Origin of the sequence: Variovorax defluvii (assembly GCF_039541515.1) — a bacterium.
Taxonomy (GTDB): Bacteria; Pseudomonadota; Gammaproteobacteria; order Burkholderiales; family Burkholderiaceae_C; genus Variovorax; species Variovorax defluvii.
In genome coordinates, this window is the sequence record NZ_BAABGJ010000081.1 from 56,664 (window position 1) to 166,325 (window position 109,662).

Annotated in this window: 112 protein-coding genes, 1 tRNA gene, 3 pseudogenes and 3 riboswitches (2 of these 119 running past the window's edge); of the genes and pseudogenes, 46 read left to right on the forward strand and 70 right to left on the reverse strand. The window is 68.0% G+C overall.

The genetic code is table 11. The annotated features are described in order from the left end of the window. The 7 genes and pseudogenes from ABEA07_RS25775 to ABEA07_RS25805 all read left to right on the forward strand — a co-directional run. A protein-coding gene (locus tag ABEA07_RS25775; protein WP_345541493.1) for a bifunctional salicylyl-CoA 5-hydroxylase/oxidoreductase crosses the window boundary here: on the forward strand, positions 1-2,210 show its 3' portion. Its footprint begins 220 nt before the window's first position; 2,210 of the gene's 2,430 nt are visible here — the last part of the coding sequence; its start codon lies beyond the left edge, outside the window; the stop codon is at positions 2,208-2,210. A 1-nt stretch (position 2,211) separates the two neighbouring features. Further along, entirely contained in the window at positions 2,212-2,688 is a 477-nt protein-coding gene (locus tag ABEA07_RS25780; protein ID WP_345541494.1) for a MarR family winged helix-turn-helix transcriptional regulator, read from the forward strand. Further along, on the forward strand, positions 2,685-3,539 hold the full coding sequence (locus tag ABEA07_RS25785) for an enoyl-CoA hydratase family protein (protein ID WP_345541495.1): 855 nt from the start codon (positions 2,685-2,687) through the stop codon (positions 3,537-3,539). Before ABEA07_RS25780 ends, ABEA07_RS25785 begins: the two co-directional genes overlap by 4 nt. Positions 3,540-3,543: 4 nt before the next feature. Beyond that, the gene (locus ABEA07_RS25790; RefSeq protein WP_345541497.1) at positions 3,544-4,740 is read left to right on the forward strand and encodes an acyl-CoA dehydrogenase family protein; all 1,197 of its coding nucleotides are present in this window, start codon (positions 3,544-3,546) and stop codon (positions 4,738-4,740) included. Then, the gene (locus tag ABEA07_RS25795; protein WP_345541498.1) at positions 4,737-6,353 is read left to right on the forward strand and encodes an AMP-binding protein; all 1,617 of its coding nucleotides are present in this window, start codon (positions 4,737-4,739) and stop codon (positions 6,351-6,353) included. The genes ABEA07_RS25790 and ABEA07_RS25795 overlap by 4 nt, the downstream gene beginning before the upstream one ends. Continuing rightward, positions 6,350-6,745 carry a RidA family protein gene (locus ABEA07_RS25800; protein WP_425584172.1) on the forward strand — a complete coding sequence of 132 codons (396 nt, stop codon included), beginning with the start codon at positions 6,350-6,352 and terminating at the stop codon, positions 6,743-6,745. Before ABEA07_RS25795 ends, ABEA07_RS25800 begins: the two co-directional genes overlap by 4 nt. Before the next feature lie 134 nt (positions 6,746-6,879). Then, positions 6,880-7,929, forward strand: a pseudogene (locus ABEA07_RS25805) (IS30 family transposase); the annotation flags it as partial. Between the two features lie 88 nt (positions 7,930-8,017). Here the strand turns inward: ABEA07_RS25805 and ABEA07_RS25810 are convergent. The 19 genes from ABEA07_RS25810 to rplN all read right to left on the reverse strand — a co-directional run bounded on the left by ABEA07_RS25810 (position 8,018) and on the right by rplN (position 17,123). Then, a tRNA-Met gene (locus tag ABEA07_RS25810) sits at positions 8,018-8,094 on the reverse strand. 18 nt (positions 8,095-8,112) lie between these two features. Continuing rightward, positions 8,113-8,514: a 50S ribosomal protein L17 gene (gene rplQ, locus ABEA07_RS25815; protein ID WP_345541499.1), complete on the reverse strand. Its 402-nt coding sequence runs from the start codon at positions 8,512-8,514 to the stop codon at positions 8,113-8,115. Positions 8,515-8,626: 112 nt separating this feature from the next. After that, positions 8,627-9,616, reverse strand: coding sequence for a DNA-directed RNA polymerase subunit alpha (locus ABEA07_RS25820; RefSeq protein WP_345541501.1), 990 nt, complete (start codon positions 9,614-9,616; stop codon positions 8,627-8,629). Positions 9,617-9,741: 125 nt separating this feature from the next. Beyond that, positions 9,742-10,365, reverse strand: coding sequence for a 30S ribosomal protein S4 (rpsD, locus tag ABEA07_RS25825; RefSeq protein ID WP_345541502.1), 624 nt, complete (start codon positions 10,363-10,365; stop codon positions 9,742-9,744). Positions 10,366-10,501: 136 nt separating this feature from the next. Continuing rightward, the gene (gene rpsK / locus ABEA07_RS25830) at positions 10,502-10,906 is read right to left on the reverse strand and encodes a 30S ribosomal protein S11 (protein WP_086919803.1); all 405 of its coding nucleotides are present in this window, start codon (positions 10,904-10,906) and stop codon (positions 10,502-10,504) included. 12 nt (positions 10,907-10,918) lie between these two features. After that, positions 10,919-11,284, reverse strand: a complete 366-nt coding sequence (rpsM, locus tag ABEA07_RS25835; RefSeq protein WP_019653977.1) for a 30S ribosomal protein S13 — start codon at positions 11,282-11,284, stop codon at positions 10,919-10,921. A gap of 26 nt (positions 11,285-11,310) precedes the next feature. After that, positions 11,311-11,424 (reverse strand): 50S ribosomal protein L36, encoded by a 114-nt coding sequence (rpmJ, locus tag ABEA07_RS25840; protein WP_068641696.1) that lies wholly within the window; start codon positions 11,422-11,424, stop codon positions 11,311-11,313. Between the two features lie 34 nt (positions 11,425-11,458). Continuing rightward, positions 11,459-11,677 (reverse strand): translation initiation factor IF-1, encoded by a 219-nt coding sequence (gene infA, locus ABEA07_RS25845; RefSeq protein ID WP_345541504.1) that lies wholly within the window; start codon positions 11,675-11,677, stop codon positions 11,459-11,461. A gap of 14 nt (positions 11,678-11,691) precedes the next feature. Beyond that, positions 11,692-13,002 carry a preprotein translocase subunit SecY gene (secY, locus tag ABEA07_RS25850; protein WP_345541506.1) on the reverse strand — a complete coding sequence of 437 codons (1,311 nt, stop codon included), beginning with the start codon at positions 13,000-13,002 and terminating at the stop codon, positions 11,692-11,694. Positions 13,003-13,024: 22 nt separating this feature from the next. Then, on the reverse strand, positions 13,025-13,456 hold the full coding sequence (gene rplO, locus ABEA07_RS25855) for a 50S ribosomal protein L15 (protein ID WP_345541507.1): 432 nt from the start codon (positions 13,454-13,456) through the stop codon (positions 13,025-13,027). An 11-nt stretch (positions 13,457-13,467) separates the two neighbouring features. Then, positions 13,468-13,653, reverse strand: coding sequence for a 50S ribosomal protein L30 (rpmD, locus tag ABEA07_RS25860; RefSeq protein WP_345541508.1), 186 nt, complete (start codon positions 13,651-13,653; stop codon positions 13,468-13,470). Between the two features lie 14 nt (positions 13,654-13,667). After that, positions 13,668-14,186 carry a 30S ribosomal protein S5 gene (gene rpsE / locus ABEA07_RS25865; RefSeq protein ID WP_086919797.1) on the reverse strand — a complete coding sequence of 173 codons (519 nt, stop codon included), beginning with the start codon at positions 14,184-14,186 and terminating at the stop codon, positions 13,668-13,670. Between the two features lie 18 nt (positions 14,187-14,204). After that, on the reverse strand, positions 14,205-14,570 hold the full coding sequence (gene rplR / locus ABEA07_RS25870) for a 50S ribosomal protein L18 (RefSeq protein WP_345542184.1): 366 nt from the start codon (positions 14,568-14,570) through the stop codon (positions 14,205-14,207). A 14-nt stretch (positions 14,571-14,584) separates the two neighbouring features. After that, positions 14,585-15,118, reverse strand: a complete 534-nt coding sequence (rplF, locus tag ABEA07_RS25875) for a 50S ribosomal protein L6 (protein WP_345541511.1) — start codon at positions 15,116-15,118, stop codon at positions 14,585-14,587. A gap of 25 nt (positions 15,119-15,143) precedes the next feature. Continuing rightward, positions 15,144-15,539, reverse strand: a complete 396-nt coding sequence (gene rpsH / locus ABEA07_RS25880) for a 30S ribosomal protein S8 (protein ID WP_077002169.1) — start codon at positions 15,537-15,539, stop codon at positions 15,144-15,146. A 20-nt stretch (positions 15,540-15,559) separates the two neighbouring features. After that, entirely contained in the window at positions 15,560-15,865 is a 306-nt protein-coding gene (gene rpsN / locus ABEA07_RS25885; RefSeq protein ID WP_345541513.1) for a 30S ribosomal protein S14, read from the reverse strand. A gap of 8 nt (positions 15,866-15,873) precedes the next feature. After that, the gene (gene rplE, locus ABEA07_RS25890; RefSeq protein ID WP_086919794.1) at positions 15,874-16,413 is read right to left on the reverse strand and encodes a 50S ribosomal protein L5; all 540 of its coding nucleotides are present in this window, start codon (positions 16,411-16,413) and stop codon (positions 15,874-15,876) included. An 11-nt stretch (positions 16,414-16,424) separates the two neighbouring features. Then, positions 16,425-16,742, reverse strand: coding sequence for a 50S ribosomal protein L24 (rplX, locus tag ABEA07_RS25895; RefSeq protein ID WP_345541515.1), 318 nt, complete (start codon positions 16,740-16,742; stop codon positions 16,425-16,427). A gap of 12 nt (positions 16,743-16,754) precedes the next feature. Continuing rightward, positions 16,755-17,123: a 50S ribosomal protein L14 gene (gene rplN, locus ABEA07_RS25900; protein WP_028250829.1), complete on the reverse strand. Its 369-nt coding sequence runs from the start codon at positions 17,121-17,123 to the stop codon at positions 16,755-16,757. 286 nt (positions 17,124-17,409) lie between these two features. On the opposite strand from rplN, the gene proC reads away from it, so the two are divergent. Beyond that, on the forward strand, positions 17,410-18,267 hold the full coding sequence (gene proC / locus ABEA07_RS25905) for a pyrroline-5-carboxylate reductase (protein ID WP_345542186.1): 858 nt from the start codon (positions 17,410-17,412) through the stop codon (positions 18,265-18,267). 12 nt (positions 18,268-18,279) lie between these two features. Here the strand turns inward: proC and ubiA are convergent, their stop codons facing one another. The 4 genes from ubiA to recG form a co-directional block, all read right to left on the reverse strand. Then, positions 18,280-19,158: a 4-hydroxybenzoate octaprenyltransferase gene (gene ubiA, locus ABEA07_RS25910; protein WP_345541517.1), complete on the reverse strand. Its 879-nt coding sequence runs from the start codon at positions 19,156-19,158 to the stop codon at positions 18,280-18,282. A gap of 61 nt (positions 19,159-19,219) precedes the next feature. Beyond that, positions 19,220-19,795 carry a Dps family protein gene (locus tag ABEA07_RS25915; RefSeq protein WP_345541518.1) on the reverse strand — a complete coding sequence of 192 codons (576 nt, stop codon included), beginning with the start codon at positions 19,793-19,795 and terminating at the stop codon, positions 19,220-19,222. A 115-nt stretch (positions 19,796-19,910) separates the two neighbouring features. After that, positions 19,911-20,882, reverse strand: coding sequence for a LysR substrate-binding domain-containing protein (locus ABEA07_RS25920; RefSeq protein WP_345541519.1), 972 nt, complete (start codon positions 20,880-20,882; stop codon positions 19,911-19,913). Positions 20,883-20,950: 68 nt separating this feature from the next. Continuing rightward, a complete protein-coding gene (gene recG / locus ABEA07_RS25925; protein WP_345541520.1) occupies positions 20,951-23,053 on the reverse strand; it encodes an ATP-dependent DNA helicase RecG in 2,103 nt (700 codons plus the stop codon). Between the two features lie 82 nt (positions 23,054-23,135). On the opposite strand from recG, the gene queA reads away from it, so the two are divergent. Continuing rightward, a complete protein-coding gene (gene queA / locus ABEA07_RS25930; RefSeq protein ID WP_345541521.1) occupies positions 23,136-24,176 on the forward strand; it encodes a tRNA preQ1(34) S-adenosylmethionine ribosyltransferase-isomerase QueA in 1,041 nt (346 codons plus the stop codon). 20 nt (positions 24,177-24,196) lie between these two features. Next, entirely contained in the window at positions 24,197-25,369 is a 1,173-nt protein-coding gene (gene tgt / locus ABEA07_RS25935; RefSeq protein WP_345541523.1) for a tRNA guanosine(34) transglycosylase Tgt, read from the forward strand. Here the strand turns inward: tgt and ABEA07_RS25940 are convergent. The 8 genes from ABEA07_RS25940 to ABEA07_RS25975 all read right to left on the reverse strand — a co-directional run bounded on the left by ABEA07_RS25940 (position 25,318) and on the right by ABEA07_RS25975 (position 32,250). Next, positions 25,318-25,479 (reverse strand): hypothetical protein, encoded by a 162-nt coding sequence (locus ABEA07_RS25940; RefSeq protein WP_345541524.1) that lies wholly within the window; start codon positions 25,477-25,479, stop codon positions 25,318-25,320. The genes tgt and ABEA07_RS25940 overlap by 52 nt on opposite strands. Positions 25,480-25,662: 183 nt before the next feature. Further along, positions 25,663-26,763, reverse strand: coding sequence for a serine endopeptidase (locus tag ABEA07_RS25945; protein WP_345541526.1), 1,101 nt, complete (start codon positions 26,761-26,763; stop codon positions 25,663-25,665). A 32-nt stretch (positions 26,764-26,795) separates the two neighbouring features. After that, positions 26,796-27,584, reverse strand: a complete 789-nt coding sequence (locus ABEA07_RS25950; protein ID WP_345542187.1) for a DUF2145 domain-containing protein — start codon at positions 27,582-27,584, stop codon at positions 26,796-26,798. A gap of 92 nt (positions 27,585-27,676) precedes the next feature. Next, positions 27,677-28,135 (reverse strand): hypothetical protein, encoded by a 459-nt coding sequence (locus ABEA07_RS25955; protein WP_345542189.1) that lies wholly within the window; start codon positions 28,133-28,135, stop codon positions 27,677-27,679. Between the two features lie 50 nt (positions 28,136-28,185). Then, positions 28,186-28,671 (reverse strand): YiaA/YiaB family inner membrane protein, encoded by a 486-nt coding sequence (locus ABEA07_RS25960; protein WP_345541527.1) that lies wholly within the window; start codon positions 28,669-28,671, stop codon positions 28,186-28,188. 103 nt (positions 28,672-28,774) lie between these two features. After that, entirely contained in the window at positions 28,775-29,431 is a 657-nt protein-coding gene (locus tag ABEA07_RS25965; protein WP_345541528.1) for a phosphatase PAP2 family protein, read from the reverse strand. Beyond that, the gene (locus ABEA07_RS25970) at positions 29,431-31,398 is read right to left on the reverse strand and encodes an MFS transporter (protein ID WP_425584173.1); all 1,968 of its coding nucleotides are present in this window, start codon (positions 31,396-31,398) and stop codon (positions 29,431-29,433) included. Before ABEA07_RS25970 ends, ABEA07_RS25965 begins: the two co-directional genes overlap by 1 nt. 12 nt (positions 31,399-31,410) lie before the next feature. After that, positions 31,411-32,250, reverse strand: coding sequence for a hypothetical protein (locus ABEA07_RS25975; protein WP_345541530.1), 840 nt, complete (start codon positions 32,248-32,250; stop codon positions 31,411-31,413). Positions 32,251-32,371: 121 nt separating this feature from the next. Between ABEA07_RS25975 and ABEA07_RS25980 the strand changes: the two genes are divergently transcribed. The 3 genes from ABEA07_RS25980 (at position 32,372) to ABEA07_RS25990 (ending at position 36,293) form a co-directional block, all read left to right on the forward strand. Next, positions 32,372-33,106 (forward strand): helix-turn-helix domain-containing protein, encoded by a 735-nt coding sequence (locus ABEA07_RS25980; RefSeq protein WP_345541531.1) that lies wholly within the window; start codon positions 32,372-32,374, stop codon positions 33,104-33,106. 140 nt (positions 33,107-33,246) lie between these two features. Next, positions 33,247-33,354: riboswitch (glycine riboswitch) on the forward strand. 78 nt (positions 33,355-33,432) lie between these two features. After that, complete coding sequence (locus ABEA07_RS25985; RefSeq protein ID WP_345541532.1) at positions 33,433-34,680, forward strand: FAD-dependent oxidoreductase; 1,248 nt, start codon at positions 33,433-33,435, stop codon at positions 34,678-34,680. 41 nt (positions 34,681-34,721) lie between these two features. Beyond that, positions 34,722-34,825, forward strand: a riboswitch (glycine riboswitch). 4 nt (positions 34,826-34,829) lie between these two features. After that, positions 34,830-34,935: riboswitch (glycine riboswitch) on the forward strand. 89 nt (positions 34,936-35,024) lie between these two features. After that, on the forward strand, positions 35,025-36,293 hold the full coding sequence (locus tag ABEA07_RS25990; RefSeq protein ID WP_345541534.1) for a D-amino acid dehydrogenase: 1,269 nt from the start codon (positions 35,025-35,027) through the stop codon (positions 36,291-36,293). A gap of 18 nt (positions 36,294-36,311) precedes the next feature. Here ABEA07_RS25990 and ABEA07_RS25995 read toward each other — a convergent pair whose 3' ends face one another. Next, a complete protein-coding gene (locus ABEA07_RS25995) occupies positions 36,312-37,196 on the reverse strand; it encodes a LysR family transcriptional regulator (protein ID WP_345541535.1) in 885 nt (294 codons plus the stop codon). 113 nt (positions 37,197-37,309) lie between these two features. Between ABEA07_RS25995 and ABEA07_RS26000 the strand changes: the two genes are divergently transcribed. Then, positions 37,310-38,293, forward strand: a complete 984-nt coding sequence (locus ABEA07_RS26000) for a tripartite tricarboxylate transporter substrate binding protein (protein ID WP_345541536.1) — start codon at positions 37,310-37,312, stop codon at positions 38,291-38,293. Between the two features lie 65 nt (positions 38,294-38,358). After that, complete coding sequence (locus ABEA07_RS26005; protein ID WP_345541537.1) at positions 38,359-39,537, forward strand: M20 aminoacylase family protein; 1,179 nt, start codon at positions 38,359-38,361, stop codon at positions 39,535-39,537. 97 nt (positions 39,538-39,634) lie between these two features. On the opposite strand, the gene ABEA07_RS26010 is transcribed toward ABEA07_RS26005, so the two are convergent. From ABEA07_RS26010 to ABEA07_RS26035, 6 genes are all read right to left on the reverse strand, one after another. Further along, a complete protein-coding gene (locus ABEA07_RS26010) occupies positions 39,635-40,903 on the reverse strand; it encodes an FIST signal transduction protein (protein ID WP_345541538.1) in 1,269 nt (422 codons plus the stop codon). Between the two features lie 34 nt (positions 40,904-40,937). Beyond that, entirely contained in the window at positions 40,938-41,699 is a 762-nt protein-coding gene (locus ABEA07_RS26015; RefSeq protein WP_345541539.1) for a PhaM family polyhydroxyalkanoate granule multifunctional regulatory protein, read from the reverse strand. 66 nt (positions 41,700-41,765) lie between these two features. Beyond that, positions 41,766-42,254, reverse strand: a complete 489-nt coding sequence (locus tag ABEA07_RS26020; RefSeq protein ID WP_345541541.1) for a copper chaperone PCu(A)C — start codon at positions 42,252-42,254, stop codon at positions 41,766-41,768. Positions 42,255-42,282: 28 nt separating this feature from the next. Continuing rightward, positions 42,283-44,616 (reverse strand): TonB-dependent receptor, encoded by a 2,334-nt coding sequence (locus ABEA07_RS26025; RefSeq protein WP_345541542.1) that lies wholly within the window; start codon positions 44,614-44,616, stop codon positions 42,283-42,285. Between the two features lie 106 nt (positions 44,617-44,722). Further along, positions 44,723-45,076: a DUF2946 family protein gene (locus ABEA07_RS26030; protein WP_345541543.1), complete on the reverse strand. Its 354-nt coding sequence runs from the start codon at positions 45,074-45,076 to the stop codon at positions 44,723-44,725. A gap of 10 nt (positions 45,077-45,086) precedes the next feature. Next, the gene (locus ABEA07_RS26035; RefSeq protein WP_345541545.1) at positions 45,087-46,094 is read right to left on the reverse strand and encodes a TraB/GumN family protein; all 1,008 of its coding nucleotides are present in this window, start codon (positions 46,092-46,094) and stop codon (positions 45,087-45,089) included. A 121-nt stretch (positions 46,095-46,215) separates the two neighbouring features. Here ABEA07_RS26035 and ABEA07_RS26040 point away from each other — a divergent pair, with 121 nt between their 5' ends. Beyond that, positions 46,216-47,379, forward strand: a complete 1,164-nt coding sequence (locus ABEA07_RS26040; protein ID WP_345541546.1) for a toxin-antitoxin system YwqK family antitoxin — start codon at positions 46,216-46,218, stop codon at positions 47,377-47,379. Between the two features lie 113 nt (positions 47,380-47,492). On the opposite strand, the pseudogene ABEA07_RS26045 reads toward ABEA07_RS26040, so the two are convergent. From ABEA07_RS26045 to ABEA07_RS26055, 3 genes and pseudogenes are all read right to left on the reverse strand, one after another. Beyond that, positions 47,493-48,467 (reverse strand): annotated as a pseudogene (locus ABEA07_RS26045) (Bug family tripartite tricarboxylate transporter substrate binding protein). Between the two features lie 42 nt (positions 48,468-48,509). Then, the gene (locus ABEA07_RS26050; protein ID WP_345541547.1) at positions 48,510-48,722 is read right to left on the reverse strand and encodes a hypothetical protein; all 213 of its coding nucleotides are present in this window, start codon (positions 48,720-48,722) and stop codon (positions 48,510-48,512) included. Further along, the gene (locus ABEA07_RS26055) at positions 48,719-50,467 is read right to left on the reverse strand and encodes an FAD-dependent monooxygenase (protein ID WP_345541548.1); all 1,749 of its coding nucleotides are present in this window, start codon (positions 50,465-50,467) and stop codon (positions 48,719-48,721) included. Before ABEA07_RS26055 ends, ABEA07_RS26050 begins: the two co-directional genes overlap by 4 nt. A gap of 84 nt (positions 50,468-50,551) precedes the next feature. On the opposite strand from ABEA07_RS26055, the gene ABEA07_RS26060 reads away from it, so the two are divergent. The 3 genes from ABEA07_RS26060 to ABEA07_RS26070 are packed head-to-tail and all read left to right on the forward strand — an operon-like array spanning position 50,552 to position 52,687. Further along, positions 50,552-51,328, forward strand: coding sequence for a response regulator transcription factor (locus tag ABEA07_RS26060; protein ID WP_345541550.1), 777 nt, complete (start codon positions 50,552-50,554; stop codon positions 51,326-51,328). A gap of 15 nt (positions 51,329-51,343) precedes the next feature. Beyond that, positions 51,344-51,955: a hypothetical protein gene (locus ABEA07_RS26065; RefSeq protein WP_345541551.1), complete on the forward strand. Its 612-nt coding sequence runs from the start codon at positions 51,344-51,346 to the stop codon at positions 51,953-51,955. A 24-nt stretch (positions 51,956-51,979) separates the two neighbouring features. Then, the gene (locus tag ABEA07_RS26070; RefSeq protein WP_345541553.1) at positions 51,980-52,687 is read left to right on the forward strand and encodes a hypothetical protein; all 708 of its coding nucleotides are present in this window, start codon (positions 51,980-51,982) and stop codon (positions 52,685-52,687) included. Positions 52,688-52,736: 49 nt separating this feature from the next. Here ABEA07_RS26070 and ABEA07_RS26075 read toward each other — a convergent pair whose 3' ends face one another. Beyond that, on the reverse strand, positions 52,737-53,762 hold the full coding sequence (locus ABEA07_RS26075) for a fumarylacetoacetate hydrolase family protein (protein ID WP_345541554.1): 1,026 nt from the start codon (positions 53,760-53,762) through the stop codon (positions 52,737-52,739). A gap of 121 nt (positions 53,763-53,883) precedes the next feature. On the opposite strand from ABEA07_RS26075, the gene ABEA07_RS26080 reads away from it, so the two are divergent. Both ABEA07_RS26080 and ABEA07_RS26085 read left to right on the forward strand, forming a co-directional pair. Then, positions 53,884-55,011 (forward strand): DUF3108 domain-containing protein, encoded by a 1,128-nt coding sequence (locus tag ABEA07_RS26080; protein ID WP_345541555.1) that lies wholly within the window; start codon positions 53,884-53,886, stop codon positions 55,009-55,011. Positions 55,012-55,132: 121 nt separating this feature from the next. Then, on the forward strand, positions 55,133-55,411 hold the full coding sequence (locus ABEA07_RS26085; protein WP_345541557.1) for a BTH_I0359 family protein: 279 nt from the start codon (positions 55,133-55,135) through the stop codon (positions 55,409-55,411). On the opposite strand, the gene ABEA07_RS26090 is transcribed toward ABEA07_RS26085, so the two are convergent. Next, the gene (locus tag ABEA07_RS26090; protein ID WP_425584174.1) at positions 55,408-56,481 is read right to left on the reverse strand and encodes an AbrB family transcriptional regulator; all 1,074 of its coding nucleotides are present in this window, start codon (positions 56,479-56,481) and stop codon (positions 55,408-55,410) included. The genes ABEA07_RS26085 and ABEA07_RS26090 overlap by 4 nt on opposite strands. Positions 56,482-56,543: 62 nt before the next feature. On the opposite strand from ABEA07_RS26090, the gene ABEA07_RS26095 reads away from it, so the two are divergent. Next, positions 56,544-57,386: a ChaN family lipoprotein gene (locus ABEA07_RS26095; RefSeq protein ID WP_345541559.1), complete on the forward strand. Its 843-nt coding sequence runs from the start codon at positions 56,544-56,546 to the stop codon at positions 57,384-57,386. Between the two features lie 25 nt (positions 57,387-57,411). Here ABEA07_RS26095 and aptA read toward each other — a convergent pair whose 3' ends face one another. After that, positions 57,412-58,746, reverse strand: a complete 1,335-nt coding sequence (gene aptA, locus ABEA07_RS26100; protein WP_345541560.1) for an omega-aminotransferase AptA — start codon at positions 58,744-58,746, stop codon at positions 57,412-57,414. 105 nt (positions 58,747-58,851) lie between these two features. Here aptA and purU point away from each other — a divergent pair, with 105 nt between their 5' ends. From purU to ABEA07_RS26120, 4 genes are read left to right on the forward strand one after another with little or no spacing between them, the layout of a single operon-like run. Continuing rightward, on the forward strand, positions 58,852-59,700 hold the full coding sequence (purU, locus tag ABEA07_RS26105) for a formyltetrahydrofolate deformylase (protein WP_345541561.1): 849 nt from the start codon (positions 58,852-58,854) through the stop codon (positions 59,698-59,700). Positions 59,701-59,733: 33 nt separating this feature from the next. After that, on the forward strand, positions 59,734-61,239 hold the full coding sequence (locus ABEA07_RS26110) for an FAD-linked oxidase C-terminal domain-containing protein (protein WP_345541562.1): 1,506 nt from the start codon (positions 59,734-59,736) through the stop codon (positions 61,237-61,239). Position 61,240: 1 nt separating this feature from the next. Then, the gene (locus ABEA07_RS26115) at positions 61,241-61,591 is read left to right on the forward strand and encodes a CidA/LrgA family protein (protein ID WP_345541563.1); all 351 of its coding nucleotides are present in this window, start codon (positions 61,241-61,243) and stop codon (positions 61,589-61,591) included. A gap of 6 nt (positions 61,592-61,597) precedes the next feature. Next, positions 61,598-62,323 (forward strand): LrgB family protein, encoded by a 726-nt coding sequence (locus ABEA07_RS26120; RefSeq protein ID WP_345541564.1) that lies wholly within the window; start codon positions 61,598-61,600, stop codon positions 62,321-62,323. Positions 62,324-62,381: 58 nt separating this feature from the next. Here ABEA07_RS26120 and ABEA07_RS26125 read toward each other — a convergent pair whose 3' ends face one another. The 4 genes from ABEA07_RS26125 to ABEA07_RS26140 all read right to left on the reverse strand — a co-directional run bounded on the left by ABEA07_RS26125 (position 62,382) and on the right by ABEA07_RS26140 (position 69,217). Beyond that, positions 62,382-62,798: a thrombospondin type 3 repeat-containing protein gene (locus ABEA07_RS26125; protein ID WP_345541565.1), complete on the reverse strand. Its 417-nt coding sequence runs from the start codon at positions 62,796-62,798 to the stop codon at positions 62,382-62,384. A 120-nt stretch (positions 62,799-62,918) separates the two neighbouring features. Further along, positions 62,919-64,202: an SGNH/GDSL hydrolase family protein gene (locus ABEA07_RS26130; protein WP_345541567.1), complete on the reverse strand. Its 1,284-nt coding sequence runs from the start codon at positions 64,200-64,202 to the stop codon at positions 62,919-62,921. Between the two features lie 84 nt (positions 64,203-64,286). After that, positions 64,287-67,589, reverse strand: a complete 3,303-nt coding sequence (locus ABEA07_RS26135; RefSeq protein WP_345541568.1) for a carboxyl transferase domain-containing protein — start codon at positions 67,587-67,589, stop codon at positions 64,287-64,289. 8 nt (positions 67,590-67,597) lie between these two features. Continuing rightward, positions 67,598-69,217, reverse strand: a complete 1,620-nt coding sequence (locus ABEA07_RS26140; protein ID WP_345541570.1) for an AMP-binding protein — start codon at positions 69,215-69,217, stop codon at positions 67,598-67,600. A 64-nt stretch (positions 69,218-69,281) separates the two neighbouring features. Between ABEA07_RS26140 and ABEA07_RS26145 the strand changes: the two genes are divergently transcribed. From ABEA07_RS26145 to ABEA07_RS26165, 5 genes are all read left to right on the forward strand, one after another. Further along, positions 69,282-69,953 carry a TetR/AcrR family transcriptional regulator gene (locus ABEA07_RS26145; RefSeq protein WP_345541571.1) on the forward strand — a complete coding sequence of 224 codons (672 nt, stop codon included), beginning with the start codon at positions 69,282-69,284 and terminating at the stop codon, positions 69,951-69,953. A 41-nt stretch (positions 69,954-69,994) separates the two neighbouring features. Next, a complete protein-coding gene (locus ABEA07_RS26150; RefSeq protein WP_345541572.1) occupies positions 69,995-71,248 on the forward strand; it encodes a branched-chain amino acid ABC transporter substrate-binding protein in 1,254 nt (417 codons plus the stop codon). A 67-nt stretch (positions 71,249-71,315) separates the two neighbouring features. After that, positions 71,316-72,416, forward strand: a complete 1,101-nt coding sequence (locus ABEA07_RS26155; protein ID WP_345541573.1) for an AAA family ATPase — start codon at positions 71,316-71,318, stop codon at positions 72,414-72,416. Then, positions 72,416-73,081, forward strand: coding sequence for a DUF4276 family protein (locus ABEA07_RS26160; protein ID WP_345541575.1), 666 nt, complete (start codon positions 72,416-72,418; stop codon positions 73,079-73,081). The genes ABEA07_RS26155 and ABEA07_RS26160 overlap by 1 nt, the downstream gene beginning before the upstream one ends. Positions 73,082-73,210: 129 nt before the next feature. Continuing rightward, positions 73,211-76,429, forward strand: a complete 3,219-nt coding sequence (locus tag ABEA07_RS26165; protein ID WP_345541577.1) for a bifunctional cytochrome P450/NADPH--P450 reductase — start codon at positions 73,211-73,213, stop codon at positions 76,427-76,429. A gap of 38 nt (positions 76,430-76,467) precedes the next feature. Here the strand turns inward: ABEA07_RS26165 and ABEA07_RS26170 are convergent, their stop codons facing one another. The 5 genes from ABEA07_RS26170 to ABEA07_RS26190 all read right to left on the reverse strand — a co-directional run bounded on the left by ABEA07_RS26170 (position 76,468) and on the right by ABEA07_RS26190 (position 79,516). Next, positions 76,468-76,851, reverse strand: coding sequence for a RidA family protein (locus tag ABEA07_RS26170; RefSeq protein ID WP_345541578.1), 384 nt, complete (start codon positions 76,849-76,851; stop codon positions 76,468-76,470). A gap of 104 nt (positions 76,852-76,955) precedes the next feature. Next, entirely contained in the window at positions 76,956-77,729 is a 774-nt protein-coding gene (locus tag ABEA07_RS26175; protein ID WP_345541579.1) for an alpha/beta fold hydrolase, read from the reverse strand. Between the two features lie 58 nt (positions 77,730-77,787). Further along, a complete protein-coding gene (locus ABEA07_RS26180; protein ID WP_345541581.1) occupies positions 77,788-78,420 on the reverse strand; it encodes a TetR/AcrR family transcriptional regulator in 633 nt (210 codons plus the stop codon). 2 nt (positions 78,421-78,422) lie between these two features. Beyond that, positions 78,423-78,917 (reverse strand): phasin family protein, encoded by a 495-nt coding sequence (locus tag ABEA07_RS26185; RefSeq protein ID WP_345541582.1) that lies wholly within the window; start codon positions 78,915-78,917, stop codon positions 78,423-78,425. A gap of 56 nt (positions 78,918-78,973) precedes the next feature. After that, a complete protein-coding gene (locus ABEA07_RS26190; protein ID WP_345541584.1) occupies positions 78,974-79,516 on the reverse strand; it encodes a hypothetical protein in 543 nt (180 codons plus the stop codon). 313 nt (positions 79,517-79,829) lie between these two features. On the opposite strand from ABEA07_RS26190, the gene ABEA07_RS26195 reads away from it, so the two are divergent. Further along, entirely contained in the window at positions 79,830-81,476 is a 1,647-nt protein-coding gene (locus ABEA07_RS26195) for a WS/DGAT/MGAT family O-acyltransferase (protein WP_345541586.1), read from the forward strand. Here ABEA07_RS26195 and selD read toward each other — a convergent pair. Both selD and senB read right to left on the reverse strand, forming a co-directional pair. Beyond that, the gene (gene selD, locus ABEA07_RS26200) at positions 81,466-82,536 is read right to left on the reverse strand and encodes a selenide, water dikinase SelD (protein WP_345541588.1); all 1,071 of its coding nucleotides are present in this window, start codon (positions 82,534-82,536) and stop codon (positions 81,466-81,468) included. The two genes, ABEA07_RS26195 and selD, sit on opposite strands and share 11 nt — an antisense overlap. Positions 82,537-82,560: 24 nt before the next feature. Further along, positions 82,561-83,520 carry a selenoneine biosynthesis selenosugar synthase SenB gene (gene senB / locus ABEA07_RS26205; RefSeq protein ID WP_345541589.1) on the reverse strand — a complete coding sequence of 320 codons (960 nt, stop codon included), beginning with the start codon at positions 83,518-83,520 and terminating at the stop codon, positions 82,561-82,563. Between senB and senA the strand changes: the two genes are divergently transcribed. The 6 genes and pseudogenes from senA to rocF all read left to right on the forward strand — a co-directional run bounded on the left by senA (position 83,513) and on the right by rocF (position 89,398). Then, positions 83,513-84,745, forward strand: a complete 1,233-nt coding sequence (gene senA, locus ABEA07_RS26210; RefSeq protein WP_345541590.1) for a selenoneine synthase SenA — start codon at positions 83,513-83,515, stop codon at positions 84,743-84,745. The genes senB and senA overlap by 8 nt on opposite strands. 33 nt (positions 84,746-84,778) lie before the next feature. Next, positions 84,779-85,642 carry a putative selenate ABC transporter substrate-binding protein gene (locus ABEA07_RS26215; protein ID WP_345541591.1) on the forward strand — a complete coding sequence of 288 codons (864 nt, stop codon included), beginning with the start codon at positions 84,779-84,781 and terminating at the stop codon, positions 85,640-85,642. Positions 85,643-85,656: 14 nt separating this feature from the next. Beyond that, on the forward strand, positions 85,657-86,487 hold the full coding sequence (locus ABEA07_RS26220; protein ID WP_345541592.1) for a phosphonate ABC transporter ATP-binding protein: 831 nt from the start codon (positions 85,657-85,659) through the stop codon (positions 86,485-86,487). Then, positions 86,487-87,320: pseudogene (locus ABEA07_RS26225) on the forward strand (PhnE/PtxC family ABC transporter permease); the annotation flags it as partial. The gene ABEA07_RS26220 and the pseudogene ABEA07_RS26225, both read left to right, overlap by 1 nt. 385 nt (positions 87,321-87,705) lie before the next feature. After that, positions 87,706-88,461 carry a phosphonate ABC transporter, permease protein PhnE gene (gene phnE, locus ABEA07_RS26230; protein WP_345541595.1) on the forward strand — a complete coding sequence of 252 codons (756 nt, stop codon included), beginning with the start codon at positions 87,706-87,708 and terminating at the stop codon, positions 88,459-88,461. A 22-nt stretch (positions 88,462-88,483) separates the two neighbouring features. Further along, the gene (gene rocF / locus ABEA07_RS26235; RefSeq protein WP_345541596.1) at positions 88,484-89,398 is read left to right on the forward strand and encodes an arginase; all 915 of its coding nucleotides are present in this window, start codon (positions 88,484-88,486) and stop codon (positions 89,396-89,398) included. A 41-nt stretch (positions 89,399-89,439) separates the two neighbouring features. On the opposite strand, the gene ABEA07_RS26240 is transcribed toward rocF, so the two are convergent. Next, a complete protein-coding gene (locus ABEA07_RS26240) occupies positions 89,440-89,817 on the reverse strand; it encodes a VOC family protein (RefSeq protein ID WP_345541598.1) in 378 nt (125 codons plus the stop codon). Between the two features lie 193 nt (positions 89,818-90,010). Between ABEA07_RS26240 and ABEA07_RS26245 the strand changes: the two genes are divergently transcribed. Continuing rightward, the gene (locus tag ABEA07_RS26245; RefSeq protein WP_345541599.1) at positions 90,011-90,238 is read left to right on the forward strand and encodes a hypothetical protein; all 228 of its coding nucleotides are present in this window, start codon (positions 90,011-90,013) and stop codon (positions 90,236-90,238) included. A 9-nt stretch (positions 90,239-90,247) separates the two neighbouring features. On the opposite strand, the gene ABEA07_RS26250 is transcribed toward ABEA07_RS26245, so the two are convergent. The 4 genes from ABEA07_RS26250 to ABEA07_RS26265 all read right to left on the reverse strand — a co-directional run bounded on the left by ABEA07_RS26250 (position 90,248) and on the right by ABEA07_RS26265 (position 93,778). Next, positions 90,248-90,874, reverse strand: coding sequence for a DUF2242 domain-containing protein (locus ABEA07_RS26250; RefSeq protein ID WP_345541600.1), 627 nt, complete (start codon positions 90,872-90,874; stop codon positions 90,248-90,250). A gap of 211 nt (positions 90,875-91,085) precedes the next feature. Beyond that, positions 91,086-91,703: a nucleoside/nucleotide kinase family protein gene (locus ABEA07_RS26255; protein WP_345541601.1), complete on the reverse strand. Its 618-nt coding sequence runs from the start codon at positions 91,701-91,703 to the stop codon at positions 91,086-91,088. Position 91,704: 1 nt separating this feature from the next. Beyond that, entirely contained in the window at positions 91,705-92,976 is a 1,272-nt protein-coding gene (locus tag ABEA07_RS26260; protein WP_345541603.1) for a Glu/Leu/Phe/Val family dehydrogenase, read from the reverse strand. 115 nt (positions 92,977-93,091) lie between these two features. Beyond that, the gene (locus tag ABEA07_RS26265) at positions 93,092-93,778 is read right to left on the reverse strand and encodes a YggS family pyridoxal phosphate-dependent enzyme (RefSeq protein WP_345541604.1); all 687 of its coding nucleotides are present in this window, start codon (positions 93,776-93,778) and stop codon (positions 93,092-93,094) included. Between the two features lie 38 nt (positions 93,779-93,816). Here ABEA07_RS26265 and ABEA07_RS26270 point away from each other — a divergent pair, with 38 nt between their 5' ends. Together ABEA07_RS26270 and ABEA07_RS26275 are read left to right on the forward strand one after the other, a co-directional pair. Next, the gene (locus ABEA07_RS26270; protein WP_345541606.1) at positions 93,817-94,860 is read left to right on the forward strand and encodes a type IV pilus twitching motility protein PilT; all 1,044 of its coding nucleotides are present in this window, start codon (positions 93,817-93,819) and stop codon (positions 94,858-94,860) included. 29 nt (positions 94,861-94,889) lie between these two features. After that, on the forward strand, positions 94,890-96,026 hold the full coding sequence (locus tag ABEA07_RS26275; RefSeq protein ID WP_345541607.1) for a PilT/PilU family type 4a pilus ATPase: 1,137 nt from the start codon (positions 94,890-94,892) through the stop codon (positions 96,024-96,026). A 91-nt stretch (positions 96,027-96,117) separates the two neighbouring features. On the opposite strand, the gene radC is transcribed toward ABEA07_RS26275, so the two are convergent. Further along, a complete protein-coding gene (gene radC, locus ABEA07_RS26280; RefSeq protein WP_345541608.1) occupies positions 96,118-96,639 on the reverse strand; it encodes a RadC family protein in 522 nt (173 codons plus the stop codon). Between the two features lie 259 nt (positions 96,640-96,898). Between radC and ABEA07_RS26285 the strand changes: the two genes are divergently transcribed. Further along, positions 96,899-97,747 carry a helix-turn-helix domain-containing protein gene (locus tag ABEA07_RS26285; protein ID WP_345541609.1) on the forward strand — a complete coding sequence of 283 codons (849 nt, stop codon included), beginning with the start codon at positions 96,899-96,901 and terminating at the stop codon, positions 97,745-97,747. On the opposite strand, the gene ABEA07_RS26290 is transcribed toward ABEA07_RS26285, so the two are convergent. From ABEA07_RS26290 to ABEA07_RS26300, 3 genes are read right to left on the reverse strand one after another with little or no spacing between them, the layout of a single operon-like run. After that, positions 97,710-99,434 carry a hybrid sensor histidine kinase/response regulator gene (locus ABEA07_RS26290; RefSeq protein WP_345541610.1) on the reverse strand — a complete coding sequence of 575 codons (1,725 nt, stop codon included), beginning with the start codon at positions 99,432-99,434 and terminating at the stop codon, positions 97,710-97,712. The genes ABEA07_RS26285 and ABEA07_RS26290 overlap by 38 nt on opposite strands. A gap of 19 nt (positions 99,435-99,453) precedes the next feature. Next, entirely contained in the window at positions 99,454-99,870 is a 417-nt protein-coding gene (locus tag ABEA07_RS26295) for a putative pterin-binding protein (protein WP_345541612.1), read from the reverse strand. Continuing rightward, positions 99,867-100,700, reverse strand: a complete 834-nt coding sequence (locus ABEA07_RS26300; protein ID WP_345541613.1) for an SDR family NAD(P)-dependent oxidoreductase — start codon at positions 100,698-100,700, stop codon at positions 99,867-99,869. The genes ABEA07_RS26295 and ABEA07_RS26300 overlap by 4 nt, the downstream gene beginning before the upstream one ends. A 196-nt stretch (positions 100,701-100,896) precedes the next feature. Here ABEA07_RS26300 and ABEA07_RS26305 point away from each other — a divergent pair, with 196 nt between their 5' ends. Beyond that, complete coding sequence (locus ABEA07_RS26305) at positions 100,897-101,817, forward strand: NAD(P)-dependent oxidoreductase (protein ID WP_345541615.1); 921 nt, start codon at positions 100,897-100,899, stop codon at positions 101,815-101,817. A 59-nt stretch (positions 101,818-101,876) separates the two neighbouring features. Here the strand turns inward: ABEA07_RS26305 and ABEA07_RS26310 are convergent, their stop codons facing one another. From ABEA07_RS26310 to ABEA07_RS26320, 3 genes are all read right to left on the reverse strand, one after another. Next, positions 101,877-102,629: a BON domain-containing protein gene (locus ABEA07_RS26310; RefSeq protein WP_345541616.1), complete on the reverse strand. Its 753-nt coding sequence runs from the start codon at positions 102,627-102,629 to the stop codon at positions 101,877-101,879. Continuing rightward, complete coding sequence (locus ABEA07_RS26315; RefSeq protein WP_345542193.1) at positions 102,626-103,255, reverse strand: SIS domain-containing protein; 630 nt, start codon at positions 103,253-103,255, stop codon at positions 102,626-102,628. The genes ABEA07_RS26310 and ABEA07_RS26315 overlap by 4 nt, the downstream gene beginning before the upstream one ends. 95 nt (positions 103,256-103,350) lie before the next feature. Next, a complete protein-coding gene (locus tag ABEA07_RS26320) occupies positions 103,351-103,737 on the reverse strand; it encodes a YraN family protein (protein ID WP_425584175.1) in 387 nt (128 codons plus the stop codon). A 2-nt stretch (positions 103,738-103,739) separates the two neighbouring features. Between ABEA07_RS26320 and rsmI the strand changes: the two genes are divergently transcribed. Next, the gene (gene rsmI, locus ABEA07_RS26325; protein ID WP_345541617.1) at positions 103,740-104,687 is read left to right on the forward strand and encodes a 16S rRNA (cytidine(1402)-2'-O)-methyltransferase; all 948 of its coding nucleotides are present in this window, start codon (positions 103,740-103,742) and stop codon (positions 104,685-104,687) included. Here rsmI and ABEA07_RS26330 read toward each other — a convergent pair. Continuing rightward, positions 104,666-105,394, reverse strand: a complete 729-nt coding sequence (locus ABEA07_RS26330) for a glutathione S-transferase (RefSeq protein ID WP_345541619.1) — start codon at positions 105,392-105,394, stop codon at positions 104,666-104,668. The genes rsmI and ABEA07_RS26330 overlap by 22 nt on opposite strands. A 163-nt stretch (positions 105,395-105,557) precedes the next feature. Between ABEA07_RS26330 and ABEA07_RS26335 the strand changes: the two genes are divergently transcribed. Together ABEA07_RS26335 and ABEA07_RS26340 are read left to right on the forward strand one after the other, a co-directional pair. Continuing rightward, complete coding sequence (locus ABEA07_RS26335; protein ID WP_345541620.1) at positions 105,558-106,715, forward strand: helix-turn-helix domain-containing protein; 1,158 nt, start codon at positions 105,558-105,560, stop codon at positions 106,713-106,715. 9 nt (positions 106,716-106,724) lie between these two features. Continuing rightward, entirely contained in the window at positions 106,725-107,243 is a 519-nt protein-coding gene (locus ABEA07_RS26340; RefSeq protein ID WP_345541622.1) for a hypothetical protein, read from the forward strand. Positions 107,244-107,280: 37 nt separating this feature from the next. Here ABEA07_RS26340 and ABEA07_RS26345 read toward each other — a convergent pair whose 3' ends face one another. Both ABEA07_RS26345 and ABEA07_RS26350 read right to left on the reverse strand, forming a co-directional pair. Beyond that, positions 107,281-108,207 (reverse strand): dihydrodipicolinate synthase family protein, encoded by a 927-nt coding sequence (locus ABEA07_RS26345; RefSeq protein ID WP_345541623.1) that lies wholly within the window; start codon positions 108,205-108,207, stop codon positions 107,281-107,283. A 22-nt stretch (positions 108,208-108,229) separates the two neighbouring features. Continuing rightward, positions 108,230-109,662 carry the 3' portion of an IlvD/Edd family dehydratase gene (locus ABEA07_RS26350; RefSeq protein WP_345541624.1) on the reverse strand. It continues 310 nt past the right edge of the window, so the window shows 1,433 of its 1,743 coding nt (coding positions 311-1,743); its start codon lies beyond the right edge, outside the window; it ends in the stop codon at positions 108,230-108,232.

The window sequence follows — 109,662 nt, forward strand, 5'->3', positions numbered from 1 at the left end:
GCGGCGAGTTCCACCACTGGGACGACATCCAGGTCTTCTTCAAGGGCCGGCATGTGCGCTCCGGCGGTCACGGCTTCTGCGGCATCGGGCGCAAGCGCCTGCTCAACATCCTGCAGGAGCGCTGCCTGGCCCTGGGCGTGAAGCTGGTGTTCGAGACCGAGGTGACGGACGACCAGGCGCTGGCCGCGCAGTACGGCGCCGACCTGGTGATCGCCAGCGACGGGCTCAACAGCCGCATCCGCCAGCGCTATGCGGAGGTCTTCGAGCCCGACATCGACACGCGCCAGTGCCGCTTCGTCTGGCTGGGCACACACCAGACCTTCGATGCCTTCACCTTCGCCTTCGAACAGACCGAGCACGGCTGGTTCCAGGCGCACGCCTACCAGTTCGACAAGGACACCTCGACCTTCATCGTCGAGACGCCGGAGGACGTGTGGAAGGCCCACGGGCTGGACCGGATGGAGCAGCCCGAGGCGATCGCCTTCTGCGAGAAGATGTTCGCCCAGTACCTGGGCGGCCACGAGCTGATCAGCAACGCGACGCACCTGCGCGGCTCGGCGAACTGGATCCGCTTCCCGCGCGTGGTCTGCAAGCACTGGACGCACCGCGTCGACGTCGACGGCCGCAGCGTGCCGGTGGTGCTGATGGGCGATGCGGCGCACACCGCGCACTTCTCCATCGGTTCGGGCACCAAGCTCGCGCTGGAGGACGCGATCGACCTGTGCAACGAATTCGCGCAGGGCGGTGGCGTGGACGCCGTGCTCGAGGCCTACGAGGCCCGCCGCAGCGTGGAGGTGCTCAAGATACAGAACGCCGCGCGCAACTCGACCGAGTGGTTCGAGAACGTGAGGCGCTACACGGGCATGGAGATCGAGCAGTTCGCCTATTCGCTGCTCACCCGCTCGCAGCGCATCAGCCACGAGAACCTGCGGCTGCGCGACACGCAATGGCTGAGCGGCTACGAGCAGTGGCTGTCGGGCAATTTCCCCTCCCCCTCCGAGGGGGAGGGCCAGGGAGGGGGTGGGCGCATCTTGGCCGAAGGCAGCGCCGCCAGGCGACTGCCCATGCTGATGCCGCTCAAGGTGCGCGGCATCACGCTGAAGAATCGCATCATGGTCTCGCCGATGGCGACCTACAGCGCGGTCGACGGCGTGCCACAGGACTTCCTGCTGGTGCACCTGGGCGCGCGGGCGCTCGGCGGCGCGGCCATCGTGTTCGTGGAGATGACCAGTCCCACGCCCGAAGGCCGCATCACGCCCGGCTGCACGGGCCTCTACAACGACGAACAAGCGGCAGCCTTCAAGCGCATCGTCGACTTCGTGCACACCCAGACCACGGCCAAGATCGGCATGCAGCTGGGCCACAGCGGGCCGAAGGGCTCGACACAGCTCGGCTGGGAAGAGATGGACGAGCCGCTGCCGCAAGGCAACTGGCCCCTGCTGGCGGCGAGCGCGCTGGCCTATGGTGAGCAGAACCAGCTGCCCGCGGCGATGACGCGGGCGCAGATGGACGAGCTGCGCGATCAATTTGTCGCCTCGACGCGCCGCGCCGCCGAGGCCGGCTTCGATTGGCTCGAGCTGCATTGCGCGCACGGCTACCTGCTGGCTTCCTTCATCAGCCCGCTGACCAACCAACGGACCGACGAGTACGGCGGCAGCCTCGAGAACCGCTGCCGCTATCCGCTGGAGGTGTTCCGCGCCATGCGCGCCGCCTGGCCCGCGGACCGCCCGATGAGCGTGCGCATCTCGGCGCACGACTGGGCGCCGGGCGGCAACACGGGCGACGACGCCGTCGAAATCGCCCGCTTCTTCAAGGAGGCCGGCAGCGATTTCATCGACGTCTCCTCGGGCCAGACCACGCGTGCCGCCAAGCCGGTGTACGGGCGCATGTACCAGACGCCCTTTGCCGACCGCATCCGCAACGAGGTGGGCATTTCGACCATCGCGGTGGGCGCCATCACCGACGCCGACCAGGTCAACAGCATCATCGCGGCCGGCCGCGCCGACCTGTGCGCGATCGCCCGGCCGCACCTGGCCGACCCGGCGTGGACGCTGCACGAGGTGGCCAAGCTGCAGAGCCGCGACATCGAGTGGCCGAAGCAGTACCTGAGCGGCCGCGACCAGATGTACCGCGAGATCGCCAAGCAGCAGCAGTTGGCGGCCGCCACGGCCACCGCCGGCGCGCGGCGCGATCCCGAAGAGGAGCAATAGCATGGACCTCGAAGCGCGGGCCCACAGCGAGCACCCGGACGAGCTGCGCCTCTGGCTGAGGCTGCTGACCTGCACGCAACTGATCGAGAAGCAGGTGCGCAACGGCTTGCGCGAGCAGTTCAACACCACCCTGCCCCGCTTCGATCTGATGTCGCAGCTCGAGCGCGAGCCCGACGGCATGAAGATGAACGAGCTGTCGCGCCGGATGATGGTGACGGGCGGCAACGTGACCGGCATTACCGACCAACTGGTGTCCGAGGGCCTGGTGGAGCGCGTCGACGTCGAGGGCGACCGGCGCGCCTGGCGAGTCCGCCTCACGGCGCGCGGGCGCCGGCTCTTCAACGACATGGCCCAGCAGCACGAGGCCTGGATCGTCGACGCGTTCGCCGGGCTCAACGCCAAGGAGATCGCGCAACTGCACAAGCTGCTCGGCAAGGTCAAGCAGCATTCCCATCAGCAACAGGCGGAGACCGTATGAAGCACTACATCGGAGCAGGCAATCCCATGCATGCCCAGTTCGAGGCCAAGGCCGGCTACCAGGCCGAGCACTTCAGCTGGGCTTTCGAAGCCGGCATCGGCACCATCACCCTGAACCGGCCGGAGCGCAAGAATCCGCTGACCTTCGATTCGTATGGCGAGTTGCGCGACCTTTTTCGCGCGCTCAACTTCGCCAGCGACGTCAAGGCGATCGTGGTGACCGGCGCAGGCGGCAACTTCTGCTCGGGCGGCGACGTGCACGAGATCATCGGCCCGCTGACCCAGATGCGCATGCCGGAGCTGCTGGAGTTCACCCGCATGACCGGCGACCTGGTGAAGGCGATGCGCCATTGCCCGCAGCCGATCGTGGGCGCGATCGACGGCGTCTGCGCCGGTGCCGGCGCCATGATCGCGCTGGCTTGCGACCTCCGCTACGGGACGCCGGCGACCAACACCGCATTCCTGTTCACCCGCGTCGGGCTGGCCGGCGCGGACATGGGCGCCTGTGCGCTGCTGCCGCGCGTGATCGGCCAGGGCCGCGCCTCGGAGCTGCTGTTCACGGGCCGCGCCATGACGGCACCGGAAGGCCATGCCTGGGGCTTCTTCAACGCGTTGCACGAGAGCGATGCACTGCTGCCGGCTGCCACGGCGATGGCGCGCAAGCTGGCCGAGGGCCCGAGCTTCGCGCACGGCATGACCAAGACCATGCTGTCGCAGGAATGGGCGATGACCATCGACCAGGCCATCGAGGCCGAGGCTCAGGCGCAGGCGATCTGCATGCAGACCGAAGACTTCAAACGCGCCTTCGAGGCCTTCGCGGGCAAGCGCAAGCCGGTGTTCGGTGGAGATTGACGCCATGGCCGCTTCCGCCACGCCGCCCTCGACCGCGCACCTGGCGCTGCCCTTCTTCGACGACGGGCACCGCACGCTGGCGCGCGAACTGCTGCCCTGGGCCGCCGGCCAGTCGGTGGACGAGCGCGACGACCGCCCCGCCTGCCGCGACTGGGTGAAGCGACTCGGCCAGGGCGGATGGCTGCGCTACTGCGTGCCGGCCGCCTCGGGCGGTGCGCTCGAGCGCCTGGATTCGCGCGCCCTGGTGCTGTTGCGCGAGACGCTGGCCTTTCATTCGCCCCTGGCCGACTTCGCTTTCGCGATGCAGGGCCTGGGCAGCGGCGCGATCACGCTTGCCGGCAGCGCGGCACAGCAGCGCGACTACCTGCGCGCGGTTGCGCAAGGCGACAAGATCGCCGCCTTCGCGCTCTCCGAGCCCGAGGCCGGATCGGACGTGGGCGCCATGGCGATGCAAGCCGTGGCAACGCCGCAGGGCTGGCGCCTGGATGGCCAGAAGACCTGGATCAGCAATGGTGGCATCGCCGATTTCTATTGCGTGTTCGCCAAGACCGATCCGGCCGCAGGCTCGCGCGGCATCACCGCCTTCCTGGTCGATGCGAATGCGCCCGGCCTGGACACCTCGGCCCACATCGAGGTGATGGCGCCGCACCCGCTGGCGACGCTGAATTTCGAAGGTTGCACCGTGGAGCGAGAAGCGCAGCTGGGCGAGCTGAACGGCGGCTTCAAGCTGGCGATGCGCACGCTGGACATCTTCCGTGCCTCGGTCGCCGGTGCGGCGCTGGGCATGGCCAGGCGCGCGCTCGCCGAAGCGGTGCGCCACGCGAGCAACCGCCGCATGTTCGGCCAGACGCTTGCCGACTTCCAGCTCACGCAGGCCAAGCTCGGCGAGATGGCCGCGTTGATCGACAGCGCGGCACTGCTGACCTACCGCGCCGCCTGGATGCGCGACGACAGCGAAGCGCGCGGCGCCCCCCCGGCCGGTGACATCACGGCAGCGGCGGCAATGGCCAAGATGTGCGCCACCGAGAACGCCAGCCGTGTGATCGACATGGCCTTGCAGATGCATGGCGGCCTGGGCGTGAAGGTCGGCAGCAAGGTCGAGAGCCTGTATCGCGATATCCGCTCGTTGCGCATCTACGAGGGCGCAACGGAGGTGCAGCAATTGATCATCGGCAAATCCGTCCTTCGGAGCGCGGCATGAGTGCGCAGGTCGATCGATTCGTCCATGACCGGCTGCCGCCGCCGGAGCAGTTGCCCATGTTCCGCTACGACCTGCCGGAACTGCAATTGCCCGATCAGCTGAACCTGGTGGAAGAGCTGCTGGACAAGGCGGCAGCCAAAGCCTGGGCGGATCGGCCGATGCTGCGCTCGGCGCAGCGCACGCTGAGCTATGCCGAGGCGGCGAGGGAAGTGAACCGCATCGCGCAGGTGCTGATGGAGGATCTCCGCCTGATTCCCGGCAATCGTGTGCTGCTGCGTGGCGGCAACTCGATCGAGATGGCGCTGGGATGGCTGGCCGTGGTGAAGGCGGGGCTCATCGCGGTGGCGACCATGCCGCTGCTGCGCGCCAAGGAGCTGGGCGACATCATCGACAAGGCGCAGCCCAAGGTGGCGCTGTGCGACGTGCGGCTGCTCGAGGAGTTGCACGCGGCGCAGCAAGCGCACCCCGTGCTCAGCACAGTGATCGCCTTCAACGCCCCGCAGGCGGCCGATTCGCTGGAGGCGCGCGCCGCCACCAAGAGCGGGATCTTCCAGGCCTGCCCGACCGCTGCCGACGATATCGCGCTGCTGGCTTTCACTTCCGGCACCACGGGCAAACCGAAGGCACCTGTGACCACGCATCGCGACGTGCTCGCGATGTGCCAGACCTGGCCGCGGCACGTGCTGCGTGCCCGCAGCGAGGACATCGTGATCGGCTCGCCGCCGCTGGCCTTCACCTTCGGGCTGGGCGGGCTGCTGATTTTCCCGATGTGGGCCGGTGCCTCGGTGTATTTCAACGACGGTCCCTACACGCCGGAAAGCATGGTCAAGACGATCCGCGAGGTCGGTGCGACCATCAGCTACACCGCGCCCACCTTCTACCGGCAGATGGCGCCCTTCGCCAAGGCGCTGGGCGTGCCCACGCTGCGCATCAGCGTGAGCGCCGGCGAAGCGCTGCCCGATGCCACGCGCGACCTGTGGAAGGAAGCCACCGGCATCGAGATGCTCGACGGGATCGGCGGGACCGAGGTGTTCCACATCTACATCTCGGCCGCCGGCGACGAGGTGCGGCGCGGCGCCGTGGGCAAGGTCGTGCCCGGCTTTACCGCGAAGGTGGTGGACGAGGAAGGCAACGAGGTGCCGCGCGGCACGGTGGGCAAACTCGCGCTGATCGGGCCTGTCGGCTGCCGTTACCTCGACGATGCGCGGCAGGCCGATTACGTGAAGAAGGGTTGGAACTACCCGGGCGATGCCTTCGTCGAGGACGAGGATGGTTACTTCTTCTACCAGTCCCGGGCCGACGACATGATCATCACGGCAGGCTACAACGTGGGCGGGCCGGAGGTCGAGGATGCGCTGCTCAAGCACCCGGCCATCGCCGAATGCGGCGTGATCGGCAAGCCGGACCCGGAGCGCGGAATGATCGTCAAGGCCTTCTGCGTGCTCAAGCCCGGCAACACCGGCGACGCGGCCATGGTGAAGGCGCTGCAGGACCACGTCAAAGCCACGATCGCACCCTTCAAGTATCCGAGAGAGATCGAGTTCGTTGCCGGCTTGCCGCGCACCGAAACGGGCAAGCTCCAACGATTCAAACTGAGGCAAATCACATCATGATCAAACTGTTGCAACCGCCCGGCTGGGCAGCTCCCAAAGGGTACGCCAATGGAGTCGCCGCGCGCGGCACCACGATCTTCGTCGGAGGGCAGATCGGCTGGGATGCACAACAGCAGTTCGTCTCGGACGACTTCATCGAGCAGACGGGGCAGGCATTGCGCAACATCGCTGCCATTCTGCGCGAAGGCGGGGCGGGGCCGGAGCACATGGTGCGAATGACCTGGTACGTGACGGACCGCGACGAGTACAACCGGCGGCTGGGAGAACTGGGCCCCGTCTACCGCGACGTCATGGGGCGCAACTTCCCCGCCATGACCTGCTTCCAGGTAGCGGCGCTGGTAGAGGCGCGAGCCAAGGTGGAGATCGAGGTCACGGCCGTCGTGCCCGACTGAGCTTGGCGGCCCGCCCGCTGGGCCGCGAGGACCGGACTACCGGAAGGCGCCCTGCTCTGCGCCGGCGTCCGACGGGTTCAAGGCCGCGTGGTAGGCGGCCCCGCGCGCCATCTTGGTTTCGGCCGCCCCGACATCTTGGCCCGGAAGAAAGCGGCGTCATCATGGCCATGACGCAGCAAGGCAGCAATCCCACGGCCATTGCCAAAGCCCTGGATAGAGCCACCAGCACGATCACCCGCGAGCTGCGGCGCAATGGGCATCAGCCGGCCAAGGGCTAGCCGCTGATGGGCCGCCCGCGACTTTGTCCGGGCTATGACGCGGTGGAGGCCGGCAGGCGTGCGCAGCGGGCTCGCCGCCTGGGTCGACCGCCAAGGAAGCTGCATCGTCGCGGCTTTCTGTGGCAACGGGTGCGAGGACTGCTGAAGCAACGCTGGTCGCCCGAGCAAATCGCCGGCAAACTCAGACAACACCACCCGGAGCAGCCTCATTTGCGAGCGTCGCACGAGACCATCTACACGGCGATCTACGCCATGCCTCGCGGCTCGCTGCGCAAGGAGCTTGTGCAAATGCTGCGGCAAGGCAAGAGCGCGCGCAAGCCGCGCTCTCGAGGAGAAGATCGGCGCGGCAGCCTGCAGGACATTGTCAGCATCCACGTACGTCCGCCCGAGGCCAACGATCGACTGCTGCCAGGCCACTGGGAAGGCGATCTGATCCAGGGTGCGCGCAACCAATCTGCCGTTGGCACTCTGGTGTGCCGCAAGAGCTTGTTCGTCATGCTGGTCAAGATGGACGGCGCCACCGCGCTGGATGCCTTCAAGGGCTTCGAAACGGCGTTCTCTCCCCTGGATCCCGAGCTGAGAAAGACGCTGACCTACGACCAGGGCAAGGAGATGGCGTTGCACAAACGCTTGGCCGAAAGCACGGGACTGAAGATCTACTTCGCCGACCCGCACAGCCCCTGGCAACGCGGCATCTGCGAGAACATCAACGGCCTGATCCGGCAATACCTTCCCAAGGGCACTGACCTGAGCGTGCACAGCCAACGGCAACTCGACGAGATCGCCTGGAGTCTGAATACGCGTCCGCGCAAGACTCTCGGCTTCAAGAGCCCGGCTGAAGTTTTCTTCGAGGAATGCTTTGAGCGCCATATCGACATCAGCCCCGTCGTTGCACTTGGGCTTTGAGGCTGCCAACCCAAATTAGCGTCCAAAAACAAAAACGCCCACCGAAAGGTGGGCGTTTTGCAATTTGGCAGAAACTTCTGCCGGAATTTGGTTGCGCGAGCAAGATTTGAACTTGCGACCTTTGGGTTATGAGCCCAACGAGCTACCAGGCTGCTCCATCGCGCGGCAGATAAATATTATAGCTTATTCTTCGCCACCCTGCTCGGCGGCAGGGGTATCGGCAACTTCAGGACGATCCACCAGTTCGACAAGCGCCATCGGTGCGTTGTCACCGACGCGGAAGCCCATCTTCAGGATGCGGGTGTAGCCGCCTGGGCGGGACTGGTAGCGCGGGCCCAATTCGCCGAAGAGCTTGACCACGCTGTCGCGATCGCGCAGGCGGTTGAAGGCCAGGCGCTTGTTGGCGACCGTCGGCTTCTTGGCCAAGGTGATCATCGGCTCGATGACGCGGCGCAGTTCCTTGGCCTTGGGGACCGTGGTCTTGATGGCCTCGTGCGCGATGAGCGAGTTCATCATGTTCTGCAGCATCGCTTGGCGATGCGCGCTGGTGCGATTGAGTTTGCGGAGTCCGTGTCCGTGACGCATGGTGAGTTCCTTTCCTTATCAAATCCGCGGGGCCGTGTCAGGTACGCCGCGTTCACCTATTCCGAAGTCCGAAGCCCAAGGCCGCCGCGTGCGGCGGGCCTTGTTCTTCCAATTACCTCTTGTCGAGGCCGGCCGGCGGCCAGCTCTCCAGTTTCATGCCCAAGGTCAGGCCGCGCGATGCGAGCACTTCCTTGATCTCGTTGAGCGACTTGCGACCCAGGTTCGGGGTCTTGAGCAGCTCGTTCTCGGTGCGCTGAATCAGGTCACCGATGTAGTAGATGTTCTCCGCCTTCAGGCAGTTGGCCGAACGCACGGTGAGTTCGAGTTCGTCGACCGGACGCAGCAGGATGGGGTCGAACTGCTGCGCGCTGCGCGGCGCAGGCTGGTCGAACGCGGCGAGCTCGCCACCCTCGAGCTGCGCGAACACGGCCAGTTGCTCGACCAGGATCTTGGCCGACGCGCGCACGGCGTCTTCGGCGGTGATCGCACCGTTGGTCTCGATCTCGACCAGCAGCTTGTCGAGGTCGGTACGCTGCTCCACCCGGGCGCTTTCGACCGTGTAGCTCACGCGCTTGACCGGCGAGAAGGAGGCGTCGAGCACGATGCGGCCGATCGATTTGGTCGGCTCGTCGGCGTAGCGGCGCATGGTGCCGGGCACGTAGCCGCGCCCCTTCTCGACCTTGATCTGCATGTCCAGCTTGCCGCCCTGCGACAAGTGGGCGATCACGTGGTCGGGATTGATGATCTCGACGTCATGCGGGGTCTGAATGTCCGACGCGGTCACCGGGCCCTCGCCGTCCTTGCGCAGGCTCAGCGTGACCTCGTCACGGTTGTGGAGCTTGAAGACCACGCCCTTGAGGTTCAGCAAGATGTTAACGACGTCTTCCTGCACGCCATCGATGGACGAGTATTCGTGAAGCACGCCGGCGATGGTCACTTCGGTGGCGGAGTAACCAACCATCGAGGACAGCAGGACACGCCGCAGCGCATTGCCGAGCGTATGACCATAGCCGCGCTCGAAAGGCTCGAGCGTGACCTTGGCCCTGTTCGGGGCCAACTGCTCGACCTGGATGGTCTTCGGTTTCAACAGGGTGGTTTGCATGCAGACTTCCTCTCAATACCCCCGGCTCGTTACACCGGTAAGGCTGGTGAAGCGCCCGTGCACGTGCACACGGGTCACGAAATTTCAAAAGTTCGGGCCACCGAACCGCGGCCCGTTCTCGCCTGTTATCGCGAATACAGTTCGACGATCAGCGATTCGTTGATGTCGGCACCGAACTCGTCGCGATCGGGCACCTTCTTGAAGGTGCCTTCGGCCTTGTCGACATTGACGTCGACCCAGGCCGGGATGCCGACCTGCTGAGCCAACTGCAGTGCCTCGACGACGCGATTCTGCTTCTTGGACTTGTCGCGAACCGCGACCACGTCACCGGTCTTGACCAGGTACGACGGGATATTGACCGACTGACCATTCACCGTGATCGCCTTGTGCGACACCAGCTGGCGCGCTTCGGCGCGGGTGGAGCCGAAGCCCATGCGATACACGACGTTGTCCAGGCGCGACTCGAGCAGGAACAGCAGGTTGGCGCCGGTGTTGCCACGACGGCGATCGGCTTCCTCGAAGTACCGGCGGAATTGCTTCTCCAGCACACCGTACATGCGCTTGACCTTCTGCTTCTCGCGCAGCTGCAGACCGAAGTCGGAAGTGCGCTGGCCCGAGGTGCGGCCGTGCTGGCCAGGCTTGGAGTCGAACTTGGCCTTGTCCTGGATGGAGCGGCGGGCGCTCTTGAGGAACAGGTCAGTGCCTTCGCGGCGGGAGAGTTTGGCCTTAGGGCCGAGATAGCGTGCCACTTGATCTTCCTTTGTGTCATCTTCCGCAGGGACCTGCGGGAGCCATCAACGGCGTGCCGATGGCGGTGGGCTTGTTGAAAACAAAAAACAAAACGCGCAGCCGGCCCAAGAGCTGGCTGCGCCGTGCGCCTTCGCCTCAGATGCGGCGGCGCTTCTGCGGACGGCAGCCGTTGTGCGGAACCGGGGTCACATCGGAAATCGAGTTGATCCGGATACCGAGCGCGGCCAGTGCGCGCACCGACGACTCGCGACCCGGGCCGGGGCCCTTGATCTCGACGTCGAGGTTCTTGATGCCCTGTTCCACTGCAGCGCGCCCGGCCACTTCGGAGGCGACCTGTGCAGCGAACGGCGTCGACTTGCGCGAACCCTTGAAGCCCTGGCCACCCGAGGACGCCCACGACAGAGCGTTCCCCTGGCGGTCGGTGATCGTGATGATCGTGTTGTTGAACGAGGCGTGCACGTGCGCGACGCCATCCGCCACGTTCTTGCGAACCTTCTTGCGAACGCGCTGTGCGGCGTTGTTGGCAGGAGCTTTAGCCATGCTTGTCTATCCTTACTTCTTCAGGGACTGCGCGGCCTTGCGCGGACCCTTTCGGGTGCGGGCATTGGTGCGCGTGCGCTGGCCGCGCATGGGCAGGCCGCGGCGGTGGCGAAAGCCACGATAGCAACCGATGTCCATCAGGCGCTTGATGTTCATCGTCGTTTCGCGACGCAGATCGCCTTCGATGGTGAAGAGCGCGATCTGGTCGCGGATCTTCTCGAGATCGGCGTCGGTCAGATCCTTGATCTTCTTCGAGTATTCGATGCCGCTCGCTTCGCAGATCTTGCGAGCGCGGGTGCGACCGATGCCGAAGATGGCGGTCAGGCCGATCTCGGCGTGCTTGTGCGGCGGAATGTTGATGCCAGCAATACGTGCCATGTGCGTCCTCTTAAATCTTTCTCAGCTCAACCCTGACGCTGCTTGTGGCGCGGGTCGCTACAGATCACGCGCACGACACCTTTGCGGCGGATGATCTTGCAATTGCGGCAGATGGTCTTGACCGAAGCCGAAACTCTCATTTCACTCTCCTAAAACTCTGTTCAACCCGGCGACTCACTTCGCCCTGAATACGATGCGCGCCCGGCTCAAGTCATAGGGCGTCAACTCGACGGTGACCTTGTCACCTGGAAGGATGCGGATGTAGTGCATCCGCATCTTTCCGGAAATATGTCCAAGTACGATGTGTCCGTTTTCCAGTTTCACCCGGAAGGTGGCATTCGGCAGGTTCTCCAGAACCTCACCTTGCATCTGGATGACATCGTTCTTCGACATCTTCGCTTCATCTGCTACGAGGTCTTGAAATTGGCCTTCTTCAGCAGCGATTCGTATTGCTGGGACATCATGTAGTTCTGCACTTGGGCCATGAAATCCATGGTGACCACCACGATGATCAGCAACGAGGTACCGCCAAAATAGAACGGCACGTTGTATTTCAGGATCAGGAACTCCGGCAGCAGGCAGACGAAGGTGATGTACACCGCGCCCGCCAGCGTCAGGCGAACCAGGATCTTGTCGATGTAGCGCGCGGTCTGATCTCCCGGACGGATGCCCGGGATGAAAGCACCACTCTTCTTCAGGTTGTCGGCGGTCTCGCGGCTGTTGAACACGAGCGCCGTGTAGAAGAAGCAGAAAAACACGATCGCGGCCGCATAGAGCAGCACGTAGATCGGCTGGCCCGGCGTCAGCGCACCAGCAATGTCCTTGATCCAGCGCATGCTGTCGCCCGTGCTGAACCAGCTCACCACCGTGGTCGGCAGCAGGATGATCGAAGAAGCGAAGATGGGCGGGATCACCCCGGCCATGTTGAGCTTGAGCGGCAGGTGCGAAGACTGGCCACCATAGACCTTGTTGCCCACTTGCCGCCGCGCATAGTTCACCAGGATCTTGCGCTGACCGCGCTCGACGAACACCACGAAGTAGGTGACTAGGATCACGACGGCGACGATGAACAGCGCGACGAGTACGTTCATGGCACCTGTGCGCACCAGTTCCAGCAGGCCGCCGATCGCGCTCGGCAGGCCGGCAGCGATGCCGGCGAAGATCAGAATCGAGATGCCGTTGCCAAGGCCCCGTTCGGTGATCTGCTCGCCGAGCCACATCAGGAACATCGAGCCGGCCGTGAGGCTGATCATCGCGGTCAGGCGGAAGCCGAAACCGGGCGAGATCACCAGGCCTGCCGACGACTCCAGTGCCACAGCGATGCTGAAGGACTGGAATAGCGCCAGGCCCAGCGTGCCATAACGGGTGTACTGGGTGATCTTGCGCCTGCCGGCCTCGCCCTCCTTCTTCAACTGCTCGAAGGTCGGCACCACGTAGGTCATCAGTTGCATGATGATCGACGCGGAGATGTACGGCATGATGCCCAGCGCGAACACCGTGAAGCGCGACAACGCGCCACCCGAGAACATGTTGAACAGGCTCAGGATGCCGCCCTGCTGGCCCTGGAACAGTTGTGCGAGCTGGTCCGGATTGATGCCCGGCACCGGAATATGCGCGCCGATGCGGTAGACCACGAGGGCGAGCAGCAAGAAGACAAGCCGGCGACGCAGGTCGCCGTACTTGCCTGTCTTTGCGAGCGTCGCCGCGTTCGTTGCCACTATGACCTTCTTTCCCTGGGGCTCAGGCCACGCTGCCGCCGGCCGCTTCGATCGCAGCCTTGGCACCGGCGGTCGCGCCGATGCCCGTCAGCTTGACGGCCTTGGTCAGCTCGCCCGACTTGACGACCTTCACCACCTTGGCGATCTGGCCCACGAGGCCGGCTTGCTTGAGCGCGAGCAAGTCCACTTCGGCCAGGCCGAGCTTTTCAAGCGCAGCCAGCGTCACTTCAGCGTTGTACTTGAGCGATTGCGACTTGAAGCCTCGCTTGGGCAGCCGGCGCTGCAGCGGCATCTGACCGCCCTCGAAGCCGACCTTGTGGAAGCCACCCGCACGGGACTTCTGACCCTTGTGACCGCGACCCGCGGTCTTGCCCAGGCCGGAGCCGATGCCACGGCCGACGCGGCGCTTGGCGTGCTTGGCGCCCGCCGCCGGCTTGATGCCATTGAGTTCCATATCCGTCTCTCTTAGAGCACTTTGACCAGATAGCTGATCTTGTTGATCATGCCGCGCACGGCGGGCGTGTCCTGCAGTTCGCTCACGCTGTTGAGCTTGCGCAGACCCAGGCCGCGAACGGTGGCGCGATGCGATTGCTTGGTGCCGATCGGGCTCTTGACCAGTTGCACCTTGAGCGTTTGTTGTTGCGTCGTCATGAAACTGCTCCCATTCAGGCGAAGAGTTGTTCGACGGTCAGGCCACGCTTCGCCGCGACTTCCGACGCCGTGGTCGAGTTGCGCAGGCCGTCCAGCGTAGCGCGGACCATGTTGTACGGGTTCGACGAGCCGTGACTCTTGGCCACGATGTCGGTGATGCCCATCACCTCGAACACGGCGCGCATCGGACCGCCAGCGATGATGCCGGTACCCTTCGGCGCCGGATACATCACGACGGACGAAGCGCCGTGGTGTCCCGTCACCTGGTGATGCAGCGTGCCGTTCTTGATCGACACCTTCATCAGATTGCGGCGCGCCTCTTCCATCGCTTTCTGCACGGCGGCGGGCACTTCCTTGGACTTGCCCTTGCCCATGCCGACGCGGCCGTCACCGTCACCAACCACAGTCAGCGCCGCAAAACCGAGGATGCGACCACCCTTCACCACCTTGGTGACGCGGTTGATCGCGATCATCTTCTCGCGCAGACCGTCCTCGGGGCCTTCGCTCTGCGTTCTTGCCTGAATCTTTGCCATGTTGAATCTCGTGTTCGGTTAGAACTGCAGACCGGCTTCGCGGGCCGCATCGGCCAGCGCCTTGACGCGGCCGTGGTAGGCGAAGCCTGCGCGGTCGAAGGCGACCTTCTCGACACCGGCGGCCTTCGCCTTCTCGGCGATGCGCTTGCCGATGATCGTGGCAGCGGCGGCGTTGCCGCCCTTGCCCGATCCGCCCAGCGAGTTGCGCACTTCGGCCTCTGCCGTGGAGGCCGAGGCAATCACCTTGGTGCCGTCGTCGGAGATGACGGTCGCATAGATGTGCAGATTGGTGCGGTTCACCGTCAGGCGCGCCACGCCTTGCGTCGCAATGCGGATGCGGGTCTGGCGCGAGCGGCGAAGGCGCTGTGCTTTCTTGGTCAACATCATTTTGCTGCCCCTTACTTCTTCTTGGTCTCTTTGATCACGATCTTCTCGTCCGAGTACTTGATGCCCTTGCCCTTGTAGGGCTCGGGCGGACGGACGGCGCGGATCTCAGCGGCCACCTGGCCGACGCGCTGGCGGTCGGCACCCTTGATCACGATCTCGGTCGGGGTGGGCGTCGCTACCGTGATGCCTTGCGGCATGTCCATGTTGACCGGGTGCGAATAGCCGACCTGCAGGTTCAGCTTGGCGCCTTGCGCCTGGGCCTTGTAGCCCACGCCAACCAGATTCAACTTCTTCTCGAAGCCCTTAGTGACACCGACCACCATGTTGTTGACGAGCTGACGCACGGTGCCGCTCATTGCATTCGCGTCGCGCGAATCGTTGGCGGGCTCGAAGCTCAGGTGGCCGTCCTTGTTGACGACCTTCACCAGCGCATTCGCCGGCAGGCTGAGCGTACCGCCCGCGCCCTTGACGCTGATCTGGTCTTCCTTGATCGCCACATCCACGCCTTGCGGGATGGCGACCGGCATTTTTCCTACTCGGGACATTTCAGTGTTCTCCTCGATGTCTCGGTCAGGCGACGTAGCACAGTACTTCGCCGCCGACACCGCTGGCGCGGGCCTTGCGGTCGGTCATCACGCCCTTGGGGGTCGTGACGATGGCCACGCCGAGGCCGTTCTGGACCTGGGGAATCGCGGCGCTGGCCTTGTAGACGCGCAGACCAGGTCGGCTCACACGTTCGATGCGCTCGATGACCGGACGGCCGGCGTAGTACTTCAGCGAAATCTCGAGCTCGCTCTTGCCGGCTTCGGTCTTGACCTGGAAGCCGTCGATGTAGCCCTCATCCTTCAGCACCTGCGCGATCGCGACCTTCACCTTGGAAGACGGGACCGACACAGTGGGCTTCGCCACCATCTGCGCGTTGCGGATGCGCGTCAGCAGGTCGGCAATGGGATCACTCATGCTCATGTTCTTTGCTCCTGCCTGGCTTACCAGCTGGCCTTGGTGACGCCGGGGATGTCACCGCTGAAGGCCAGTTCGCGGATCTTGGCGCGGGCCAGGCCGAACTGGCGGAAGGTGCCGCGCGGACGACCGGTGATCTCGCAGCGGTTGCGCTGGCGGGTCGGGTTCGCGTTGCGCGGGAGCTTCTGCAGGGCCAGGCGGGCGGCCGCACGCTCTTCGTCGCTCTTCTTCGCGTCATTGGCGATCGCCTTCAGTTCCGCGTGTTTGGCGGCGTACTTTGCGACCAGTTTTTCTCGCTTGAGCTCGCGCTCGATCAAAGCTACTTTAGCCACAAGTCACCTCAATTCTTGAACGGGAAACGGAAGCCCGCGAGCAGCGCCTTGGCTTCCTCGTCGGTCTTGGCCGTCGTCGTGATGCTGATATTGAGACCGCGCAGGGCATCGACCTTGTCGTATTCGATCTCAGGAAAAATGATCTGCTCTTTCACGCCGATGTTGTAGTTGCCGCGGCCGTCGAAGGCGCGGCCGGAAATGCCGCGGAAGTCGCGCACACGCGGCAGCGCCACGGTGACGAAACGGTCCAGGAATTCGTACATCTGGACGCCGCGCAGTGTGACCATGCAGCCGATCGGCTGGTTCTCGCGGATCTTGAAACCAGCGATGGCCTTCTTCGACTTGGTGACGACGGGCTTCTGGCCGGCGATCTTGGTCAGGTCGGCAACGGCGTTCTCGAGGACCTTCTTGTCGGCCACTGCTTCGCCCACGCCCATGTTCAGCGTGATCTTGGTCAGGCGGGGGACCTGCATCGGCGACTTGTAGCCGAACTTCTCGGTCAGGTCCTTCGCGATCTTCTCGCGGTAGTGTTGTTGGAGACGTGCCATGTAAGCTCCCCTTAGGTGGCCTTGATTTCTTCGCCGCTGGACTTGAAGACGCGCACGCGCTTGCCGTCCGTGATCTTGATGCCCACGCGATCGGCCTTGCCGGTCGCGGCATTGAAGATCGCCACATTGGATTGGTGAATCGGCATGGCCTTCTCGACGATGCCACCGGTCGTACCCTTGAGGGGGTTCGGCTTGGCGTGCTTCTTGACGAGGTTCACGCCCTCGACGACGACATAGGAGTCATCCTTGCGCAGCGACACGGTGCCGCGCTTGCCCTTGTCGCGCCCGGCCAGCACGATGACCTGGTCGCCTTTGCGAATCTTGTTCATGGCGAGATGTCCTTACAGAACTTCGGGGGCCAGCGACACGATCTTCATGAACTTCTCGGTACGCAGTTCGCGCGTGACCGGTCCAAAGATGCGGGTGCCGATGGGCTCCAGCTTGGCATTGAGCAACACGGCGGCATTGCCGTCGAACTTGACGAGCGAACCGTCAGCACGACGGATGCCCTTGGCGGTGCGAACCACCACCGCGCTGTAGATCTCGCCCTTCTTGACGCGACCGCGCGGGGCTGCTTCCTTGACGCTGACCTTGATGACGTCGCCCACGCTGGCATAACGCCGCTTGGAGCCACCGAGCACCTTGATACACAGGACGGATTTCGCGCCCGTGTTGTCGGCCACATCGAGCCGGGATTCAGTTTGGATCATTTCGTTTATTCCCAACTTGTACCGGTCTGCGTCCTCGAGGATCGAGAACGCTTCACGGTCAGTCTTGGGCCCGTCGTCCACGCTCCGAAACCACTTCGAAGCGCTTCCGCTGGGCAGAAGCTTTTCGCCCTCTAAAGGCGAAGCCCGCGATTGTTGCACGGCGGCAATTTGATGTCAACTGGGTGCCGTCGCTGGATAGAGACGACCGGCCAGCACGCGATCCGCCGCAGTGAGCGACGACAATTTCAATGGCCAAAGCGAGCTGGCCCCACCCTCTGGAAGTTACATGAACATTGCCGTTACTTTTTTGCCCCGCCAGGAGTGGGCTCCCCTCCCGCCTATTGGCTTCATCGGCGGCGGCAACATGGCCAGCGCCATCATCGGCGGGTTGATCAAGCGCCAAGTGCCGGCCGAGGCTTTCGAGGTGGTCGAACCCCTCGCGCAGGCCCGCGAACGGCTGCAGCACGATTTCGGTATCGCCGCGCAGGCCGAGGCCGGCCCTGCGCTCGGCCGTTGCGAGGTGCTGGTCTGGGCGGTCAAACCCCAGACCTTCGCCCAAGCCGCCCAAGCCGTTCGCGGCCTGGCGCCGCACGCATTGAATCTGAGCGTCGCCGCGGGCATTCCCTCCGACAGCATCGCGCGCTGGCTCGGCACCGAGCGGGTGGTACGCGCCATGCCCAATACGCCGGCACTGGTCGGACAGGGCATGACAGGGCTGTTCGCGCGGCCGGCGGTGAAGCCGGATGAGCGCAGGCGGGTGGAACAGGTGCTGGAGGCGACCGGCGAACTGCTGTGGGTGGACACTGAAAGCGCACTGGACGCCGTCACCGCCGTTTCCGGCTCCGGCCCGGCTTACGTTTTCTATTTCATCGAGGCCATGACGGAGGCCGGCATCGCGCTGGGCCTCAGCCCGGAGCAGGCGCATCGGCTGGCCGTCGGCACCTTCAGTGGCGCATCGGCCCTCGCGCGCGACGCCGGCGAGCCGCCGGCGGTGCTGCGAGATCGAGTGACCTCCAAGGGCGGTACGACCCACGCCGCCATCAGCTCGCTCGACAGCGCCGATGTCAAGACCCTCTTCAAGACTGCGATCGCCGCCGCCCACCGACGCGCCGCGGAGCTGGGGGACGAGTTCGGCCGAGGCTAGGCCGCGCTGCGTTCAGCGCGGCAGATAGCCGGCCACGACGCCAGCGAAAACGGCGAAACCCAGCCAGTGGTTGAGCCGGAAGGCCTTGAAGCACCCCTCGCGGGTGCGTTCGCGGATCAGGCGCCAGTGCCACAGCGCCTGCGCTGCAGCGATGGCGATGCCGGCGAAAAAGGCCGGCCCCAGCTGACGGCTCGTGCCGGCTGCCGTCCAGATCGCCAGGTAAAGGGCGTAGCTCGCCATCACCGCCGCGACGTCGAAGCGCCCGAAGGTGATGGCGGATGTCTTCATGCCGATCTTGAGGTCGTCGTCGCGATCGACCATCGCGTACTCCGTGTCGTAAGCCAGGACCCAGAACAGGTTGCCGATCAGAAGCCACCAGGCGAAAGCCGGCACCGTCGACTGCACGGCCGAGAACGCCATCGGAATGCCGAAGCTGAAAGCGATGCCCAGCACTGCCTGGGGGATCGACACAACGCGCTTGGCAAAAGGATAGGCCAGCGTCACAGCCAGGGCCACGAAGGACCAGAGGACTGTTGCGCGATTGGTCGTGAGCACCAGGGCGAAAGCCAGCAATGCCAGCACGGCGCCCACCGCCAGCGCCTCCTTGACCGAGAGCGCGCCGCTGGTCACCGGGCGCTGCGCCGTGCGCTTCACGTGACGGTCGAAGTCGCGGTCTGCCACGTCATTGACGCAGCAGCCGGCGCTGCGCATCAGGATGGTGCCCAAAACGAAGACCGCGAGCAGGTGCCAGCCCGGGAAGCCGTCGGCCGCAAACCAGAGCGCGGCCAGCGAGGGCCACAACAGCAGCAGCCAGCCGGCCGGACGGTTCCAGCGGATCAGGTCGAGGTAAAGGGACGGGCGACTGCGCGGCGCAAGAACGGAAGCGGACATGGCGCGATTTTGCGCCACCGGTGCGACGACACCGCTACCGCCTCGTCCCGGGATGCCCGGTTCAGTCCTCGAGCAGCGACCGCAGCATCCAGGCCGTCTGGTCGTGTACCGTGCAGCGGGCGGTCAGCATGTCGGCAGTCGGATCGTCGCCGGCCTCCTCGGCCACGGGGATGAACTCGCGCGCGATCCGCGAGACGGTCTCGTGGCCTTTGACCAGGATGCGCACCATCTCCATGGCCTTCGGTGGATCTTGGGGGACATCGGGCACGGTCGCGATCCTGCTGAACTCGGCATAGGAGCCGGGGGCGTAGTGTCCGAGCGCGCGGATGCGCTCGGCGATCACGTCGGTGGCGCCCCACAGCTCCGTGTACTGCTGCATGAACATGGCATGCAGCGAGTTGAAGTGCGGACCTGTGACGTTCCAATGGAAGTTGTGGGTCGTGAGATAGAGCGTATAGGTGTCGGCCAGCACACGGCTCAAGCCTTCTGCAATGGCCGCGCGGTCCTGGCGATCGATGCCGATGTTGATGACCGGCGCATTGCGGCTGCCCGACTCCTGGGCCACCACTGCGCCGCCCTTCTTGGGCACCTTGCCGGCGGGAGAGGCTGACTTGGGTTTCTTGTCGTCTTTGGCCATGGCGCGGTTTCTTTCTTTGAGGTTGATGAAGAGCTGGAAACTTTAGAAGCTGGGAGCATGCGGCGCAACAGCCGCAGGCTATGGCATGTTTCGGCAGGCGTTCGCGGCCGCGCGCTCAGGACAGTCGCTTGACGCCCGGCAGTTCGCAGGCGTAGATGGCATTGCGCAAAGCCGCGATCGCTTCGTAGCGGGTGAAGCTCCGGCGCCAGGCCAGGACCACGCGGCGCGTCGGGGGTTCGCCCCCCTGGGCATCACGCACCGGCAGGTAGCGCACGATCTGCTCCGGCTCCTTGCCGCGCCCCTTGGGGGACCGGGGCCTGAGCGCATCGGCCGGCACCGACAGGCGCGGCACCAGCGTCACACCCATGCCGGCCGCCACCATGTGCTTGATGGTCTCCAGCGAGGACCCTTCGAAACTCTTGCGGATGCCCTCCGCATCGCTCGAGAAGCGCGCGAACTCGGGGCAGACCTCGAGCACGTGGTCTCGGAAGCAGTGCCCGGTGCCCAGCAGCAGCATGGTCTCCTTCTTGAGTTCGTCGGAACTCACCGACTCGCGCTCGGCCAGGGGATGGTTGACCGGCACGGCCGCCATGAAGGGCTCGTCGTAGAGCTGGGCGATGGCCAGGCCAGTGTCGGGGAAGGGCTCGGCCATGATGGCGCAGTCGATCTCGCCGGCGCGCAGCATCTCCAGCAGCTTGACCGTGAAGTTCTCCTGCAGCACCAACGGCATCTGCGGCGTGCGGGCGATGTTCTGGCGCACCAGGTCGGGCAGCAGGTAAGGACCGATGGTGTAGATCACGCCGAGGTTGAGCGGCCCCGAGAGCGGGTCCTTCCCGCGCTTGGCAATTTCCTTGATGCTGGCGGCCTGGTCGAGCACGCTCTGGGCCTGCTGCACGATCTGCTCGCCCAGGGGCGTGACGGTGACCTCGCCGGCGCTGCGTTCGAAGAGCTTGACCTCGAGTTCGTCCTCCAGCTTCTTGATCGCCACCGACAGCGTGGGCTGCGAAACGTAGCAGGCTTCGGCCGCCTTGCCGAAATGCCGCTCCCGCGCGACTGCAACGATGTATTTGAGTTCGGTAAGGGTCATAGCTTGCGTCAATTATGCGCAAGAGAGGGCCCGGTGCGATACAGGTCGCCCCCCGCCCCACCCGACCTTCAGGCCTTGAGGTACTCGGCCTTGCTACCCAGCCAGCGATCCACGTGCGCGCTCGCCAGCGCCGGATGACGGTCCAGCATGCGCGGTGCCAGCTCGCGCGCCCAGTCCAGCAGGAAGGCGTCGGTCGTGAGGTCCGCAAAGCGCAGCAGCGGCGCACCGGACTGGCGCGCCCCGAGGAATTCGCCCGGGCCACGGATCTCCAGGTCACGGCGCGCGATCTCGAAGCCGTCGCTGGTCTCGGCCATCGCCTTGAGCCGCGCCCGCGCCGCCTCGCCGACCCGTCCACCTTCGTTGGGCGCGTACAGTAGCACGCAGGCAGAGGCCGCCGCCCCGCGGCCGACCCGGCCGCGCAGCTGGTGCAATTGCGAGAGGCCAAAGCGCTCCGCATGCTCGATCACCATCAGCGAGGCATTGGGCACGTCCACCCCGACCTCGATCACGGTGGTGCTGACCAGCACCTGCAGCCGGTTGGCTGTGAAGGACTCCATCACCGTCTGTTTGTCGGCCGTGGGCATCCGCGAGTGCAACAGGCCCACGCCGACCTGGTCTCCCAGTGCTTCGGCCAGCTCGTCGCGCGTTTCGGTCGCGTTGCGCAGGTCCATCGCCTCGCTTTCCTCGATCAGCGGACAGACCCAGTAGACCTGCCGGCCCTGCGCCAGCTGCACGCGGATCCGGTCGATGACTTCGTCGCGACGATGCTCGGCCACCAGCTTGGTGACGATGGGCGTACGCCCCGGCGGGAGCTCGTCGAGCGTGGAGACGTCGAGGTCGGCGTAGTAGCTCATCGCCAGCGTGCGCGGGATGGGCGTGGCGCTCATCATCAGCAGGTGCGGCTCCAGTTCGCCCCCGGCCTTGCCCCGCAACGCAAGGCGCTGCGCCACGCCGAAGCGATGCTGCTCGTCGATGATCGCGAGCGCGAGATGGCGGAACGTCACCTTCTCCGAGATCACCGCGTGGGTGCCGACGACCAGCGCCGCCTCGCCGCTCTCGACCGAGGCTGCCATCGCGTCGCGCTCCTTCTTCTTCTGGCTGCCCGTGAGCCAGGCCACGCGCAGGCCGCGCTCGGCCAGCAGCGGATCGAGCCAGCCGACCAGTTTGCCGAAGTGCTGGGCCGCGAGGATCTCGGTGGGCGCCATCAACGCGCACTGGCGGCCGGCATCGATGCAGTGCGCCGCCGCGAGCGCCGCCACCACCGTCTTGCCCGAGCCCACGTCGCCCTGCAGCAGGCGGTGCATGGGCACTTCTCGGGCCAGGTCGCGGGCGATCTCAGCGACCACGCGCTGCTGGGCCCCGGTCAGGGCAAATGGCAGGGCCTTGCGCAGGGCCTGGTCGAGCGAGTCCGGACTCGCGACTGGCGAAAGGGCCGGTGCCCGCTGCGCGCCACGGGCACGACGCGCCTGCAGCTGCGACAGCTGCTGCGCCAGCAACTCGTCGGCCTTGAGGCGCTGCCACGCCGGATGGCTGTGGTCCTCCAGGGTGGCCATCGCCACGTCGGGCGCAGGGTAGTGCAGGAAGTTGAGCGCGCGGCGCAGTGGCCACGCGCCCGGCGGCGCGAACTCCGCGGGAATGGTCTCGTCCAGCACGGACCGCGCCAGGCCGGCGCGCACTTCCCGCCGCAGCACAGGCTGTGCCAGGCCGGCGATGGTCGAATACACCGGCGTCAGCGCCTGCGGCAGCGCCGTCCCCGCCGCCTTGACGCTCGGATGCATCATCTGCCGGCCGGCGAAGCCGCCGCGCACCTCGCCGCGCACGCGCACCCGCGCGCCGACCGCCAGTTGCTTCTGCTGCGAGGGATAGAAATTGAAGAAGCGCAGCTGGCAGGTGTCGCTGCCGTCGTCCACCGTCACGATGAGCTGGCGGCGCGGGCGGAACACCACCTCGCTTTCCGTCACCACCGCCTCGACCTGCGCGACGTCGCCATCGCGCGTGTCGGCCAGCTTCACGATGCGCGTCTCGTCCTCGTAGCGCATCGGCAGGTAAAGGGCGAAATCGATGTCGCGCACGAGGCCCAGCTTGCGCAAAGCCCGCTGCACCGGGCTCGGCCCGACGCCGGGCGCCTGTGCGGGCATTTCCGGGGGCGGGGACTTGGCGGCGGCGGGCATGGGACAATTCTGCCCGGCTCTTCGGCCACCTTCCCTTTTCCCTCCGCCTCCTTGGAACGGGCCTGTCCGGCCCTCAAGATCCATGCGCGCCTTCACGCTTTCCGATTTCGATTTCGACCTCCCGCCCGAACTGGTGGCCCAGCACCCCGCTGCCGAGCGCAGCGCCTCTCGCCTGCTCGACGGCACGGTGGACCCGCCGGCCGACCGCATCTTCAGGACCCTGCCGGCGCTGCTGCGTGAGGGCGATCTGCTGGTTTTCAACGACACCCGCGTGGTCAAGGCGCGGCTCTTCGGCGAGAAGCCGACCGGCGGCAAACTCGAATTGCTGGTCGAGCGCGTTCTCCAAGACCACGAGGTCGTCGCCCACATGAAGGTCAGCAAGAAGCCTCCCGTCGGCACCGTGCTGTCGATGGCGGGCGGCTTCCGCGCGACGCTGCTCGGACGCTGGCCCGACGAGCAGGGTGCCCTGTTCCGCCTGCGCTTCGACAGCGAGGCCGGCGAAGACCCGTACGCGTTGATGGCACGTTGCGGCCACGTGCCCCTGCCACCCTATATCGAGCATGCCGACTCGCAGGATGACGAGCGCCGCTACCAGACCGTGTTCGCCCGCGTGCCGGGTGCGGTCGCGGCGCCGACCGCGGCGCTGCACTTCGACGAAGCGCTGCTGGTTGAACTGGAGGCTCGCGGCATCGAGCGCGCCAGCGTCACCCTGCACGTCGGCGCCGGCACCTTCCAGCCGGTGAAGACCGAGAACATCGCCGAGCACCGGATGCACGCCGAGCGATACGAGGTGCCCGAGGCCACGCAGCGCGCCATCGCGCGAACCAAGGCGCGCGGAGGTCGCATCGTCGCCGTCGGCACGACCACCGTGCGCACGCTCGAAGCCTGGGCCCAGAGCCAGGAGGCGGCCGGCGACACCTGCATCTTCATCACGCCCGGCTTCGCCTTCGAGCACGTGGATCTGCTGGTGACCAACTTCCACCTGCCGAAGAGCACGCTCATGATGCTCGTCAGCGCCTTCGCGGGCTACGAGCGCGTGATGGCGCTCTATGCCCACGCGATCCGCGAACGGTACCGCTTCTTCAGCTACGGCGATGCGATGCTGCTCGCACGGGCGCACTGAGCACGAGCACGACCAAGACCATGCTGAACTTCGAACTCCTGGCCACCGATCCCGACAGCCACGCACGCCGCGGCACGCTCACGCTCAACCACGGCGTGGTGCAGACTCCCATCTTCATGCCCGTGGGCACCTACGGAACCGTCAAGGGCGTGATGCCGCGCAGCCTGGAGGAAATGGGCGCGCAGATCATTCTCGGCAACACCTTCCACCTCTGGATGCGGCCCGGCCTGGACGTGATGGCCGGCTTCGGTGGCCTGCACCAGTTCGAGAAATGGAACAAGCCCATCCTCACCGACTCGGGCGGCTTCCAGGTCTGGTCGCTGGGCGCGATGCGCAAGATCAGCGAGGAAGGCGTCAAGTTCGCTTCGCCCGTCAATGGCGACAAGCTGTTCCTCACGCCCGAGGTCTCGATGCAGATCCAGACCATCCTCAACAGCGACATCGTCATGCAGTTCGACGAGTGCACGCCCTACGATACAAAGGGCCATGTCACGACGGAGGCCGAGGCGCGTTCGTCGATGGAACTGAGCCTTCGCTGGGCCAAGCGTTGCCAGGCCGAGTTCGCGCGGCTGGCCAATCCCAATGCGCTGTTCGGCATCGTGCAGGGCGGCATGTACGAGAACCTGCGCGAGGAATCGCTGGCGCAGCTGCTCGAACTCGACTTCCCCGGCTATGCCATCGGCGGCGTGAGCGTGGGCGAGCCCAAGGAGGAAATGCTGCGCATCATGGCGCACACGCCGCACCGGCTGCCGGCCCGCAAGCCCCGCTACCTGATGGGCGTGGGCACGCCCGAGGATCTGGTGGAGGGCGTGGCGCAGGGTGTCGACATGTTCGACTGCGTGATGCCCACGCGCAATGCGCGCAACGGCACCCTCTTCACCCGCTTCGGCGATCTGAAGATGCGCAACGCGCGCCACAAGAGCGACCCGCAGCCGATCGACCCGAGCTGCACCTGCCATGCCTGCGCAGGCGCTTCCGGCGTGGCATGGAACGATGGTGGGCGTGAAGGCTTCAGCCGCGCCTACCTGCATCACCTCGATCGATGCGGCGAGATGCTGGGGCCGATGCTCACCACCATCCACAACCTGCACTACTACCTGAACCTGATGCGCGAGATCCGCGCGGCGCTCGACGAGGGTAGCTACTCGGCGTTTCGCGCGCAGTTCAAGGCCGACCGCTCGCGCGGCGTCTGACCCAGCTCCTCCGCATAGGCGACCAGGCTGACGGCCGACAGAAAGGCCGCGGTGATGCACGCGAGATAGATGGCTGCGGCGACGTGACGGCGGAGGAACTGGCTGAGCATGGGAGGTCTTCAACAAAGGCCTCCAGCGTACCGAGAACGCCTCTCGCCTGGAACACGCCGGAAGCCATACGCCGGAGATATGACACGGCCGGCAGACTCGCCCGTCGAGATGGAGATGCAGCGGCGTCCTTTACTCGCAGAGGCTTCGCGGCCGACGCTTCCGAGGATGTTCTCCGCGCCGCACTACGTCGTGGACGCCGGCTGAACCTGAGCCGACGCTGGCGGTGGCAACCCGTCGCCGCGCGCCGATGCGGCCGCCGTGCCGCAGCCATGGCAGAAGCGCGAGAACGCGCTCTTGCGCGCCTCGCAGGCCCGGCAGTGGTCGAACAGGCCGATGCCGCAATGCGGGCAGAAATCGATCTCCGTGTTCTTGAGGTCCACCGGCCGCTCGCAGCCCGGGCACACGCCCTTGGCCAAGCGGGCCAGAGCCGTGTCGTAGCCCAGCTCGTTGCGCCGCACGGTTTCGGGCTGCGCCTCCGCGAGCTTCTGGCGCGCGAGATAGCGATTGAGCGCGATGATGGCGTAGCGGCCGACCAGCACCGTCAGCACGATGCCGACCGCGTAGCGCACGTAGCCGCCGTAGCTCGGCAGATAGGGAACGAGCTCGACGAAGAAGGCGAACAGCGCGAACAGGATGAAGCCCCAGACGAAGGGCCACCAGGTGCTTTTGCGCTTCTTCGCGAACAGCCATCCAGCGATCACCAGCAGCGGCAGCGTGAGCGCCAGCCGGTACGCGAAAACGCGCAGCTCGACACGCCGACTTTCTGCCTCCATCGACTTGCGCGCCGCCTCTTCGAGGGCCGCAAGCTGCTGCTGTGCACCTTGGCGCGCCTGGCGGGCATCGAGCGCGGCCTGGCGCTGCGCACCGACGGCGCGCTCGGCGTCGTTCTCCTTGGCCTTCAGCCCATCGAGTGCCTTGGTGCGGGCGATCAGTTCGGTGTCCTGGTCGGGCTGCGCGGTCACCCGCCGCGTGGCGAGCCAGTTGCCGAAGGTCTCGCGCGCGGTGCGGCTGGCCTGCTGCGCGGCCAGCAGCGCCAGCTCCGCCTGTTCACGCTCGCGCGCGGCTTCCTGCTCGGCGCGCTGGCTGTCACGGATGGTCTTTCGCAGCGGCTCGGCCGCCGCGCGGTCGATGAAGTCGTCGAGCGTCAGCGCATGCTCCACCCGCGGCAAGTCGCCGACGATGGTGCTGCCCAGGCCGATCAGAAAGCTGGCGAACACCAGCGCCACCACCCACAAGCCCCGGCGGAACCACTTCTCCGACAGGCGCAGGGATTTGCTGCTCATTCAGTTCCTCGTTGTTGTTGACGCAAGGCGAATCAAAGCCTGACCACCACCGGCGCAGACCCGAGACCCGCCCGAGGCATCCAACTGAACACCGAATCTACCGTCACGGTCTCGATGCGGTCGGAAAAGCGCTTCTCGTTGGGATGGTCGTCGAAGGCCACGTTGGCCGCGCTGATGCGGCCGCCCAAACGCGTGAGCGGGCCCAGCTTCAGGGTGGTGGGCTCGTAGCCCTTGAACTGCAGCCAGGCTTGTGCCTGCTCCCGGCTGCGGATGGTGCCGGGCTCCATCGCCGCCGCCAGCGTCTCGATGGCCCACTGGTTGGACTGCTGGTACTTGCGGCCCCAGGCATAGCTCACGAGGTTGTACGGCGCATGGTGCAGGCGGGTGATACGCGCAGGCTCGCCCTTCAGCATCTCCGCCAGTTGCGCCTGCACCGCCGGCGTCGGCACCACCCAGGCGGCTTCATAGCGCCAGAGGTCGTCGAGGAAGAAGTGGGCCAGACCCTGCCGGTAGATCGCTGCGACCGCGGTGCTGCACTGGTTCAGCTTGTGGACGACGCGCCAGGCGCCGGCATCGGTCTTGTAGGCCAGCCCCAGATGCGAGTAGCGCAGTCCGTGCTTGCTCAGGTCCTGCCCGGCGCGGGCCAGCACCACCACCCGCGCGCCGCTGGCGTCGAGTTGCTCGGCAGTGCGCTGCGCCAGCGCCAGGCCCTGGATGATGGAGGCCGGGTCCGGCTTGCGGTCTTCGCAGGAGCGGCCGGCATGGGCATTCATCGGGAACAGGAACAGCCCGGCCAGCACCACGGCCACCGTCGCCGCCATCATGTGCAGGAGAGCGCGCAGCCAGCGCCGCATGCGTGGCACGCGCCTGCGGTAGTCGGCTTCGTAGTCGCCGAAGTTGGTCTGCAGCCTCCTCACGACAGCCTCTCGTTGTAAAGCAGGGCGCGGCCGATCGCGTTGGGGACGAAAGCCAGGACTTCGCCGGCCGCCGACAGTACGACTCCGCTGCCGATCACGCTGACCGTGACCACGGTGCCGACCGCCACTGCGCTGCCGTGGACGGCGCGCCCCAGCACCTTGACGCTGGCCCGGGCACCGTCGACGGTGCGTTCGAGCAGGTAGACCGTGCCGTCCACGGAGGCTTCGATCGCGACCACCGTCAGCGCCGATCCGGCCACCGACAGCGCCGCCGGCACGGCCGCCGCGGCACTGGCTGCGCTCCCGGTCACCGACGCGGCGCCGACCACCGAGGCCACCGGCAGCATCGACAGCGCCGCCGAGGCCTCGCTCTGCGCCTGGGCCTGAAGCGGGGCGACCACGCCTCCCAGCGCGGCACACGCCGCGACCAGGGCCGTTGCGAAGGACGTCTTCATCTTCATGATGTGTTCTCCGGAAAGGTAGGGTTGGGAAAGGAATGGGGACTTCATTGCCCTTCGCCGGCTTCGGCGCGGGCGGCGCGGCGACCCTGCAGGTGTGCCTCGGCAAGATCGGCCTCGTGGCGGTCGCGCAGCGTCTTGGCCAACGTGAAGGCGGCGCTGATCAGGAACAGCCAGCTGACGCCGAGGAAGGCCTTGTAGGTCTCGCTGATCTCCATGCGCAGCAGGCCCCAGCCGGTCAGGCCCATGGCGGCGAAGAAGCCGCCCCAGACCACGAGCTTCCACATCGGGGTGTCGCCGGCGCCGGCGATGGCGCCGCGCTGGCCGTCGCGCACGAACTTGGCCAGCACGAAGGCGGCCGAGAGGCAGAACATGTAGCCCATCACCATGAAGGCCCGGTCCAGCGCCTGCCCAGGCAGCCAGGCCAGGCCCGTTGCGCAGAGGAAGACGGCCAGCCCGAAGGAGACCCAGACCTGGACTTGCCAGGCACGGGTGTCGCGCTGGATGAGGACGTTGGCAGAGGAGGGTTGCATGACTGCCTCGCGGCGTAGTGAAGGTGCGCGGATGATGGTTCGCGCTCCCTCGGCGAGGTTCAAATTGATGCACTGGTGGCAGCTACCGCCGCCCCAGGTATCCCTATTCGATACTGGCGCGCTGCTGCCGCCGCCGCAGGAGGTCGTCGCGCGTGAAGGGCCGCTCGATGCCGGCCAGGCGCACCGCGATCACGCTGAGAACGTCGTGCGTGGGGGCTGGCGTACCGGGCCGCAGGAAGGCCAACGGCGACGCGATGCTGATGAGCAGCAGGACCCAATGCAGCCGCGGAGGCGGCCGATGGTGCTGGCGCCAGAGGAACAGGCCGCTGACCGCCGCCCCCAGCGCGAAGCCGGCCGCCACTTCGGACTTGGAATGGGCAAAGATCGCCAGCCTGGACAGGCCGATCAGCACCGCGAAGGTCCAACCCAGCGTCGCAGCCGAAAAGCGCACGCGCGGCGCGCAATGCGCGGCGGTGAGCCAGAACGCGACCGGCCAGACGCTGGCCGCCAGCATGGTGTGCCCGCTGACGCCGGTGAAGTTGAGCGTGGCGCTGCCGATGCCCCAGCCCATGAAGGCGATCTTGGAAAGCGCCACCAGCGCGCCGGCGGTGCCGAACAGCACGAGCCATCGCCACGCGATCGGCCGCGTGACCGTCCGCACGCCAAGCCACACGGCGATCCACACCGCAGCGGGCAGCAGCAAGCCGCTGTCACCGAACCAGGTGATCGCGTACCAGAACGCCTCAGGCAGGGAATACATCAGGTCGGCTGGCTGCCCAGCAGCGCGCTCACGCGTTGCTGCAGGGCCTCCGGCTGCACCTCGGCTCGCGGCATCGCGGTGCCCACGCGCAGTCCGACCCGGCTGAAGAAGCCGCGCCGGAAGGGGCGCACCATCGCCACCTGCTCGCCGTCGCGGACTTCGATGCGGCTGAAATAGGAGCCCCAGAGGTTGGTCAGCGCCATCGGGACCACCGGCGGCTCGATCCCCTCGGCGCGCGCATCGTCGAGGATGCGCATCACGCCGCCCTTGAAAGCCTGCAGCTGGCCGTCGCGGGTGATCGCACCCTCGGGAAAGATGGCGAGCAGATCACCCTCGCGCAGCACTTGAACGGCCTGCGCGAAGGCCCGGGCGTAGGCCGTCGGGTCCTCCTTCTGCGGTGCGATCGGGATCGCCTTGGCGAGGCGGAACAACCAGCCGAGCACCGGCACGCGGAAGATGCGGTGATCCATGATGAAGCGGATCGGCCGCGGACTGGCGGCCATCAACAGGACCGCATCGATGAAGCTCACGTGGTTGCACACCAGCACCGCCGGTCCCTCGGCGGGGATGTGGTCCTCGCCCTCGACGTCGAAGCGGTAGACGAGATGCGTCAGCACCCAGGCCACGAAGCGCAGGAGGTACTCCGGCACGAGCATGAAGATGTAGAACGCCACCACCGCATTGGCGATGCCGGTGAACAGGAAGATCTGCGGAATCGTGAAGCCGGCCTGGAGCAGTGCCCCGGCGATCACGGCGCTGCCGATCATGAACAACGCATTGAGGATGTTGTTGGCCGCGATGATGCGCGCGCGATGCGTGGGCTGGCTGCGCAATTGGATCAGGGCGTACATGGGGACACTGTAGAGGCCGGCGAAGAGCGACAGCAGGCCCAGGTCGGCCATCACGCGCCAATGCGCCGGCAGCCCCACGAAGCCGGCGAGCCCCATCACGCCGGCCGGCGGCAGGGCACGGGACGCGAAGTAGAGGTCGATGGCGAACACGCTCATGCCGATCGCGCCCAGCGGCACGAGGCCGATCTCGACCTGGCGGCGGCTCAGCGTCTCGCACAGCAGCGACCCGATGCCGATACCGACGGAGAACACGACCAGCAGCAGCGAGGCGACCTGCTCGTTGCCGTGCAGCACCTCCTTGGCGAAGCTGGGGAACTGGCTGAGGAAGACAGCGCCGAAGAACCACATCCACGAGATGCCCAGCAGCGAACGGAACACCACCAGGTTGCCGTGCGCGAGGCGCAGGTTGCGCCAGGTCTCGCTCACCGGATTCCAGTTGATCACCAGGCTCGGGTCGGTCGCCGGCGCGGGCGGAATCGCCTGGGCCACGCCACGCCCGATCAGGGCCAGCAGCAGGCAGGCCACCGCCACGGTGGCGTGACCCACCTCCGGGAGGGCAACCAGCAGGCCGCCGGCCACCTGCCCCAGCAGGATCGCGACGAAGGTGCCCATCTCCACCATGCCATTGCCGCCGGTGAGTTCGCGCGCATCCAGCACCTGCGGCAGATAGGCGAACTTGACCGGCCCGAAAAGCGTGGAGTGCAGCCCCATCAGGAATACGCAGGCCAGCAGCAGCACCGCGTCGGCGCGCAGGAAGCCCCAGGCGGCCAGCGCCATGATCCCGATCTCGAGGTTCTTGACGAAGCGGATCATCTTCGTCTTGTCGTGCTTGTCGGTGAGCTGCCCCGCGGTAGCCGAGAACAGCAGGAACGGAAGAATGAACAGCGCACCGATCACCAGCCCCGCCATCGCCGGCGGCATCCAGGCCAGCTGCAGCTGGTACGTCACCATCACGGTGAAGGCGAACTTGAACAGGTTGTCGTTCGCCGCGCCGGCAAACTGGGTCCAGAAGAAAGGAGCGAAGCGCCGCTGTCCCAGCAGCGCGAATTGGTTGGCGTGATGCGCGCCCGCTTCGGGCGCGCCGGCCAACGTGGCGGCATCGGCGGGTATGGTCAATCGAGTGTCCCTTCAGGCCGTTACCGCGGCCGCGCCCGGATTGTGCCGCAGCGTCTCGCGCCCCATGGTCTGCAACGCATGCAGAACGGGCAGGGCCGCCAGCGACGCCGTCAGATGCTTCAGGCTATGGCCCGACACGAAGTGCTGCGTCGCTTCGTAGATGGCGTGATCACCGAGTTCGAACAGCTTGGCCAGGCCGTAGAAGAAGATCACCCAACCCAGGCGCAGCCCGATGGCGCCTTCCACGGGCTTGGAGACCGCCAGCACGAGCACCAGCGCCATGCCGCCGAACTGAACCAGGCCCCACGGCAGCACGTTGCCCGTCTGCTGGCTGACGGCCACCGCCAGCAGGCCACCGCCGAGCACGAACCAGGCGGCCGCCCACCCGGCCCGCGCACTGATCCGCTCGCACACGGCGCATCCGATCAGGCCGGCGAAGGCCACAGTCATTCCGGCGCGGTCGGCCGCCAGACGCAGCGCGTCAGGCTGCAGGTGGTAGAAGGCGGAGCCGGCCGCCGTGATGATCAGGCCGGCGAAGAACATCCAGGCACAGTCCAGCAGGTTGACAGGCGGCTGGGCGAGGAGCCGGTGCGGCACGGCGTTCTGGACATCCTCGTGCGTCCGGTCATGCCAGTGCAGCCAGCGCAGCCCCCACACCCCGAGCGCCGCGAAGGGCAGGTTGCTCAGCACGTCCATGGCATGCGGCAGGTTCTGCCAGCCACGGTCGTCGGCGAAGGTCGCGCCGCCCATGTCCCCGGGCGTGAGTCCGGGTCCGAACAACGCGGCCAGCAGCAATGCGAGAAAGAAGAACAACAGGGCACGCTCGCGACGGGACAAGGATGACAAGGACATTGCGGCTCCGGGGTGAGATGCGGTGCGGCGGAATGTAGGTTGTCATCGGCTCGGGAGGCATCGAGAATCGATACGGAGTACTTTCTCACGCCCATCGGTATCAAGAACCAATACCCGCCCCATGAGCACGACCGTCGATCTGATCCAGGCCCTCAAGAATGAACTCAAAACAGCCCGCATGACCTATGCGGACCTGGCCAAGTCGCTGAACATGGCCGAGTCGAGCGTCAAGCGCATGCTGGCCAAGGGCGACATGCCCTTGACACGCGTGGACGCGATCTGCCGCGCCCTGAAGATCGACTTTGCCGAACTGGCGCGGCGCGTCGCCGACGCCCAGCCCTTGCTCAAGGAACTCACGCTCGAGCAGGAAAAGGCGGTCGTCAAGGACAAGAAGCTGCTGCTGATGGCCATCTGTGTGCTGAGCCAATGGACGCTGGAGCAGATCGTAGCCGCCTACCGCATCACCGAGGCGGAATGCATCGGCTACCTGGCGCAACTGGACCGCATCGGCATCATCGAGCTGCGCCCACTCAACCGCTACCGGCTCAAGCTCGCCAAGACCTTCCGGTGGCGTCCGCACGGGCCGGTGATGGACTTCTTCCGCGAGAACGTGGTGCTCGACTACTACCGCGGCGGCTTCGACGGACCGGCCGAGGGCCTGCTGCTGGTGCATGGCTCGATCAGCAAGTCGCTGGCGCCGGCCTTCCTGGACCGTCTGCAGCGGGTTGCGCAGGACTTCGCCCAGCAGCATCAGACCGACCAGAAGCTTTCGTCCAAGGAGCGCGAGGGCTACACATTGCTTTTGGGGATGCGCAACTGGGAGTTCGAACTGTTCACGCGGCTGCGGCGCTCTTGACGAATGGCCAATGAAACCGGTTGCAGCTAGAATTGCGGGCTCGGCAGTCAAGCGGATGGCGCCGCCATCCCACCGCAGGCGCGAATCTCCCATGGACGCCGGCCGGTGAACCGCCACGGTTCATCCTCTGCCTCTTTCGTCAATCGCCGACTGGAGAGCCATCACCGCGGGTGATGCGCCGAAGGAGCAAATTCGCCGCGAGACCGCGACGGGTGAATCTCTCAGGCACCAAGGACAGGGGGAGCGGCAACCTGGAACCCGGGTCGGGGCGCCTGCATCCCAGGCCCCGCGTCCCGCCGTTCATGTCATCCCATAAGGATCAGGACATGCGCGTGCTCGTACTGGGCGCCGGACTGCTCGGCGTCACATCGGCCCACTACCTTCAGCAACTGGGCCATGAAGTGATCGTGGTCGACCGTCATGCCACACCGGCGGCCAAGGCCCGTGGCCTGGTCGAGACGACCCCGGACCCGGACGCCGCGCGCCTGCTGCAGCAGGTGGCGGCGCGCCAAGCGGAACACCTCGGCTGGCAAGCGTTGGGCCGCCATGTGCGCCGCCGCATCAACCGGGTTCTGGACGGCGCCTTCGGCCCGTCGTCGCACCAGAAGCCGCTCGAACACCTGGTGCGCTTCGGTGCCTACAGCCGCGCGAGCGCGCGCGCCCTGCGCGACGAGGTAGGTGTGCCCACCGGCGCGCGCGGCGCGGGCCTGTTGAGCCTGTACACCGACGAGCGCGCCTTCCAGAACCGGATGAGCGGCCAGCCCCGCTGGCATGCGCTGGGCTGCGAGGAACGACTGCTGTCGACCGCCGAAGCACTGGACCTGGAACCGGCCCTGCAGGCGACGCGTGTCGCGGTGGCCGGCGCCGCCCACGCGACCGACGACGCGGCCTCGCGCGATCCGGCTCAGTTCGCCGCCAGCCTGGTGTTCCTTTGCCGCGCGGCAGGTGTGCGTTTCCTGACGCGGCACCAGGTGCTCTCCATCGAGGAACGATCCGGCCGGGTCGACCACGTCGAGGCCCTGGACGCGTCCGGCCGCCGCGTCAGGCTCGAGGCGCAGGCCTACGTCCTGGCCCTGGGGGCCTCCAGCGTCGTCCACTCGGAGAAGCTGGGCATCCCGATGCCGCTCGACTTCCAACGGGAGTACATCCTGACCTTGCCGATCCTGGATGCCACGCGCGCGCCGCGCATGATGCTGCACGACCGGCAGGGCCGCCTGCACATCCGCCGTGTCGAGACGCCGGCGGGTGATGGCCTGCGCGTCTCCCGCTGCGTGCGCGCCCGCCGCGAGGACGAAGGCGAGCCCGATTCGGACCGTTTCGACGCGATGCTCCGGCGCGTCGAGGCCCTGCTGCCCGGCGCGGTCGACACGGGCCGCGCCGCTTTCGAGACTGCCACGCTGGCCGTCCCCCGCAACGGGCTTCCGATGATCGGCAAGACGCGGCTGCGCAACCTCTTCCTCAACACCGCACCGGGCTCGCGCAACTGGATCCGGGCCTGCGGCGCGGGCAAGTCGATCGCCCGAATCGTCAGCGGCCTGCGGCCCGAGGTCGAGTTCGCGTTCCGGCGCCAGTAGACACGCGACGCTTGGTGCTGAGGCCGGCGCCCCCTACAATCCGCCCCAATGCAGGAGAGCGGGCTGCCGGCAGGCGGCCCCACCGAAGGCGCAAACTCCCATAAACGCTCAGGTCGGCTCGCGCAAGCGGGCCTGTACTGCACCAACTGTCAAAGCCGTCTGGAGAGCCATCGCCCAGCGCGATGCACCGAAGGAGCAAGTCCGTTGCGGGCGCAGCGGATGAATCTCTCAGGTACCGAGGACAGGGGGAGCGGCAACTTGGACGCGCGGTCTGGTTGCTTGTTCTTCATCGCAGGCTTTCCGTTCCATCGCGTTCGAGCACCGCCACTTCGAAGGTTCTCGAAATGCATGTGATCGTTCTCGGCGCCGGCCTGCTCGGCGTCACCTCCGCTTACTACCTGCGCCAGCTCGGCCACGACGTGACCGTCATCGACCGGCAGGCCACCCCGGCCGCCGAAACCAGCTTCGCCAACGGCGGGCAGATCTCCGTCAGCCACGCCGAACCCTGGGCCAACCCGAGCGCACCGCTCAAGGTGTTGCAATGGCTGGGCAAGGAAGACGCGCCGCTGCTCTTCCGCCTGCGCGCGGACATGCGCCAGTGGCGCTGGGGCCTGTCCTTCCTGCGCGAATGCACACCGGCGCGCACCCGCCGCAACATCGAGCAGATCGTGCGCCTGGGCACCTACAGCCGCGCGCTGCTGCAGGAGCTGCGCAGCGACAAGCGCATCCAGTACGACCAGCGCATGCAGGGCATCCTGCACTTCTACACCACGCAGAAGGAGTTCGACGCCGCCCTGGCGCCGGCCGAGCAGATGCGCGCCTTGGGCTGCGAGCGCCGCGTGATATCGGCCGACGAAGCCGTGCAGATCGAACCGGCGCTCGCCCACATTCGCCCGCAGCTTGCCGGCGCCACCTACACGGCGGCGGACGAGTCGGGCGATGCCAACCGCTTCGTGCGCGAGCTGGAGGCGCTGGCTCGGGCGGACGGCGTGAAATTCCTGATGAGCCACACCGTCACCGCGCTGCGCGAAGCCGGCGGCGCGATCGACCATGTCGAGGCCACGGACAGCGAGGGCCGTTTCCAGCGGGTGCGCGGCGATGCCGTCGTGCTGGCGATGGGCTCCCTGTCGCCGCTCTACGCCGAACCGCTGGGCATCCGCCTGCCGATCTACCCGGCCAAGGGCTACTCGGTCACGCTCCCGGTCAAGGACTCTGCGAAGGCCTACCAGGTCTCGCTGACGGACGACGAGTACAAGCTCGTGTTCTCCCGCTACACCTCACCCAGCGGCGACCGCATGCGCATCGCCGGCACGGCCGAACTCAACGGCTACGACCGCGACCTCAACCGTGTGCGCTGCGAAGCCATCGTGCGGCGCGTCGAAGCGCTCTTCCCCGGCGCGGGCGACACCACGCAGGCCCAGTTCTGGACCGGACTGCGCCCCGCCACGCCGAGCAATGTCCCGTTGATCGGCCGCACCCGCCTGTCCAACCTGTTCCTCAACACCGGCCACGGCACCCTGGGCTGGACCCATGCCTGCGGCTCGGGCAAATCCATCGCACGCATCGTCAGCGGGCTGAAGCCCGAGGTCGACTTCGCTTTCGCCGGCGCCTGAGCCTGTACCGCCGCGCGTTCAATCGCGCATGAGCTCCTGCATCAGCGATCGCAGGATGCCCAGCGCCGGCGCTTCCGTGCGCCGGCGCAACGTGACCAGGCCGAAGCGCGCCACGCCATCCATCGGCGGATCCATCTTCAACTCGACCAGGTCCGCAGCCGCCGCGCGGATCGCCAGCAGCACCGCATCGCTGCGCCGCACCACCTCGACCAGGCTCGGGACTTCCTCGCACTGCACCGTCACGCAGCGGGCGGGGTGCGCCTCGGGCCCATAGGCCTCGACCAACGTGCGCGCGACCTCGTCGCTCAGCGGCGTGGAGGCGATCGGATAGCGCTGCACCGCCTCGAAGCGCACTGCCTTGCGCAGCCGCGTGAGCGGATGCCCGCGCCGGCACATGAAGGTGCCGCGCATCTCCCGCACCAGGCCCAGCGCGAGATCGGGTGCGGGCCTGAGTGAGCGCACATCCACCACCAGCGCATCGAGCAGGCGATCGCGCAACGACTGCGCCAGCATGTCGGTGCCGCCGCGTGCCACCGCGACACGCACCTTCGGGTGCCGCGTCGCCATGTGCATCAGGAAGGGTGTCATCAGCATCGCGCCCGGCCCGGAGCCCATGCCGATGCGGACCAGACCGCCCTCCCCCTCGCGCAGCTGCCGGCCGCTGTCGCGCAGTGCGTCGGCCTCGAACACCAGATGGCGCGCGCGCTCCAGCACTTCGCGCCCGAAGGCCGTGAGCTCGTTGCGGCGGCCGATGCGGTCGAACAGCGGCATGCCCAGTTCCTCTTCGAGCGCGCGAATGCTCCGGCTGAGCGCCGGCTGGGTCAGGTGCAGGGCCTGCGCGGACTGGCTGAAGGAGCCGGTCTGCGCGAGCGAGATCAGGTGCCTGAGCTGGACCAGCGTCATGGACGGGGCCTCCGAAAACATTGCATCGAACTCATGCTAATGCAGACAACAATGCATTGGACGTTGGGATTCACAACTCCTACGATTCGCGGCAACCCACCCCTGGAGCCCCGATGACCTCGCTCTTCCAACGCTCGCGCCTGCTGCTGGGCGGCCTGCTGATCGCCGCCGGTGCGGCGTCCGCCCAGACCTATCCATCCAAGCCGGTGACGCTCATGGTCCCCTACCCGGCCGGCGGACCCTCGGATGCGACGGGGCGCATTTTCACCGTGCCGCTGGGCAAGGAGCTCGGACAGCAGGTGCTGGTGGAAAACCTCGGCGGCGTCAGCGGCGCGCTGGCGGCGCAGAAGGTGCTCGCGGCACCGCCCGACGGCCATTACATCTTCCAGGGTTCTCCCAACGAAGTGATCCTCTCGCCGCTGGCCAATGCGGCCGTGAAGCTCAAGGCCGAGGACTTCCGCCTGGTGCACCCCGTGGCCGATGCGGTCATGGTCTTCGTGGCCCGCAAGGACCTGCCGGCCAACAGCGTCGACGAGCTGATCGCGCTGGCCCGCAAATCGCCCGACAAGCCCCTGAGCTACGGCAGCGTCGGCGTCGGCTCGCTCTACCACCTGCTCCTGGAGAAGGTGCAGCTGCAGACCGGCATCAAGCTCATGCACGCCCCCTACAAGGGCAATGCCCCGCTGCTGCAGGACCTGGGCGGCGGGCAGGTCGACTTCGCCGTGCTGGTGTACAGCGCCGCCATGGGTGCGCTGGCCGAGCAGGGCCGCCTCAAGGTGATCGGCCAGCTCGGCGCGCAGCGCTCGGAGCTGCTGAAAGACGTGCCCACCGTCAGCGAAGGCAAGGAGCTCAAGGACTTCGCCTACAAGACCTGGAGCGGTTTCATGGTGCCGAAGAACACGCCGGAGGAGGTGGTGCAGCGCCTGCACAAGGCGATCGGCGCGACCCTCAAGGATCCAGGCGTACGCACGCAACTGGCCGCCCAGACGCAGGTCGCCTCCGCGCCGATGACACTGGCCGAAGCGGCGAAGTTCTTCGAGACGGAGACCTCCCGTTATCGGGAGATCGCCAGGTCCATCAACCTGCAGCCGCAGTAAGCTGAACACATGAGCCGCAGGACCGTTTCCAAGGCGAATGCCGCGGCCGAAGGCGAGGTACCCCGATGAGCACGCTTCTCGATCAATTGCACGCGCAGGCCGACACCTTCATCGCATTGCGGCGCGACATCCACCAGCATCCGGAGCTGGGCTTCGACGAGCACCGCACCTCGGCGCTGGTTGCACAGCGTCTCGAATCCTGGGGCTACGAGGTCGAGCGCGGCCTCGGCGGCACCGGGGTGGTGGGCCGGCTGGTGCGCGGCCAGGGGCAGCGACGCCTCGGCCTGCGCGCCGACATGGACGCCCTGCCGATCGACGAGGCCACCGGCCTGCCCTACGCCAGCCGCCACGCCGGCGTGATGCATGCCTGCGGCCACGATGGCCACACCGCCATGTTGCTGGCCGCGGCCGAGCACCTGGCCGTGCGCGGCCGCTTCGACGGCACGTTGAACCTGATCTTCCAGCCGGCCGAGGAAGGCGGCGGCGGCGCGGTGCGGATGATGGAAGACGGCCTGTTCGACAAATACCCCTGCGACGCCATCTTCGCGATGCACAACATGCCCGGCATGCCGCAGGGGCGGCTGTACCTGCGCGACGGCCCGGCCATGGCCTCCTCCGACTACGCGACCGTGACCCTCACCGGGATCGGCGGCCACGGCGCCCTGCCCCACCGCACCGCCGACCCGATCGTGGCCGCGGCCAGCATCGTGATGGCGCTGCAGACGGTGGTGTCGCGCAACATCGACCCGCTCCAGATGGCCGTGGTGACGGTCGGCGCGGTGCACGCCGGCAAGGCCAACAACGTGATCCCCCAGACCGCCACGCTCGAACTCAGCGTGCGCGCGCTCGACCGCGAGGTGCGCAAGCGGCTGGAGGAACGCATCAGGTCGTTGATCGCGGCGCAGGCCGAGAGCTTTGGCGTGCGGGCGCAGGTCGACTGGCGGCCCGGCTATGCGGTACTGGTCAACACCAAGCCCGAAACCGACTTCGCCCGCCAGGTGGCCCTGGAGCTGCTCGGCCCCGAGCGCGTCACCCTGGAAGGTCCGGCCTTGCCGGGCAGCGAAGACTTCGCCTTCATGCTCGAGCGCGTCCCCGGCAGCTACCTGCTGATCGGCAACGGCGCCGGCGAGGGCGACGGCCACGGGGCCTGCATGGTCCACAACCCGGGCTACGACTTCCACGACGCCAACGTCGCGATCGGCGCGGCCTACTGGGTGCTGCTGGCCGAACGCTTTCTGAATTGAGTTCTCCCCCCGGGCTTCCCCACTTCGTGGGGTCCGCCGACCTCCTCCCCGGGGGCAACACCAGCGGCCCGGCAAAGTGTTCCACGATGACGTTTTTTCAGTCGTCGGCCGTGAAGACAGTGAGCACGCCGGTGTAGCCGTACAGGTGATGCCGCGCGATCTCGCCGGCGGCGAAGAAGCCGACCAGCGGCACGTCGCCCAGCGCATGGCGCACGATCTGCAACTCCGCGCCCGGCGCGCCGAAATGCGGTCCCCCGCGGCCCGAGCAACTGACGTACACCGCGCCCGCGATGCGCCGCGCCGGGTGCGGGGCGGCCTCCGCCTCACCGGCCGCGACCGCGCGTGCGGTCGCGAGGGTCTGCTCTTCCGGCTCCAGTTCCTCGCGCACTTCGGCGCAGATGCGCATCAGGTCGGCGCGCGCGGCCTGGGCGTTGCGCCGCACGAAGCTCATGCGCATGCCGGCCTCGGCCCGGTCCGCAATGGCGATGCCGCGGCGCGTGGGATCGAGCCCGATGATGTGCCGCACCAGCACGTCGGCACCCAGATCGCCGGTGCGCCGGATGCCGTCGCTGCCCGCATCGACCAGGCCGACCAGCGTGGCGCGCACCGCCTCGATGGCCTGGTGCGGCTCGGCGAGCGACACGCCCAACTCGGCCAGCAGCACTTCCAGTGCCGCTTCGCCATCGAGCTGGAGCAGCACGTTGCCCTCCACCTGCGTGATCACCCGCTCGCGCGACACCGGCTGGCAGCCTTGGGTGACGCGCGAGACCAGCCGCACGCCCTCGCCGAAGGCCACACCCGACATGCCGCCCGAAAACACGCCCCTCGCCGCGCCGTGGCCGCGGATGTTGCCGTTGCCGCCGATCGCGAACTGCAGGGCGCCGGCCCGACCCGAGGACAGGCCGCCGAAGAGGTAGCCGGTGTCGGTGCGCCCCGCCATCTCGGCGACCAGTTCAGCCAGGTCCGGCGTGGCGGGGTCGGCATGCACCAGCGCCGTGTGGGCCGAGAAGCCGCTCATTTCGGCGCCGGCCAGCGGCGCAACGCCGGAGAACACGCGGTACTGGTCGCTGGGCAGCTGGCACAACATGACGCTCAGGGCCGGCTCGTCGAAGTACTCCGCGTTGTTGGCCGCCACCCCGATGCCGACGGTGCCGGACCAATCGGTGATTTCGGGCAGCTCGGCGCCCAGGTGGTCCAGGATCTCCTGCGCGTCCGCTGCGTAGTGGTCCGTGATGTAGAGCAGGCCCAGCGTGGGCGCGTGCGCATAGTCCGGCAGGGCCAGTTGTGCCCGAAGCTGCGCGAGCACCAGCCCGGCCGCCATGCGCCATTGAGGGTGGGTGGCGTGGCCCGTCGGAAACAGCTTCATGGTCTCGTGCTCCCCGGCGTGGGTTGAAAGGGACTCAGCGCGTCCGCTTGCGCGGCGCTGTCTTCTTGGCCGCCGCGCGCCTGGCAGGCTCCTTCTGGGTGGCAGGGCGCGCCTTCGCAGGCGGGCTTGCCGCACCCATGGCCTGGCCCACCGCGTCCGCCAGCGGCTGGGCCACGGCGGGCATCTTCAGGCGCGAAGCATCCTGCAAAGCCGAGCTGGCGATCTGCTGGAACTGCTGGGTCAGCGCACCCCACCACTGCAAGGGGTCGACCACGCCGCCGGCGGCCGCCGCGTCCGGGCCGTTGGCCATGGCCGGCTTGGTCTTGGCGCCGCGCCTGGGCGCGGGTGCCGGGGCCGCCGGTTCCGATGCGGCCGCGGCCTCGGCCTCGAGTTCGGGTTCGGGTGCTGGAGGCGGTTCGGGCGCCGCAGCCCGAGGAGCGGGCGCTGCCGGAGCCGGGGCGGGTGCCGGCGCCGCCGGCCGGGTGAAGGCGTTCGCGAGATCCTCCATGCGCAGGTTCATGCCGCGCAGGGTCGACAACGTCATCTTCTGCACTTCGAGCGCCTGGATGGTGGCCTTGAGCGCATGGCCGTTCTGCTCGAGCCAGAACTGCACCGCCTTGAGTTCCTGGATGCGCTTGTCGACCTCCTCCACGCTCAGCGTCGGCGCGACCCAGCTCGACATCGTGGGCAGCCCGGGCGCGGCGCCGCTGCCGCCCGCCGCACCGCTCGCCAGGCTCTGCAGGAAATCGAAGCCCGGGACGAACTGGCTGAAAGCGAAGGGCTTGGCGTCACTCATGGGATCTCCTCGAACAGAGTTGTCGTGCGGCCAGCTTACTCCAAGCGCCGGGACTTGAGACCGCGCTCAGTGCTTGTGCATGTGCCCCGCCGGCGCCGGCGTGGCGCCGGCACGCACCGGCAACGTCAGGTCCAGCGAACTCTTCTGACCCTTCGCGTCCTCGAACTGCAGGGTCAGCGGCAAGGTGCTGCCGTTGGCCAGGGGCTTCTTCAGGTCCATCAGCATCAGGTGGTAGCCGCCGGGCTTGAGCTCGACGGTCTGGTGGGCGGGCAGTTCGAGGCTGTGGTCCAGCGCGCGCATGCGCATGGTGTCGCCCTCCATCTTCATCTCGTGGACCTCGGCCACGCCGGCCGCCGGTGTGGAGGCACCCACCAGGCGCGCGCCCGCGGGCGCCGTGAGCTTCATGAAGGCGCCGGTGCCGCTCTGGCCGGGGACGGTGGCACGGGCCCAGGCGTCGCGCACCTCGACGGGCGCGGGCCCCTGCGCCAGGGCGCTGCCGGCCGCGGCCAGGAGCAGGGAGAGGACGATGCGGCGGGAGAAAGGACGATGGTTCATGGCAGGGTTTCCGGGAAAGAAGTGTGGATCAAAGATCGAAACGCAGCTCCGCGCTGTACGTGCGTTGCGGGTAGGGGTGGAAGTTCCAGTATTTGTCGTTGTTGGCGTTGTCGATGCCGAAGGCGGCCGACCAGCGCTTGTCGATCTGGTAGCGCACGCGCAGGTCGACGGTGAAGTAGCGGCTGGCGCCAAAGTAAGCGTCGGCATGGACGTCGCTGTTGTCCAGGCTCGAATACTGGCGGCCGCTGTAGCGCGCGGCCACGGTGAAGGCCCAGCGCACATCGGGCTTGTAGCTCGCATAGACGGTGGCGCGCCAGCGCGGCACGCGCGGCTGCCACTTGCCCACGCTGGCGGGGAAGGCAGCGTTGGCCACGATCTTCGAATCGGCGTAGGTCAGGCTGCCCCCGAGGTCCAGGCCCCTGGCCAGCACATCCTGCCCGGTGTAGGCCAGCTCCAGGCCGGTGGTGCGCACCTTGTCGATGTTCTGCACGCGCGAGACCGTCGAGTTCGGGATCAACTGGCTGTAGAGCGCGTCGCGCGTCGTCTCGTGGAAGAGCGTGGCGCGCGCCAGTCCGTGTCCCAGGTCCTTCTCGGCCGAGAGCTCACCGGTCCATGATTTCTCGGGCTCGAGGGCCGGGTCGTTGATGAAGGACAGCGCGCCGCCCGAGGTGGCGCCATACAGCTCGCCCACGGTGGGAAAGCGCACCGCCCTGCCCAGCGAGGCCTTGAGCACGGTGTCCTGCGCGAGCTGGTACGCCAAGGCCGCCTTCGGCGAGAGATGGGACTCGCCGCGCGAGGCATAGGCCTGGCGGCTGCTCGCGGTGGCGGTGAAGCCCTCGCTGGCCTTCCAGTCCTCGTAGCGCAAGCCGAGCACGGCCTTCCAGCGCGGCGCGAAGGCCCAGCTGTCCTGCACCCAGGCATGCAGTGTCTGCGTGCGGCCGCCCACGTCGCTGACCGGCGACCCTGGCAGCGCCGGCCCGTCCAGCCAGTTGCCGAGAACGTTGTTCTTCGCGATGGCGAGCTTGTAGGCATCGCGGCCGATGCCGAAATCCACCACGTGCGCGCCACCCACGCCCTGGGGCCGCCAGGTGCCCTTGGCCGCCAGCGTGTTCCAGCCGGTGCCGTCCTGGTCCTGCAAGGTGCCGGTCCCGCCGACGGCGGCCAGCGGCAGTGCGACGGTCGGTGCGCGCTGGCGGTCCTTCGCGTAGTCGTAGAGGCTCGCGGCCAGCTCCCAGTCGAACTCGCCCTGGGTGTTGCTCTTGACCGAGAGGCCGTGCATGGAGTGCGTCTGCATGTCGTTCGTCAACCCGAATGCCGTCGGGGCGACCGTGTAGCCGCGCCCGGCGATGCCGACCGGCCCGCTGAAGACCGGCTGGCCGGCGGCATCGCGCAGGTAGCTCTCGGGCCGCCCCTCGGACGTGTTCTGCCACCAGCCCAGCGTATAGGTCGCGCGCAGCGTGGGCGAGAAGTCGTAGGCCAGCTTGAGCTTGGCATGGTCCTGCACCGTGCGATAGGCGCTCCCGGTGCCGAGGATGTACCAGGGCATGTTGGTGGTGTTGAGCCCCGGCACGAAACCGGCCACCGGCGTGCCGCCACGACCGGGGGCCTCGGGCACGCCCGAGGCCACGGTGGCGGTGGCGAAGGTCAGGGGCTGGCCGCGGCTGTCGGTACGGTTCAGATCGATCCACCAGGACCAGTCGCCGCTCTTGCTGCCCAGCGAAGCGCTGGTCTGCCAGCCGTCGATGCGGTCGCGCGAGTTGTACAGCGCGAAGGGCTGCGAGAAGTAGCCCGCCTTGACGTGGGCCTCCAGCTGGGTCGGCATGCGCGTCACGTAGTCGACCACCGCGCCGGCCGAATTGCCGGGGTAGGCCGCGGAAAAAGGGCCGTACATCACGTCCACCCGATCGATCTCCTCGGGCGTGACCAGGCCCCAGCGCGGGGCGTAGTTGGTGCCGTTGGCAATGCCGTTGCCCAGATAGTTGGACAGCAGGATGCCGTCGGCATAGACCGCCGAGCGCGCACTGTTGCCGGTGCCCGAGGCGCGGGTCGACAGGATGGCGTGGTTGTAGTCGCCGATGTAGCGCTTGCGCACCAGCAGGCTGGGCAGGTATTTGAGCGCGTCCTCGCTGTCGGTGGCGTTGATGCGGGTCTCGATCTCCTCGCGCGTCACGCCCTCGATGGTGGTGGGAATCTGCGTGGGCAGCGAGCTCGGCTGGCCGCCGGTGACTGTCACGATGCCCAGCGACTTGACGCGCTCGGGCACGGTGTCGGCGGGCGGGGATGCGGTCTGGGCCGCCGCGGGCGCGACCAGCCAGGGGAAAGCTGCGCCCAGGGCGAGCGACAACACGGTGTTCTTGTTCATGGAAAGCGCTCCTCGGCGCCGCAGGCGCCGGTGCATGACGAGGGGATCGAACGCAGGGCGCCCCCCCTACCCGGGTGCGCCTCGCGCTACGGACACGACGGCAGGCTCAGAGCGCGGGTGGGCCGCGCGCCGGCAGCGGCGCAGCGGTGGCCGCGGCGATGCGCGCGGCGGGGATGGGCTGGACCGCATGGCCCAGCGGGAGCGGATGCGGCAGGGCCTGCCTGACGGCTGGCGGCGGTGCGCCGGTCAGCAGGCACAGGGGACAGTCCAGGTGGCTCGCGCCGATCTCCTGGACACCGTCGTCGGTCTGCACCACCACCTTGATGGCGCCGGCGCTGGAACACACCAGCTCCAGCGCCTGTGGATTCACGACCGGCGAGGCGATCGCCGCGCCCAGCGACAGCACGAACCACAGCAGCACGAGGCGGCCGAGGTGGTGGGCGTGACGCAGGCAGGACATGGACGCGCGATTATCGGCGAGCCGCGTCGACCGGCCCCGTCGCCGGGACCACGGGGGTCACGCGGAAGCCGCGCGCCGCCATCAACGCCGGCAGCCCCTTCGGGCCGATCATGTGCAGCGCGCCGACCGCGCCGAACACCCGCTGCCCCGACGCATGCAAGCGCGCGATGCCCTCGGCCAGGCCGGGGTTGCGTTCGTCCAGCAGGCGCCGCAGCACACGCCGCTCGGCCGGCGTGCGCGCGCATTCGCACCAACGGGTGTAGCTGTCGAGCCGGGCCCAGTCGCTGCGCGCCCAGGCGTCCGCCAACTCGCCGGCCAGTGCGGCGGCCCGGCCCGACTCGAGTTCTTCGAGGGCCTGGTCGACCAGCTCGCCCTCCTCCGCCTCGGACTCGCCGGCCAGCATCCTGAGTTGCGCCGCCGCGCTTTCAAGGGCGACCACCGGCTTGCCGCGGGCGTGCGCGAAGGCCGAAAAGAAGACCTCGCTGCCGAAATCGCCGTACAGGCCCGAGCTGCGCGCGGCGAGCATGGCCAGCGTGGTCGCCTGGAGGATCGGCCGCACGGTGGCGAGCGCGCCTTCAGGCAGACAGGCCAGCGCCGCCTGCCGGGCCAGCCGGCGCTGGCGCTCCGGCGTGAGCAGGCGTTCGCGCAGGGCCGGGTCGGCGGGCGCGCTCAGGACGGCCACGGTGGCCGGGTCACGCAGATCGAGTTCCAGCGCCAGCGTGTCGCTGCGCGTCAGCGCGCGCATGACCCGCGGGCCCGGCAGCACCCATTCGGCTCTGCCCAGGTGCATGGTGCCGTAGAGCCAGGAGCTGCGGCCGTCCTTCTCGATGCGCCACAGCAACCCGTGGTCGGCCGCCGCGGCGACGGCGGCCGGCGACAGGTCCGGCGCGGGCGCGGGTGGCGGGCAGGCCGGCACGGAATCGACCTCGCCGGCCGACACGAGCGCCCCGGCACCGCCGCACAGGACGGCGAAGGCCAGCACGCGCAGGGGCCGCGCCCAGCACCGAGGAAGGGTCATGGTGTTGTATCCAGGGGTATCGAGAGCGCGGCCGCGCCGCTATGCTCTTCGGTTCGAAGCATATTTCACCTCGCCGCCGCCATGCGCGACCGGGGTAAGCCCCTTTCCCGACTGAATCGCCATGCCTGCTTTCCTGCGCCCGGCCGGATTGGCCACCGCGCTGCTCGTTCTCCATCCACTGGCCGCACTGGCCGTGCAGGACTGCGAGCTCAATGGCCAGCATGTGAACCCGGCCAACGGGAACACGACCGCCGGCAAGACCGGGATGATGCGATGCAAGGACCGAAGCAGCGGCGAGCTGGTGCGCGAACAGCAGATCCAGAACGGCGTCTTCACCGGCGTCGTGCGCTATTTCGAAAAGGGCAGGCTGGCGAAGGAACACAGCGTGAACGCGCGCGGCAACATCGAAGGCCTGGCACGCGAGTTCGCGCCCGCCACCGGCCGCGTGCTGCGCGAGGCGCGCTACGAGGACGGGCACGAGACCGGCCTCTCGCGCAGCTTCCACCCCAACGGACAGCTGCGCCGTGTGACCTTCTACGCCGAGCCGGGCGAGCGTGCCTACGCCGAGTTCACCGAGCGCGGCCAGCTGTCGGCGCTGCGCTGCGGCGACAAGCCGCTGCTCGCGCCCGTGGCCGACGACGCGACACTGTGCGGATTCGGCGGCCAAGCTTCGCAGGTCGAGCTCTTCGATGCCAAGGGCATTCTGCGCTCGCGGCTGAGCTACCTGGCCGGCAAGCGCGTGCGCAGCGAGGAGCTCTACGACAACGGCAAGCCCTCGTTGCAGGACGAAATCAACGGCAACCAGCGCATCGAGCGCCGCTGGTCCTCCGAGGGTGTGAAGCGCCGCGAGGTCGCCTACTTGCTGACGGAACGCGGCTCGGTCAAGCAGCGCGAGCAGGAGTACTCCGAGAAGGGCACGCTGGTGCGCGACCAGCGCTGGGGGCCGGGCGGCGAGCCCCTGTCGGATGAGAGCTACTACCTCAACGGGCAGCCGCGCAGCAAGGCGGTCTATGGCGAGGGCAACGAGGCGCGCACGGTGGAGATCACCGAGTTCCGCGACAACGGCCAGCGTGCCGCGCTGGGCCGCTTCCTGGTCGTGAGCCGCTTCCGCCAGATCCCGATCGGCACCCACCAGCGCTTCGGCGAGGGAGGCAAGCTGCGTGCCGAGTCCAGTTACGACGACAAGGGCCGGGTGATGCGCGAGCGCAGCTGGGATGCCGAGGGCAAGCTGGAGCGCGACGACGAAGTCTTCGAGGACGGTTCCCGCAAAGCCTACGCCAGGTAGGCCTTGCGCGCCCCGCCTGAGCGGGATGAGCGGGCGCGGCGGGTGTGGTCAGTCAAGGCTTCGCGAACACGCTCGCAGGAAGACGTCCGCGCGCAGTGACATGAGTGGCCATATCAATCCAGCTTGACACCGGCTGACTTGATGATCGGCCCCCAACGGCGGGACTCCGCGCGCGACAGCGCGGCGAATTGCTGCGGTGTGCCGGGCATGGCCTCCATGCCGAAATCGCCGAAGCGCTTTTGCACCGCGGGATGGCTGAAGGTCTTGTTGAGCTCGGCGTTCAGCCTGCTCACCACCGGTGCCGGCAGGCCGGCCGGGCCCAGGACCCCCTGGAAGGCGAACACCTCGGTGTTGGGCACGCCCACTTCTGCCAGCGTGGGCACGTCCGGCAGCAGCTTGGAGCGGGCCCCCGAGCCGATCGCCAGCACCCGCACCTTCTGCCCCTGCATGATCGGCAGGCCGGAGGCGAGGTCGAGGAACATGCAGGGCACCTGCCCGCCCATCACGTCCGCCATCGCCGGGGCCGCGCCGCGGTAGGGGATGTGGGTGATGAAAGTGCCGGTGCGGTTCTTGAACATCTCCATCGCCAGGTGGTGCGGCGATCCGTTGCCGGGCGAGGCGTAGTTCACCTTGCCGGGATTGGCCTTGACGTAAGCCAGGAAGTCCTTGAAGTTCTTCGCCGGAAAGTCCGGATGCACCACCAGCGCCAGCGGGAACTTGCCGATCGCGCCGATGTAGCTGAAATCCTTCTCGGGGTTGAAGGGCAGCTTGCTGAACAGTTATTCGTTGAAGGCCAGCACCGCGTTGTCGGCCGACATGATGGTGTAGCCGTCGGGCCTGGACTTGGCGACCAGGTCGGCGCCGATGTTGGTCGAGGCGCCCGGCCGGTTGTCGATCACGATCTGCTGGCCCAATCCCTGGCGCATGGCCTCGGCCAGCGTGCGCGCGATCACGTCCGTGCCGCCGCCGGCCGGATAGGGCACCACCCACTTGATGAGCTGGTCGGGGTAGTTCTGCGCGCGCACCAGCGGGGCGGCGCCGGTGGCAGCGGTGGCGGCAAGGGCAGTGAGCAGGGTTCTGCGGTCCATGGGAACAAGTCTCCGGTTCTCGGTGTGAGCGTTCAAAAGGAATCACGCCGCCGCTGCGGACAGCGAGGGCGTCGGCAGGTCGCGCAACGCTTCGGCCAGCGCGGCCCGGCAACGCGCTTCGTCGCCGAGCTGCTCGAACAGCAACAGGGCCAGACGCGCGAGGAAGAGCGATTCTCGCTCGGTACCGGCTTCGCTGATGGCCCGGGCGCATTCGGCATAGAGCCGGTCGCGTGCTTCGAGGCTGAGGGTGTTCATGCGTTCTCCTTCACGATCGATGCCGAGGCGCGCGCCAGGGCCTGCGTCAGCGCACCGGGCGGCGGCCTTCGCCAGCGCGCCGCCACGTGGCCGTCCGGACGCAGCAGGTACACCGCGCCTTCCTGCGCACCCATGGCCTCGAGTACCGGGGCGTTTTGCGCGGCGCGCGGCAGGCGATGCACCGCCGCCTCCAACGGCCCCGTCTGCGCGGCCGCCAGTTCGGCCTCGAAGGCGGCATCGGGACCCTCGATGCCGAGCACCAGCACCGTGAAGCGCGGGCCGATCCAATCAGTGAGGTGCAGCCCGTCGCCCAGCGGGTGCTCGGGCACGGTCTCGCCGGGCCGCGGCCCCGAAGGCAGCGGATCGCTCGGGCTGGACAGCGGCGAATCGTCGTAGCGGACGGCCTGCGTCTGGCGCGGGTTGATCAGGTTCGCGATGCCGCGGTGCGCGCCCGACAGCGACAGCGCCGCCTCGCGCAGCAGGTCGAAACCGCGCGAGGGCGGCGACATGAACTCGGTGCTGCGCATGGCGCTCTCGGCATTGATGTGAAAGGCGGCGATGCGCTCCTGCGAATAAGTGTCGAGCAGCGCGGCGCCGGACAGGCCGCGCGTCACCAGCGCCAGCTTCCAGGCGAGGTTGTCGGCATCGTCGAAGCCCGAGTTGAGGCCGCGCACGCCGAAGATGGGCATGGCATGCGCCGCATTGCCGGCGAACAGCACGCGGCCATGGCGGTAGCTTGAGAGCGTCATCGCGCCGGCGCGGTAGACCGAGGTCCAGACCGTGTTCCAGGGCAGATGGCCTTCGCCGATGGCGTCGAGATGGCGCTGCACGAACTCGGCCACGGCTTCGGGCTTCAACGCCTCCTCGGTGCTCTGCCCGGCGCGCAGCTGGTAGTCGATGCGCCAGATGTCGTCCGGCTGACGGTGCATCAGCACGGTCGAGCCCGGGTTCCACGGCGGATCGAACCACGCCCGCCGCTCCGTCGGATACGCGCTGTGCAGTTCGATGTCGATGATCACGTAGCGGCCTTCGTAGCCCGTGCCTTCGAGGTTCAGGCCCAGCGACTTGCGCACGAAGCTCTGGCCGCCGTCGCAGCCGACCAGCCAGGCCGCCGCGAGCGTGTAGGCACCCAGTGCATTGCGCGCCTGCAGGGTCAGGCCTTCGTCGTCCTGCTCGAAGCCGATCAGCTCGGTGCCCCAGCGGATGTCGATCAGCCCCGGCTCGGCGGCATTGCGCCGCGTGATCTCGTCCAGCAGGTACTGCTCGATGTAGTACTGCTCGAGGTTGATCATCGGCGGCAGTTTCTGCAGCGCGTCGTGCGGCATCTCGAAGCGGAACACCTCCTCGGTCTTGTAGAAGCTGCGGCCCCCGGTCCAGGCCAGCCCCTTGTCGAGGAAGGCCGGCAGCGCGCCCAGGCGCTCGACGATCTCCAGGCTGCGGCGCGAGATGCAGGCCGCGCGGCTGCCGACGCAGACGGTGTCGTCGGCCTCCAGGATCACGCTGCGCACACCGTGGTTGGCCAGCCCCAGCGCCAGCGCCATGCCGACCGGGCCGCCGCCGGCGATCACCACCGGATGGCGCCCGGCTTCGATACCGTTCGCGAGCTTCGGCAGCCGGGGTGCGAAGCGGGTGTAGTGGAAGGCGCCGACCGGCGGCGGCAGGCCATCGGCCTCGGGCGGCAGCGGGCCGGTGGCGGCGTCGCCGGGTCGGGCGGTAGGCGCGGGCGTGACAACAGCGGTGTTCATGCGACGGGATTGTCCGGATGACGCCGCGTCGCAGTTGTCGTAACTTCTTACGACGTACTTACCCTGGTATCACGTGAGATTCCCATGAGACGCTGGCCCCTGCGCCCGATCGATCGCCCCCTGGCCTCCCCGGTGGTGAGCGGCGTGCTGGCCGGCATCGGCACGCCGCACCTGGCCGCCAGCTACCTCGGCGCCCTGCAAAAGGTGCTGCCCGTGACCTTCTGTACCGTGTTCGCCGTCAGCGCCAACGGCCGGATCGAGACGGTCTCGGCCGCCAGCAACTACGGCAGCACCGCCGAGCGCACCGCCGAGCGCTACGTCGCGCAGCGCTTCGACCGGATGGACCCCAACATGGTCTGGCTGGCCAAGCGCAAACTGCCGCGCCGCCCCCAGTTGTGGCTGGGCCACCAGCTTGCCGACGAGGTGGCCGACCCGGACTACCGCGCGGCCTGCTATGGCGACGTCGGCATCCGCGAACGCGCCTCGGTCCTGCTCCTGTCGCCCGCCGGCCAGCGCACGGCGGTGAGTTTCTACCGCAGCCTGGCACAGCCCGAATTCGGCGACATGGACTTCGCGCTGCTGGAGGCCCATGCCACGCTGCTGGCCGACGCCACGCTGGCACATGGACGCGGCGCGATGGCAGCGCGCGAAGCGGGCGAGCCGAACCTGGGCAGCCGCCTGCTGGCCCTGAGCCCGCGCGAGCGCGAGGTGATCGGTCATCTGATGGCCGGCAGGACGGCCAAAGAGGCGGCGCGTGAGATCGGCATCGAGCTCACGACGGTGAGAACCCACCAGTACCGGGCATTCCGACGGCTCGGGATCCGGAGCCTGAAGGAGTTGTTGCGCAGCGGCCCGGGTTGAACGCTCGATCGGCTGTTGCCCTTCTCATGGCATGCCTTGGGTTCGTCGCAGCGCACCGCGGAATTTCTGTTCCTGATCTGTTACTCAGATTTCGCCAAAACTCGCGGAATCAACTTGAACCATCATCACCCGGAGCCCTCGGATGCCGAGACTGCCAGCATCGTCGCGACGCTGACTCGCGAACTGCGCAGCATCGTTGACCACAGCGACAAACCCGAGAAGAAAGGGGGCACGCCGATCGATCGCGATCCCGCGAAGCTCCTTGCCATCGGCGAAGCCCTTTGCCACGCCGGCGACTTCCGCAATGCGCTGCCCATTGCCTTGTACCTCGTCTCGAATCCAAACATGCCATCGCGACACGCCTTTTTGGCTGCCAGTTGCCTGCAGCGGCTGGGGCGGCCAGAACTCGCCGTCCGCCTGTTCGGCTTGTGCACACTGCTCGAAGGTGAAGCGCCCACGCCAGCGCCGCTGCTTCGCGCGGGCGAATGCCTCGCGGCCGTCGGGCAGACCGAGGAAGCCGTGCAGATGCTGGACTTCGCCATCGAGATCGCTCGCCAGAACGCGGGGCACGCCGCCATTCAGTCGCTTGCTCAAGCCAAGTTGGACGCACTTCGCGCCGTCCACTGACCATCAATCATTTGCCAAGACGTCATGACACCTGTTTCTCCTCGGGCACCCGAACTCAATGCCCACACTGCCGCCTCCACCGGGACCTGCCATTCAACGCAAACAAATGTCTCTGCCTTGCCCCCAGAAACGGCAGCAGAAACCTGGGACTTTGCCATGACCAATCCTCTTGCAGAAGATCGCACTATCGCGCGGATCCCCGAGGATCAGGCAACGCAGACTGGATGCCTGACCTCCGTGCGAAACACAGCAAGCATCTATGTCGGTGGATGGAAGCTTTGGCAGAAGGCAGCGGCCTTGTCAGGCATCGCTGCCGGATTCGTAGGCATCACGGTCGCGACCCTCTACAGCAAGGGCTACTTCGACCCCGACAATGCCCCACAGGCACACACGCGAATGACGAATTACATCAAAGGATGCTTGGAACAAGCGGGCATCACGAACATCGATCCTTCGCAACTCGCATCTGATGTTCTCGGCTTCATCAAAGCCAATTGGCAAGGGGTGGACGTCGAGAAGAAGTACGCCACCACGCCGGATTGGGAGCACCAGGTGCCATGCCCCGATCCCGACACCTACTATGGCCATTTCCCGGATACGCAGACGAGCGTCTTCGTCGACGCTGTGAATGACGTCTTGCTCACCTCGCTCGCAGCTATTGCGCGGCCTGCACAAATTCTGCTGTTTGCTTCCCTGTTGATCGGGGCGCTGAACAACTTGCCGCCGATGTGATCGCTCGAATCGCAGTGATCCCGGTACACGTCTTGCCGACATCGGTCTTTCACAGACATCCATTTTCCGCCCCGGGCGCCACCACCTCCTGATCGATCGCCCCGAAGATCGACTGCCCGTCCCTGCCCTTCATCTCGATCCGGATGGTGTCACCGTACTTCATGAACTCGGTGGAGGGCTTGCCGTCCTGGATGGTCTCGATGCAGCGCTTCTCGGCAATGCAGCTGTAGCCCTTGGGCCATTCCATGCGGCCGTTCCGCTCGACGCCCTTGTTGCTGACCGTGCCGCTGCCCACGATGCTGCCGGCGCGCACGTTGCGCGTCCTGGCGATGTGCGCGATGAGCTGGCCGAAGTGGAAACTCATCTCCTCACCGGCATCGCACATCCCGACCTTGCGGCCGTTCCAGGTGCTCTGCAGCGTGAGGTGCACGCGGCCGCCCTGCCAGGCGTCGCCCAGCTCGTCAGGGGTGACGGCCACCGGGCTGAACGCGGTGGCCGGCTTGCTCTGGAAGAAGCCGAAGCCCTTGGCCAGCTCGGCCGGGATCAGGTTGCGCAGGCTCACGTCGTTGGCCAGCATCAGCAGGCGGATGCCGTCCAGCGCCTGCTCGGGCGTGGCGCCCATCTTCACGTCGCCCGTGACGACGGCGATCTCGGCCTCGAAGTCGATGCCGAATGCTTCGCTGGGCACCACGATGCGGCTGCAAGGGCCGATGAAGTCGTCGCTGCCGCCCTGGTACATCAGCGGGTCGGTGTAGAAGCTCTCGGGCACCTCGGCGTTGCGCGCCTTGCGCACCAGCTCCACGTGGTTGAGGTAGGCCGAGCCGTCGGCCCACTGGTAAGCGCGCGGCAAGGGCGCCATGCACTGGGCGGGATCGAAGGGGAAGGCGTGGCGCGCGCGGCCGGCATTGAGCTGGTCCGACAGGTCCTGTAGCTGCGGGCTGATGAAGCCCCAGTCGTCGAGCGCCTGCTGCAGGCGGTGGGCGATGCCGGTGGCGTAATGGGCACTTGCGAGGTCGCGCGAGACGACGACCAATTGGCCATCGCGCGAGCCGTCATGGAGGGTGGCGAGTTTCATGGGAGAAAGAGGGACGACGAAGGCGCGGAATGCGGGCCCCGCATCGCACTGCCCTAAACTGGTTGGACGGCGGCAGTGTACCGAGCTGAACCTTGGCAGCGGCCTCCGGTCCCACTCCTCGATGCGCCTGCGCCGCCCTGCCTCCCCCGTCTCGCCTGACATGCCCGGTGTGCCCTGGCGCACGCTGGCGCTGCTGGCAGCCGCAGTGCTGCTCGCCCACCTGGCATTGCTGGCCCTGGCCCCCACGGGGGCGGGACCGCATCCCTCGCCCGTGGCCGCCAAGTTCAGCACGCGAACGATCGTTCTCGCGCCGCCGGCCCCGGCCCCGGAGCCGCCCCCGCCGGTCGCCGCCAAGCCGCCCACGCCCAGGCTCGTGCGACCGCGGCCACCCGCGCCCGCGCCCCGCGCACCCAGTCCACCGGTCGCGGAAAGCCCGGCTCCCGACACCCCGGTGCCCGCCGAAGCCCCCGCCCCGGCAGAGCCTGCCACCGCCGAAGCGGCGCTCGGCCCGGGCGCTGGCGATCCGACAGGCGTGGCCCCGTCACCTTCCGGCGGGGCCGGCATCGGGACCGCCGGCGGCGCCGCCGAGGCGCCGGCGCCCATCCAGGTGCCGGGCCCTGTGCAGCTTGCCTTCGCGGTGACCGGCCAGCTCGGCGCGGCGCCCATGCAGGGGGTGTTCGGCAAGCTGGTCTGGCAGCAGGACGGACAGCAATACGACGCCCAGCTTTCGCTGACGTTCCTCTTCAAGACCATCCGCAGCCAGCACAGCAGCGGCAACATCGGGCCGGGCGGCATCGAGCCGGTGCGCTTCTCGGACAAGCGCCGCAGCGAAGTCGCCTCGCATTTCATGCGCGACCAGGGCCAGATCGTCTTCAGCAACAACGCGCCGAGCGTGCCGCTACTGCCGGGCGCGCAGGACCGGCTGAGCGTCATCATGCAACTGGGTGCCCTGCTGGCGGGTGACCCGGCGCGCTATCCACCCGGGTCCGCCTTTGCCATCCAGACCGCGGGGCCGCGCGATGCCGACCTCTGGATCTTCAAGGTGGATGAGAACGAGCACCTGAGCCTGCCCGCCGGGGAATTCGAGGCCCGCAAGCTCACCCGCAACCCGCGCAAGCCCTTCGACGACAAGGTGGAACTCTGGATCGCCCCGGCGCTCGGATACCTGCCGGTGCGCATCCGCCAGACCCAGTCCAACGGCGACTTCGCCGATTTCCAGTTGCGCGACGCGCAGGGCGCGCGCCCCTGAGCCGCAGGAGTGCACAAAAACTCACGGCCCGTGCCTACAAAACAACAGCTCTTCTTGAAACTGGCGTGTTGATGGCTATCTAAACAAGATGAAGGCCATCGACTCACGCACTGGACCCGCCATGCAAATGCTTTACGACTCCGACTCCTTTGTCGTCGTGCACGTGCAACCGACCGAGGACGACCAGCCGCTGGCGCCCAACGTGCCCGCCCTGGCCCGCCACGGCTTCGAGATCGTGGACAAGCGCTCCGGCAAGGAGGTCTACCTCGACGGTTCCTGGGCGGAGCTGTTCCAGCAACAGATCGCTGCCTGGCAACTCAACACGCCGACGCAGGAAGAGGTCGAGGACACCCTCGAAGGCTACGCCGAACTCGCCCACACCCCCGTGCTGGTCCACTAAGCCGGGGGCTTTTTCTCGTACAGCCAGCCGTACATCGGCCCGACGATCAGCAGGACCGCCACCAGCCGGCACACCTGGAAGGCCGTCACCACGGGCACCCCGAGCTGAAGCACCTTCGCGGTGATCGCCATCTCGGCGATGCCGCCGGGCGAGGTGCCGAGCAGCAGCGTGGCGGGATGCAGCCCGGTCGCCCAGGCCAGCAGCCAGGCGAACGCGGCGCAGACCACGATCATCCCCACCGTTCCCCCGGCCACCGCCGCCAGCCAGCGCGGCGCCGTGTGCAGGAACTCCCGGCTGAAGCGCACCCCCAGGCTGACGGCAATCACGAGTTGGGCCGCATTGGACACCCAGGCCGGCACCGCCGACAGCGGGTGTCCGGCCACGGTGAAGCCCAAGGACACGACCAGCGGCCCGATGAACCAAGGGTTGGTGCGCCCGGCCAATCGCATCGCCAGCCCGCCGGCGCCCGTCGCCAGCACCAGCAAGGCCAGGCCGCCCCAGCGCACGTCCCGCGGCCCGGCCGCATGGATCTCCAGGCCGTGCAGCCCGCTCCATTGCATGGCGAAGGGAATGAGCACCGTCACCACCACCAGCCGCACGCTGTGGGCGGCCGCCACCAGATCGGTGCGTGCGCCCACCCGCTCGGCCAGCAGCGTCATCTCCGACGCCCCGCCGATCGCGCCGGAGAAGTAAGTCGTGGCTTTCATGGAGCGGACCGGGATATGCGGCATCCTCGCAGCGTGCGCGCCGTAGAGCCAGCGCCCGAACAGCCAGCCCAGGCCGAGCGCCCAGGCGATCGCGAGCACGATGGCCCACCAGAGACCGGCCACCAGCCCCACCATCTCCGACGTGAAATACAGCCCGAGCGCCGTCCCGATCGCCCATTGCCCGGCGTTGCGCAAAGGGGTGTAGCTGGCGGTCGGCGCTCCGGCGATGGAGGCCAGGGAGACCGCCAGCAACGGCCCGATCATCCAGGGCAGGGGCGTGTGCAATGCCAGACAGGCGAGCGCAGCCAGGAGCGCGAGCAACAGGGTGGCAAGGATGCGCAGGGTCAAGCGGGACGGGGGCACGGACAAGCGGAAGAGGCGACGGAGGGCTGCCGGTCGCGGCCGCCGTCGCTTAGTATGGCTCGATGCCCCGACGCCCTCCCCGGCTGCACGCCGGCCTGTCCCTCTCTCTGATGCTGGCCCTGCTCGCAGGCTGCGCCGGGTTCGCGCCCATGGGAGCGGACACGCCGATCCCCCGCCGCGTCCTGTCCCTGCTGCCGGCCGACGCCTTGCTGCTGGGCGAGCAGCACGATGCGGCCGAGCACCAGGACATCGAGCGGCAGGCGGTCGAGACCCTGGCCGCGCGCGGCCGCCTGGCGGCGCTGGCGATCGAGATGGCGGAGGAAGGCCACAGCACCGTCCTCATGGACCCCGCCTCGACCGAGGCCCAGGTGCAGGAGGCCCTGGGCTGGAACGACAAAGCCTGGCCCTGGGCGGCCTATGGCCCGGCCGTGATGGCCGCGGTGCGCGCCGGCGTGCCGGTGCTGGGCGCCAACCTCCCGCGCGCACGCATGCGGGACGCGATGGCCGACGTGTCCCTGGACGCGCAGCTCGGCGCCGAAGCGCACAAGGCCCAGCAGGAGGCCGTGCGCAGCGGGCACTGCGACCTGCTGCCCGAGTCGCAGATCAGGCCCATGACGCGCATCCAGATCGCACGCGACCGTGCCATGGCTCAGACCATCCTCCAGGCGCGCGTGCCGGGCAAGACGGTGGTGCTGCTCAGCGGCGCCGGCCACAGCGCCAAGGGCCTGGGCGTGCCGCAGCACCTGCCCAGCGATCTGGCGGTCAAGACGGTGCAGCTGCAGGCCGGCGCCCCGTCGGGCGCGCCGCGCGAGCCGGGGGCCTTCGACGCCGTGTGGCAGACGCCTGCGCTGCCCGAGAAGGACTATTGCGCGGCGCTGCGCGCGCAGGCCGAGCCCAAACGCTGAAGAACGGGAACGCCGACGCCCTGGTTCAGGCGTGCCTGCGGATCGAATCCGCCAGCGTGCCGACCAGCGTCTCGATGTGCGACTTCTCCACCACGTAGGGCGGCGCGATCACGATCACGTCCCCCGCCGGGCGCACCAGCGCACCCTTGTGGAAGCAGTCGAGGAAGATGTCGTAGGCCCGCTTGCCCGGCGCGCCCGCAATGGGTGCGAACTCCACCGCCGCGGCCAGCCCCAGGCTGCGGATGCTGACCACGTTGGGCAGGCCCTTGAAGGTGGCGTGGAAGGCATCGCCCAGCACCGGGGCCATCTCGCCAGCGCGCGCGAACAGCTTTTCCTTCGCGAACAGGTCCAGCGTCGCGATCGCCGCCGCGCAGGCCACCGGGTGGCCCGAGTAGGTGTAGCCATGGAAGAACTCCACGACGTGCTCGGGCGCCGAGGTGTTCATCATCGCGTCATAGAGCTTGTCGCGGCAGATCACGCCGCCCAGCGGGATCACGCCGTTGGTCACGCACTTGGCGAAGTTGAGCATGTCGGGCACCACGCCGTAGAAGTCGGACGCGAAGTTCGTGCCCATGCGGCCGAAGCCGGTGATCACCTCGTCGAAGATCAGCAGGATGCCGTGCTTGTCGCAGATCTCGCGCAGCTTCTGCAGGTAGCCCTGGGGCGGCACGTACCAGCCGGCCGAGCCGGCCACCGGCTCGACGATGATCGCCGCCACGTTGCTCGGGTCGTGCAGCGGCAGGATGCGCTGCTCGAGCTCGGCCAGCGGGTCTTCGGCCCACACCGGCTCCTGGTTGTGGATGTAGGCATGGTTCACCGGGTCGTGGATGAAGCGCATATGGTCCACGCGCGGAAGGAAGGCCGAGCCGAACACCTTGCGATTGCCCGGAATGCCGCCCACCGACATGCCGCCGAAGCCCACGCCGTGGTAGCCCTTCTCGCGGCCGATGAAGACGTTGCGGTGCCCCTCGCCGCGCGCCCGGTGGTAGGCCAGCGCCACCTTCAGCGAGGTGTCGGCCGCCTCACTGCCGGAGTTGCAGAAGAGCACCTTGTTGAGGTCGCCGGGCGCCATCGCCGCGATCATCTCCGCCGCACGGAAAGCCTTGTCGTTGCTGACCTGGAAGGCGGTGGCGTAGTCCAGCGTGTCCAGCTGCGCCTTGATGGCCTCGTTGATGGGCTGGCGGTTGTGCCCCGCGCCCACGCACCACAGCGAGGAGATCCCGTCGATCACCTTGCGTCCGTCGTGCGTGGTGAACTCCATGCCGTCGGCCGCCACGAAGACCCGCGGGTCCTTGCGGAAGTGCCGGTTGGGGGTGAAGGGCAGCCACTGGTTGTCCATGCGGAAGTCGTTGTAGGCCATGCTGTTCGCTCCTGCCGGTTGGCGCTGAGGGAATGGGCATTTTGGCACCGGCTGCGCCAGGGGCCTATTCACGCTGTTTCCGGGGCTGCGACAATCCTGCCCCTTATGAGCTGCGCCTACATCCTCACCCTGTCCTGCCCCGACCGCACCGGCATCGTCCACGCGGTCTCGGGCTTCCTGCTCGAACGCGGCGGCAACATCGAAGAAGCGGCCCAGTACAACGACCACGGCACCGGCTTGTTCTTCATGCGCGTGCGCTTCGCCTGCGGCGAGCAGTCCGAGGCCACGCTGCGCGAACAGATCGCCGGGCTGGCCCAGAGCTTCGGCATGCACTGGAAGTTGCACGTGGCCGCCGAGCCGATGAAAACCGTGATCCTGGTCAGCAAGGAAGGCCATTGCCTCAACGACCTGCTGTTCCGCTGGAAGAGCGGCCTGCTCGCCATCGACGTGCGCGCCATCATCTCGAACCACCGCGACTTCTACCAGCTCGCCGCCAGCTACAACGTGCCCTTCCACCACATCCCCGTGAGCGCCGCCACCAAGGCCCAGGCCGAGGCGAAGCAGCTGGAGATCATCGAGGCCGAGGGTGCCGAGCTGGTGGTGCTGGCGCGCTACATGCAGATCCTCAGCAACGAGCTGTGCACCCAGCTCGCGGGCCGCGCGATCAACATCCACCATTCCTTCCTGCCCAGCTTCAAGGGCGCCAAGCCCTACTACCAGGCGCACGACCGCGGCGTGAAGCTGATCGGCGCCACCGCGCACTACGTGACGGCCGACCTCGACGAGGGCCCCATCATCGAACAGGACGTGGAGCGCGCCGACCACACCGACACGGTGGAGGACCTCACCGCCCGCGGCCGCGACACCGAGACGCAGGTGCTGGCGCGTGCCGTGAAGTGGCACAGCGAGCACCGCGTGCTGCTCAACGGCCACCGCACGGTGGTCTTCAAGTAGGGCGCCGACAATCACCGCCACCGACACCGAACCATGAACGCACCCGACACCCCGAACCCCAAAGCGCGGCGCCGGGCCGCAAAGCGCCAGTCGCAGGTGGTGCGCGCGTTGCAGGCCTGCCTGCCCGCGCATGCGCTGCTCTGGCAACCCGAGGACACGACGCCCTACGAGTGCGACGGCCTCACGGCCTACCGGCAGCGTCCGCTCGCGGTCGCGCTGCCGGAGACCGAAGAGCAGGTCGCCGCTGTGCTCAAGGCCTGCCACCGGCTCGGCGTTCCGGTGGTCGCGCGCGGTGCCGGCACCGGGCTGTCGGGCGGCGCCATGCCGCATGCCGAGGGCGTGACGCTGTCGCTGGCCAAGTTCAACCGCATCCTCGAAATCGATCCGATCGGCCGCACGGCGCTCGTGCAATGCGGCGTGCGCAACCTCGCCATCAGCGAGGCGGCCGCGCCCTTCAACCTCTACTACGCGCCCGACCCCTCCAGCCAGATCGCCTGCACCATCGGCGGCAACGTGGCCGAGAACTCCGGCGGCGTGCACTGCCTCAAGTACGGCCTGACGCTGCACAACGTGCTGCGCGTGCGCGGCTTCACCGCCGAGGGCGAGCGGGTGGAATTCGGCAGCGAGGCGCTGGACTGCGCGGGCCTGGACCTGCTGTCCCTGGTGGTGGGCAGCGAGGGCATGCTGGCCGTGACCACCGAGGTCACCGTGAAGCTGGTGCCCCGGCCACAGCTGGCGCGCTGCATCATGGCCAGCTTCGACGACGTGCGCAAGGCCGGCGACGCGGTGGCCGCGGTGATCGCGGAGGGCATCATCCCCGCCGGGCTGGAGATGATGGACAAGCCCATGACCGCCGCGGTCGAGGACTTCGTGCATGCCGGCTACGACCTCGAGGCCGCGGCCATCCTGCTGTGCGAATCCGACGGCACGCCGGAAGAAGTGGAAGAGGAAATCGGACTCATGAGCGCCGTGCTCCGCAGTGCCGGCGCCACCGCCATCTCCGTCAGCACCAGCGAGGAGGAGCGGCTGCGCTTCTGGAGCGGCCGCAAGAACGCCTTCCCCGCCTCCGGCCGCATCAGCCCCGACTACATGTGCCTGGACTCGACCATCCCGCGCAAGCGCCTGGCCGACATCCTGCTCGCCATCCAGGAGATGGAGAAGAAGTACGGCCTGCGCTGCTGCAACGTCTTCCACGCCGGCGACGGCAACCTGCACCCGCTGGTGCTCTTCGACGCCAACGACCCCGACGAGCTGCACCGCTGCGAGCTGTTCGGCGCCGACATCCTGGAGACCAGCGTCGCCATGGGCGGCACCGTCTCGGGCGAGCACGGCGTGGGGGTCGAGAAGCTCAACAGCATGTGCGTGCAGTTCACCGCCGAGGAGAACGAGCAGATGTTCGGCGTGAAGCGCGCCTTCGATCCGGCCGGCCTGCTCAATCCGGGCAAAGCCATTCCCACGCTGCAGCGCTGCGCCGAGTACGGCAAGCAGGTGTTCCGCGCGGGGCAACCCATACCTCACGGCGAGCTGCCACGCTTCTGACATGCAGGGACTGCGCGGTCTCGCCTGGCTTCTGGTGCTGCAGTCGATCGGCGAAGTGCTGTCGCGCGGGCTGTCGCTGCCGCTGCCGGGGCCCGTGCTCGGCCTCGTCCTGCTGCTGGCCGCGCTCAACTTCGACATCGTGCGCGAGCCGGTGGCCGAATGCGCGGGCTTCCTGCTGTCGCACCTGTCGCTGCTCTTCGTCCCGGTGGGCGTCGGCGTGATGACGCACCTGGCGCTGCTGGCCCAGTACGGCGGCCGCATGCTCTTCGTGATCGCGATCTCGACCTGGATCGGCCTGGCGGTGACGGCCACGGTCCTCTACTGGCCGGACCGCGGAAGGTCGCAGGACTGAGACGCCATGCCGCGCTTCGTCGAACTCTGGATCTACCTCTCGGCCACACCGCTCTTCGGCCTCACGGCCACGCTGGTGGTGTACCTGCTGGCCAATGCCGCCTACGTCCGCCTGGGCAGCGCGCCCTGGGCCAACCCGGTGCTCTGGTCGGTGATCGCGCTGGCCGCCGGGCTGCTCGCCACCGGCGTCGACTACCCGACCTACTTCGCCGGCGCGCAGTTCATCCACTTCCTGCTGGGGCCGGCGGTGGTCGCCCTGGCCTGGCCCCTGTGGCAACGGCGTGCGGAGCTGAAAGCGCGCTTCGGCCGCGTGCTGCTGGCGGCCCTGCTGGGCGGCATCGCGGCGGCCGCCTCGGCGGTCGCGCTGGGCTGGGCCGTGGGTCTGCCGCACGAGGTGGTGCTCTCGCTGGCGCCCAAGTCGGTGACCGCGCCGGTGGCGATGGGCATCTCCGAGAAGATCGGCGGCATCCCGGCGCTGTCGGCGGTCTTCGCCGTGCTCACCGGCATGATCGGCGCGCTCTCGGGCAAGTACCTGTTCGATGCGCTGGGCATCGGCGCCGATGCGCCCGGCTACGCAGCGCGGGGCTTCGCGCTGGGCACCGCCGCCCACGGCATCGGCGCGGCGCGCGCACTGCACGTGAACGCGGACGCAGGGGCCTATGCGGGGCTGGCGCTGGGCCTTCAGGTGGTGCTGGCGGCGCTGCTGATGCCGCTGGTCTTCCGCCTCTTCTGAGCGACGGAACAAAAAAGCCCGCCGGGCAGGGCGGGCTTCGTTCACCGGGCTCGGCTCGTCAGCTTCTGTTGGGATTGTTCGGCCGGTTGTCGTAACGGTTCGGCACGCCGTCGCCGTCACGATCGCGGTCCATGCGGTTCGGCACACCGTCGCGGTCACGGTCCCAGCGGCCGCGGTTGTATTCCCAGCGTCCGTCACGCTCGCGCCATTCCGGCGCGCGATAGGCATAGCCCGGCCGCGCCCGCACCCAATGGCCGGCGACCCAGACATGGCGGCCGCTGCGCCATTCCCAGTGGCCCGGCGCCCAGGCATAGCCGCGCCGCGGCGGGGGTACGCGCTCGGAGCGCGGCGGAGGCGGCGGCGTCTTGATGATGACGGCCGGCTGGGCCTGGGCCGTCGTGGGCAGGGTCACGGCCGCGCCCAGGGACAGCAGGGAGGCAGCGCCGACGGCAAGGGAGATCGCGAGTTTTTTCATGGGTATGCACCTCATGAGTTGTTGGAGGAGCCTTCATCCTCCGCGCGCCGTGTGAAGCCGTTGTAAGCCTCGTCTGAAGTGTTTTGTAAAGCCGTGTCGCTTTTTGTTGCAGCCGCGGCGCTATTCCTGCAGCTCCCGCAGGTCGATCGCGTCGGCCATGGCCGCATAGCCGGCGGGGCCGGGATGCAGGTGGTCGCCGCTGTCGCAGGCGGGCTTCATGGCCGCCGGGTCGGCGGGGTCGCGCAGGGCGCGGTCGAAATCCACGATGCCGTCCACGCCCTGCTGGCCGCGGATCCATCGGTTCAGCGCCTGCCGCCGCTGTTCCTTCTCTTCGCTCCAGTAGGCCGCGCCCTTGAAGGGGGTGATGGTGCCGAGCAGCACCTTCACGCCCTGCCCGCGCGCCTGATCGACCAGTTGCTGCAAGCCGGCCGCCAGTTGCTCGGCGCTGGCCGCGCGGAACGCCGGCGACAGCGCCTGGATCGGCTCCGGCAGGCTGATCCCGATGTCGTTGATGCCGATCAGCACGATCACGTGCGTCACGCCGCTCTGGCCCAGCGCATCGCGCCGGAAGCGGTCCAGCGCGCGCGGACCGGTGCCGTCCAGCAGCAGCCGGTTGCCGCCGATGCCGGCGTTGATCACCGCGAACCCGCCGTCGCCGCCCCCCAGCTGGCGCAGGCGCACGGCCAGGCGGTCCGGATAGCTGTCCTGCGACACATCGGCCGCGCCCTGGGTGATCGAATCGCCGAAGGCCACGATCACCCGCGGCACGGTGCGGGCGGCGACGTCCAGCCCGGTGACGACGTGACTGAAGGGCGAGGGCATCGCGCCGGGCCAGCTCGCACGCATCACGGCAGGACCCGACACGCTCACCGTACTCGCCATCACATGCCGCGTCGCGAACGGCGTGCCCGCCTGCACCTGGTAGCTCACCGCCACCGATTGCCCGGGCGCCACCGCCAGCCGCGTGGCGTCGCTCCAGGCCTCCTGTCCCGGCGGGACGGTCAGCAGGGCACGGCCGCCGAAGCGCAGGCGCTCCAGGCTCCCGGGCGAGACGGCATCCGCGCCGGTGCTCAGCCCCACGCTGGCCTCCAGGACGTGCAAGGGCTGCCGGCCGAACAGATTGGAGAAACGGATGCGCACCTGCGTCCCGCCGAGCGTGGACACCATGCGCTGGCGCAGGCTCTCGCTGCCGAAACGGCGCGGTTCGACCGGCGGCGCGGGCAAGCCCGGAAAAAGGGGCGCCGGCCGGTAGTCCAGCGGCGCGCCGGCCCAGCTCGCGGCCCAATGCACCTGTGCGGCGTGCTTCGGCTGCGCCTGTGCCCGATGCAAAAGGCCCGCCAGCAGGCCCAGGCCCGCGCCCTGCGCGAACCCTGCAAGGGCGAAGCGTCGTCGTGAATGGTCCATGCGGGCCCCGGCGCAAAGCGGCCCAGTGTACGGAAGCCGCCTTCGGCCCGCAGCGCGCGGGGCTTGGTGCGGCCCCTGACAGTCCTACCAGGTGTCCACGTAAGGCGCCGGCGCACGCTGTGCCGCCGAGGCCGAGGCCAGCCCGCGCACCAGCCAGGCACGCGTCTCGGCCGGGTCGATCACCGCGTCGATCTCCAGCGTCTGCGCCATGTGGATCGCCTCGCCGTTCGCGTATTGCTGCGCCACCAGCCGGCGAAACAGGGCGTCGCGCTCGGCGCCCTCGGCCACCGCCTCCAGCTCCTTGCGAAAGCCCAGCCGTACCGCCCCCTCCAGCCCCATCGCGCCGAATTCGCCGGTGGGCCACGCGACGGTGAAGACCGGCGCGTCGAAGCCGCCGGCCGTCATCGCCTGCGCGCCCAGGCCATAGCCCTTGCGCAGCACCACCGCGAAGTAGGGCACGCGCAGGTGCGAGGCCACCATGAACATGCGGCATACGTGGCGCACCTGCGCCTGCGCCTCGATGTCGGGGCCGACCATGAAGCCCGGTGTGTCGCACAAGGCCACCAGCGGCAGCCCGTGCGCGTTGCACAGCTGCATGAAGCGCGCCGCCTTGTCGGCCGCCTCCACGTCGATCGCGCCGCCGAGGTGGTGCGGATTGTTCGCGAGCAAGCCGACCGGCTGGCCTTCGATGCGCGCCAGCGCGGTCACGATGCCGGCGCCGAAGCCGGCGCGCAGTTCGAGCAGCGAGCCGGTGTCCGCCACGCCGCGCATGGCGGCACGCATGTCGTAGACGCGCAGGCGGTTCTCGGGCACCGCGTGGCGCAGCACGCGCGGATCGGCGCACTGCCAATCGCCTGTCGCGCCCTGGAAGTACGAGAGGTACTGCTTCGCCGCGGCCACCGCCTCGGCTTCGTCTTTCACCAGGATGTCGATCACGCCGTTGCGCGACTGCACGCTGCTCGGCCCGATCTGCTCCGGCGCGAAGCTGCCAAGGCCGCCGCCCTCGATCATCGCGGGCCCGCTCATGCCGATGTTGCTGGCCTCGGTGGCGATGATCACGTCGGCACACCCCAGCAGCGCCGCGTTGCCCGCGAAGCAGCGGCCGTGCACGATGCCCACCACCGGCACCTTGCCGGAGAGCGCGGCGAACTGGCTGAAGGTGTGGTTGTTGAGACCGGCCACGATCGGCATGTCGGTGTCGCCCGGCCGTCCCCCACCTCCCTCGGCGAACAGCACCACCGGCAAACCGAGCCGGTGCGCGATGCCCAGCATGCGGTCGGTCTTCTGGTGGTTGCGCAGGCCCTGCGTACCGGCCAGCACGGTGTAGTCGTAGGCCATCACCACGCAGCGCGACTTCTCGGACCCGAACTGGCTGGCGTTGATGCTGCCGATGCCCGTCACCATGCCGTCGGCCGGCGTGTTGGCGATCAGGTCCTCCAGCGCGCGGCGGCGGGTCTGCGCGGCGATGGCCAGCGCGCCGTACTCGGTGAAGTTGCCAGGGTCCGCGGCCAGGTCGCACAGGTCCGCGATGTTGGCGCGCGCAGTGCGGCCGCCCTGCGCCTGGCGCTTCGCGACCGCGGCGGCGCGGTTCGCATCGAGCGTGAAGGCGTGGCGGTCGATCACCTTCTGGAGGTCGGAGCGGATCGCGTCGAGGTCCTGCTCGGCCTGGGCCTCGGCCCGCACGGCCTGGGCATCCACCGGCTCCAGGCGCAGGAGGGATTGGCCCGCGACCAGGTAGTCGCCCGGCGCGCCCAGCAGCGCCACCACGCGGCCCGCCACGGGCGCATGCAGCACGTGCTCCATCTTCATGGCCTCGAGCACGCCCAGTTGCGCGCCGGCCGGCAGCACCTCGCCCACCTCGACCTCGAACTGCACCAGGCGTGCCGGCATGGGCGCCCGCACCACCAGACCGCCGTCGTCGGGCTGCTCGACCGGCGCCGGCTTCCCGCGGGCGGCAGGCGGATGCGCCGCGCGTTCGGCCGTCGCGTCGATGCGGGAAGCCGCCGCCAGCAGGTCGGACAACTGGGCCTCGACGAAGCGCGTGTGCAGCGCCTGCGACGCGAACTCGGGGCGCTCGCCGATCGCGCGCAGCAGGCCGAGGTTGGTCGGGATGCCTTCGATGCGGCATTCCTCCAACGCACGCTGCGAGCGCCGCAAGACGTCTTCGAAGCGCGGCGAAGCGGCATGCACGATCAGCTTGGCCAGCAGCGTGTCGTAGTGCGGCGAAGGCGCGAGCCCGGCGTAGCCCTGGGTGTCGACGCGCACGCCGGGGCCGGCCGGGAGCTCGAAGCGCGACAGCACGCCGCCGGCCGGGCGCGCCTGCCCCTGCGCGTCCAGCGTCTCGGCGTTGATGCGCCATTGCACCGCGAAGCCGCGCTGCGGCGCGCTGCGGTCGGCCTCGATGCCCAGCTCGGCCAGGCTCTGCCCGGCCGCCACGCCGATCTGCAGCTGCACCAGGTCGAGGCCGGTGACCGCCTCGGTCACGGTGTGCTCCACCTGCAGCCGCGGGTTGGCCTCGATGAAGACGAAGGGCAGGCGCGCGGCCTCCTCGTCCACCAGGAATTCGAAGGTGCCGAGCCCCTGGTACCCCACCGCCTTCGCCATGCGCAGCGCGGCCTGCGTCAGGCGCTCGCGCAGCGCCGGCGGCAACGTGGGGCTGGGCGCGATCTCGACCAGCTTCTGGAAGCGCCGCTGCAGCGTGCATTCGCGATCGCCCAGGCTGGCGACCTCGCGGCCGTCGCCCAGCACCTGGATCTCGACATGGCGGGCGCGCCGCATCAGGCGCTCGACATACACGCCCTCCACGCCGAAGGCCGCCTTGGCCTCGGACGTGCAGCGCGCATGCGCCTCGGGCAGCTCCTCGGCCTTCAGCACCGCGCGCATGCCGCGGCCCCCGCCGCCGCCGAGGGCCTTCACCATGACGCCTCCACCATCGGCCTGCTGCGCGGCGAAGAAAGCCTGCGCCTGCGCCAGCGTCACCGCGCCCTCGCTGCCCGGCATCACCGGCACGTCGCATTGCTGCGCGAGGGCCCGCGCCCGCGCCTTGTCGCCGAACAGCGCGAGCTGCTCCGGAGTCGGCCCGATGAAGCACAAGCCCGCGTCGGCGCAGGCCTGCGCGAAATCGGCCCGCTCGCTGAGGAAGCCATAGCCGGGATGCACCGCATCGCAGCCCTGCGCACGCGCCACCGCGATCAGGGCATCGCCATCGAGATAGGCCGCGGGACCCGTCGCGGCCAGCGGCACGGCGGTGTCGGCCATGCGCACGTGCAAGGCCTGCGCATCGTCCTTCGCGTGAACGGCCACGCTGCCGATGCCCAGGTCGCGCAGCGCACGCACCAACCGGACAGCGATCTCGCCGCGGTTGGCAATCAGGATCTTCTTGAACATGTTCGTCTTCAGCCCGCGTCCTTCAACAGCCGCCGCAGCACCTTGCCGGCGCCGGTGGTCGGCAGCGCATCGATGAAGCGCACATGGCGCGGCGCCTTGTAGCTGGCCATGTTCTCGCGCGCCCACGCCACCAGTGCCTCGGCCTCCAGCGCGGCACCGGGCTTCTTCACGATGAAGGCCTTGACCACCTCGCCCTTCTCCGCGTCCGACTCGCCGATCACCGCGGCCTGCGCCACGGCCGGGTGCTTGATGAGGATGCTCTCCACCTCCTCGGGGAACACGCTGTAGCCCGAGACTTTGATCATTTCCTTGAAGCGGCCGATGAAAGTGAGGTAGCCGTCCGCATCGAGCTTGCCCATGTCGCCGGTGTGCACCCAGCCGCCCCGCAGGGTGGCGGCCGTGGCCTCGGGCTTGTTCCAGTAGCCCTTGAAGGTGCCGGGGCTGGTGAGCACGATCTCGCCGATGTCGCCTACCGGCCGGTCCGCGCCCGTGTCGGGATCGACGATGCGGATCGTCACACCCGGCACCGCCACGCCCTGCGTGCCCCAGCGCGGCGCATGGTGCGGGGTGTAGGTGTCGCAGGTGTGGGTCTCCGACAGGCCGTAGGCCGCCTCGAAGGAGGTGCAGTTCTTCGCGAGCCCGCGCCATTGGGCCGCCAGCGGCTCGGTGAAGGCGATGCCGAAACTGGTGACCGGATTCATGCGCAGGCTGGCCAGGTCGAAGCCCGCCGCGCCTTCGACCTGCATGCAGGCCACGTTCATCGGCGCGATGCTGTACCACCAGCTCACGCGGAGGCGCTCGATGGCCTGCAGCACGGCGCGCGGCTCGAAGCGGTGCAGCAGCACCGACGTGGCGCCGGTGAGTACCGGCACGTTGACGCCCATCAGCATGCCGGCGATGTGGTACAGGGGCGCGACGGAGAGCAGCACGTCGTCCGCTCCCACGCCATTGCAATCGGCCGCGGCACGCGTCTTGAAGAGCGCGTTGCCGTAGCTCAGCATCGCCCCCTTGGGCAGGCCGGTGGTGCCGGAGGTGTAGGTCATGAGCGCCACGTCGTCCATCGAAAGTTCGACCGGCGCCGGGCGTTCGCCGCTTCGCGTGACGGCGAGGAAGTCTTCGCAACCTGCCGGCACCGTGCGCGGCTCGCGCTGCGCCGCCACCAGGTCGGCAGGCAAGTCGAGCGTGGACGACTCCGGCAGCAGGTCGGCGTAGTGCACCACGAACACGTGCGCGAGCGTGCTGCCTTCGCGCGCCTTGTCGACCACCGGCAGCAGCGAGGAAGCGGCGACGATCACCCGCGCCTTCAGGTCGCCCACCTGGTAGGCCAGTTCGTGCTCCTTGTTGAGCGGCCCGCTCGGGCAGACGATGGCGCCGATCTTCTGGATCCCATAGTGCGCCGCGAGGTACTGCGGACAGTTGTTGAGGAAGAGCACCACCGGATCGCCCTTTGTCACGCCGAGCGCCTGCAGCCGCGCCGCGAAGGCATCGCTGGCGGCGTCCAGCTCGGCGTAGCTGATCCTGCGCCCGTACCAGACGCAGGCCGCATGCGCCCCGCGCTCGCGCGCATGCGTGCGGAGGTACTCGTGCAGAGGCTGCTGCGGACGGTCGGGAAGCGTCATTGTCTCCATGGCGTCAATCTCACAGGGTTATCGATAGGGCCGGGCCCCGCATGGTGCTCCAACAATCCTACCCATGGGTATAACCTCGGCGACACCGCACAAACCCTCTGCGCGCACCGACCAGCCGCAGGGCACCGGGCGCCAGCGGGTGGCCACCGCCGGCACCGACGCGCAGCGCGAGCGCATCCTGCAGGCCGCCGCCCAGCTCTTCGCCGCACAGGGCTACGCCAACACGACCATGGCGCAGATCGTGCGCGCGCTCGACGTCACCAAGCCCTTCGTCTACTACTACTTTCGCGACAAGCAGGAGATCTTCGAGACGCTGTCCTGGCGCCCTGCTGTCGACTGCTTCACCGCGCTGGACTTCGCCGAAGGCGATCCGCGTCCGGCGGTGGAGAAGGTGAAGGAGGGCATCGAACGCCTGATCCGCGCCACCGTCGCGCACCACCCCTGCGCCTTCTTCCCCTACCGCGAGCCGCAGGTCTACCGGCCTGAATACATCGAGGCGCAGAAGAAGCTGGCGCACCACTTCTACGACCGCCTCTGCCCGCTGCTCGAAGAGGCACGGCGCGACGGCGACCTGGACTTTCGCGAGACCAAGCTCACTGCGCTGGCCGCGCTCAGCCTGCCCGGCTTCCTCTACAGCTGGTACCGGCCCGAAGGCCGGCTCTCGCCGGAGGAAGTGGTGGCCGAACTCACGCGCCTGTCGTGGCGCGTGCTGGGCCTGCGCGAGCGCGGCGACTGAGCCCCGTCCCCATTTCCAAACCCATCCCCGGAGAACAAACCATGAAGTTCCCCTGCGCCCTCGCGCCGCTCGCGGCCGCGACCCTCCTCGCATCCGGCGCCGCCTCGGCCCAGCAGGCTTACAAGATCGCCTACATCGACCCGCTCTCGGGCCCCTTCGCGAACGTCGGCGAGCTGATGCTCACCCACACGCAGTACGCGGTCGAGGACATCAACGCCAAAGGCGGCGTTCTGGGCGGCACGAAGCTGCAGCTGCTGCAGTTCGACAGCAAGCTCTCGGCGCAGGAAAGCCAGAGCGCGCTGCAGGCGGCGATCGACCAGGGCGCGCAAGCCATCGTGACGGGCGGCTCGGGTTCCTCGGTGGTGGCCGCACTGGTGCAGTCGGTCAACCGCTGGAACCAGCGCAATCCGGGCAAGGAGCTGCTGGTGCTCAACCACTCTTCCATCGACCCCGAGCTGACAGGCAAAGCCTGCAGCTTCTGGCACTTCCAGACCGAGGCCAACACGGCGATGAAGATGAAGGCCCTGGCCAACTACATCAAGAAGACGCCGGACATCAAGAAGGCCTACCTCCTCAACCAGGACTATGCGCACGGCAAGCAGTGGGCCAGCTACGGGCGCCAGTTGGTGGGCCTGGCGCGGCCGGACGTCCAGTTCGTCGGCGAGACGCTGCACCCGATCGGCCGCGTGAAGGACTTCGCGCCCTACATCGCCAACGTGCGCCAGGCGGGGGCCGACACGGTGATCACCGGCAACTGGGGCCAGGACATGACGCTGCTGCTCAAGGCCGCGGGCGACGCCGGCTACAACCTGCGCTACTTCAACCACAGCGCCGGCTCGGTGCCGGGCACGGTGCTGGCGGTGTCGCAGGCCAAGCTGGGCCAGTTGACCTGGGTCGCCGAGTGGCATCCGGGACAGGCGGAGACGCCGAAGGCGGATGCGCTCGCCAAGGCCTACAAGGCCAAGACGGGCAAGGACTTCCTGGCGCCTCGCATCGAGATGACGCCGCGCCTGCTGGCGGCCGCCATCAACAAGGCCGGCAGCACCGACGCTGCCAAGGTCGCACGGGCGCTGGAAGACCTGAGCTTCGACTCGGCGGTCGGGCCGGTGCGCATGCGTGCCGAAGACCACCAGTTGCTGCTGCCGCAGGTGGTCAACACCATCGCGCCGGTGGACGGCAAGGCGGTGAAGGTCGGCTGGGAGGGCACGAACTACGGCTTCCGGACCGATGCGGTCTATACCGGGAACGAGCTCGCGCAGGGCACCGAATGCAAGATGGCGCGCCCTGCGCCATAAGCTCGCGGGCCGCCTTGACGCGGTCGGTTGCGCTATTGCCGTCCAAGGCATGGCAATATCCCGGGCTATGCGCCGTCTGGAAAAACTGTCGATCCGGAACTACAAGTCGATCCAGGACCAGACGCTGGAGCTCGGCCAACTGAACGTGTTCATCGGCGGCAACGGCGTCGGCAAGTCCAATCTCATTTCGGTGTTTCGATTCCTGCGTGAGGTCGTCACGCAGAATCTGGCTGGATACACCGCCACCAAGGGTGGGGCCGAAACCCTCCTGCATTTTGGGCGCAAGGCATCGAAGTCGATGGCCTTTTCTCTGGAGTTTGCCGAAGGGCACGAGGCGAACGGCTACAACCTCGAGCTGCTGCCGACCGACGACGACTCGTTCCTCATTCGGATCGAACAGGCAACTTACCAGGACAAAAAGAGGTTCCCGCCCCCGCACAAGCCATTCGACATTCCAGTGGCCGCCAACGTCAGGGAATCGGGGCTTCGAGAGCATCCGCACCTGTGCGCCCAACAAGCCTTGACTGCGCTGGACAGCTATCGTGTCTATCACTTCCACGATACGAGCGATTCAGCGCCCATGAAAGCGAGCGTGTCCATAGACGACAACCGCTTTCTGCAGCCCCAGGCAGAAAACCTCGCCGCCTTTCTCTACTGGATGCAGGAAAAGAGGCCGGACCATTACCGCAGCATCGTGGATACAGTTCGGCAGATCGCCCCATTTTTCGATGATTTCCGGCTCGCCCCGTCGCGCCTCAATGAAACCCGGATCCGGCTCGAATGGCGTGAGAAGGGCAGCGACTCGTATTTCAATGCACACGCGCTCTCGGACGGCACGCTGCGATTCATTTGCCTAGCCACGCTGCTCCTTCAGCCCGAGCCACCGGCAATGGTGTTGCTCGACGAACCGGAGCTGGGGCTTCACCCTGCGGCAGTGGCCTTGCTTGCGGACTTGCTGTCCTCGGCATCGACCGAATCGCAAGTGCTCGTTGCCACACAGTCCGTGACGTTGGTCAATCAGTTCGGCCCAGATGAAGTCTGGGCAGTGGACAGGCAGGATCACGCCACGATATTCCGGCACCTGAGCGACGAGGACATGGGCCAGTGGCTTGACGACTACTCACTCGGAGAGCTCTGGGAAAAGAACCTGCTAGGTGCTCGCCCCTGATGCGTCGCGTGCTGATACTGGTAGAAGGTCAAATCGAGGAGCGCTTCGTCAAGGACGTTCTTGCGCCCTTCTTCGAGCCTTCGGAGCTTTTCGTCACGCCCGTCGTCCTGGTTACCAAGCGGGTGAAGGACGGCCCCAATTTCAAGGGCGGCGTCACTCACTTCGCGAAGTTTGAGAGCGATCTTCGGAGGCTGCTGCGCGACTCGGACGCGTTGGTCACGACCATGTTGGACTACTATGGCTTGCCGGTCGACTTTCCCGGCATGTCGACAAGACCCGCGGGAGGGTCGCCGTTGGATAGGGTGCGGCATATCGAGATAGCCGTCGACCAGCATTTCGGCAAGCCGGACAACCTTCGAACTTTTCTCGCGTTGCATGAATTCGAAGCTTGGCTCTTCGCCGACCCTGGGGTACTGGCAGATGTCATGGCGGCAAAAGGTCTGGAGCCCTCCCTCGCGGCAATCCGCGCGGCCGTCGATTCCCCAGAACATATCAATGAGGCGCCGCAAACGGCGCCATCCAAGCGGATCGAGGGGCTGTTTCCGGCGTATCGCAAGCGGCTCCACGGGCCGACCGCTGCACAGAGGATCGGCATCGAGCGGATTCGCCGAGAGTGTCCGCATTTCGACCGATGGGTGGCCGAGCTCGAGGCGTTCGCGCGCTGAGCGGCCGCGAGCCCATGCTGCGCGACTGCTCTGCCTAGGGGAAACCCGTCCTGCGGCCTCGGCGGGTGGTCGAGATACTGCGTCCCGCAGCGCGTCGCTGTACCCATCCGCCCAGGAAAAGGCACCACCATGGCAGCCAAGAACCCGCTCTACCCCATCCCGCACCCGGCGCGAAAACCCTTCGTCGGCAACATCCTGTCGATCGGCTCCGAGTCGCCGGTGCTCGACATGTGGAAGATCGCCAAGGAACTCGGCGAGATCTACTGGCTGGACATGCCGGGCATGCCGGTGATCGTGGTCTCGTCCGCCGCGCTGGTGGACGAGCTGTGCGACGAAAAGCGTTTCGACAAGAGCACGAAGGGCACGCTGCGGCGCCTGCGCGCACTGTCGCACGGGCTCTTCACCTCCGACACGCACGAGTCGACCTGGTCCAAGCCGCACAACATCCTGCTGGCCAACTTCAGCCAGCGGGCGATGCAGGCCTACCACCCGATGATGCTGGACATCGCCGAGCAGCTCGTGACCAAGTGGGAGCGGCTGAACTTCGACGAGGAGATCGACGTGGTGCGCGACATGACCGCGCTCACGCTCGACACCATCGGCCTGTGCGGCTTCGGCTACCGCTTCAATTCCTTCTACCGCGAGGGCTTCCATCCCTTCGTCGACGCGATGGTGCGCACGCTCGAGACCGTGCAGAACCGGCGCGGCATCCCGCTGGAGGAGCTGATGCTGAAGAAACAGCTCGCCCAGCAGCGCAAGGACATCCGCTTCATGCACAAGATGGTGGAAGACATCATCCAGGAGAGGCGCGCCAGCGGTGCCGACATCGCGACCAAGCCCGACCTGCTGAGCTACATGATCGCCGGCGTGGACAAGAAGACCGGCGAGCGCCTGGACGACCGCCAGATCCGCGACGAGTGCATCGAGTTCCTGATCGCGGGCCACGAGACGACGAGCGGCCTGCTGTCCTTCGCGATCTACTTCCTGCTGAACAACCCCGATGTGCTGGCCAAGGCGCAGGCGGAGGTCGACAGCGTGTTCGGGCCGGACCTGTCGGCCAGGCCCACCTATGCGCAGGTGAACCGCCTCACCTATGTGCTGCAGGTGCTGAAGGAATCGCTGCGCATGTTTCCCACCGCGCCCGCGATCGCGATGGCCGCGAAGGAAGACACGAAGATCGGCGGGCAGTACACCATCAAGAAGCGCAACATGGTGATCCTGCACGCGCTGGCGCTGCACCGGGACAAGGCGGTCTGGGGCGAGGATGCCGACCGCTTCAATCCCGACCACTTCAGCCGCGAGGCCGAGCGCGCGCGGCCGGTGAATGCCTTCAAGCCCTTCGGCAACGGGCAGCGCGCCTGCATCGGGCGGCAGTTCGCGCTGCAGGAGGCGGTACTCACGCTGGGCATGATCCTTCAGCGCTTCGACCTGGTGGACCACACCCGCTACGAGCTGAAGATCCGCGAGGCGCTCACCATCAAGCCCGAGGGCTTCAAGATTCGCGCGGTGCGCCGTGATCCCGCCACCCGGGCGCGCGGCGACCACCTGATGGCGCAGCCGGTGCCGGCTGCGGCCGAGCGCCCGGCGTCGAAGCCGCAGGCCGCGCGCCACGGTACCTCGCTGCTGGTGCTGCAAGGCTCGAACCTCGGTACTGCCGAGGACCTGGCGCGCCAACTGGCGGAGGCCGCCGAGATGCGCGGCTACTCGACGCAACTCGCCTCGCTGGACGACTACGCCGAACGCCTGCCCGCCGAGGGCGCGGTGGCCATCGTCTGCGCGTCCTACAACGGCATGGCGCCGGACAACGCGGCCGAGTTCCACCGCTGGCTGGACCAGGCCGACGATTCGCTCAAGGGCGTGCACTTCAGTGTCTTCGGCTGCGGCAACACGGATTGGGCCTCCACCTACCAGGCGGTGCCGCGGCGCATCGACGAGCGCCTGGGCGCACTGGGCGCCACCCGCGTGCACGAGCGCGGCGAGGGCGATGCGCGCGAGGACCTGGACGGCGCCTTCCAGGACTGGAGCGATGCCCTGTGGCCGCAGCTCGCGAAGGCCTTCGGCCTGAAGGCGGCCGACTCGGCGCCGCTGCAAAGCGAGCCGCTCTACACGGTGGAAGAGATGCCGCCGCCCCAGAAGAACGCGCTGGTCGATGCGCTGGGCGCGGTGAGCCTGCGCGTGCTCGCGAACCGCGAACTGCAGAAGCAGAGCGGCGATGCGGCGCAGGACCGCTCCACGCGCCACGTGGAGTTTCAATTGCCCGAGGGCGTGAGCTACCGCGCCGGCGATCATCTCAGCGTGGTGCCGCGCAACGGCCCGCGACAGGTCGAGCGAGCGATGGCGCGCTTCGGCTTCGACCCGCAGGCGCATGTGCGGCTGCAAGCCACGCCGGGGCGCAAGGCCGCGCTGCCGGTGGACGAGGTGATCGCGGTCGACCGCCTGCTGGGCGACTATGTCGAGCTGCAGGACGTGGCCACGCGCAAGCAGATCGCCCAGCTCGCGGCCCACACGCAGTGCCCTTTCACGCGTCCGAAGCTGGAAGCCCTCTCGGGTCCTGACGAAGCATCGGCCGCGCTCTACCGCAGCGAGGTGCTGCAGAAACGCAAGTCGGTGCTGGACCTGCTGGAGGAGTTTCCGGCCTGCCAGCCGCCGTTTGCGCTTTTCCTGGAGATGTTGTCGCCGCTGTCGCTGCGCTACTACTCGATCTCTTCCTCGCCGGTGGTCGACGGGGGGCGCTGCAGCGTGACGGTGGGGGTGGTGAGCGGCCCGGCGCGTTCGGGGCTGGGGACCTTCGAGGGCGTCTGTTCCAACTACCTGGCGCGCGCCGAACCGGGCGAGCTGGTGCATGGCGTGGTGCGCGAGACCACGGCCGATGGTTTTCGCCTGCCGGACGATCCGCAGCGTCCGCTGATCATGATCGGCCCGGGCACGGGGCTGGCGCCCTTCCGCGGCTTTCTGCAGGAGCGCGAGGCGCAGCGAGCCAAGGGCGGCACGCTGGGCGAGGCCCTGCTCTTCTTCGGTTGCCGGCACCCGGAGCAGGACTTCATCTATGCCGACGAGCTGAATGCCTGGGCCGAGCGCGGGCTGGCGAAGCTCTTCACGGCCTTCTCGCGTTCCGGCGACCGCAAGGTCTACGTGCAGGACCGCATCCGCGAGCACGCCGACGAGGTCTGGCGCCTGCTGGACCAGGGGGCGATCGTCTACGTCTGCGGCGACGGCTCGCGCATGGAGCCCGACGTGCGGCGCGCGCTGACCGACATCGCGCGCGAGCATGGGCAGGACGGCGAGGCGTGGATGGAGAAGATGATCGCCGACAAGCGCTACGTGCTGGATGTGTGGGCAGGGAGCTGAAGGGCCCTGAAGATCAGCGCTCGGGGCGGGCCGATGACTCAGCCGCGCCTGCGCGCAGTGACCTCGATCTCGATCCGCATGCGCGGGTCGGCAAGACCTGCCGAAATCATCGTCGCTGCCGGCCTCACCTCTCCGAAGTACTTGCGCAGTACAGGCCAGCACGGCGGGAAGTCCTCCGTCCTCGGCAGGATGTAGCGGACACGCACCACGTCCGCAAAGGAGGCACCCGCCTCGCCCAGTGCGGCACCGATGTTGCGCAGGCATTGCTCCGCCTGCTCCACGACGTCATCGCGAATGGTCATGGTGGCGTAGTCGAAGCCCGTGGTGCCGGAGACGAACACCCAGTCGCCATCGACCACCGCGCGTGAGTAGCCGATCTCCTGCTCGAAGGTGGAGCCGGAGCTGATGAGTCTGCGTGTCATGGTGCTTGCCGGGTGAGTGGGGGAGCGCAATTCTCGCCGGGGCCGGCCGTTGCTGATCTCCGCTCGGAACTGCTCGGCCGCATCGCGTGCTACAAGGCCGGCTCCTACTCCGGCCGCGCGGGGTCCGGATAGATCAACGGCCCCCACATCCCCCGGTCGAAGGGCTTCCATTGCCCTTCCGGCTGCGCCAGGCGGTCCGCGAGCGCGTAGAGCACGGCCGGGTGCGCCCCCAGGCCCAGGTGGCTGGCGACGACCTCGATGTTCTCGGCCTGCGGCCCCGTCGTCTCCACGCTGCATTGCCACGCGACCACGCCATCGCTGCGGCTGAAGATGGAGGTGGTGGGCACCGAGGGCGTGGGCTGCACATGCTGCATGCGCCGCGGGTCGATCGAGCTCTGGCCGCTCACGCCTTCGTAGATGCGCCAGGCGTTCGTGGCGCGCGCGCTGCCGGTGAAGGGGCTGCCGAGGGTGACGACGCTGCGCACCCACTGCGGATGGCGCGAGGCCAGCAGGCGCGCATAGACACCGCCCAAACTCCAGCCCACGAGGCTGACCTTGCCGCCGCTCTGGTCGTGCAGCGACTCCAGCTTGGCGACCATGCCGTTCTCGATGCCGGAACGCGGGCCGAGGTTGCGGCCCAGGCCCCAGCCATGGGCGTCGTAGCCGCGGCCCTGCAGGTAGCGCCGCAGCAGCTTGGTCGAGATGTCGCTGGCCACCAGGCCCGGCAGCACCAGCACCGCATGGCCGTCGCCGCGCGGCGCCAGCTGCAGCAGAGGCCACAGGGCCAGGGTCGCGCCGGCTTCCCAGAGGGCACGGCCCTCGGCCAGCAGCAACAGGCGGGAGGGCGGCTGAACCGGATCGCGGGTGGCTGCCATCATGAACATCTCCTTTGGGCTTGTGATCGACTGTAAGGCCGGGTGGCCGCGGGTCAATCGGCTATCCGAGGTACTTCCCCCGGAGGTAATCAAGGTAGGCCCGCGACTCACGGGAAACATAGGGGGAAACCAGCGTGAGCGTGTAGTAAGCCGCAAGGCCCGGGTCGGCCTGCTGCAGGGCGTCGCGGCCCGGCACCAGCCGCTCGAAGGACAGCCAGCAGGTGGTGGTGAACACCATCTGCAGCGCAAGCATCTGCGCCTCCTCCGCCGTCGCCTCGATGACGCCCGCGGCCACCAGCGCCTCGCACAGCGCCTGCGCAGCCAGCAGGTTCTGCGCCGTCAGCGCCTGGGCGCGCTGGCCGAGCGCGGGGTATTCGCTCGCCAGGAAGGCCATGTCGCGGTAGACGAAGCGGTACGCATCGATGGCCTCGAAGCGCAGGTGCAGCGCAAGCCACAGGTCGTCGATGGCGCGCACCGAATTCGAGGAGGCGTTGAGCAGTTCCAGTCGATCCTCGAAGCGCCGGAACAGGCGATCGACGATGAGCTGCTTGGCCTTGAAGTGGTAATGCAGGTTGCCGGGGCTGATGCCGAGCTCGGCCGCGATGCGATGGGTGGACACCGCCGCCAGCCCCTGCGCGTTGAACAGCGCCAGGCTGGCCTGCAGGATGCGTTCGCGGGTGTTGGGGCTCGCCACGTTCAGCGCTTGCGGCCGGCGGACTCGATGCGCTCCAGGTGCTCGAGCAGCACGCGCATCTGCTCGCGCAATTCCTGGATCTCCTGCGCGGTCGGCATGCCCAGGCGCTGCAGCGCGGTGGCCACCCGCTGGTCGAACACGTCCTCGAACTTGCGGATGCCGAAGCTTTCGAGGCCGAAGCCGCGCGGGGGCGCATCGCCCTTGGCCTGGCCGATGCCGAGCAGATTCTCGATCACGTGGGTCTGCCGCTTGACGACGTCGTCGCGCACCTGGCCCAACGCCTTCAGGCCGGCGCGCAGCAAACCCTGCGAGCCCGCCTTCTGGGCGCGTTCCCCGGCCTTCGTGGCCGTAGCTTTTTTCTTCGCGGGCGCCCGCTTGCGTGGCGGCGCCTGCGTCTTCTTGGCGGCTGGCGCCTTCCTGGCGGTTGCCGTCTTGCTGCCGGCAGCGGTCGCCTTCTTCACCTTGGGGGTTTCATCTCCATCGCGGCGAGTCGCCATTCAGTGCTCCTGGAACCTGGGGAAGACAAGGCGGCCTGCGTGGCCGCGAACGCTCGTCAAGCCTTGCGCGTGCGGCGCACCGGGCGGCGCGCGGCCGTGCTGCGGGGCTTGGCCTTCAGGGCCGGCGCCTCGTCGATGCTGCCAGCCACGCGGCCTTCGATCTTCTTCGCACCATCGGCGATGCGGTCGGCGACTTGCACGGAGAGGGTCGCGAAGGGCTGGTTCAGGGTGCCGAGGGTCTGCAGCACCGAGCTGCCCAGCGGCGATTCGACGCGCGCGGCCACGTTGGCCACCGATTCGATGCCGCTGGTGGTGGTGCCGGCGACGCGGTCCATCACGGCGACCACGCGGCCGGTGTCGACGTCGAGGCGGTTGGCCAGGAAGCCGTTGACCTTTTCCTGCGCGCCGATCAGGCGGGTCTTGAGCTGCTCGCTGACCAGCGGCAGCTGGCGGGCGCCGAGGAATTCGCTGGTGCGCGAGGCGGCGCCATCGAGCAGGCGGCGGGCGCCGGTGCGGTAGGCGGCGACCAGGGTCTTGCCGGCTTCGTTGTACCGGCCGACCACGTGGATGGCGGCGGAGGAGATAGTTTGCGTGGACATGGTGGTTTCCTCGAAGTGGATGGACACAGGAGGATGGGAAGGGGCTTCCGATCCTCTCGCGCCGTGCTTCCGACGCGATGGACGCATCTTCTTCGCAAAGCCCTAGGCCTGAAAAACTAGAAGCGTCGGATAGTTAGGCCAACTGCCCCAATTTCCATTCCAGGCCTCGGTGATGCTACGACGGGGCGGCCTGCGGCCGGCGTGCGCGGCCCTCGGGCTTACCCGCTATCCGAGCTTGCATGCCTTGCGGAATCATTTTTCCTTTCGCGCCGCGCGTCCTGCGCCCACACCTACATCCCGGAGGAGAGCCCGAATGCAACACCTGAGCGGCCTGGATGCGACCTTCCTGCACACGGAAACGCCGGAGACGCCGATGCACGTCGGCGGCCTGCACCTGCTGGAGCTGCCTGCGGACTACGACGGGGATTTCTACGAGGACGTGAAGGCCCACGTGGCGAGCCGCCTGCACCTGTCGGAGATCTTCACCCGCAAGCTGGCGCTGATGCCCTTCGAGCTGTCGAACCCGGTGTGGGTGGAAGACGAAGACGTGGACCTCGACTACCACGTGCGCCGCGTCACGCTGCCACGCCCGGGGACGATGCGCCAGCTCGAGCAGTACGTGGCCCGCCTGCATTCCACGCTGATGGACCGCAGTCGCCCACTGTGGGAGTTCTACGTGATCGACGGACTGCAGGGCGGCCGCTACGCGATGTACACGAAGGTGCATCACGCGGGCATCGACGGCCAGGCCGGCGCGGCCTTCGCGCAGGCCATCATGACCCTGGAGCCGCACCCCGCGCCGACCAAGCCGCCGCGGCAGAAGGCGCGCCGCAGCAATCGCTATCAACTGGGCGTGGCCGAGCTGGCCGGCGCCGCGATCAGCAACACGCTGCAGCAGTACGTGAAGCTGGTGAAGACCTTCCCCGACATGGCGCGCGCGGTGCAGAGCCTGGTCGTGCCGCAGCCCCGCAGCGAAGGCGCCGGACCCTGGCAGTTGCCGAAGAACCTCAACCTGCTGGGGCCGCGCACGCTGTTGAACGTGGCCATCACCAACCAGCGGGCCTATGCCGTCCGCTCGATCCCGCTGGCCGAGGTCAAGCAGACCGGCAAGAAGCTGGGCGCCAGCCTCAACGACGTGGTGATGGGCCTCTGCGCCGGGGCACTGCGCCGTTACCTGGCGGACCACGGCAAGCTGCCGAAGAAGCCGATGAGCGCGGCGATACCGGTCACGCTGCGCGCGCCGGGCGACACCTCCTCGAACAACCAGGTGTCGATGACGGTGATGACGCTGGCCACCGACGTGGCCGATCCGATCGAGCGCATCGCGCGCATCCGCGAGTCCTCGACGGCAGCCAAGGACCTGATCGGCAACATCAAGGCCGCGATCCCCACCGACTTCCCCTCCTTCGGCGCGCCATGGCTGATGTCCGGCCTGGCCTCGATGTACGGCCGCTCGCGCCTGGCGGACCGGCTGCCGCCGGTGGCGAACGTGGTGATCTCCAACGTGCCGGGCGCCCAGGTCGCGCTCTACTTCGCGGGGGCGAAGCTGCTGACCTACTACCCGGTGTCGATCCCCAGCCACGGGATGGCGCTGAACATGACGGTGCAGAGCTACAACGGCAGCCTGGACTTCGGGCTCATCGCCTGCCGCCGCGCGGTGCCGGACGTGGACGCGATCGCGGATTACCTGCTCGAGGAGCATCGGGGGATCCAGGAACGCGTCAAGGCGCTGGAGGTGCCCGCGGCCCCTGCCGCATCCGCGGCGACGAAGGAAGCGAAGGCGCCGGCCGAGGCTGCGTCACGTCGCGCACCAGCCAAGGCACCGGCAAGGCCGCGGGCCCCGCGCAAGGCAGCGCAGCACCCAGCGGCCGAAGCCGCGCAGGCAGCCCCCGTGAAGGCAGCCAAGCGGCCGGCCGCACGCAAGCGGCCGGCCCGGGGCGCGGCCGCCGCTACGCGCTGACGCGCAGGCCGGCCGGCCCGGCTTCCATGCGGCCGATCACACGGGCGGATTCGAAGCCCTGCGCCTGGAACAGGGCCAACACCTCCTGCACGGCTTCGGGAGCACAACTCACCAGCAGGCCGCCCGAGGTCTGCGGATCGCACACCAGATCGCGCACCACCGGCGCCAGCGCCGGGTCGAGTTCGACCTCGGCGCCGTAACCAGCCCAGTTGCGTCCCGAGGCACCGGTGACGAAGCCCTCGGCCGCCATCGCCTCGACGCGCGGCAGCAGCGGCACCTGGGCCCAGTCGATCACCGCACGCAGGCCCGCGCCGCGCGCGACCTCCAGCGTGTGCCCGGCCAGGCCGAAGCCGGTGACGTCGGTCAACGCATGCACCCCTTCGATCGCGGCCAGTGCCGTGCCGGGCTTGTTGAGGCGCGTGGTGGAGGCGATCAGCTGCGCATAGCCCTCGGCATCGAGCTTGTCCTTCTTGAGCGCGGCGGACAGCACGCCCACGCCCAGCGGCTTGCCCAGCACCAGCAGGTCGCCGGCCTTCGCATCGGCATTGCGCTTGAGCCGCTTCGGATGGACCAGCCCCATCACGACCAGGCCATAGATCGGCTCGACCGAGTCGATGGTGTGGCCGCCCGCGATGGGGATGCCGGCCTCGCGGCACACCGCCTGGCCGCCGCGCACCACGTCGCCGATGACTTCCAGCGGCAACTGGTTGACCGGCATCGCCACCAGCGCCAGCGCCATGATCGGCGTGCCGCCCATCGCATACACGTCGCTGATCGCATTGGTGGCGGCGATGCGGCCGAAGTCGAAGGGATCGTCGACGATGGGCATGAAGAAATCGGTGGTCGCGATCAGCGCCTGCTCGTCGTTGAGCTGGTAGACCGCGGCGTCGTCGGCGGTCTCGATGCCCACCAGCAATTCGGGCGGGATCAGCCCGCTGCCGCTTTTCTTGAGGATTTCCGACAGCACGCCCGGTGCGATCTTGCAGCCGCAGCCGCCGCCGTGGGAGAAGCTGGTCAGGCGCAAGGCCGGAGCGAGGGAGGCGGGGGTTCGGTCGTCCATGGGGGCTTTCGGAGTGCCAGGCGATTATGGAGATGCCAGCAGATCGTGCAGCAGGCGCCGCACATTGCTCTGCTCTGCCGCAGGGCTGAAGGCCGGTTCGCGCAGCGCGCACTGCGCCCTGAGCCGGTCCGCGAAGGCGGGCTCGGCCGCGAAGCGCAGCATGAGCGCGGCCAGCGCCGCGTCGTCGCCGACCGGGAAGTAGCCCTCGTAGTCCTCGCCCAGCAGGCCCAGGTTGCCGCCGATGCGGCTGGCCAGCACCGGCACGCCGGAGCGCACCGCCTCGATCACCACTTGCGCGCCCCCTTCCATGCGGCTCATGTGCACCAGCGCGCGGGCACGGGCGATCCAGCGCCGCGCGGCCTCGCGCGGCAGGCCCCCCAGCCAGCGGTAGCGCGGGCACTCGGCCATGGTGCGGCGCGCCGCATCGCCCAGTTCGGGCGCCAGCGCCTCGCCGATGTGAACGATGCGCATCGGCATGTCCGCAGGCAGGCGGCGCGCGGCAGCCATGAGGGTGAGCGGGTCTTTCTCGTCGCGCAGGTGCCCCACCGCGACCAGGTCGACATGCCGTTGCGCCGGCCGTCCACGCACGCGGCTGGCCGATTGCACGATGACGCGGGCCTTGGCCCGCTCGGCCGCGCCGAGGTGATCGAGCGCATCGGGCTGCAGCACCACCAGTGCGCTGGCACACTGGAGCGAATGTTGAGCTGCAGGGCTTTCCTCGATATCGCGGTAGACGTCGGTGCCGGTCAGGACCAGGGCGAGCGGAGCGGCCGGGTGCGCCGCACGCCATTGCGCGACGGCATCGGCGGACCGGCGCGCATGCAGGGCGATCAGCGCGTCGCGCGGCGTTCCGTCCCAGCCGCGTGCGATCTCGACCTCGGCCATCGCGGACAGGAATGTGCGCCAGCGCGAAGCGGTCCGCCAGTTGCCGTTGTTGGCCTCCGCCAGCGCCGGCGAGACGATGAGAACACGGGGCTTGGGCACCGCTGCATTCTGGCAGGCCGCCGCGAGCGGGGTGGCGATGGCCACTGAGGCCCGCACGCTCGCCGGCAAGGCGCTCGCCGAGGCGCTGCGCGAGTCCCGCGCGCGCACGCGCGCCTGGACCTTCGATCTCGACGACGCGCAATGGCAGGTGCCGCGCCAGGCCGGCGTGAATCTGGTGGCCTGGGAGCTGGCGCACCTGGCCTGGTTCGGCGAGTTCTGGGTGTTGCGCGGACCGCACGCGGCCGATGTGCGGGGCCTGGTGCAGGCCAGCGCACCGGCGCGCATCGCCGGGCCCGATGCGCTGTTCGACTCGGCCCGGCTGGCCCACCTGGCGCGCTGGTCAGCGCCCTTGCCCACGCGCGACGAACTCGACGCGCGGCTCGATGCGCAGCTCGATGCCTGCCTGGACGCGCTCGGCCGGGCCGGAAACGACGACGAGGCGCTGTATTTCCACCGCCTGGTGCTGTTCCACGAGGACATGCACGACGAGGCCTTCGCGTGGCTGCGCGCGACCCTGGGCTATCCCGCGCCCGCGGGCATCGCGCACCTGCCGCGCGGGGTGCCGGCTCCGGCGATCGCGCTGCCGGCGGCGAGGGCGGCGATCGGCTGGCCGGCGGACCGCCCCGGTTTCGCCTTCGACAACGAGCGCCATGCGCACGAAGTCGCGCTGCACGCCTTCGAGATCGACGCCACGCCCGTGAACGCCGGCAGCTACCTGCGCTTCGTGGAGGCCGGCGGCTACGACGAGCCGGCCTTCTGGCCCGGCGCGGCCGGCGCCTGGCGCGCGACGCATCCGCAGGCCCATCCCGCGCGATGGCGGCGCGCTGCGCGGCAATGGGAGCACCGGTGGTTCGACCGCTGGCTGCCGCTGGACCCGGCGCAGCCCGTGCTCCATGTGAGCGCGTGGGAAGCCGAGGCCTATGCCCGCTGGGCGGGCCGCCGCCTTCCCGCCGCGGCCGAATGGGAGCATGCCGCCGTCTCGCAGCCCGGCTTCTTGTGGGGCGGCAGCGTCTGGGAATGGACGGCCGACACCTTCGCGCCCTACCCCGGCTTTTCGCCCGGCCCCTACCGCGACTATTCGGCGCCCTGGTTCGGCGACCACCGCGAGCTGCGCGGCGGCGCCTTCGCCACCCATGCGCGGCTGCACGACGTTCGCTACCGCAACTTTTTCCAGCCCGGCCGCACCGACGTCTTCGCCGGCTTCCGGACCGCCGCATCTCCTTAAACTGGCGGACCTTTCCGCCAAGGGCACGACACCATGAAACGCCGATTCCTCCAGACCGCCCTTTTCTGCCTGCTGGGCGTCGCCGCCCACCTTCCGCTCCAGGCGCAGACCGCCACCCTGCGCGTCTCGGCCATCCCCGACGAGGCGCCCACCGAGCTGCAGCGCAAGTTCAAGCCGCTGGGCGACTACCTGAAGAAGGAGACCGGCCTCGACGTGCAGTTCACCCCCGTCACGGACTACGCCGCCGTGGTCGAGGGCCTGGCCACGAACAAGATCGACCTGGCCTGGCTGGGCGGCTTCACTTTCGTGCAAGCCCGGCTGCGCACCCAGGGCGGCGCGGTGCCGCTGGTGCAGCGGGCGGAGGACGAGGTCTTCACCAGCAAGTTCATCGTGCCCGTCGACAGCAAGGCCAAGACACTGGCCGACCTGAAGGGTGCCACCTTCGCCTTCGGCGCGCCCTCCTCCACCTCGGGCAGCCTCATGCCGCGGCATTTCCTGCTGCAGGCCGGCATCGACCCGGAGAAGGACTTCAAGACGGTCGCCTACTCCGGCGCGCACGACGCCACCGTGGCCTTCGTCGCCGCCGGCCGGGCCGAGGCCGGCGTGCTCAACGCCTCGGTCTGGGACAAGCTGGTCGAGGCGAAGAACCCGAACGCCGCCAAGGTGCGCGTGCTGGCCACCACCGCGCCCTACTACGACTACAACTGGACCGCGCGGCCGGGCCTGGACGCCGCGCTGCAGAAGAAGATCACCGAAGCCTTCCTCAGGCTCAACGCGGCGAACCCGGCGCACCGGGAAATTCTTTCGCTGCAGCGGGCGTCGAAGTTCATCCCGACCCAGGCCTCGAACTACGACAGCATCGAGTCGGCGGCCCGCGCCGCCGGTCTCCTGAAATAGCCGGGCCGCACCGCTTGACCGCCGAAGCCGCGCTGGCGCTGGAAGATGTCGGCCTGGTCCACGCGAATGGCCAGCGTGCGCTCCAGGACGTGACGCTGCGTCTGGCACCCGGCGAGCGCGTGGCGGTGATCGGCCCCTCGGGCGCGGGCAAGACCAGCCTGCTGCGCATCGCCGGCGCGGGGCTGCGCGCCACCGAGGGCCGGGTCGCGCTGCTGGGCGCCCAGCCCTGGCAGCTGCCTGCGGGGCAGCTGCGCAGGCTGCGCGCGCGCATCGGGTTGATCCACCAGTCCCCGCCGATCCCGCCGCGCCTGCGCGTGATCACCGCGGTGCTGGCCGGCCGGCTGGGCCGCTGGTCGGGCGCCCGGGCGCTGGCCTCGCTGCTCATGCCCTCCGACGTTGCCGGCGCGCAGGCCGCGCTGGCGCGGCTGGACCTGGCGGATCGGCTGTTCGACCGCTGCGACCGCCTGTCCGGCGGCCAGCTGCAGCGCGTCGGCATGGCGCGGGTGCTCTACCAGGCGCCCGAGCTGATCCTGGCCGACGAGCCGGTCTCGGCCCTCGATCCGGCGCTGGCCGACCTCGCAGTGGGCGAACTGGTCGCCCAGAGCCGGGACACCGGCGCGACCCTCGTGGCCTCGCTGCACGCGGTGGACCTGGCGCTCAAGTGGTTCGACCGCCTCGTCGGGCTTCGCGCGGGCAGCGTGGTGTTCGACGCGCCGGCCGCCGAGGTCAGTCGCGCGATGCTGCAGGAGCTCTACGCGACCGAGGGCAGCCAGCTGCCGACGCAGGCCGGCAGCTTCGCGCTCGACGGCCTGCGCCTGCCCCTGCCGGCGGCGGCCTGCCGGTGATGGGCGCCTCGCTGCCTCCGGCCCACCCGCGCGACCCGCTCGCGCGCCGCCGCCTGGGCGCCCTGCTGCTGGCGCTGGTGGTGCTGTGGCCGATGCTGGTGATCGCCGAGTTCAAGCCCCAGGCGCTGCTGGCACCGGCCAGCCTGCGCGCGATAGGCGGCTTCCTGGCCGGCTTCCTGCCACCGGCGCTGTCGGCGGATTTTGTCGGCCTGCTGGTCCGCGCCACGCTGGAGACGCTGGCCATGGCGACCGCGGGCGTGGCGCTGGCCTTCCTGCTCGCGGTGCCGCTGGCCTTCGTGTCGACGCGTTCGCTGTCGGTGTCGCGCATCGGACCGGGCCCCGGGCGCTGGCGCGGCGGGCTGCTGCGCGTCGCCGCCCGCGGCGTGCTGACGGTGCTGCGCGCCATCCCGGAGCTGGTCTGGGCGCTGATGCTGGTACGTGCCTTCGGCCTGGGCCCCGCGGCCGGCGTGCTGGCGCTGGCGATCACCTACGGCGGCATGCTCGGCAAGGTTTATGCGGAGATCCTGGAGTCGGGCGACACGCGGCCCGCCCGCGCCCTGCTCGAGGCCGGCAGCGGGCGCCTCGCGGCGCTGGGCTACGGGCTGCTGCCGGGCGCGGCGCAGGAGCTGGCTTCCTACACCGTCTATCGCTGGGAATGCGCGGTGCGCGCCTCGGTGGTGATGGGCTTCGTCGGCGCCGGCGGCCTGGGGCAGTTGATGGACCAGTCGATGAAGATGCTCAATGGCGGCGAAGCGTGCAGCATCCTGATCGTGTTCCTGTTGCTGGTGTTCCTGGCGGATGCCCTCAGCACCGGCCTGCGGAAGTGGCTGGAATGACGCTCTCCCCCAGGCTCCCCCACTTCGTGTGGTCCGCCAACCCCCTCTCCGGGGGCAACACCAGCGGCCCGGCAAAGCCGGTTCCGCGAAAAATGTTGCTCTCCCCCAGGCTCCCCCACTTCGTGTGGTCCGCCAACCCTCTCTCCGGGGGCAACACCAGCGGCCCGGCAAAGCCGGTTCCGCGAAAAATGTTGCTCTCCCCCAGGCTCCCCCACTTCGTGTGGTCCGCCAACCCCCTCTCCGGGGGCAACACCAGCGGCCCGGCAAAGCCGGTTCCGCGGTGTTTCCCCAACGGGCCTGGCTTCGCCGGCCGCAGCCGGGTAGCGACGTGAGGGCTTCAGGTTCCGGACATGCACGAGCCGCTGGCCCTTGCCTGGGCTGCATGCTGGCCGGCGCCGCGATCCTGGCTGCGGTGGTGGCCAGCTTTTTCTACCTTGGCATCGATTTCAAGGCGCTCGTGGCGCGCGAGTCGCTGGCCTCGATGGCGCGCTTCGTGGCCGAATTCTTCCCGCCGGACCTGTCGAGCGCCTTCCTCGCCAGGACGGCCTGGGGCGCGTTGCAGACGCTGGCCGTGTCGGCGCTCGGCACCTTGCTGGCCATGCTCGGCGGCGCCGCCTTGGCGCTGCCCGCCTCCGGGCGCTTCGGCCCGGCGCTGCGGCACGCCGCGCGCTTCCTGCTCAACCTGCTGCGCAGCGTGCCCGAGCTCGTCTGGGCCGCACTGATGGTCCTGGCCGCGGGACTCGGCCCCTTCGCCGGCGTGCTGGCGCTGGCGCTGCACACCAGCGGCGTGTTCGGACGGCTGTTCGGCGAGACGCTGGAGAACCTGCCGCAGGGCCCGGAGCGCGCCCTGCGCGAGGCCGGCAGCGGCGCGGTCGCGGCCTTCTCCTACGGCAGCCTGCCGCTGGCCTGGCCCCAGTGGCTGGCCTATGCGCTGTACCGTTGGGAAATGAACATCCGCATGGCCGCCGTACTCGGCTTCGTCGGCGCCGGCGGGCTCGGCCAGATGCTGTACTTCCATCTTTCGCTGTTCCAGCAGGCGCAGTCGGCGACCGTGATCGGTGCCATGTTCCTGCTGGTCTTCGCGGTCGACGGCGCGAGCGCACGTCTGCGCCGCGGCCTGGCCCCCGCGTTCGCCTGAACACTTTCGGAGATTGCCGCCCATGAACACCATCACGGTCGAACTGATCGGGGCCCCCACCGACGTCGGCGCCAGCGTCCGCGGCGCCGGCATGGGGCCCGATGCGCTGCGCGTGGCCGACATCGGCGGCACGCTGGCGCGCCTGGGCTTCGGCGTGCTCGACAAGGGCAACCTCGCCGGCCCGGCCACGCCCTGGGTGCCGCCGGCCAACGGCTTGCGCCACATCGACGAAGTCGTCGAATGGAACCGCGCGGTCCATTCGGCGGTCGAGCAGGCGCTGGCGGCCGGCCACCTGCCGATGCTGATGGGCGGCGACCATTGCCTGGCGATCGGCTCGATCAGCGCGATCGCCCGGCACGCGCGCCAGGCCGGGCGCAAGCTGCGCGTGCTGTGGCTGGACGCGCATTCGGACGTGAACACCGAGCGCACCAGCCCCAGCGGCAACATCCACGGCATGCCGGTGGCCTGTTTGCTCGGGCAAGGGCCGCAGGCGCTGACCGGCTGGAGCGGCGAGCCCGCGGCGCTGTCGCCGGACGCGATCCGCTTCATCGGCATCCGCAGCGTCGACGCGGAAGAGAAAGCGGCGATCCGTACCCTGGGCCTGAACGTCTTCGACATGCGGCACATCGACGAGCACGGCATGCGCACCACCATGACCGAGGCGCTGCAGGACGTCGACGAGGACACCCACCTGCACGTGAGCTTCGACCTCGACTGCCTGGACCCGGACTACGCCCCCGGCGTGGGCACCGGCGTGCGCGGCGGGCCGACCTGGCGCGAGATGCAGCTGTGCATGGAAATGATCGCCGACACCGGCCGGCTCGCCTCGCTCGACGTGGTCGAACTCAACCCGGCGCTGGACGTGCGCAACCGCACGGCGGAAGTGGCGGTCGAATTGATCGAGAGCCTGTTCGGCAAGTCGACGCTGGTCCGCTGAACGCACGCCGCCCGGCGCAGCCCGGCGCGTTCGGGGAGCGGCTACCTGTTGATGAGGTTCAGGATGTTGCCGTCCGGGTCCTTGAACCAGGCGACCCTCATGTCGCCCGACACGTGGATGTCCCCCTCCAGGCGCATGTCCGGCATCTCGTAGTGCTCGAAGCGCACGCCCTTGGCGCGCAGCGCACTGACCAGGGCCTCGATCTCGTCGCCGACGGCCCAGGTCACTGCCGTGGCCTGGTTCGTTCCGGCGAACTCCGAGCGGTACACGTTGAGGGTCGACACGCCGCTCTGGAACACGATCACTTCGTCGCCCTCTTCCTCGACCGGCGTCAGGCCGAGGATCTCTTCATAGAACTGCCGCGCCCGCTCCAGGTCCTTGACGGCGAGGTTCGCGACGGCTTCCTTGTTGCCCAGCATGGCCTGCTCCTTGGTGGGGGTTCAAAGGCTGAACCACTCGGGACACCGTCACATAGCCCGGCCATGAAGTCAATCGGCGCATTTCCCGCCCACGCCAGGCCCGAAAGGCCGGAAGTGTGATTTTTCTCCTGCGAGTATTAGTCACATAGTCTTACATTCTTAAGTACTAATTTTGACGACGAGGAGCGAAAACATGGACGTGAGAAAGATCGGGCTGCTGGTGGAACAACCCTTCGACGGTTCCTACTACTGGGTGATCCACGAGGACGCCCGCCACGACGGCCGCTTCGAGCCGCTGCACCGCGCCGAGCGCCCGTTCGCCACGTACGCGGCCGCCCTGGCGCAGGGCTACGGCGTGATGCAGCGCCTGTGCGGCCTGACCGGGCTGCCGGCCTGCCAGGCCCGTTCGATCAGGGTCTGACCGGGCGCATCAACCGCGGGTGGGAGACAAGGGCACCGGCCGCAACGGTGCCTCGGTGGTCGGCGGCAGGGGCGAAGGCGGTGCGACGGGCTCGCTCTGCGCCGCCTCCGGCACCACCAGGAAACGCTCGACCAGCGCGAAGAGCCGGTCGTAGAAGCGTTCGTCGGTCAGCGTCTCGCTGGCCACCTTGACCAGCGCATCGTCGCTGGAGGAAAAGGGCAGCGATACGGACCCGATCGCGCCCACGCCCACGCTGGCGGAGTTGTTGACCTTCTTGAGGCTGTAGCGGTCCTGCAGCGCGCTGGCGAAGGCGATGGTGCTGCCGGCACCGGCATCGCGCGCGCACACCACCCGCAACTCCATCTCCACGTGGACCTCCCGAGCCGGCTGGAAGCTCTTGCGGCCTGCCACCAGGTCGGCATTCGCCGCCGTCACCAGGTAGCCCTGGCTCAACAGGGCGCGGCGCGCAGCCTCGCAGGTCTGGGCCTGGCTGGCCGCGAAATTCCGGGTGTGGGTGGTGGTCGAATCGAACTCCTCGGTCTCGTAGGAGACGCGATGGGACGGCAGGCTGCCGCAGCCCGCCAGCGCCAGCGTGAACAGCAGCGCCAGGACTGCGTGCGAGTGGAAGGAACGCATGGAGACCAGGGAAGAATCGGGAGATGCGGAATGCTAGTCCACTGAAACACTGAAACACTGAAATCGACTGGTGCAGTCCACCCGATACGGGCGGCCCTCACCACTCATTTCAATGTTTCAGTGGACCAGTGCAGTGTTTCACGCTATGCGGCAGCTGCCGCTTCGCGGGCCCGCGTTCGACGCCGCGACGCCCTCCTTGTTCCCCGGTTCTTCAACCGCCGATGCGGATGACGCGATGCGCTCGCTCCCGCGTGGCGGCGATGCGGCGGGCATTGGGCTCGTCGGTCTGCGCCACCCACGCCAGCGCCTGCGCCCGGCTGCGGCCGAACTGCTGGTGGCGCTGCACGAGACGCTCCAGGCGCAGCGCATCGTCGACCTCCACGTACCAGACCTCGTCCAGCAACGGCCCGACCTCGATCCAGGGGCCTTCGTCCAGAAGCAGGTAATTGCCTTCGGTGATCACCAGTTGCGTCTGCGGCAGCACCGCGATCGCGCCGGCGATGGGTTCCTCGATCTCGCGGCGGAACTCGGGCGCGTAGACGACCTCTTGCGGACCCTGCCCGCGCAGACGGCGCAGGAGCACGGCGAAGCCCGCGCTGTCGAAGGTATCGGGTGCGCCCTTGCGCTCGGCACGGCCCAGGCGCTGCAACTCGGCCTGGGCCAGGTGAAAGCCGTCCATCGGCACAACCTGCGCGCGGCCGGGCAGCGCCTCGACGAGCGCCTGCGCGAGCGTGGATTTTCCGGAGCCGGGTGCGCCGACCAGCCCGAGCAGCTTGCGCTGCCCGTCGGCCAGCAATCGCGCCAGCGGCGCCAGGTCGAGTGGGCTCATCTCAAGGGTAGAGTCCGCGCTCCTGCCGTGCCATGAGGATGCGCTCGCAAGCCACCGCGAAGGTGGCCGTGCGAAGCGTGATCCTGTGGCGATCGGCGGTGTCCCAGATGTGGTTGAGCGCGTTCATCATGATGCGGTCCAGCCGCTGGTTGATCTCGTCCTCGTCCCAGAAGAAGGACGAGAAGTCCTGCACCCACTCGAAGTAGCTGACCGTCACGCCGCCGGCATTGCAGATCACGTCGGGGACCACCAGGATGCCGCGGTCTGCCAGGATGTCGTCGGCCGCAGGCCCCGTGGGCCCGTTGGCGCCTTCCAGCACCAGTTTCGCCTGGGTCCTCTTCGCGCGCTCCGCGCTCAGCTGGCCTTCGAGGGCCGCGGGGATCAGGATATCGCAGGGCACATCCCAGAAGGACTCGTTCGCGACCACGTCGCCGCCCCGGAAGCCCACCACGCCCTCGGTGCGCGACAGCGGCACCAGGGCCTTCAGGTCCAGCCCGTTGGGATTGACGACGGTGCCGGTGTGGTCCTGCACCGCCACGATCTTCGCGCCGGCCTCGGCGAACAGTTCCGCCGCCACCGAGCCCACGTTGCCGAAGCCCTGCACGGCGATGCGCGCGCCCCGCAGGTTCAGGCCCAGGCGCCGCGCCGCCTCGCGGCCGGTCACGAACACGCCGCGCCCGGTCGCCTTGACCCGGCCGAGCGAGCCGCCCAGGTGCAGCGGCTTGCCCGTGACCACGCCGGTGGCGGTGCCGCCGACGTTCATCGAGTAGGTATCCATCATCCAGGCCATGACCTGGGCGTTGGTGTTGACGTCGGGGGCCGGGATGTCCTGTTGCGGGCCGATGATGATGCCGATCTCGCTGGTGTAGCGGCGGGTCACCTTCTCCAGCTCTTTCTGGGAGAGCCTCTTCGGGTCGACGCGGATGCCGCCCTTGGCGCCGCCGTAGGGCAGGTTCACCGCGGCGGTCTTGACGGTCATCCAGGCCGACAGGGCCATCACCTCTTCCAGCGTGACGTCCGGGTGGAAGCGCACGCCACCCTTGCCCGGGCCGCGCGACAGGCTGTGCTGCACGCGGAAGCCCTCGAAGTGGGCGATGCTGCCGTCGTCCATTTCGATCGGCACGTCGACGATCAGCGCGCGCTTCGGGCGCTTGAGCGTTTCGGCCCACCGGGCCAGTTCGCCCAGGTAGGGCACGACGCGGTCGACCTGCGACAGGTAGGTGCCCCAGGGGCTGTCGGCGGTCGGTTGAACGTAGGAGAGATCGGCGCTCATGGACACTTTGCGTTGTTGCGAAGCCGCGCACGATAGTCGTGCAGCGCCGCCCACGCCATGGACTATGCGCGATGCGTTGCGCCCTATGCGCTTGTGGCAACCGGGCTGGCGCCGCTCAGCGCGCGCCGAAGATCGCGGTCCCGATCCGGACCATCGTGCTGCCCGCGGCGATGGCCGCCTCGAGGTCGGCCGACATGCCCAGTGACAGCGTGTCCAGTTCCAGCCCGGCCGCGCGCAGTTCGTCGAACAGCGCCGCGGCGCGCAGGAACAGTGCCCGCTGCGCCTGGAAATCCGGCGCCGGCTCGGGAATCGCCATCAGCCCGCGCAGCCGCAGGCGTGGCAAGGCCGCGACGGCCCGGGCCAGCGGCAATGCTTCCGCCGGCGCCACGCCGGACTTGTTCGCGCCGCCGTCCACGTTGACCTGCAGGCACACCTGCAGCGGCGGCAGTTCCGGCGGGCGCTGCTCGGCCAGGCGCTCGGCGATCTTGAGCCGGTCGATGCTGTGAACCCAGTCGAAATGCGCCGCCACCGGCCGCGTCTTGTTGCTTTGCAAAGGCCCGATGCAGTGCCATTCAAGCCCGGCGCGCAGGTCGGACAGGGCCTCGATCTTGGCCACGCCCTCTTGCACATAGTTCTCGCCGAAGGCAATCTGGCCGGCCGAACGGGCTTCGCGCACCGCCTCGGCGGGGAAGGTCTTGGACACCGCAAGCAAGCGCACGCTCGCCGGATCGCGGCCGCAAGCCGTGCATGCCGTCACGATCCGGGCACGAACTTGCTGGAGCTTGTCAACAATCATCGTCATAATCGTTCAAACGTATCAAAACGTCACAGAGGACTTTCGTGGACATCACCCAACTGCTGGCATTCAGCGTCAAGAACAAGGCATCGGACTTGCACCTGTCGTCCGGCCTGCCACCGATGATCCGGGTTCACGGCGACGTGCGGCGCATCAACGTCGATGCGCTCGACCACAAGGCGGTGCACGCCATGGTGTACGACATCATGAGCGACACGCACCGCAAGCATTACGAAGAATTCCTCGAGGTCGATTTTTCCTTCGAGATCGACGGCCTCGCGCGTTTCCGCGTGAATGCCTTCAACCAGGCGCGCGGCGCGGCGGCCGTGTTCCGGACCATTCCGTCGAAGATCCTCACCCTTGAGCAATTGAACGCCCCCAAGATTTTCGGAGACCTGGCGCTCAAGCCGCGCGGCCTGGTGCTGGTGACCGGCCCGACCGGCTCCGGCAAGTCGACCACGCTGGCGGCGATGATCAACTACCTCAACGAGACCGAGTACGGCCACATCCTGACGGTGGAAGACCCGATCGAGTTCGTGCACGAGTCCAAGAAGTGCCTGATCAACCAGCGCGAAGTGGGCCCCATGACACTGTCCTTCGCCAACGCGCTGCGCTCGGCGCTGCGCGAGGACCCGGACGCCATCCTCGTGGGTGAAATGCGCGACCTGGAAACCATCCGCCTGGCCATGACCGCGGCCGAGACCGGCCACCTGGTCTTCGGCACCCTGCACACCTCTTCGGCGGCCAAGACCATCGACCGGATCATCGACGTGTTCCCCGGCGAGGAAAAGGAGATGATCCGCGCGATGCTCTCCGAATCGCTGCAGGCCGTGATCTCCCAGACCCTGTGCAAGACCAAGGACGGCCAGGGCCGGGTCGCGGCGCACGAGATCATGCTGGGCACGCCGGCCATCCGCAATCTGATCCGCGAGAACAAGGTTGCGCAGATGTACTCGTCGATCCAGACCGGCCTCAACCAGGGCATGCAGACGCTCGACCAGTGCCTGACCGACCTCGTGCGGCGCAACATCGTCTCGGCGGCCGAAGCGCGCGCCAAGGCCAAGATCCCCGAAAACTTCCCCGGCTGACCCACATCATTCAACCAGGAGCTGCATTCATGGAACGCGATCAAGCCAGCCAGTTCATCAACGAATTGCTCAAGCTCATGGTCAGCCGCAACGGCAGCGACCTGTTCATCACCGCCGACTTCCCGCCGGCGATCAAGGTCGATGGCAAGGTCACCAAGGTCTCGCAGCAGGCCCTGGGCGCGCAGCACACGCTGGCGCTGACCCGCTCGATCATGAACGACCGGCAGACGGCCGAGTTCGAGCGCACCAAGGAGTGCAACTTCGCCATTTCCCCCACCGGCATCGGGCGCTTCCGTGTCAACGCCTTCGTGCAGCAGGGAAAGGTGGGCATGGTGCTGCGGACCATCCCGTCGCAGTTGCCCACCATCGACGGCCTCAACATGCCGCAGATCCTCAAGGACGTGGCGATGACCAAGCGCGGCCTGTGCATCCTGGTGGGCGCGACGGGCTCGGGCAAGTCGACCACCCTGGCGGCGATGATCGACTGGCGCAACGAAAACTCCTACGGCCACATCGTCACGGTGGAAGACCCGGTGGAATTCGTCCACCCGCACAAGAACTGCGTGGTGACCCAGCGCGAGGTGGGCATCGACACCGACAGCTGGGAGGCCGCCCTCAAGAACACGCTGCGCCAGGCGCCCGACGTGATCCTGATGGGCGAGATCCGCGACCGCGAGACCATGGAGCACGCGGTGGCCTTCGCCGAGACGGGCCACCTCTGCATGGCGACGCTGCATGCCAACAGTGCCAACCAGGCGCTGGACCGGATCATCAACTTCTTCCCCGAGGAGCGACGGGCCCAGTTGCTGATGGACCTGTCGCTCAACCTGCGCTCGCTGATCTCGCAGCGCCTGATTCCGACCGAGGACGGCCACGGCCGCGTGGCCGCGGTGGAGATCCTGCTGAACACCCCGCTGATCGGTGACCTGATCTTCAAGGGCGAGGTGGGCGAGATCAAGGAAATCATGAAGAAGAGCCGCAACCTCGGCATGCAGACCTTCGACCAGGCGCTGTTCGACTTGTTCGAAACGCACATGATCACCTTTGAAGACGCGCTGCGAAACGCCGATTCGGCCAACGACCTGCGGCTGCAGATCAAGCTCAACAGCCAGCGGGCGCGCACGACGGATCTGTCGGCGGGCACCGAGCACTTCGCGATCGTTTAGCGTCTCCTTCCACGCTTGACGCGCGCCTGACGCCGCCGAGCCCGTGGTTGCAAGGGCAGCCCCGTAAGACCATCTTGCGAACCTGGCCGCGCTACAGCAAGCCCAGCTCTGCGAAGGACAAGGTAGCCGCCCCGGCGACAATGACGTGATCCAGCACGCGCACATCGATGGTCGCCAACGCCGTGCTCAGTTGCCTTGTCAAGGCGAGGTCTGCCGGGCTCGGCTCCGGACTCCCGCTGGGATGGTTGTGCGAGAAGATGACCGACGCCGTATTGAGGCGCAGCGCCTCCTTGACGACCTCACGCGGATAAACGGATGCCACATCAATGGTGCCGCGGAACATCTCGACGTACTCGATCAGCCGATACTGACCGTCCAGAAAAAGCGCCGAGAAGACCTCGTGTTCGAAGCCTCCGAGCTTGGCCTGCAGGTAGTCCTTGACCGCCTGCGACGAATTCAACGATGCGCCGCGTTGCAGCTTTTGATCGATCGCGCGCCGCGCAGCATTCAGGATCTGGTCGACGGTCGCCGGCCGATAGCGGCCCTGCTCGTCACGCACGAGCAGCGCGGAATCGGAGCGGTCCGGCAAGGGCCCTTCCACGTCGAGGCTCATGCGAGAGCGTCACCCCGCCGGCAATCGACGCCTTGGTGGTTGGACTGCCTGACCCATTCATTCTTTGGCTTCATGACCTCTCCTGAGTGACAGCAGACCGACCGCGTGGGCCGTCTGCGACGGTTCTATGGACCTTCACCTTCGTGACGCCGCATCCCCTTAATGAACATGCAACTTTCGCGAGCTCGCGCATCTTATGCGACTTTTTTTGGCGGCATAGGCACTCATGCGCAACGCGACATCCATCGCAGAATTCGTCATGTCCGCCTCCACGCCAACCACCTCGAACACTGCCCCCCCATCTTTGGCCGCACAGTGCGTCAGTGCGCTGCTGGACCGCCATGCCGTCCCCAGGCGCAAGCACGCAGCCATCGTGACGGAGGTGCTCGGACTTTCTTACTCCCAAGGACATCGCCGCCTCACCACCGATGCGACCTGGACCCTGGAAGAGTTGGGCACGCTGGCTGAGTACTACGGTGAATCGCTGTCGGACATGGTTTCACTCGGGCGGTCGGAAGCGATGCTCGGCGCGATGCTCAAGATCGGCTCCACCCTCGTTCCGTGCCGCTTTGCTCGCGGCCCTGCAGTCCACAAGCCCCGCCCGAACGCCCTCGTCGCTACGCTGATCGATTCGGATTGGTACGTGGTGCCGGCAACAAGCGAGCTGGCGACACAGGCCTATGACATCGTTCGAATGGTGATCGAGCCTTCATCCGCGCTCAGTCGGCGCATTGCCGTGCTGGACGACCACGCTGACAGCGCGGCGACGATCGCCGGCTATCTGAAGTCGGCGGGGTACGACCCCACGCCGTTCACGGATCTCCGGTCGATCACGGCGGCAGCCGAGGGCCGGAGTTTCGACGGCTACGTATTGGACTGGATCCTCGAAAAGGATGGGACCCGGAACACGGTTCACGATCTGGTCGCATCGATCCGGTCGCGCGACACGCATTGCCCGATCGTCGTCCTGACGGGCGAGGTGCAGACCGGTGTGGCCGACGAGACCGATATCGCCACCGCCATGGCGCGATACCGGCTCAAGTTCTTCGAAAAGCCCGCGCGGCTCCCCATCATCTCGGCGGCGCTGGCGGCTTCCTTTGCTGCATGAGGGCAGTTATCTGCGCCGCGCCGATTGGCTTTCCCCAGATCGAGTCGAATGCAGCAAGCGCTTCGGCACAACTGCGGGCTGCCGTCATGCCAACCAGGTGCGCGCTGCAATTCAGGCTGGAAGTTCTGACCCGCCCAGCCAGTTCGGCGGCCGTCGTTCCGGGCATGCCCAGGTCGATCAGAACCGCGCCGTAGGTATGCGCCGCCAGCAGGTTCAAGGCGAAAGCCGCAGACGGGGCTGTGTCGCCTCGCAGCTCCAGGTTCGCGCACATGCGGGCCACCTTTCCCAGCAGCTCGCGATCGTCGCTCGCAACCAGGACACGATCCTCCCCGCTGCCCTTGGTCGGCGCGCGCTCCTCAGCCGCCACGGCGGGAATGGCGAGGGCCAGCGTGGTGCCACCGCCCGGCGTCCGAGACACCTCCACCGAGCCACCGAGCTGCAGCAAAAGTGCCCGCACCACGGCGAGCCCGATGCCCCGGCCCCGGCCGGGCTGATGCGGGACGGGTTCGCGGCCCTGCGTCATCGTGGCGGCGGCGGCATCCGGCAATCCGGGCCCGGTGTCCGCGATGCGCAAGTGCAGCAGGGCGCTCGACGCATCGAAAGCCTGGAGGCTGACGGTCACGCCCCCGCGCTCCGTGTACCTGACGGCGTTATTCACGAGGTTGTGCAGCAACTGGCCGATGCGGCCACCATCGGCCACGACGAAGAGGGCCTCTTGAGGGACATTCACCGCCATGCTCAAGCCATTCGATTCGGCGGCGGACGCCGCATCGCCCGTGATCTCGCGCACCAGCTCGACCGCGTCGAATACTTCAGGGCGCAGCTCGATGTGCCCCGTCTGCCCACGCGCCAGGGTCAGGAGGTCCCGCAGCTGCACGGCCAGCTCGTCGGCCGACCTGCGGATGCGCCGCGTGACTTCGGACTGCGCGCCCCATGCCTGCCTGCTTTCCAGCACGTCGAGCGCGGAGACGATGCTTTGTAACGGGGACCTCAGCTCATGACTGACCATGCCGAGGAACTGGGTCTTGGCCCGCACCGCCTGGCGCTCGGACTCCAGCGCACGCTCGCGCGCCTTGGCTTCGCGCAGGTAGCGCGACCATGAAAGGCTCATGCTGAGCACCCACAGCAGCATCAGGCTGAAGCCGAACCATACGGAGATCCAGAGCAGTCGGCGGCGGGTCAGGAGGCTTTCCATCGCTGTATGACGCGCCTTCATATCCTCGATCGCGACGGCATTCGCAAGCGTCAAAACGACATCCTCGATGCCGGCAAACTCTTTTGCCAATTCCGATGCGTGCATCCGCACCGACTCCGGCGAATCAAGCATCGGATTCACGCGATGATGGAAGGCGGCTGTAGCGCTTCTTCCTGCGGTGAATCCCGCAATGCTCTCGAAGAAGGCCGTGAGCTCCGAGTCGCCAGTGAGGATCAACGCCTTGGACATCAGGACATCGCTGCGCTTGGACAGTTCATCGTCCACGACGTTGCCCTGCAATGCCAGCACTTCCGCCGCTTCTCGCATGCGAAGGTAAGCCAATTGATACTGCGAGACGGTCCAGTAGTAGCCTTCGACAGGCCCTGTACCGTGGACGATCGTTTCATCGAGGTCCGAGATGTACGAGCTGATCGCGACAAAGATGAGCGTGACCACCGCCAATGCGGCGGTAGCGATGTTGCGTTCGCGCATGCACACGAGCCATGCCCTGCTATTCGACAACTGTGATGCGGCGTACTTGCCAAATGAACTTGGACAGGGCCGGCAAGGTATTAAGCTTGACCGGAAACTGGTCTCTCGGGTACATCACGAACAACGGACCGAAGTCGCGCGAAGTCATGCGCTTACCGTCTCGCGTGTGCGCCAGGATCGGACCGAAGGCCTTGAGATCAGACACTGGGATGCTGACGCTGTAGTCATCTAGCGCCATCAGGTCCAAGCGCGAACCCATGGCCCCGACGTGCTTGAGCACATCGAAAAGCAGAGGACCTTCAAACTTCGATCTCGCAGTCCAGGGGGTCGAGGTGGCGATAGAGGCTTGAGGGAGCGACATGAAGTCGACTTCGCTGAACCGGTAGACCTTCGCTTTCTCGTCCGTGAACCTTCCAATGTGGCCGTTGACGATCAAGAAGGCGTGTCGATCCTCTGCAGTGTGGCCGAATCGCGCCCAAGCACCAACGGCCGCGACCGATAGAAGCTGCCTTCTTTGAAGCATCTTGTTCTCCATGAAGCTTGTTGTTCACGCACAGTGGGTGGCTTCGGCCACCAACCTTCGGCCACTAAAACCTGACCGGTTGCATCTGCGGCATCAATGGCCAAGTAGACGACGGCGCTGGCGAGTTCTCCGAAGATATCGGTGAGGCCATACTCGTTGCTCCTGCGACCCTGAACGACATTGAATCGCACATGCGGAGCCCATTCGTTTGCAAGCGCGAGGATCATGGACTGCAACGCACCCTTGGCCGTCGTGTACGGCACATGTCCTCTGGGCGCGCGATCGACCGCGATGTCGGTGATCGCTACGACCGAACGAAGCGATTGCCGCTGACCGGGTGTCGGCCGCAATGCGGCGAGGATGTTGGCGTGGGCGGCGACGTGGATTGCGATGTCGATGTGGGTGCGCTCGATGTCGCCAACGTCGCTCGCGTGGTAGGCCGAGGCATTGCACACGAGAACGGCCACGCCCTTGGACGCGAGCCACGCTGGCACCGAGAAATCCTCTGCCGAAAAGTCAGCCGCCCAGAGTTCGGTCGTGCTCGGTCGCAACCGCTCGAGTTCGGCTTGCAGAGCCATCGCCTTGTCGAGCGACCGTGGCGTGTGATGGATCACGACCGACAAGCCGCGTGCATGCAGCGCCCGGACGATGGCGGCGCCGCCACGGCCCGAGCCCCCGGTGACCAGCGCCCAGGCTCGATCGGATTCGCCGCGCCGGGACGCGCTTTGGTGGAAGAAGGTCAAGGTATGTCTGGTGCTTGGATGTGAATATCTCGTGCGTGAACGAGATCGAGGTGCACCTTCGGTGCGGCGCGCATCCTAGGAAAATCTGAAGCACCGCAGGCGACTTCGCGACAATTGGCGACTTTTCACGTTGCATCCCGAGGGCTGGAGCGCATGCGGCAAGGTCCACATCAAAAACGGACTAAGCTCCCGCCCCATGAGCAGCCTCACCCCCAAGACCTACGACCCCTCCCCCTCGCAACGCGTCGCCTTCCTCGGCCTCGGCGTGATGGGCTATCCCATGGCCGGCCACCTGGCATTGGCGGGCCATGACGTGGCGGTCTACAACCGCACGGCGGCGAAGTCCGCCGCCTGGCAGCGGGAGTTCGCCGCCCAGGCCAAGGGCCGCCGGCGCCATGCGCCCACGCCGCGCGAAGCCGCCACCGGTGCCGACTTCGTCTTCTGCTGCGTCGGCAACGACGACGACCTGCGCTCGGTGGTGCTGGGCGACGACGGCGCCTTCGCCGGCATGGCCAAAGGCGCCGTCTTCGTCGACCACACCACCGCGTCGGCCGACGTGGCACGCGAGCTCGCGAAGGCGGCGGTCGAGCGCGGCCTGCAGTTCATCGACGCGCCCGTCTCCGGCGGGCAGGCCGGCGCTCAGAACGGTGTGCTGACGGTGATGTGCGGCGGCGACGCCGCAGCCTTCGAGCGCACGAAACCGGTGATCGGCGCCTTCGCGCGCGCCGTCACGCGCCTGGGCGAGAGCGGCGCAGGCCAGCTCGCCAAGATGGTCAACCAGATCGCCATCGCCGGCCTGGTGCAGGGCCTCTCGGAAGCCATCGCTTTCGGCCAGCGCGCCGGGCTGGACATGAACGAAGTGCTGGCCGTGATCGGCAAGGGCGCCGCGCAGAGCTGGCAGATGGACAACCGCGGCAAGACCATGGTCGAAGGCAAATTCGACTTCGGCTTCGCGGTCGACTGGATGCGCAAGGATCTGGGCCTGGTGCTCGACGAGGCCAGGCGCAACGGCGCGCGGCTGCCGGTGACCGCGCTGGTCGACCATTTCTATGCGGACGTGCAGCAGGCCGGCGGAAATCGCTGGGACACCTCCAGCCTCATCACGCGACTGGGCTGAGCTGCTCTGGCCCGGGGCTGCACCAGCGCCCCGGCCGGGCCCGCTTCGGCCTCTGCTTCTTACCGGACCGGCGTCGCCACGACGCCCGCGCCACCCGAGGGCGCGGCCCCGGACGAAGGCGAATTGACGGGCGGCAGGGGCTCCATCGGCGGCAGCGGCACGTTCGAGCGCGACGCGGGCGCGGCGCCGGTACCGCCGCCCTGTCCGGCCAGTTCCGCCTCGCTGACGACCTCGACCACCCGCACCACCTTCTCCACGCCCGACACGCCGCGCGCGATGTCGGTGGCCCGGTCGGTCTCGCGTCGGGTGGCGATGCCCATCAGGTAGACGGTTCCGCGCTCGACAACCACCTTGAACGAATTGGCGAAGACGTCCTTGGCATCGAGCAGCGAGGCCTTGATCTTGCCCACGATGAGGGTGTCGTTGGAGCGCTGCTGGAAGGTGCTCGGCGCGCCGATCGTGAGCTCGTTGACCACCGAGCGCACGTTGTCCACGCGGCGCACCACGTCTTCCACGCGGCGCTTGTCGGCCTCGCTGCCGACGGCGCCCGTCAGCAGCACCTGGCGGTTGAAGCTGGTGACGCTGACGTACATCTGGTCATTGGCGATCTCGCGCACGCGAGCGGCGGCGCGCAACTCGATGCCCTGGTCGTCCAGCTGCGCGCCGGAGCTGCGGCGATCGGTGGCCACCATGCCTGCGCCCACCACCGCGGCACCGCCGACCACCAGCGGCACGCAGGCGGACAGGCTCACGGCCAGCCCGGCACCGGCCGCTGCGGCCAGTACGAGGCGATGGATGGATGTCAACGTCATAAGGAACCTTCCTGTTCTCCGAGTAACTGGGCATCGACCCCGTCGCACAGGCAGTGCAACGCGAGGAGATGGACTTCGTGGATGCGCGCCGCACGCTCGTGCGGCACGCAGACCTGGACATCGGTTTCACGCAGCGCACGACCGACGGCGCCGCCGGGATTGCTGCTCGCGCCACCGCCGGCCGCGTTGCCGAGCAGGGCGATCACGCTCATGTCGCGCGCGTGCGCCGCTTCGACCGCGGCCAGGACGGCGGCCGACTGGCCGCTCGCGCTCAGGGCCAACAGCACGTCGCCCCCCTGCCCCAGCGCGCGCACCTGGCGCGCGAAGCGATCGGGATCGGCGGCGGCCTCGGTGTCCGCAGCCGGGTCGGCCGGGTCATCGAGCGGCAGCGCGATGGCCGCCAGCCCCGGGCGTTCGCGTTCGAAGCGGCCGACGAACTGCGCCGCGAACTGTGCGGCCAGCAGGCCCGAGACGCCGGCACCGCAGGCCAGGATCTTGCCGCCGCTGGTCACGCAGACGAGCAGCGCCTGCATCGCCTGGGAGATCGGTTTGCTGAGGAGCGGGCCTGCCTGGTATTTGAGGTCCGCGCTGTCGATGAAATGCTGCTGGATCCGTTGCTCGAGCATGGGCCGGGATGATAACTGCGCGTCAGGAAACAAAAGGTACTGCTGCCCTTGAGTGCCGTGCGCGACAAGGGTTCCACGGATGTGGCTGCATGCATTCAATCCGCATCGAAGGCCGCGCGGATCCACTCGATGTGCGCCTCCACCAGCACCACGTCGAAGCGGCACGGCGGCAGCACACGCAGCCGGCTCAGGTAGTGGCGCGCGGCGAACACGATGCGCCGGCGCTTGCCGGCCGTGATGCTGCCTGCCGCGCCGCCATGGCTCGCGCCCGCGCGCTGGCGCACCTCGACGAAGACCAGCGCGCCGTCGCGCGGATCGCGCATGACCAGATCGATCTCGCCGCCGCCGCGGCCCGGCGTTCGATAATTGCGCGCGACCAGCACCAGGCCGGCGGCCTGCAGATGCGCGAGCGCGGCATCTTCCGCCGCGTCGCCGCGCTGCTTGGTGGTGGCGCGCGCCACCTTCTTGTTCTGGAGAAACACCCTTGACCTCCCTTGCCCCCGCCTCTTTCGGCGCCGCCTTGCAGGCCGCGCGCGATGCCGCGGGCGCCCAGCATTATCCCGAAGGCACGCTCTACATGGTCGCGACGCCGATCGGCAACCTGGCGGACATCACGCTGCGCGCGCTCCAGGTGCTGCAGATCGTCGACGCGGTGGCCTGCGAGGACACGCGCCACACGCAAGGCCTGCTTCGCGCCTACGGCATCGAGCGCCCGTCCTCGCAGCTGCTCGCGCTGCACCAGCACAACGAGGCCGAGGCGGCCCAGGCCGTGGTGGCGCGCCTGGCGGCCGGCGAGCGCATCGCCTACGTCAGCGACGCCGGCACCCCCGGCGTCAGCGACCCGGGTGCGCGCCTCGCGGCCGCCGTGCACGAGGCCGGCCTGCGCGTGCTGCCGCTGCCCGGCGCCAGCAGCGTGACGACCCTGGTCGCGGCCGCCGGGCTGGTGGGCGGCGCGGACGAAGGCGCCTTCGTCTTTGCCGGCTTCCTGCCCAGCAAGGCCGGCGAGCGCGAAGCCGCGGTGCAGGCCCTGGCGGCCGAGCCGCGCAGCGTGGTGCTGCTGGAGGCGCCGCACCGCATCGAGGCCTTGGCACGGGCCCTGTCCATGCTGGGCGAACGGCGCGTGACGCTGGGGCGTGAACTCACCAAGCAGTTCGAGGAGATCGCCACCACGACGGCCGCCGCCCTGCCCGCCTGGCTGGCTGCCGGCCGAGACCGCACACGCGGCGAGTTCGCGCTGGTGCTGCATCCCCGGCCCGCTGCGCAGGACGACAACGCCGAGGGCGAGCGGGTGCTGCGCCTGCTGCTGGCCGAGCTGCCGCTCAAGAGCGCGGTACGGCTCGCCGCCGAGATCAGCGGGGCACCGCGCAATGCACTCTACGAATTGGCGCTGCGCCTGCGCGGCGAGCGTGATCAACCATCCAGTTCCGGGTAGCACCGGAAGATGCCTTCCTCGTTGAACGGGATGCGCCGCGGACTGTCGAGGTAGTCGCGCACCCGCTGCCGGCGGGCGATGTTGGCATGGAGTTTCACCACCGCCGGCGTGTTCGCCAACGCGCGCGCCGTGGCCTTCGGGAAGGCGTAGCGCAGCCCGGCCACGAGCTGGAACAGCGAGAGATCGGCATAGCTCAGGCTGTCGCCCACCAAGTGCAGGTCGCCCGAGGGATTGAGCTGCAGCACGCGCTCGAACCAGTCGAGGAACTTCGGAATGCGCTCCTCTCGGAAAGCCCTGGCGCGGGCCCGGGCCGCTTCGCGCTGGTCTTCGTAGTAGGCGCCGGTGGAGATCGGATGGTGCGTGTCGTGCGCCTCGCCCACCGCATCGGCAATGGTGAGCTGCAGCTGGTGCGTCCACAGCGCATCGGTCTCGCCGGTGCCGGACAGCCCGAGCCGCGGGCCGAGGTACAGGAGGATGGCGGCCGTCTGCCCCACCACCACGTCGCCGTCCACCAGGAAGGGTGGCGCGAAGGCGGCACGCGGATTGCCGGGGTCGCGCAGCCGCCCGACCAGCGCGGCCTCGCCTCCGCCCTGGCCCGGCGGCGCGCGCGCCACATCGACGTACTCGGCACCGGCGGCCTCCAGCGCGAGCCGCACGAACTCGCCGCGGCCCTGGATGGTGGGCCAGTAGTGGAGCTGGTAGGTCATTTCGCGATCTTCGCGCCGATGGCGACGGACGAGTGTCGTCCAGTGCCGACGGAGTGTCCGGGAGTTTGCCCAGTGCGGCACCGCGGCCACACCGGCGGCGTTGCCCGGCGCTCCGGCCGCCACAAATCTTGCAATCAAGAAAACGCAAGACTAGACTGTCGAAATGAATGGAATCGACCTCACCAGCGCCAAGGATGCTGGGCCGTCCATCTCCGCGCGTGCATTGGGCCTCCGCATCAAGGCCGCGCGCGAGTCACGGGGCATGACCCAGGACAGCCTCACCTCCGACTTGGGCTTCGCAGACCGACAGACGCTCTCTGCGATCGAGCAGGGCGACCGCAAGGTCAAGCCCAAGGAGCTCTTGAGGATTGCCGAAGTCCTCGACTACGACATCGAACACTTTCTGGACCCTTTCGTCGTGGCCGGCGAGGCCGCGTTCTCATGGCGCGCCAATGAGCGGGTCCCCGCGAAGACCCTGGACGCCTTCGAAGAGCGCGCTGGCCGCCTGATCGGGATGCTGCGATTTCTGCGGCGTTGCCAACCGGGCAGTGCGCCGCCTTTCTCCTTGGCCCTCCGGCTGACGATCTTGTCCACCTACGAGGAAGCGCTCGCCTCGGGCGAGGCCGTGGCCCAGAATCTGGAGTTGGGCAGCCCTCCGGCGGAGCGGCTGATAGATCGCATCGAGTCTGCATTGGACATCGCCGTTCTGTACATCGATCCCTCGCCCTCCGCCGAGGGCGAAGCTGGCATTTCCGGCGCGACTTGCCATCTGCCCGATCTGGGTGTGATCCTGATCAACCGCAATGAATCACCCGCGCGGCGTCACTTCGATGCGGCACATGAGCTTTTTCATGCGATGACCTGGAATGCCATGAGGCCGGAGCGCCTCGATGTCAGCGCGCAGGCCGCGCGTGGCAAGGCGAAGCGCATCGAGCAACTTGCGGACAATTTTGCGTCCGGGCTGCTCATGCCGACCGTGAGCCTGGACAAACTGATCGACGCGCGCGCATTCGGTGATGTAGCCCACCTCGTCGAGGTTGCCGACCGCTTGCAGGTGTCGCCCGCAGCACTCGCATGGCGCTTGTTCAACGCGAAGCGGATCGATGAAACGGTGCGCCTTCGACTTTGCCAAGCCAAGTCCGGTTTGATCGATTCACCCAAGCCCAAACGGTACTCTGATTCGTTCGTCGCCCAGGTCCACGCTGGAATCGAGCACGGCCACGTCTCGGCGCGCAAGGTCGCCAAGGCCTTGGGACTCACGCTTCCAAAGCTTGCAGAGTTGTTCGAAGAACACAGCAAGCCCCTGCCATTTGCCATGTGAGCGCGGGGAATGCCGAAACAGCGTGTTCTGGTCGACACATGCATCATCATCGAAGCCTTCCGCACGAACTGCTGGGGAGCGCTCTGCAATCGCTTCGCCATCGAGACAGTCGAGAAATGCATAGAGGAAGCTTGCACCGGCGATCCGCTCAATCCAAGCCGCCTCACGATAGATCGGCAAGCACTGACGAACGGACTTGCAGCGCGTCACATCGTCGATGACGAGCTGTTGGCTTTGCTCGCCATTGAACGCTCAGACCTGCCCGCCCTGGACGACGGCGAGCTTCATTTGATGGCCTGGCTCCATGGCAACGCGCCCGTCCCAGCCACTTTGCTCATTTCCACCACGGATAAGGCCGCCATCAGAGCGAGCCATTTGTTGGGGCTGCTCGACCAGGTGAGTTCGCTCGAAGCGATGGGAGAGGAGGCGGGAATTGCGAAGGCACAGTTGCGGCAGTTGGCGGATCACTTCCGCGTTCGGTGGCTGGCGGATATTCGAACCAAGCTTCTCCTGAACATTTTTGTTTAAGCGTCGGCGGGGTACACGAGAACGCTGGCACCAGCCTTCACCGCCCCCACCGCAGCACCAGCGGATCGAGCCGCCGGGCCACCTCGATCAGCCCCTCGCGCGTCTGCGGATGCAGCCTCGGCCAGGGATGCCGCGGCGCCTCGCAGGCGATCACGCCGCCCTCCTTCATCAGCGCCTTCGCGGCCAGGAAACCAGCCTGGCGGTTCTCGTAGTTGATCAGCGGCAGCCAGCGCTCGTAAAGCGCAAGCGCCTTCTCGCGCTCGCCTTGGCGATGGGCCTCGATGATGGGACGGATGCCGTCCGGGTAGCCGCCCCCGGTCATCGAGCCGGTGGCTCCCGCGTCCAGGTCGGGCAGCAGCGTGATGGCCTCCTCGCCGTCCCACGGTCCCTCGATGGCCTGGCCGCCGAGGCGGATCAGCTCGCGCAGCTTCGATGCGGCACCCGCGGTCTCGATCTTGAAGTAAGCGACATGCTCGATCTCCATCGCCATCCGCGCGAGGAAGGCCGCGGACAGCGGCGTGCCGCTCGCCGGCGCGTCCTGGATGATGACGGGGATGTCGATGGCATCCGACAGCCGCGCGTAGAAGGCATGGATCTGCGGCTCCGAGAAGCGGAAGGTGGCGCCGTGGTAAGGCGGCATCACCATCACCATGGCCGCGCCCATGTCCTGCGCGCGCCGGCTGCGGGCGGCACACACCTGCGTGCTGGTGTGGGTGGTGGTGACGATCACCGGCACGCGCCCCTTCACATGCTCGAGCGCGGTGCGCGTCAGCACTTCGCGCTCCTCGTCGGCCAGCAGGAACTGCTCGGAGAAGTTCGCCAGGATGCACAGGCCGTCCGAGCCGGCATCGATCATGAAGTCGATGCAGCGCTTCTGGCTCTCGAGGTCGAGTTCGCCGGCCTCGGTGAAGGTGGTGGGCACTACGGGGAAAATGCCGCGGTAGCGCGGCGTGTTCAGGCTCATGCAGGCTCCAGGAAAAGGCAGTTCAGTGCGAATGGCGCGGCACCTCCGCGCCGCGGCAGCCGACCAGGAAGTCGAAGTCGCAGCCTTCGTCGGCCTGCAGCACATGGTCGATGTAGAGGCGGGCATAGCCGCCGCGCGCGGCCGGCGCCGCAGGCCCCGCTTGGGAGCGTGCCGCCAGCCGCGCCGCGAGTTCCTCGTCGGCAATGTCCAGGTGAAGGCGGCCGGCCTCGCAGTCCAGCTCGATCCAGTCGCCGTCGCGCACCGCCGCCAGCGGCCCGCCCGCCGCGGCCTCGGGCGCAACGTGCAGCACCACCGTGCCGTAGGCCGTGCCGCTCATGCGCGCGTCGGAGATGCGAACCATGTCCTTGATGCCCTGGCGCAGCAGCTTGGGCGGCAGACCCATGTTGCCCACCTCGGCCATGCCGGGGTAGCCGCGCGGGCCGCAGTTCTTCATGACCAGCACGGAGTTCGCATCGACCTCCAGCGACTCGTCGCCGATGCGCCGCTTGTAGTCGTCGAAGTCCTCGAACACCACCGCGCGGCCGCGGTGCTTCAGCAGCGCCGGCGTGGCCGCCGAGGGCTTGAGCACCGCCCCGCGCGGCGCCAGGTTGCCGCGCAGGATGCAGATGCCACCATCCCCCAGCAGCGGCTTGTCGAGCGGGCGGATGACCTCGTCGTTGTAGCTGGGCGCATCGCGCACGTTGTCCCAGAGCGAACGGCCGTTGACGGTGGGCGCGTCCGGGTGCGGCAGCAGCCCGGCCTCGCCCAGGCGGCGCAGCACCGCCGGCAAACCGCCCGCGTAGTAGAACTCCTCCATCAGGAAGCGGCCCGACGGCATCAGGTCGACCAGGGTGGGCGTGCCGCGGCCGATGCGCGTCCAGTCCTCCAGCGCCAGATCGACGCCGATGCGGCCGGCGATCGCCTTCAGATGGATCACCGCGTTGGTCGAGCCGCCGATGGCCGCGATCACCCGAATCGCGTTCTCGAAGGCCGCGCGCGTGAGGATCTTCGACAGGGTCAGCCCCTCGCGGGCCATGGCCACCACCCGCGCGCCCGACATCTGCGCCAGCACGTAGCGGCGCGCATCCACCGCCGGAATGGCCGCGTTGTGCGGCAGCGCCACACCCAACGCCTCGGCCACGCAGGCCATGGTCGAGGCCGTTCCCATGGTGTTGCAGGTGCCCGCCGAGCGCGACATGCCGCCCTCGGCCGCGAGGAACTGGTGCAGGTCGATCTCCCCGGCCTTGAGCGATTCGTGCAGCTGCCACACCGCGGTGCCCGAGCCGATGTCGCGGCCCTCCAGCTTGCCGTTGAGCATCGGCCCGCCGCTCACCACGATGGCCGGGACGTCGCAGCTGGCCGCGCCCATCAGCAGCGCCGGCGTGGTCTTGTCGCAGCCGGCGAGCAGCACCACCGCATCGATGGGATTGCCGCGGATCGCCTCCTCCACGTCCA

What these genes read in the sequence shown, in the direction of transcription:
- ABEA07_RS26165 (WP_345541577.1), top strand. Translation starts at nt 73,211, where the DNA reads ATGGCAGCCAAGAACCCGCTCTACCCCATCCCGCACCCGGCGCGAAAA.
- ABEA07_RS26040 (WP_345541546.1), top strand. Translation starts at nt 46,216, where the DNA reads ATGCCTGCTTTCCTGCGCCCGGCCGGATTGGCCACCGCGCTGCTCGTT.
- rpmJ (WP_068641696.1), bottom strand. Translation starts at nt 11,424, where the DNA reads ATGAGAGTTTCGGCTTCGGTCAAGACCATCTGCCGCAATTGCAAGATC.
- ABEA07_RS26290 (WP_345541610.1), bottom strand. Translation starts at nt 99,434, where the DNA reads ATGCGCGAACGCAACATCGCTACCGCCGCATTGGCGGTGGTCACGCTC.
- queA (WP_345541521.1), top strand. Translation starts at nt 23,136, where the DNA reads ATGCGCGCCTTCACGCTTTCCGATTTCGATTTCGACCTCCCGCCCGAA.
- ABEA07_RS25955 (WP_345542189.1), bottom strand. Translation starts at nt 28,135, where the DNA reads ATGAAGACGTCCTTCGCAACGGCCCTGGTCGCGGCGTGTGCCGCGCTG.
- ABEA07_RS26025 (WP_345541542.1), bottom strand. Translation starts at nt 44,616, where the DNA reads ATGAACAAGAACACCGTGTTGTCGCTCGCCCTGGGCGCAGCTTTCCCC.
- tgt (WP_345541523.1), top strand. Translation starts at nt 24,197, where the DNA reads ATGCTGAACTTCGAACTCCTGGCCACCGATCCCGACAGCCACGCACGC.
- recG (WP_345541520.1), bottom strand. Translation starts at nt 23,053, where the DNA reads ATGCCCGCCGCCGCCAAGTCCCCGCCCCCGGAAATGCCCGCACAGGCG.
- ABEA07_RS25985 (WP_345541532.1), top strand. Translation starts at nt 33,433, where the DNA reads ATGCGCGTGCTCGTACTGGGCGCCGGACTGCTCGGCGTCACATCGGCC.
- ABEA07_RS26080 (WP_345541555.1), top strand. Translation starts at nt 53,884, where the DNA reads ATGCGCCTGCGCCGCCCTGCCTCCCCCGTCTCGCCTGACATGCCCGGT.
- proC (WP_345542186.1), top strand. Translation starts at nt 17,410, where the DNA reads ATGAACATTGCCGTTACTTTTTTGCCCCGCCAGGAGTGGGCTCCCCTC.
- ABEA07_RS26000 (WP_345541536.1), top strand. Translation starts at nt 37,310, where the DNA reads ATGACCTCGCTCTTCCAACGCTCGCGCCTGCTGCTGGGCGGCCTGCTG.
- ABEA07_RS25915 (WP_345541518.1), bottom strand. Translation starts at nt 19,795, where the DNA reads ATGGCCAAAGACGACAAGAAACCCAAGTCAGCCTCTCCCGCCGGCAAG.
- ABEA07_RS26340 (WP_345541622.1), top strand. Translation starts at nt 106,725, where the DNA reads ATGCCGAAACAGCGTGTTCTGGTCGACACATGCATCATCATCGAAGCC.
- ABEA07_RS25920 (WP_345541519.1), bottom strand. Translation starts at nt 20,882, where the DNA reads ATGACCCTTACCGAACTCAAATACATCGTTGCAGTCGCGCGGGAGCGG.
- ABEA07_RS26095 (WP_345541559.1), top strand. Translation starts at nt 56,544, where the DNA reads ATGCCCCGACGCCCTCCCCGGCTGCACGCCGGCCTGTCCCTCTCTCTG.
- ABEA07_RS26030 (WP_345541543.1), bottom strand. Translation starts at nt 45,076, where the DNA reads ATGTCCTGCCTGCGTCACGCCCACCACCTCGGCCGCCTCGTGCTGCTG.
- ABEA07_RS26005 (WP_345541537.1), top strand. Translation starts at nt 38,359, where the DNA reads ATGAGCACGCTTCTCGATCAATTGCACGCGCAGGCCGACACCTTCATC.
- aptA (WP_345541560.1), bottom strand. Translation starts at nt 58,746, where the DNA reads ATGGCCTACAACGACTTCCGCATGGACAACCAGTGGCTGCCCTTCACC.
- ABEA07_RS26055 (WP_345541548.1), bottom strand. Translation starts at nt 50,467, where the DNA reads ATGAACACCGCTGTTGTCACGCCCGCGCCTACCGCCCGACCCGGCGAC.
- ABEA07_RS26195 (WP_345541586.1), top strand. Translation starts at nt 79,830, where the DNA reads ATGCAACACCTGAGCGGCCTGGATGCGACCTTCCTGCACACGGAAACG.
- ABEA07_RS26305 (WP_345541615.1), top strand. Translation starts at nt 100,897, where the DNA reads ATGAGCAGCCTCACCCCCAAGACCTACGACCCCTCCCCCTCGCAACGC.
- ABEA07_RS25975 (WP_345541530.1), bottom strand. Translation starts at nt 32,250, where the DNA reads ATGTCCTTGTCATCCTTGTCCCGTCGCGAGCGTGCCCTGTTGTTCTTC.
- ABEA07_RS26215 (WP_345541591.1), top strand. Translation starts at nt 84,779, where the DNA reads ATGAAACGCCGATTCCTCCAGACCGCCCTTTTCTGCCTGCTGGGCGTC.
- ABEA07_RS25960 (WP_345541527.1), bottom strand. Translation starts at nt 28,671, where the DNA reads ATGCAACCCTCCTCTGCCAACGTCCTCATCCAGCGCGACACCCGTGCC.
- ABEA07_RS26020 (WP_345541541.1), bottom strand. Translation starts at nt 42,254, where the DNA reads ATGAACCATCGTCCTTTCTCCCGCCGCATCGTCCTCTCCCTGCTCCTG.
- rpsM (WP_019653977.1), bottom strand. Translation starts at nt 11,284, where the DNA reads ATGGCACGTATTGCTGGCATCAACATTCCGCCGCACAAGCACGCCGAG.
- infA (WP_345541504.1), bottom strand. Translation starts at nt 11,677, where the DNA reads ATGTCGAAGAACGATGTCATCCAGATGCAAGGTGAGGTTCTGGAGAAC.
- rplF (WP_345541511.1), bottom strand. Translation starts at nt 15,118, where the DNA reads ATGTCCCGAGTAGGAAAAATGCCGGTCGCCATCCCGCAAGGCGTGGAT.
- ABEA07_RS26260 (WP_345541603.1), bottom strand. Translation starts at nt 92,976, where the DNA reads ATGAGCGCCGATCTCTCCTACGTTCAACCGACCGCCGACAGCCCCTGG.
- ABEA07_RS26135 (WP_345541568.1), bottom strand. Translation starts at nt 67,589, where the DNA reads ATGTTCAAGAAGATCCTGATTGCCAACCGCGGCGAGATCGCTGTCCGG.
- ABEA07_RS25820 (WP_345541501.1), bottom strand. Translation starts at nt 9,616, where the DNA reads ATGCAAACCACCCTGTTGAAACCGAAGACCATCCAGGTCGAGCAGTTG.
- ABEA07_RS26315 (WP_345542193.1), bottom strand. Translation starts at nt 103,255, where the DNA reads ATGCTCGAGCAACGGATCCAGCAGCATTTCATCGACAGCGCGGACCTC.
- rpsE (WP_086919797.1), bottom strand. Translation starts at nt 14,186, where the DNA reads ATGGCAAAGATTCAGGCAAGAACGCAGAGCGAAGGCCCCGAGGACGGT.
- ABEA07_RS26285 (WP_345541609.1), top strand. Translation starts at nt 96,899, where the DNA reads ATGTCCGCCTCCACGCCAACCACCTCGAACACTGCCCCCCCATCTTTG.
- ABEA07_RS26345 (WP_345541623.1), bottom strand. Translation starts at nt 108,207, where the DNA reads ATGAGCCTGAACACGCCGCGCTACCGCGGCATTTTCCCCGTAGTGCCC.
- ABEA07_RS26335 (WP_345541620.1), top strand. Translation starts at nt 105,558, where the DNA reads ATGAATGGAATCGACCTCACCAGCGCCAAGGATGCTGGGCCGTCCATC.
- ABEA07_RS25795 (WP_345541498.1), top strand. Translation starts at nt 4,737, where the DNA reads ATGAGTGCGCAGGTCGATCGATTCGTCCATGACCGGCTGCCGCCGCCG.
- ABEA07_RS26035 (WP_345541545.1), bottom strand. Translation starts at nt 46,094, where the DNA reads ATGACCCTTCCTCGGTGCTGGGCGCGGCCCCTGCGCGTGCTGGCCTTC.
- ABEA07_RS26160 (WP_345541575.1), top strand. Translation starts at nt 72,416, where the DNA reads ATGCGTCGCGTGCTGATACTGGTAGAAGGTCAAATCGAGGAGCGCTTC.
- purU (WP_345541561.1), top strand. Translation starts at nt 58,852, where the DNA reads ATGAGCTGCGCCTACATCCTCACCCTGTCCTGCCCCGACCGCACCGGC.
- ABEA07_RS25995 (WP_345541535.1), bottom strand. Translation starts at nt 37,196, where the DNA reads ATGACGCTGGTCCAGCTCAGGCACCTGATCTCGCTCGCGCAGACCGGC.
- rocF (WP_345541596.1), top strand. Translation starts at nt 88,484, where the DNA reads ATGAACACCATCACGGTCGAACTGATCGGGGCCCCCACCGACGTCGGC.
- ABEA07_RS26140 (WP_345541570.1), bottom strand. Translation starts at nt 69,217, where the DNA reads ATGGAGACAATGACGCTTCCCGACCGTCCGCAGCAGCCTCTGCACGAG.
- radC (WP_345541608.1), bottom strand. Translation starts at nt 96,639, where the DNA reads ATGAGCCTCGACGTGGAAGGGCCCTTGCCGGACCGCTCCGATTCCGCG.
- rpsH (WP_077002169.1), bottom strand. Translation starts at nt 15,539, where the DNA reads ATGAGCATGAGTGATCCCATTGCCGACCTGCTGACGCGCATCCGCAAC.
- ABEA07_RS26070 (WP_345541553.1), top strand. Translation starts at nt 51,980, where the DNA reads ATGACACCTGTTTCTCCTCGGGCACCCGAACTCAATGCCCACACTGCC.
- ABEA07_RS26190 (WP_345541584.1), bottom strand. Translation starts at nt 79,516, where the DNA reads ATGTCCACGCAAACTATCTCCTCCGCCGCCATCCACGTGGTCGGCCGG.
- rplX (WP_345541515.1), bottom strand. Translation starts at nt 16,742, where the DNA reads ATGAACAAGATTCGCAAAGGCGACCAGGTCATCGTGCTGGCCGGGCGC.
- ABEA07_RS25780 (WP_345541494.1), top strand. Translation starts at nt 2,212, where the DNA reads ATGGACCTCGAAGCGCGGGCCCACAGCGAGCACCCGGACGAGCTGCGC.
- ABEA07_RS26175 (WP_345541579.1), bottom strand. Translation starts at nt 77,729, where the DNA reads ATGATGGCAGCCACCCGCGATCCGGTTCAGCCGCCCTCCCGCCTGTTG.
- ABEA07_RS26130 (WP_345541567.1), bottom strand. Translation starts at nt 64,202, where the DNA reads ATGGACCATTCACGACGACGCTTCGCCCTTGCAGGGTTCGCGCAGGGC.
- ABEA07_RS26060 (WP_345541550.1), top strand. Translation starts at nt 50,552, where the DNA reads ATGAGACGCTGGCCCCTGCGCCCGATCGATCGCCCCCTGGCCTCCCCG.
- rplE (WP_086919794.1), bottom strand. Translation starts at nt 16,413, where the DNA reads ATGGCACGTCTCCAACAACACTACCGCGAGAAGATCGCGAAGGACCTG.
- ABEA07_RS26120 (WP_345541564.1), top strand. Translation starts at nt 61,598, where the DNA reads ATGCCGCGCTTCGTCGAACTCTGGATCTACCTCTCGGCCACACCGCTC.
- ABEA07_RS25800 (WP_425584172.1), top strand. Translation starts at nt 6,350, where the DNA reads ATGATCAAACTGTTGCAACCGCCCGGCTGGGCAGCTCCCAAAGGGTAC.
- ABEA07_RS26145 (WP_345541571.1), top strand. Translation starts at nt 69,282, where the DNA reads ATGGGTATAACCTCGGCGACACCGCACAAACCCTCTGCGCGCACCGAC.
- ABEA07_RS26310 (WP_345541616.1), bottom strand. Translation starts at nt 102,629, where the DNA reads ATGACGTTGACATCCATCCATCGCCTCGTACTGGCCGCAGCGGCCGGT.
- ABEA07_RS26240 (WP_345541598.1), bottom strand. Translation starts at nt 89,817, where the DNA reads ATGCTGGGCAACAAGGAAGCCGTCGCGAACCTCGCCGTCAAGGACCTG.
- ABEA07_RS25990 (WP_345541534.1), top strand. Translation starts at nt 35,025, where the DNA reads ATGCATGTGATCGTTCTCGGCGCCGGCCTGCTCGGCGTCACCTCCGCT.
- rpsK (WP_086919803.1), bottom strand. Translation starts at nt 10,906, where the DNA reads ATGGCTAAAGCTCCTGCCAACAACGCCGCACAGCGCGTTCGCAAGAAG.
- rpmD (WP_345541508.1), bottom strand. Translation starts at nt 13,653, where the DNA reads ATGACGACGCAACAACAAACGCTCAAGGTGCAACTGGTCAAGAGCCCG.
- rplO (WP_345541507.1), bottom strand. Translation starts at nt 13,456, where the DNA reads ATGGAACTCAATGGCATCAAGCCGGCGGCGGGCGCCAAGCACGCCAAG.
- ABEA07_RS26155 (WP_345541573.1), top strand. Translation starts at nt 71,316, where the DNA reads ATGCGCCGTCTGGAAAAACTGTCGATCCGGAACTACAAGTCGATCCAG.
- phnE (WP_345541595.1), top strand. Translation starts at nt 87,706, where the DNA reads ATGCTGGCCGGCGCCGCGATCCTGGCTGCGGTGGTGGCCAGCTTTTTC.
- ABEA07_RS26275 (WP_345541607.1), top strand. Translation starts at nt 94,890, where the DNA reads ATGGAACGCGATCAAGCCAGCCAGTTCATCAACGAATTGCTCAAGCTC.
- selD (WP_345541588.1), bottom strand. Translation starts at nt 82,536, where the DNA reads ATGGACGACCGAACCCCCGCCTCCCTCGCTCCGGCCTTGCGCCTGACC.
- ABEA07_RS26125 (WP_345541565.1), bottom strand. Translation starts at nt 62,798, where the DNA reads ATGAAAAAACTCGCGATCTCCCTTGCCGTCGGCGCTGCCTCCCTGCTG.
- rplR (WP_345542184.1), bottom strand. Translation starts at nt 14,570, where the DNA reads ATGTTGACCAAGAAAGCACAGCGCCTTCGCCGCTCGCGCCAGACCCGC.
- ABEA07_RS26185 (WP_345541582.1), bottom strand. Translation starts at nt 78,917, where the DNA reads ATGGCGACTCGCCGCGATGGAGATGAAACCCCCAAGGTGAAGAAGGCG.
- ABEA07_RS26250 (WP_345541600.1), bottom strand. Translation starts at nt 90,874, where the DNA reads ATGCGTTCCTTCCACTCGCACGCAGTCCTGGCGCTGCTGTTCACGCTG.
- ABEA07_RS25945 (WP_345541526.1), bottom strand. Translation starts at nt 26,763, where the DNA reads ATGAGCAGCAAATCCCTGCGCCTGTCGGAGAAGTGGTTCCGCCGGGGC.
- ABEA07_RS25980 (WP_345541531.1), top strand. Translation starts at nt 32,372, where the DNA reads ATGAGCACGACCGTCGATCTGATCCAGGCCCTCAAGAATGAACTCAAA.
- ABEA07_RS26330 (WP_345541619.1), bottom strand. Translation starts at nt 105,394, where the DNA reads ATGACCTACCAGCTCCACTACTGGCCCACCATCCAGGGCCGCGGCGAG.
- ABEA07_RS25785 (WP_345541495.1), top strand. Translation starts at nt 2,685, where the DNA reads ATGAAGCACTACATCGGAGCAGGCAATCCCATGCATGCCCAGTTCGAG.
- ABEA07_RS25790 (WP_345541497.1), top strand. Translation starts at nt 3,544, where the DNA reads ATGGCCGCTTCCGCCACGCCGCCCTCGACCGCGCACCTGGCGCTGCCC.
- ABEA07_RS25965 (WP_345541528.1), bottom strand. Translation starts at nt 29,431, where the DNA reads ATGTATTCCCTGCCTGAGGCGTTCTGGTACGCGATCACCTGGTTCGGT.
- ABEA07_RS26115 (WP_345541563.1), top strand. Translation starts at nt 61,241, where the DNA reads ATGCAGGGACTGCGCGGTCTCGCCTGGCTTCTGGTGCTGCAGTCGATC.
- ABEA07_RS26010 (WP_345541538.1), bottom strand. Translation starts at nt 40,903, where the DNA reads ATGAAGCTGTTTCCGACGGGCCACGCCACCCACCCTCAATGGCGCATG.
- ubiA (WP_345541517.1), bottom strand. Translation starts at nt 19,158, where the DNA reads ATGTCCGCTTCCGTTCTTGCGCCGCGCAGTCGCCCGTCCCTTTACCTC.
- ABEA07_RS25950 (WP_345542187.1), bottom strand. Translation starts at nt 27,584, where the DNA reads ATGGCGGCGACGGTGGCCGTGGTGCTGGCCGGGCTGTTCCTGTTCCCG.
- ABEA07_RS26110 (WP_345541562.1), top strand. Translation starts at nt 59,734, where the DNA reads ATGAACGCACCCGACACCCCGAACCCCAAAGCGCGGCGCCGGGCCGCA.
- ABEA07_RS26085 (WP_345541557.1), top strand. Translation starts at nt 55,133, where the DNA reads ATGCAAATGCTTTACGACTCCGACTCCTTTGTCGTCGTGCACGTGCAA.
- ABEA07_RS26075 (WP_345541554.1), bottom strand. Translation starts at nt 53,762, where the DNA reads ATGAAACTCGCCACCCTCCATGACGGCTCGCGCGATGGCCAATTGGTC.
- ABEA07_RS25940 (WP_345541524.1), bottom strand. Translation starts at nt 25,479, where the DNA reads ATGCTCAGCCAGTTCCTCCGCCGTCACGTCGCCGCAGCCATCTATCTC.
- ABEA07_RS26170 (WP_345541578.1), bottom strand. Translation starts at nt 76,851, where the DNA reads ATGACACGCAGACTCATCAGCTCCGGCTCCACCTTCGAGCAGGAGATC.
- ABEA07_RS26265 (WP_345541604.1), bottom strand. Translation starts at nt 93,778, where the DNA reads ATGACGATGATTGTTGACAAGCTCCAGCAAGTTCGTGCCCGGATCGTG.
- ABEA07_RS26245 (WP_345541599.1), top strand. Translation starts at nt 90,011, where the DNA reads ATGGACGTGAGAAAGATCGGGCTGCTGGTGGAACAACCCTTCGACGGT.
- ABEA07_RS26050 (WP_345541547.1), bottom strand. Translation starts at nt 48,722, where the DNA reads ATGAACACCCTCAGCCTCGAAGCACGCGACCGGCTCTATGCCGAATGC.
- ABEA07_RS26150 (WP_345541572.1), top strand. Translation starts at nt 69,995, where the DNA reads ATGAAGTTCCCCTGCGCCCTCGCGCCGCTCGCGGCCGCGACCCTCCTC.
- ABEA07_RS26255 (WP_345541601.1), bottom strand. Translation starts at nt 91,703, where the DNA reads ATGAGCCCACTCGACCTGGCGCCGCTGGCGCGATTGCTGGCCGACGGG.
- ABEA07_RS26015 (WP_345541539.1), bottom strand. Translation starts at nt 41,699, where the DNA reads ATGAGTGACGCCAAGCCCTTCGCTTTCAGCCAGTTCGTCCCGGGCTTC.
- rplN (WP_028250829.1), bottom strand. Translation starts at nt 17,123, where the DNA reads ATGATCCAAACTGAATCCCGGCTCGATGTGGCCGACAACACGGGCGCG.
- rplQ (WP_345541499.1), bottom strand. Translation starts at nt 8,514, where the DNA reads ATGCGTCACGGACACGGACTCCGCAAACTCAATCGCACCAGCGCGCAT.